A 111,007-nucleotide genomic window follows, 5' to 3' on the forward strand; every position below is an offset into this window, starting at 1 on the left:
CGGCGGGCGCGGCGAGCGGCGCGGACGCGGCGGGCGCGGCGAGCGGCGCGGACGCGGCGGGCGCGGCGAGCGGCGCGGACGCGGCGGGCAGCGCGGCCACGGGCAGTGCGGCGGCCGGTGCGGCGGACGCGGCCACCGGGGTCGCGGTGAGCAGCAGCGCCGCAGTGGCGGTGAGCGCCCCCGCGGCCGCGGCGATCCTGTGGATCACCCCTCGGATCATGGCCCGACCTCCTCGCCCCGTTCGATGGATGGCCTCGCGCCGTCACGTTTTCTTCGGCTGATCCGACCGCCCCGTGAGGTCAAGATTCGCCCGATCCGGACCGGGCCGCATCCCGCCGTGGCGGGATTTGGAACTATCTGGGATCGGGGCGCGACCTATCAGTGGATGTAGATCAGCTGCCGAATAGTACCGATGCGGAGGCGGGCGTGGGGTACAGCGTCATGAGAATGACAAAAGTCCTGCTGGCAGTCACCTTGGGGGCACTTTCCGCGTTGCTTTTCGGCAACCCTGCGTGGGCGCACAACTCACTCACCGGCAGCACGCCGGAGAAGGGCGCCCGGGTCGCCGAGGCGCCCGAGACGATCACGCTGCGATTCCTCGCGAAGGTGAATGCGGAGTCGCTCACGGTCACGGTGACGGGACCGGGCGGCGCCGACGCGGGCGGCGGCGCGCCGCGGGTGAAGGGCAGCACGGTGACGGTGCCGTGGTCGCCGGGCGCGGCCGGTGAGTACGCGGTGGCGTACCAGCTGGGGTCGAGCGACGGGCACCCGATCAAGGGCACGGTGCGGTTCACGCTGACCGAACCGGCGGCGGGGGCCACGGCGGCACCCACGGATGCGGCTCCCACGGCGGCGCCCAGCGCGTCGGCGCCGGCCGCCGTACCCACGGGTGCCGGCCCCGCTCCGGGCGCGCTGACGGCGGGCGAGCCCGACGACGCGCCGGTCTGGCCGTGGCTGGTGGGCGCGGCCGTGCTGGTCGCGGCCGGCGCCACCGGCGCCGCGCTCCTCCTCCGCCGGACCCCGAGGCCGTAGCGCCCCGGCGCCGCGGGCGGGCCGCGGCGCCGGGGCGGACGGGTCTAGCTCAGCCGGGCGCGGGCCGCGGCCAGCCGGGCGAGGGTGCGTTCGCGGCCCAGGACCTCGAGCGACTCGAACAGCGGGAGCCCCACGGTGCGGCCGGTGACCGCGACCCGCACGGGCGCCTGCGCCTTGCCCAGCTTGAGCCCGCGCTCGGCGCCGACGGCCTCCAGCGTGGCCTTCAGCGGTTCGGCGGACCAGTCGGCGAGGGCCGTGAAGGCCTGGGTGGTGGCGTCGAGCAGGTCGGCGGCGCCGTCCTTCATGGCCTTGGCCCAGGCGGCCTCGTCGGTGGCGGGTTCGTCGAGGAAGAGGAAGTCGACGTTGGGGACGATCTCGGACAGCACCGCGATGCGGGTCTGGGCGAGCGGCGCGACGGCGAGGAACGCGGCCGTGTCGAAGGCGTCCGGGCGCCACGGCGGGGCCGGGATGGTGCCGGTGCCGGTGAGCCACGGGGCGCAGACGGCGGCGAACTCGTCCGGGGTGAGGGCGCGGATGTACTCGCCGTTGAACGCGCGCAGCTTCTTCTCGTCGAAGAACGCGGGGGAGGGGTTGACCTCCTCCAGCCGGAACTCCTCCTCGATCGTCTCCCACGGCACGATCTCGCGGTCGCCGGACGGCGCCCAGCCGAGCAGCATCAGGTAGTTGCGCATCGCGGCGGCGAGGTAGCCCTCGTCGCGGTACGCCTCCAGCGCCACCTTGTCGCGCCGCTTGCTGAGCTTCTGGCGCTTCTCGTTGACGACGACGGGCACGTGCGCCCACACGGGCGGCTTGACGCCGAGGGCCTCCCACAGCAGCTGCTGCTTGGGGGTGTTGGGCAGGTGCTCCTCGGCGCGGATGACGTGGGTGATGCCCATGGTCATGTCGTCGACGACGTTGGCGAGCAGGAACACCGGCGAGCCGTCGCCGCGGGCGATGACGAAGTCCTCGATGGTGGAGTTCTCGAAGGTGGGTTCGCCGCGGATGAGGTCGACGACCACCGTGGCGCCGGTGTCGGGCGTGCGGAAGCGCAGCGCGCGGCCCTCGCCGGCCTCGAGGCCGCGGTCGCGGCAGAAGCCGTCGTAGCCCTGGTACTGCGAGCCGGTGCGGGCCTGGACAGCCTCGCGGGCGCAGTCGCAGTAGTAGGCGCGGCCGTCGGCGTGCAGGCGCGCGGCGGCGGCGCGGTGCTCGCCGGCGTTGGCCGACTGGTAGTGGGGACCCTCGTACGAACCGCGGGTGATGCCGATCCAGTCGAGCGCGGACAGGATCCCCTCGGTCCACTCGGGGCGGTTACGGGCCGCGTCGGTGTCCTCGATGCGCAGCACGAACACGCCGCCCTGCTGCTTGGCGTAGATCCAGTTCTGCAGCGCCGAGCGGGCGCCGCCGACGTGGAACATGCCGGTGGGGGACGGGGCGAAACGTACACGAACAGTCACCCGCCCAGCCTACGGGCGGCGGCGAGCCGGTTTCGGCTGACCCCGGACCGACCATTGAACTTTGTTAATAAAGAGTCTTAACATATCGGTGCCCCCACCCCCGTACCGGAAGGGTCGAGATGCCCCCTCGCCGCCTGCGATCCGCCCTCCTGGCCGGCGCGGCCGCCCTGGCCGTCGCCGCCACCGGCACCGCCCTGGCGCTGTCCGCGTCGGGCACGTCGAACGCCGCCGTCCTGCCGAACGGCTTCAAGAGCGTCGGCTACATGCCGTCCTGGTCCGGCAGCGCCACCGCCATCCAGTACAGCAAGCTGACCCACATCAACTACTCGTTCGCGCTGCCCAACGCCAACGGCACGCTGCAGCCGATCGAGAACACCGCGAAGCTGCAGCAGATCGTGCAGCTGGGCCACCAGAACAACGTCAAGGTGCTGCTCGCCGTCGGCGGCTGGAACGACGGCAATGACAGCGCGTTCGAGACCCTGGCCGCGTCCGCGTCGGGCCGCTCGACGTTCGTGAGCAGCATGGTCAACGTCGTGAACCAGTACAACCTCGACGGCGTCGACATCGACTGGGAGTACCCCGACCCGGGCGCCTCCGGCGACAACTACACGCTGCTCATGCGCGACCTGAGCGCGGCGATGAAGAGCCGCGGCAAGCTGCTCACCGCCGCGGTCGTCAGCGAGGGCGGCACGGCCAACGGCGTGCAGCCGGCCGTCTTCGGCTACGTCGACTTCCTCAACATCATGACGTACGACGGCGGCACCCCCCACGCCAACTACGACTGGGCGATCAACGCCGTCAACTTCTGGAAGGGCCGCGGCCTGCCCAAGGAGAAGGCGATCCTGGGCGTGCCGTTCTACAGCCGACCCGGCTGGCAGACGTTCGCCTCGCTGGTGGCCCGCGACCCGGCCAACGCCAACCGCGACTGCGTCGTGATCAACGGCGTGAACGAGTGCTACAACGGCCTGCCGACGATCCGCCGCAAGACCCAGTGGGCCATGGCGAACGCCGGCGGCATCATGAACTGGGAGCTGAGCCAGGACGCGACGGGCCAGTACTCCGCGGTCAGCGCCATCTACGAGGTGGCGACGGGCGGCCAGCCGCCGGTGACCACGGCGCCGACGACCCGCCCGCCGACGACGTCGCCGACCACCCGGCCGCCGACGACCCCGCCGACCACGCAGCCGCCGTCGGGCACCGCGTGGGCGCCGTACACCGCGTACTCCGTGGGTCAGGTCGTCACGTACGGCGGCCGCCGCTACCAGGCCCGCCAGGCGCACACCTCGCTGCCCGGCTGGGAGCCGCCGAACGTGCTGGCGCTCTGGCTGCCGCTGTAGCCGCGACACCCGAGGGGCCCGCATCCACGCCGGATGCGGGCCCCTCCGCGCGTGTTAAGCAGCGGATAAGGCCGATCACAGGCGTTCTTCATTGACGGACCTTAATTCAATGAACGGCCGGGAAAAGGCGTCCGGTGCCCATTGAGGCGCGGTAGTAAAGGGTCCTAACATTCGGATCCGGCCGGTTCGCCCCCACGGGCGGTGACCCCCCGGCCAGGAAGGTCCGAGATGTCTTCTCGTCGCGTGCGCACCGCCCTCGTGGCCGGCGTCGCCGCCCTGGGCGTCGCGGCCGCCGGCACCGCCCTCGCGCTGTCGGCCACCGGCACCTCCGCCGCCGCGGAGCTGCCGGCCGATTTCAAGAGCGTCGGGTACGCCACCTCGTCCGGCGGCAGCGCCGCGGCGATCCCGTACACCCGGCTCACCCACATCATGTACTCGTTCGCGCGGCCCAACGCCGACGGCACCCTCAAGCCGCTGGAGAACACGGCGAAGCTGACCCAGATCCTGCAGCGCGCCCGGCCGGCCGGCGTCAAGGTGCTCATCGCCGTCGGCGGCTGGAACAACGGCGACGACTCGCCGTTCGAGACCCTCGCCGCGACGGCCGCCGGCCGCACCCGGCTGGTCACCGGCCTCGCCGGGCTCGTCGACCAGTACGGCCTCGACGGGGTCGACATGGACTGGGAGTACCCCGACCCGGGCCCCTCGGCGGAACGGTTCACCCTGCTCATGGGCGAGCTGAGCAAGGCGATGAAGAGCCGCGGCAAGCTGCTGACCGCGGCGGTCTCGGCGAAGCTGCAGGGCGGCGGCGTGCAGAAGGCCGTGTTCGACCACGTCGACTTCCTCAACATCATGACGTACGACGGCGGCACCCCCCACGCCAACTACGACTGGACGGTCGACGCCGTCACGTACTGGACGGACCGCGGCCTGCCGCGCGAGAAGGCGGTCGTCGGCGTGCCGTTCTACAGCCGCCCCAGCTACCTCACGCTGGCCGACCTGATCGCCCGCGACCCGGCCAACGCCACCCGCGACTGCGCCACGATCAACGGCACCAACGAGTGCTGGAACGGCCTGCCGACCCTGCGCCGCAAGGCCGAGTGGGCCCGGGCGAACGCCGGCGGCATCATGAACTGGCAGCTCGCGATGGACGCCACCGGCGCCAACTCGGGCCTCACGGCGATGATCGAGGCGGCAGCGGGGACCCGCCCGCCGGCCACCACGCCCCCGGCGGGCCCCATTACGAAGCCCCCGGCGACCACCGCCCCGACGACCAAGCCGCCTACGACCAAGCCCCCGGTGACCACCGCGCCGCCGTCGGGCACCGCCTGGGTGCCGTACACGGCGTACGCGGTCGGGCAGGTCGTGACGTACGGCGGCGGGCGCTACCAGGCCCGCCAGGCGCACACGTCGCTGCCGGGCTGGGAGCCGTCCGCGGTCCTGTCGCTCTGGCTGCCGCTGTAACGCGCACGCCCTCCGGGCCCGCACCCGCACGCCGGGGTGCGGGCCCGTCGGTGTCGGGCTGCCGACCGTGGTGACCGGTGATCGCACCGCGCGTCCGTGGGATGGTTCCCGGTCCGCGGACGCTTGCGGCATGAGCGACCGCGAGGCGATGACCCTGACGTGCCTGCCGTGCCGCCGTGACGACGTCCCGGTGGAGGACGTCCGCGACGACCCGATCATGGCGCGGCCTGCCTTCGGCATGCGGCCGGAGGACATTCCGACCCGGCGGTATGTGGTGGGGGCGTGCCCGTCGTGTGGCCGGGAGGTGAAGGAGCGGGCCTGATCGGCGGCCGAGCCGGGCGGCGGTGCAGGGTCGTCTGTCCTTAAGCGAGAGATAAGTTGCGGAACCATCAGGCTTTATTGAAAGGTCTTAATAAAGGCTCTTAACATTACGGCCTGCGCCGGGACGCCCCCGCCCGACGCGAGATTGCGCGGCCCCCCGCGCGTCCCGAGAGGTCTGTGATGTCCTTCCCATCGCCCCCGGCCCCCCAGGCCGATCCCGCCCCCCGCCCGCGCCGCCGCCGCCGGGCGCTGCTCGCCGGTGCCGCCGCCGTCGTCGTCGCCGCGACCGGCACCGTCGTCGCGCTCGCCGCGTCCGGCACGTCGCAGGCGGCCGTGCTGCCGAACGGGTTCAAGAGCGTCGGTTACCAGCCGTCGTGGGCCGGCAACGTCGCCGGCATCCAGTACAGCAAGCTGACCCACATCAACTACGCGTTCGTGCTGCCGAGCGGCGGCAGCGGCGCGATCACCGCCGTGCCGGACCCGAACAAGCTGCGCCAGCTCGTCAGCCTCGGCCACCAGAACAACGTGAAGGTGTCCATCGCGGTCGGCGGCTGGAACGACGGCAACGACTCCGCGTTCGAGCAGATGGCCGCGAACGCCTCCAGCCGGACCACGTTCGTCAACAACCTGCTCAACCTGGTGTCGGCGTACAACCTGGACGGCGTGGACATGGACTGGGAGTATCCCGATCCCGGTCAGTCCGGCACTAATTTCACCGCGCTGATGACCCAGCTCGGCAACGCGCTGCACGCCCGCGGCAAGCTGCTGACCGCCGCGGTGGTCTCCGGCGGCGGCACCGCGAACGGCGTGCAGCCGGCCGTGTTCGGGGTGGTCGACTGGCTGAACATCATGACGTACGACGGCGGCACCCCGCACGCCGGCTACGACTGGACGATCCAGCAGGTCAACGCCTGGAAGGCGCGCGGGCTGCCGAAGGAGAAGGCGGTCGTCGGCATCCCGTTCTACAGCCGGCCCGGGTACCTGACGTACGCGCAGATCGTCGCCATGAACCCGGCCAACGCCAACGTGGACTGCATCCAGGCCAACGGCGCGCAGCAGTGCTACAACGGCCTGCCGACCGTCCGGCGCAAGACGCAGTGGGCCCTGGCGAACGCCGGCGGCGTCATGAACTGGGAGCTGTCGCAGGACGCCACCGGCGCCAACTCGCTGGTCAGCGCGATGTTCGAGGTGGCCACGAACGGCCGGCCGCCGGTCACCACCCCGCCGACGCAGCAGCCGGGCGGCCGCACGGGCACGATCACCGGTGTCGCCGGCAAGTGCGTCGACGTCGCCGGCGCGTCCAGCGCCAACGGCACCGCCGTGCAGCTGTACGACTGCAACGGCAGCGCCGCCCAGCGGTGGACGGTCAACGGCAACGGCACGATCGCCGCGCTCGGCAAGTGCCTGGACATCGCCGCGGCCGGCACCGCCAACGGCTCGCCGGTGCAGATCTACGACTGCAACGGCACCGGCGCGCAGGTGTGGCAGGCGCAGGCCAACGGCACGCTGCGCAACCCGGCCTCGGGGCGCTGCCTCGACGCCAGCAACAACAGCTCCGCGAACGGGACCCGGCTGCAGATCTGGGACTGCTTCGGCGGCGCGAACCAGCGCTGGACGCTGCCCGCGTAGGTGACCCGCCGCGCCGGCCGGTGCCCCGGACACTGCTCGGGGCACCGGCCGGCGCCGGCGTCGTGTACTACTCGGGTCATGAAGTACGTGATCCTGCTCTACAGCAATCCGGCCTCGCGGGCCGTGTGGGCGGCGGCCGACCCCGCCGGCATGCAGGACGCGCTGGCGGCGTACGCCGAGCTGGAGCGCGAGCTGACCGCGTCGGGTGAGCTGGTCGCCGCCGAGTCGCTGGCCGACGGCGGCGTGCGGCTGCACGCGCTCACGCCGACCGACGGGCCGTTCGCCGAGGCGAAGGAGGTCCTCGCCGGGTTCTTCCTGGTCGACTGCGCGTCGATGGAGCGGGCGGTGGAGATCGCCGGCCGGATCCCGGAGGCCGCCGACGGCTCGGTCGAGGTGCGTCCCGTCCGCGACCTGAGCGGCGGGGCGGCGGCCTGGTCGTGACGCCCGTCGAGGAGGAGCTGCGGCGGCAGGCGCCCGCGGTGACCGCCGCGCTGGTCCGCCGCTACGGCGACTTCGCGGCGTGCGAGGACGCCACCCAGGAGGCGCTGCTCGCGGCCGCGACCCGGTGGCCGGTCGACGGCGTGCCCGACGACCCGCGCGCCTGGCTGGTCACCGTGGCGTCGCGGCGGCGCATCGAGGCGCTGCGCAGCGACGCGGCCCGGCGCCGCCGGGAGGAGTCGCTCGCCGTCCTGGCCGCGCCCGGCCCGGCGGCGGCGTCCGACGACACGCTGACCCTGCAGTTCCTGTGCTGCCACCCGGCGCTGACCGAGGCGTCGCAGGTCGCCCTGACGCTGCGCGCGGTCGGCGGCCTCACCACCGCCGAGATCGCCCGGGCGTTCCTGGTGCCGGAGGCGACCGTCGCGCAGCGCATCAGCCGGGCGAAGGCGAAGCTGCGCGGGGCCTCGTTCGCGCCGCCGCCGAACGCCGAGCGGGGCGAGCGCCTCGCGGCCGTCCGGCAGGTGCTCTACCTGATCTTCAACGAGGGGTACACGGCCGGTTCCGGCGACAGCCTGCACCGCGCCGAGCTGGCGGCGGAGGCGATCCGGCTGGCCCGCGAGCTGCACCGGCTGCTGCCGGACGACGGCGAGGTCGCCGGGCTGCTCGCCCTCATGCTCCTGACCGACGCCCGCCGCCCCGCCCGCACCACGGCCGACGGGGCGCTGGTGCCGCTGGCCGCGCAGGACCGCACGCGGTGGGACCACGCCGCGATCGCCGAGGGTTCGGCGCTGCTGGCCGGCGCGCTGCGGGGCGCCGCCGCCGGGCCGTACCAGCTGCAGGCGGCGATCGCGGCGGTGCACGACGAGGCCGGCCGCCCGGAGGACACCGACTGGCGGCAGATCCTGGTGCTGTACGACCTGCTGCACGCCGTCGCGCCCGGCCCGATGGTGACGCTGAACCGCCTGGTCGCGGTGGCGATGGTCCACGGCCCGCAGCGGGCGCTCGCCGGGCTCGACGCGGCCGGGCTGGACCACCACCGGGCCGACGCGGTGCGCGCGCACCTGCTGGAGCTGGCGGGGGACGCGGCGGGGGCCCGCGCCTGGTACGAGCGCGCCGCGGCCCGCACGCAGAACGCCGCCGAGCGGCGCTACCTGCTCAGTCGACCGACCTGATCTTCACGACGAGGGTGCTGCCGAGCAGCGTGACGACGGCGGTGACCGCGTACAGCGTCGAGTAGCCGCCCAGGTACACGACGATCGGGGCGGAGATCGCCGGGCCGAGCGCCTGCGGGGCGGCGTTGGCGATGTTGATGATGCCGAGGTCCTTGGCCCGGTCGGTGGCGGCGGGCAGCACCTGCGTGATGAGCGCGGCGTCGACGGCGAGGTAGATGCCGTACCCGCCGCCGAGCAGCACGGACGCGACCAGCGCCGCCGGCCACACCGGCCAGATGGCGAGGGTGAACGCGGCGGCGGCGATGGCGGCGCCGGACCACAGCACGTACGGCTTGCGCCGGCCGGAGCGGTCGGACAGCCGCCCGGCGACGACGGCGGTGGCGACCATCCCCATCGTGTAGAGCAGGATCATGACGAGTAGGCCCGTCTCCGGGTCGGCGACCTGCACCTCGTCGGTGAGGAAGTAGAGCAGGTAGAGCGTGCCGAGCGCGTTGCCGAGCTGGACGAGGAACCGGGTGCCCCATGCCCAGGCGAAGTCGGGGTTCGCTCGCAGGTCGACCTTCAGGCCGCCGAGCAGCGCCCGCGCGGTGAGCCGCGGGTGGTGCCCGCGCGGCAGCGGGTCGTCGGGGGTGAGCAGCGCGAACGGCAGCGCCAGCACCACCAGGCACAGCGCCATGACGAGCCAGCCGCTGCCGACGCCGGTGACGACCGCGGTGGTGAGCGCGGCGCCGAGCACCAGCCCGAGCGACTGCGGGATGCCGATCCAGCCGGAGACGCCGCCGCGCTGCAGCACGGGCACCCGGTCGGGCACGGCCGCGGTCAGCGAGGCCAGCATGGCGTTGAGGCCGGCCGCGGTGCCGACCCAGCCGAGCACCACCCCGGGGACGGTGTCCTGCACGCTGAGGAACAGGCACGACCCGCCGGCGACGACGAGCCCGCCGACCGTCCACACGTGGCGGCGGCCGTAGTCGCGGCCGCGCAGGCGAAGGGTGGTGCGGTCGGACAGGGCCCCGGCGAGCGGGTTGACGACGATCGCGACGAGCGCGCCGAGCCCGGTGACGAGGCCGAGCATGGCCTCCTTGCCGGTGGGGTGGATGTCCTCGATCTGCTGGGCGAGCAGCACCTGGACGGGGGTGAAGAACACCATCCACAGGCCGAGGTTGGCCGCGAACAGCAGGCCGATCCAGCTGCGCCGCACGGGCGTGGTGGGTTCGAGCAGGGCCGCCGGTGTCGCGTCCGGTTCGACTGCGGTCACGCCCTGCCTCCTGTCGGAACGCGAAAATCCCTCGGAGGTTAGCGGGTTATCGTCACTTCCGGCAGGGCCCGTCTCACCGCCGCCGGCAACCTCCCGAACGGGGTCACCGCCGGCACGCCCGTCGCCGCGTCCGCCTCCCACGTGCCGATGATCCGCCCGTTCACCACCAGAGTGGGGGAGATCCACCCCTGCGGCCGCGACACGGCGGCCCGGGGACCGGTGCTCACGGTGTCGAGCTGCCGCAGGCTGCCCACGGTGTACGGGTCGAAGGCCGGCAGCAGGTGCACCGTGTCGGCGCTGCCGACGGTGATGCCGGGCGGCACGAACCCGGCCCCGGTGTCGACGATGTCGAGCCGCGCGAACGCCTTCTTCGCCAGCGGGGGCGCCAGGTCGAACCAGCGGGCGAACTCCGCGGCGTCGGCCGGCCCGTACGCCCCGAGGTAGGCCAGCGCCAGGGTGTCGATCGCGTCGTCGACCGGCACGTCGTCCCACTCGCCGATCCAGGCGCGCGGCGCCACGAAGGTCACGTTGCGCCCGCGCGGCGGACCCGAACAGAGCAGCCCCCGGAACGCCAGCGGCTTGAGGATCGCCCCGAACCCCTGGGTCAGCGGCCCGCGCAGGGAATCGTCGCCGAGGTCGGCGATCAGCGCGCCGGCCAGCTCCTCGCGGGTCAGCGGGGTGCCGCCGAGCACGTGCGGGGCGGCGGCGATCAGCCGGGTCATCTGCTCGGCGGTCACCCCGTGGTACTTCAGCCAGGAGTTCTTCGTCTCGCGGGTGCGGGTGCTCATCGCGGCCACCCACGCGGGCAGGTCGGCGGCGGGCAGCAGGTGCAGGGTGCCGCGGGCGGCCCACGTGCGCACCAGGGTCCGCCGCTCGTACAGCGCGGCGTCGAGGCCGGCGTCGAGGTCGGCGTCGACCGTCGTGCGCAGCCGCACCGCCTCCGCGGCCGACGCCGCCACCTGGGCGTGCACCCCGCTCACCCGGCGCGCCACGTCGACCGGGTCCGTCGCCCGCTCGCTGCCGAGCAGGTGCCGTTCGATGCGCCAGCGCAGCATCTCCTCGGTGTTCACGTGCCGCCGTCCCGCCGCCGGTGGGTGCGCACCTTGGCCCGGTTGCCGCAGCGCTCCATGGAGCACCAGCGGCGGTTGCCCGGCCGGGAGGTGTCGAGGTAGATCAGCGCGCACCGCTCGCCGCCGCAGCGGCGCACCCGCTCGCGCGCGGCGGTGCCGAACGTGACGACGGCGTCCCGGGCGATGGCGGCGGCGAGGTGGGCCCCGGTGACGCCGGCCCAGACCGCCCGGCCGTCGGTCAGCCGGGGGATCGGGGTGGGGAGTGCGGCCACCTCGTTGACGACGCCGATCACGGCGGGGTCCGCCGGGTCGCCGGTCGCCGTGGCCCAGGCCAGCGTCCACACCGCCTCCCGCAGCCGCCTGACCAGCGCCAGATCGGCCTCCGTGGCGGTCGCCCCGGCGGCGGCGTCGCCGAGGCGGCTGGTGGCGGCCCAGCGCACCAGGTCGGCCGGGGTGTGCAGCACCTCGAACCGGGCGCGGAAGCCCTCGCCGCCCGTGGTGCAGGCCAGCTCCAGGCACAGGGCGCCCGCGTCGAACGAGAACACTTGCCCGTCCGGGTGCGTCAGCCTCATGTAACCGGTTATATCAGTTACGCCGGGCCGGGAAAAGGCGGGCCGACCGGCCCGCCTCCTCACCTCAGCTGTCGCCGCCGGTCTCGCCCACGGGCGCGGCGTTGACGTCGTCGATCGCGTACTTCTTGGCCGCCTCGGCCGGGACGTGCGTCGGCACCTGGCCGCGCAGCGCCAGCTGGCGCAGCGTCGCCACCACCACCGACTCCGCGTCGACGTGGAAGTGCCGGCGCAGGGCGTGCCGGGTGTCGCTCATGCCGTAGCCGTCGGTGCCCAGCGACGTGTAGTCGTTCGGCACCCACCGGCTGATCAGGTCCGGCACCGCGCGCATCCAGTCGCTGACCGCCACCACCGGGCCCTGCGTGCCCTCCAGCTTCTGCTGGATGTACGGCTTGCGCGGGGTGTCGCCCGGGTGCATCAGGTTGTGCTCCTCGGTCTCCACCGCGTCGCGGCGCAGCTCGGTCCACGACGTGACCGACCAGACGTCGGCGCCCACGCCCCAGTCCTGGGCGAGCAGCTGCTGCGCCTTGAGCGCCCACTGCATGCCCGTGCCGGACGCGAGCAGCTGCGCCTTGGCGCCCGTGGTCTCCGGCGCCGGCGAGTACCGGTAGATGCCCCGGAGCAGGCCCTCGGTGTCCACGTCCGACGGCTCGGCCGGCTGCAGGATCGGCTCGTTGTAGACCGTCAGGTAGTAGAAGACGCTCTCCTGCTTCTCCCCGTACATCCGGTGCAGGCCGTTCTCGATGATGTGCGCGATCTCGAACGCGAACGCCGGGTCGTACGCCACCACCGCCGGGTTCGTCGCCGCGATCAGCAGCGAGTGCCCGTCCTCGTGCTGCAGGCCCTCGCCGTTCAGCGTGGTGCGGCCCGCCGTCGCGCCCAGCAGGAAGCCGCGCGCCATCTGGTCGCCGGCCGCCCACAGCTCGTCGGCGGTGCGCTGGAAGCCGAACATCGAGTAGAAGATGTACAGCGGGATCATCGGCTCGCCGTGCGTGGCGTACGCCGTGCCGGCCGCGATGAAGCTGGCCGTCGAGCCCGCCTCGTTGATGCCCTCGTGCAGGATCTGGCCGTTCGTGGCCTCCTTGTACGACAGGAACAGCTCCCGGTCGACGGAGGTGTACGTCTGGCCGTGCGGCGAGTAGATCTTCTTCGTCGGGAACAACGAGTCCATGCCGAACGTGCGGGCCTCGTCGGGGATGATCGGCACCCACCGCTCGCCGAAGCCCTTGTCCTTCATGATGTCCTTGAGCAGCCGGACGAAGGCCATCGTGGTGGCGACCTTCTGCTTGCCCGAGCCGCGCTTGACGTCGCCGAAGCGCTCGGTGGCCGGGATCGGCAGCGGCTTCGACTCCGTGCGCCGCGACGGCAGGTAGCCGCCGAGCGCCTTGCGCCGGTCGAGCAGGTAGGTCAGCTCGTCCGACTTCTCACCCGGGTGGAAGTACGGCGGCAGGTACGGGTTGTCCTCGAGCTGCTTGTCGCTGATCTCCAGGTAGAGGCGGTCGCGGAAGCCCTTGAGGTCGTCCAGCGTCAGCTTCTTCATCTGGTGCGTGGCGTTGCGGGCCTCGAAGTGCGAGCCCAGCGTCCAGCCCTTGATGGTCTTGGCGAGGATGACGGTCGGCTGGCCGGTGTGCTCGGTGGCCGCCTTGTACGCCGCGTACAGCTTGCGGTAGTCGTGCCCGCCCCGCTTGAGGTTCCAGATCTCGTCGTCGCTCATGTGCTCGACGAGCTTGCGGGTGCGCGGGTCGCGGCCGAAGAAGTGCTCGCGCACGTACGCGCCGGACTCGCCCTTGTACGTCTGGTAGTCGCCGTCCGGCGTGACGTTCATGAGGTTGACCAGGGCGCCGTCGGTGTCGGCGGCGAGCAGCGGGTCCCACTCGCGGCCCCAGACGACCTTGATGACGTTCCAGCCGGCGCCGCGGAAGAACGACTCCAGCTCCTGGATGACCTTGCCGTTGCCGCGCACCGGGCCGTCGAGGCGCTGCAGGTTGCAGTTGATGACGAACGTGAGGTTGTCGAGCTCCTCGCGGGCGGCCAGGCCGATCGCGCCGAGCGACTCGACCTCGTCCATCTCGCCGTCACCGAGGAACGCCCACACGTGCTGGTCGGACGTGTCCTTGATGCCGCGGTTGTGCAGGTACCGGTTGAACCGGGCCTGGTAGATGGCGTTCAGCGGGCCGAGGCCCATGCTGACCGTCGGGAACTCCCAGAAGTCCGGCATGAGCCGCGGGTGCGGGTACGACGGCAGGCCGCCGCCCGGGTGGCTCAGCTCCTGGCGGAAGCCGTCGAGCTGGTGCTCGGTGAGCCGGCCCTCCAGATACGCCCGGGCGTACATGCCGGGGGAGGCGTGGCCCTGGAAGAAGATGTGGTCGCCGCCGCCGGGGTGGTCCTTGCCGCGGAAGAAGTGGTTCATGCCCACCTCGTACAGCGACGCGCTCGACGCGTACGTCGAGATGTGCCCGCCGACGCCGATCTCCGGGCGCTGCGCCCGGTGCACCAGCATCGCGGCGTTCCAGCGGATGTAGGCGCGGATGCGCCGCTCGACGAACTCGTCGCCGGGGAACCACGGCTCGCGCTCCGGCGAGATGGTGTTGATGTAGTCGGTCGCGGTCAGCGGCGGGACGCCGACCTGCCGCTCCCGCGCCCGCTCCAGCAGCCGCAGCATGACGTACCGGGCGCGCTTGGCGCCGCGCTCGTCGATCACGCCGTCCAGCGACTCGACCCACTCCGAGGTCTCCTCGGGGTCGATGTCCGGAAGCTGGCTCGGTAGGCCGTCGCTGATCACCGGGCGCTTGCGTTCCGTGGCCACAGGCATTCCTCACCGGTCGTGCGGACCGCGCCGGGTGACGGGCGGTCGCGCGCAGATTGTGTGGGACAGGTCTCTCCCTGACCATCCTGCCCCTTGTCGCGCTGCTTCGTCACGCCTACCCGGTGCCGACGCGACGTCCGACACACGTACCGGGCGGTAACTAGCCGTTTACGAACGAAAACCGGACCTCACGGGTGGGATTGTCCGAGTTCGGGTCGACGAGACAGATCGACTGCCACGTCCCCAGCGCGATCCGGCCGTCCACCACCGGCAGCGTGGCGTGCGGCGGGACGAACGCCGGCATGACGTGGTCGCGGCCATGCCCGGGCGAGCCGTGCCGGTGCCGCCAGCGGTCGTCGGCCGGCAGCACGTCGTCCAGCGCGGTGAGCAGGTCGTCGTCGCTGCCCGCGCCGGTCTCGATGATCGCCACGCCCGCCGTGGCGTGCGGCACGAACACGTTGAGCAGCCCGTCGCCCAGCCCGCGGACGAACCGCTCCGCCTCGGCCGTGATGTCGCGCACCACGGGCCTGCCGCCGGTCCGGACCGTGATCACCTCGGTTCGCATGGAGCCATCGTCGCACCGTGGGTTAGCCTGAGCGCGGCGCCCTCCCGCGCCGTACCGCCTTCACCGGGTCTCCACGCGGCCCGGCGGCCGTGGCGGCGAAGGGGTGACCGGCCTCGGGAGAGCTTCCCGCATGGCGACCCACCGATGCCGCCGGCGGCCGGTGGGGCGTGGATCCGCAGGTCGCGCGCGTGCGGCAGGGAAGATCGTCATGACCAGCGAGAAGCACCTCAAGGCCCGCATCCGCGCCCGGATGGCGCGCACGGGCGAGCGCTACACCACCGCCCGCCGGCACGTCGTGGGCGACGTCCCCGCCACCACCACCGACCACGGGTACGCCCTGCGCGGCGGCCTGCACCCCGAGTCCGCGGCGGTGGCCAACCTGCTGGCGCACCACGGCGTGCGCGGCCTGTCCGAGGCGATGGTGCTCGGCGTCGGCGGCGGGCTCGGCGCCGGATACATCCTGTGGGAGTTCAGCCGGCACGACAGCCGCATCCTCACGCTGGGCTTCCGCCGCCGCTGGAACTACCTCGACTGGACGGTCACCACGCTGCGCCGCCTCGGCGCCGAGCCGGCCGTGCACACCACCGCCGGGTCCGGCGCCGCCGCGGCGGCGCTCGACGCCGGGATGCCCGCGCTGGTCACCCCCGACCGGTACCACGCCGGGTACTGGCACCTGCCCGGGCACCTGGACGGCCACGGCGGGCACCAGGTCGTCGCCTACGCCGCGGGCGACGACGGCCGGGTGCACCTCGACGACCGCAACCTGGCGCCGCTGACCGTCGACCGGGAGGTGCTCGCCCGGGCCCGCGGGCGCGTCGTGTCGTACCGCAACCACCTGGTGTCGGTGACCGGCGTGACCCCGGTCGACCTGGCCGCCGCCGCCCGCGCCGGGATCGCCGAGTGCGTGGCACACCTCGGCGGGACGTCGGCCTCGTTCGCGCTGCCCGCCTGGGCCAAGTGGGCCCGCCTGGTCACCGACACCCGCAACGCCAAGGGCTGGCCGCGGGTGTTCGCCGACGGCCGCGGGCTGGCCGGCGCGCTGCTGTCGGCGTGGGAGGGCACCGAGCCGGTCGGCGCGGACGGCGGCCACCTGCGCGGCCTGTACGCCGACTTCCTCGACGAGGCGGCGCCGCTGATCGGCGTCCCGCTGGCCGGCGCGGCGGCGGCGTTCCGCGCCGCGGGGGAGGCTTGGCACGCCGTCGCCGAGGCGGCCCTGCCGGCCGACGTGCCCGCGTACGCGCGGATGCGGGAGCTGTCGGCCGCCGTGGCGGCCGGGGTGGCGGCGGGCGACGCCGGGGCGGCCGACCGGGCCGCCGCCGCGGCCGAGCTGTGGGAGCTGCGCGCCGAGTACGACGCCCGGCCGCCCGTCGAGCCGGACTTCGCGGCGCTGGCCGCGCGGCTGCGCGCCGCCCACGCCGCCGAGGTGACCGCCGTCGCGGAGCTGCGACACGCCGCGTGACGCCACGCCCGACGCGCCCGGGACACGCCGCGTGATCACGGCGTGTCCCGGCGTGTCGGTCGCGCACGCCGACTGTCTAATCGGTCGACATGTCGAGTCGGTCGACATACCGTTCCGGCATGACACGACACCTCGACGCCGAGCACATCGGCGCGCTGGCCGGGCTCATGGGCTGGGCCGAACACCGCGGCCGCCCGGCACAGGAGCGCGCGGACCTGGTCGCCGCGGCGTGGGGCAGCGGCATCCGCAACGTCGCGGAGCTGTCCCGGATCGCCCGCGTCTCCCGGGACACGATCTACGCGGACCTCCGGGCCCGCGGCATCGACCCGTCGCAGCGGGCCGAACCGGTGAGCCCTCAGCAGACCGGCGGGACGGCCGCGGGCGCCGTGTCGCCCGACGCCCTGCGGGTGCTCGCCAAGCTGCTCGGCGCGGTCGCCGGCCCCGAGGCGGTGGCAGGCGCCTCCGACGGCGACATGGTGCGGGTGGTCGACAGCACGGCGACGCTGCTGGACCTCGTCGCCGACCTGCTGGACCCGCCGCTGGACCAGGGGCCCGGCTGGACGGGCGACGACCTGCTGCCCCAGCTGGTCCTCCACGGCGGTGAGGTCGCCGGTCACGCCAGGCGCACCATGGCGGCCCGGGCCACGGCCGACGACGTCACCCGCCTGGCGACCTGGGTGCGCACCGGCGCCCGGTACAGCGGCCGGGCGCTGGTGGTCGACCGCGCCGACGTCGCGCTGCGGATGCCCGACGGGTCCACGACCACCGTCACGGTCACCGTCGACGACGCCGGGGCCACCACGCTCACCGGCGGGGGCCCCGCGCTGTCCGGCGCCACCACCGAGCTCGACCAGCTCGACCTGTTCCAGGCGCTGACGACGCTGGCGGACGTGGTCGGCCGGCACCTCGACCCGTCGGCCCACGTCGCGCGCCGCCGGGACGACGTCCCCGGTGTCCCGCCGGTGCGGCAGCGTCTCCTGCCCAGCAACGACGACCGCGCCTGACCGGCGAGGCGGCGGTCGCGGCGTCAGCGGCAGCGGCCGGTGCCGCTGTCGCGGAACGAGCCCGCCACCGGCACGAAGTCCCAGCGGTACGTGCCCGCGCCGAGCGTCAGCTTCAGCACGCCCCAGTGCTTCGCGTCGCGCACCTCGCTGTTCGGGGCCGCCTTGCCGAACGGGTACAGCCGCGCCCCGCCGGTGCCCACCATGATCTGCCGGATGCCGCGGGCGTCGTCGCGGCGGCCGGTCGCCGTCTGCGGGGCGAACCGCTCGTAGCCGTGGTTGTGCCCGGCCAGCATCAGCTCGACCCCGTCGTCGTACAGGGCCTTGACCAGGGCGGTGCTCGCCGTCGACGGCGGGTGCACGGTCGAGGAGGTGAACCGCGGCTCGTGCATCAGCGCCACCGTGCACGCGCCCCGGTCGGCCGCCAGCCGCGCGCGCAGCCAGCGCTCCTGCGGCGAGCCCGCGCCACAGCCGCCCGGCACGACCCCGCAGTTGTTGTTGAGCACGACGACAAGCCACGAGCCGGCCCGGTACGCGTAGTAGCCCTGCGGCCGGGGGCCCGCGGCCGCGCCGAAGTAGCCGAAGTGGCCGGCCGCGCCGGGGGTGCCGTACTCGTGGTTGCCGACGACCGGCCGGGTGCGTCCCTTGAACCGGCCCCACGTCGGGCCGTAGCAGCGGCGGAACTCGGCCGCCGAGCCGCGGTCGTAGGCGTTGTCGCCGAGCGTGAACACCGTGCCCGGGATCCGCGCCACCAGGTCGGCGGTGCGGCTGTCGCCGGTGCCGTCGCAGGTGGCGATGTCGCCGGCGCCGACGAGCACGGCGGGCGCGGGCCCCGCGGACTCCACCGCGGCGGCGGGTGCGGCGGCGGCGCTGCGGGCCGGGGTCGCGCCGGCGGGGGCGGGCGGGGTGTCGCCCGTGCAGGCGGCGAGGCCGAGGAGCAGCACGGCGACGGCGGGGAGACGCACGGTACGCATGGCGCGGTGCGTTCCCCGCCGTGGCCGGACGAAACGGACAATCTCGCCGTCAGGGGCGCTCGGTCTCCTGGCGCACGCTCTCCGCCGCCCGGCCGGCTCACGTACGGCACCACCTGGAAGTCCGCGGTCAGCTCGCGCGGCGTCAGCCGGGTCAGCACGTACCCCCGCTGGTTGTTCCAGAAGCGCAGGTGCGGGTTCACCCGCAGGAACGCGTTCGACCGCGGGTCGGCGTCCGCGCCGTCGCCGGTGGACGTGATCGACGAGCAGACCAGCTCGCTGCCGACCGTGCGCGAGCCCGGGTCGGCGTGGTCGAGCTTCAGGTCGCTCGCCCAGTGGGCGTGCACGTCGCCGGTGAGCACGACCGGGTTGCGCACCCGGGCGCCCAGCCAGCCGCGGGTGATCCGGTCGCGGGACGCGGTGTAGCCGTCCCACGCGTCCTGGCTGGTGACCGTGGCGGGGCCGGCGTCGCGGTCGCGCCGGGCGAAGAAGACCTGCTGGCCCAGGACGTCCCAGCGGGCGCGCGAGCGGTGGAAGCCGTCGACCAGCCAGCGCTCCTGCCCCAGCCCACCCGGCGGTACAGCTGCATGCGTGGTCGTCCCACACCACCAGCCACGGCGCGGCGGCGTGCGCGGCCTGCAGGTCGGCGTCGGCCTTGTACTGGGCGTGCCGCTGCCGGTAGTTCGCCAGGGTGCGGGTCTCCGGGCCGTCGTGGTCGCGGGGGTTGCCGCCGGGCACCACATACTGGCCGGCGGCGTACTCGTACTGGTAGTCGCCCAGGTGCAGCACCAGGTCGGGGCTCCTGCTCGGCCAGGCGCCGGCACGCCGTGAAGTACCCGTGCTCGTACTGCGAGCAGGACACGAACGCCATCGCCAGCGCCGGGGGCAGCTGCCACGGCGGGGGAGCGGTGCGGGTGCGCCCCACCGGCGACACCCACCGCTCGGCGCGGAACCGGTAGAAGAACTCGCGGCCCGCGCCGAGGCCGCTCAGCTCGACGTGCACGGCGTGCGCCGACCCGGGCCGGGCGACGGCCGTGCCCGCCGCACGACGTGCCGGAACCGCTCGTCGGCCGCGAGTTCCCAGGTCACGGGCACGGCGCGGGCGGGCATGCCACCGAGGCCGTCGCCGGCGAGCGGCTCGACGGCCAGCCGGGTCCAGAGGACGACGCCGTCGGGGGACGGGTCGCCGGACGCGACGCCCAGCGTGAACGGGTCGGCGCGCAGCGGCCGGGCCGCCGCCGCCCCGGCCGTGCCGGGCAGCGTCGCGACCGCGCCCGTGGCGGCCGCCGAGACGATGAGGGTGCGTCCGGTGAGAGACATGCCCCGACCCTCACCAACGTCGATGGATTCGGCTTGAATCCGGGGCCAACTCCGCCGGGCGGCTGCGCCACGAGGTGTCGTTCTGTCGATCCCCGGTGGGCGCAGCGTGACGGCATCGGCCATATTGGGCTCCGTGACATCCCCTCAGAATCTCGACGAACGATTCCGGGAGTCCGTCGCGGCGCTGTCCGCCCCCGAGCACCGGCGCGCCGCCGACGAACCCGTGCGCGACGGCGCCGCCCTCACCGGCGACCGGGCCGCCGCGCTCTTCGACGCCCAGCTCACCGCCCGCCACCTCGACCTCGCCGCCCGCTGGCTGCGCAGCTTCGGCGAGGGCTGGCACACCGTCGGCTCCGCCGGGCACGAGGGCGACGCCGCCGTCGCCGCCGCCCTGCGGCCCACCGACCCGGCCCTGCTGCACACCCGCTCCGCCGGGTTCTGGTGCGCCCGTGCCGCCCAGGCGCGCCCCGCCGCCGACCCCGACGGCGACATCCCCGACCCGCTCACCGAGGCCGCCCGCGACGTGCTGCGCGGCGTCGTCGCGTCCGCCGCCGAGCCGGGCGCCGGCGGCCGGCGCAAGGTGTTCGGCAGCGCCGAGCTCAACGTCGTGCCCACCGCCGCCACCGACGGCGCGCACCTGCCCCGCGCCGTCGGGCTCGGCTGGGCGATCGGCCGCTCCGGGCCCGGCGACACCCGCTGGCCCGACGACGCCCTCGTCGTGTGCGAGTTCGGCGACGCCGCCCTCGACCGGGCCGCCGCCGCCACCGCCCTGGCCACCGCCGGCCGGTACGCCCACACCGGCGAGCCCCTGCCGCTGCTGCTCGTCTGCGCCGACAACGGCTGGGGCGGCGCCGTGCGCACCCCCGGCGGCTGGACCGAGGCCACCCTGCGCGGCCGGCCCGGGCTGCGCTACAGCTGGGCGGACGGGTGCGACCTCGTCGCCGCGTACGAGGGCGCCCGCGAGGCCGCCGACTGGGTGCGCGAGCACCGCCGCCCCGCCGTGCTGCACCTGTCCACCGTGCGGCTGCTCGGCCACGACGGCGGCGACGCCGAGGCGTACCGGCCGGCCGCCGACATCGGCGACGACGCCGGCCGCGACCCGCTCGTCGCCACCGCCCGGCTGCTCGTCGCCGCCGGCCGCGCCGAACCCGGCGACCTCATCAGCCGCTACGACGAGATCGGCTGGCGGGTCCGCAAGGTCGCCGAGGAGGTCCTCGACGAGCCGAAGATCGCCTCCGGCGCCGACATCGTCGCCCCGCTCGCCCCGCGCCGCCCCCTGCGCGCCGCCAAGGCCGTCACCGACGCCGCCCACCGCGCCCTCGGGCCCGGCGCCGCCGCCCGGCAGGCGGCGTTCGGCGGGGCGCTGCCCGAGGACGGCGGCCCGCTCGACCTCGCCCAGACCCTGCACGCCACCCTCGCCGACTGGCTCGTCACCCAGCCCCGCGGCCTCGTCCTCGGCCCCGGCGTCGCCGGGCGCGGCGGCGAGCACGGCGTCACCCGCGGGCTCGCCGGCGCCTTCCCGGGGCGGGTCGTCGACACCGCCGCCGACGCGTCCGCCGTCGCCGGGCTGGCGCTCGGCGCCGGGCTCGCCGGGTGGCTGCCCGTCGCCGAGATCGCCGACCTGCACGACACCGGCGCCCAGCTGCGCGGCGAGGCGGCCGCCCTGTCGTGGCTGTCCACCGGCGCCTGGCGCAACCCGCTCGTCGTCCGGGTGCCCGGCCTCGCCCCTGACCAGGCCGGTACCGGCATCGACGGCAACGCTGTGGCCGTCCTGCGGGATGTTCCCGGTCTTGTCGTCGCGGTGCCGGCGCGGCCGGCGGACGCCGCGCCGCTGCTGCGCGCGTGCCTGACCAGCGCTGCCGTCGACGGCAGCGTCTGCGTCGTCGTCGAGCCCGCCGCCCTGTACCGCGAGCGCGACCTGCTCGAACCCGGCGACGGCGGCTGGCTCGCCCCGTACGCGCCGCCCGGCGGCTGGGCCGGCGCCCACGTGCCCGTCGGCCGCGCCCGCACCTACACCGTCGGCGGCGCCGACGACCTCACCATCGTCACCTTCGGCGCCGGAGTGCGGCTGTCCCTGCGCGTCGCCGCCCGCCTGGCCGCCGAGGGGTACGGCTCCCGCGTCGTCGACCTGCGCTGGCTCGCCCCGCTGCCCGTGGCCGACATCGTGCGCGAATCCGCCGCCACCGGCCGCGTCCTGGTCGTCGACGAGACCCGCCGCTCCGGCGGCGCCGGCGAGGGCGTCCTGGCCGCCCTCGTCGACGGCGGCTACGTCGGCGCCGCCCGCCGCATCGCCGCCGCCGACAGCCTCGTTCCGGCCGGACCGGCGGCACGGCACGTCCTCATCGGGGAAGATGCGATCACACAGGGTGCCCGCACGCTGTTGGCGCGGTAAATTGCCCGGACGCCCGGTGCGCCACTTGCGTACCACGGGTTTGATGTGTGGACTACGCGGGTGGGTCGGCGACAGCCGCCCGACCCGGACGACAAGGAGGCACGCGACAGTGAGCGCGACCGCAGGCCAGGCCGCCGACGGCGTACGAAGCCTGGCGGACCGGTTCGGCATCGAGCCGGGCATGGTGGTCATGGAGATGGGCTACGACGACGACGTCGACGAGGATCTCCGCGACGCCCTGGCCGACCGCTGCGGCGAACTGGTCGACGAGGACACCGACGAGGTCGTGGACGCGGTCCTCCTGTGGTACCGCGACGGCGACGGCGACCTGTTCGAGGTCCTCACCGACGCCCTCGGCCCCCTCGCCGACACCGGCGTCGTCTGGCTGGTGACCCCGAAGGCGGGCCGCGACGGCCACGTCGAACCCTCGGACATCAGCGAGTCCGCCCCCACCGCCGGCCTGCAGCAGACCTCCACGGTCAACGCCGGCAAGGACTGGACCGCCGCCCGCCTCGTGACCCCGCGCGGAGCCCGGAAGTCGAAGTGACCGGGCGCACCGCGCCCCCGTTCACCCTGCGCGACCAGCACAACCAGCCGGTCGCGCTGCACGACTTCCGCGGCCGCAAAGCCGTGCTGCTGGTCTTCTACCCGTTCGCCTTCTCCCGCACCTGCGAGGGTGAACTGGGCGAGATCCGCGACAACCTGGCGCTCTACCAGAACGAGACGGTCCAGGTCCTGACCGTCAGCTGCGACTCGGTGTACACCCACCGGGTCTGGGCCGAGCAGGAGAAGTTCACCTTCCCGCTGCTGGCCGACTTCTGGCCGCACGGCGAGACCGCCCGCGCCTACGACGCCTTCGACCCCACCGGCGGCTTCGCCAACCGCGGCACCTTCCTCATCGACCCCGCCGGCCTGATCCGCTTCGCCGAACTCCTCGGCCCCGGCGACACCCGCGACCAGTCCGTGTGGCGGGCGGCGCTGGACGCCCTGGACTGAAAACATGTCCTTCGCGGGGGGTCCGGGCGGCACGGTAGGCTGTCGGCTCCCGGTCAGGGGCGCGTAGCTCAGCGGAAGAGCACTCGCCTTACAAGCGAGGGGTCGCAGGTTCGAACCCTGCCGCGCCCACCACCCCACACCTGTCACGGCATAGGGTTCCCGACCAGAGCCACCGGGCGGCGCTGGCGCACACCCGGCCGGACCGCCGCCTTCTGGCTGCTCCTGGGCTGTGGGCTCATCGCGGCCGGCCTCGTGCGGATCGCCGGGGCGGCGGGTCATCTCGGGGCTGACGCCGCCTTCTGGGGGAGTCCGCTGCCGTTCGGGCTGTGCGGGGCGGCGCTGGTCGGCTTCCGGCCACACCGGGAGGCCCTAACGGCTCGCTGACCTGGCCTTCCCGAGCCTGTCGGGCTGGTCGGGCGCTTGCTGTCGTGAAGGTCCTGCGGTGGGCCGTGATGATCGCGGTCGGCGTGGCCGCCGTCGCCGCGTTCCTCATCGGCTACCTGCTGGCCTGACGGCTCTCAGGGTGGTGCCGGGCCGGTCGATGGGCGGGAGCGTGGAGTTCCTGACGGCTTCGGCCTGCCTGGCGGCGATCGCGGGCTTCTACCTGGTCAACCAGTGGTTGGTCGAGCGTAAGCGGTTGGATCATCGGCCGTGGTTCGTGCCCAGCCTGTGGGGGCCGGTGGGCACCGTGCTGATCATTCTGGCGAGGCCGGTCGGCTGGCGGCACCGCTGAGGCAGTAGGTCAGGGCCGGGATCATCACCGCCGCGGGCACGAGGTGCAGCGCGACGAGCGCGACCACGGTGCCCCCGGCCGCCCCGGACAGCACGGGCGGGATCAGCGAGAGTGCGGCCAGCGACACCGCCGTCCACAGGAACCGGTCGGCGGGGCGGGTGCTCCACCGCCGGTACCCGGCGGCGACGGCGATGCCCACGGCGGAGAAGAAGGCGGTCACGACGGCGAAGCCTGCGGTGGGGATGGTCTCGCCGCCGGCGGGGATCTGGAAGTGGACGCCGGCGGCGCGGGCGAGGGTGGCGGCGAGGGCGGTGGCCGCCACCGCCGTGAGCAGGGCGGCGGCGCCGGTGGCGGCGAGGCCGCGGCGTGCCGGGGTGGCGATCGTGCTGGTCATGGCGGTGCTCCGGAGGTAGGGCGAGGGGCGCGGAGGCCGTCGCGCGCCGGGACTACGCGGAGGCCGGGAGGCGGTCCGGGAGGCCCAAGGACGCGAACCGGTCCGCGCCGAAGATGACGACCTCGGTGATGCGGCCGCCGGTGATGCGCAGGACGTCGATCGTCAGGGGCAGGTACGCGTTCTCCTGCTCCCGCCAGTGGTAGAAGGCGGCGGCGGGCTGGCGGTTCACGGCGGTGGGGACGGCGCGCAGGCCCGTCATCTCGGCGAAGCCGTCGGCGACCCAGTCGGCGATGACCGCGTCGCGGCCGACGTGCACGCCGGGTGTCGGGGGCATCGCGAAGCGGACGTCGTCGCGCAGCATCGCGGTGATGGCGGGGATGTCGACGGTGACGCTGGCGTCGGTGAAGCGGCGGACCAGGTCGCGCGTCCGGGCGTCCGGTTCGCCGCCGGTCCAGTCCTGTCGCTCGGCGGGCAGGTGGTCGCGCATGCCGGCGCGGGCCCGCTGCAGGGCGCTGTTGACCGAGTTGACGGAGTCGCCGAGCAGCTCCGCGACGTCCTTCGCCGGCCAGCCCAGCACGTCGCGCAGGATCAGCACGGCCCGCGGGCGCGGGGCCAGGTGCTGGACCGCCACCACGTACGCCAGCTCGATGGTCTCCCGGGCGACGGCGGCGGCCTCCGGCGCGTCGGCGTCGCCGGCGGGCAGCTCGTCGAGCAGCCGGTCCGGGTACGGCTGAAGCCACCGCACCTCGCCGCCGGTGGCCGGCTCCGGGCGGCACCGGGCGAGCAGGTCCAGGCAGGCGTTGGTGGCGATCCGGTACAGCCAGGCCCGGAACGTGGACCGGCCGGCGAAGGTCTCCCGCCGCCGCCAGGCCCGCAGGAACGTCTCCTGCACGGTGTCCTCGGCGTCCTCGAACGACCCGAGCATCCGGTAGCAGTGCACGTGCAGTTCCCGCCGGTGGCGCTGCGCCAGCCCGGTGAACGCCGGCTCGTCGACCTCGCCCAGCCCGCCCGGGGCCGGGTCCTCCAGCCGCGTGTCCGCACCCATCACGTCATCCTTCCGTCCCGTCGTGTCCGTCGCAGGTGAGACGGCGGTGGGGGCGGAAACTCATCACCGGTCACCCGGCGGCGCCGCCGCGGGGACCGCGCAGGTGCTCGGCGTACGACATGACCACGGTGACCGCGACGGGCACGGCGAGCGTCCACCAGGCGCCGTAGACGATGCCGAACACGACGGCGACGGGGATGCCCAGCCCCAGCGTCAGGCACCCGGCCACCGCGGCCGGCGGGATGTCGTCGTCGTCCGGCTCGGCCGGCGGGGGGACGGCCGGCGGCAGCGGCGGGTGCGGCGCGGGCAGGTCGGCGAAGACGCGCAGCAGCTCGGCGCGGGTGCGGGCCCGATCGCAGGCGTCGACCCGCTGCTCGAACTCGGCGGGGTCGAGCCGCTGGGCGGTCAGGTGGGACTCCAGCGCCTCGATCGCCAGCTGGCGCTCGGGCACGCCGATGCGCAGGTCCGTCGGTTCGGTGTCGCCGGCGCCGGTCACGATCACAGCCTAGGGCCGGCAGCGGTGGTGCCGGCGCGCGCCGGACCGCGGCCACGCGCGCGGTCAGCGGTCGGGGAAGTCCTCGCCGAGCAGCGCCCGCAGCCGGCTCAGCGCGCGGGCGCTGCGCATCTTCACCGCCGGCACGGACACGCCGAGGATCGCCGCCACCGCGTCGACGCTGTGGTCCTCGGCGTGGCGCAGCACCAGGACCGCCCGGTCCTCGACCGGCAGCCGGGCCAGGGCGTCCACCAGGGCCAGGCGCAGCTCCGGGGTCCCGGGCGCCGGGTCCGGCCGGTCGGGCACGTCGGCCAGGACGACCTCGGCGCCGCGGCAGCGCCGCTGCTGGTCGAAGACGGCGTTCATCAGCACCCGCCGGCTGTACGCGCGCAGGTTCGTCTCCTCGCGGATGCGGTCCCAGACGGCGTACATGCGGGCGAGGGTGTGCTGGGCGAGGTCCTGGGCGAGGTGCCAGTCCCGGCACATCAGGTAGGCGCTGCGGCGCAGCCGGGTGCCGTCGGACCGCACGAACGCGGTGAACTCCGCGTCCCGCGCCGCCTTCGCCCTCGGGCGGGCCGCGCCCCGGCCGCCCGAGGGCGGGTCCGCGGCCGGGGCCGGCGCGTCGGCGGGCGGCGTTGCGGCGGGGGGCGCGGTGCGGGCCTCGGTCACAGGACCCCTCCGACCGGGGCGTCCGGTGCGCACCGGCGGCCGATGACCTGCGCGACGCCGGGCGCCGCCGCGATCCGGGACCGGAACTCGGGGTACCGGTCGGCCGCGTCCAGCCGTACCCGGAACGCCTCCGGGAACCGGTCGGCGCCGACCGCGGCGACCAGGTCGGGGTTGTCCGCGTACCGGGCGCGGAACCGCTCGTACGCCTGCTCGCGGCTCTCGAACAGGTGGGCGCCCACTCGCGGGTCGTCGCGCAGCGCCGCGTCGAGCGCCGTCCGCTGGGCGGGCGTCGCCCCGGCGGCCAGGACGACGACGGCGTCGGTGGCGCCGATCTCGACGGGCTGCCGCACGCACGACGGCGCGGTCACCGGCTGCACGGCCGCGGCCAGCGTCACGTCCGGGTCCGCCCCCGGTCCCTCCGCGGACAGGGCCAGGCCGGCCACGGCGCCGAGCACCGCCACCACACCCGCCGCCGCGCCCGCCGCCACCCGCCGACGGCGGCGGCGCAGCCGGCCGCCCTCCACGATGGCGGCGTCCGCCAGCTCGTCCAGCGCGGCGCCGGGGTCGTCGCCGACCGCCCGGTCGAACTGGTCCCGCAGGTCCGTGGTCACAGCCGTTCTCCTCGCCGCCGGTGGCCGGTGCTCTCCCCGGTTATGACGCGGAGCCGCCCGATCGGGTCACACCGGATCAGTAGCCGCCGTCGGCGGGGGCGGCGCCAGCCGCCGCCGGGGCGCCGTGGGCCTCGCGGTGGGCCGCGTCGTCGAGGATGGCGGCGGTGGCGGTGGCGCCGAACCGGGTGACGCCGATCGCGGCCATGGCCAGCAGGGTGTCGAGGGTGCGGACGCCGCCGGCCGCCTTGACGCCGACGTGCGGCGACACGGTGGCGCGCATGAGGGCCAGGTCGTCCATCGTGGCGCCGCCGGGCGCGAAGCCGGTGGACGTCTTGACGAAGTGGGCGCCCGCCCGTTCGGCGGCCCGGCAGCCGGCCGCGATCTGGTCGGCGGTCAGGTAGGCGTTCTCCAGGATGACCTTGACGGTGGCGCCGGCGGCGGCGTCGACGACGGCGCGGATGTCGGCCTCGACGTCGGCCAGGTCGCCGGAGCGCAGCCATCCGATGTTGACGACCATGTCGACCTCGGCGGCGCCCTGGGCGACGGCGAGCGCGGCCTCCGCGGCCTTGGTGGCGGTGGCGCTGCTGCCGTGCGGGAAGCCGGCGACGGTGCCGACGAGCACGCCGGTGCCGCGCAGCAGGCCGGCGGCGAGCGGGACGTCGGCGGGCCGCACGCAGACGGACGCGACGCCGTACCGGGCGGCGAGCGCGCAGCCCTCGCGCACCTCGGCCTCGGTCAGCTCGGGGCGCAGCAGGGAGTGGTCGATCAGTTTGGCGATGGAGGTCATGGCGGGAGCGTAGCTGTCTAGACAACCGCCTGTCTAGACAGGCCGCTACGATGGTGCGGTGCCCCACTACCAGCGCATCGAGCAGGCCCTGCGTGCCGTCGTCGCGCAGGCGCGGCCGCACGACCCGCTGCCCTCGGAGCCCGACCTCGCCCGCACGCACGGCGTCAGCCGGATGACGGCCCGCGCCGCCGTCACCCGGCTCGTCGACGACGGCCTCGCCTACCGCGTCCCCGGGCGCGGCACGTTCGTCGCCGTGCCCGCGTCGCCGCGCCGGGCCGACACGCTGCTGCGGTTCACCGACGAGATGCGCCGGCAGGGCCGCACGCCGTCGTCGCGGGTGGTGTCGGCCGGCACCCGGCCGGCCACCCCGGCCGAGGCCGACCGGCTGCGGCTGCGCGCCGGGTCGCGCGTCGTGTCCGTGCAGCGGGTACGCCTCGCCGACGGCGAGCCCGTCGCCACCGAGACGGCGGTGTTCCCCGGCGACCTCGCCGCGGTCCTCGACGCCGACCTGGCCGGCGGCTCGCTGCACGAGGCCGTGACGGCGCTCGGCCGCACCCCGGCCCGGGGCACCGCCACGCTGACCGCGCGGCCGGCCACCGCCGGCGACGCCGCCCTGCTCGGCGTCGCCGCGGGCTCGGCGCTGCTGGTCGAGCGGCGGCTCATCGTCGACGAGCGCGACGAGCCCCTCGAACTCACCGAGAGCCGGTACGCGGGGGAGCGGTACAGCCTGGACGTCTCCTTCGGCGTCGAGGCGCCCGCCTGACCGGCCCCTACGCCCGCCGGAACCGGGCCACCGACACCGCCGCCGGGACGTCGCCGCCGGCCACCGACGCGGCGACCAGCCGGGCCAGCTCCGGCGCGGTCTGGATGCCGTACCCGCCCTGGCCCGCCAGCCACCACAGGCCCGGCGCCGCCGGGTCGGGGCCGGCCACCGGGTTGCGGTCCGGCGCGAACGTGCGCAGCCCCGCCCACGCCGTCACCACCGAGCGCAGGCCCAGCGTGGTGGCCGCGTTGACCCGCTCGATCGCCAGGGCGACGTCCAGCTCGTCGGGGCGGGCGTCGCACGGCTCGCTCGGCGTCTCGTCGGCGGGCGACAGCAGCACGCCCGCACCCTCCGGCCGGAAGTAGAACGTCTCGGCCACGTCCGACACCAGCGGCCACGTCCGGTCGACGCCGTCCGCCCGGGCCACCGCCGCCGTGCGGCGCAGCGGCCGCAGGCCCACCGGGGGCGCGCCCAGCGCCGCCGCCACCGGGTCGGCCCACGCGCCCGCCGCGTTCACCACGGCGGCCGCCGCCACCGGGCCGGCGGCGGTGTCCAGCACCCAGCGGCCACCGGTGTGCCGCCCGGCCAGCACGCGGGCGCCGAGCAGCACCCGCACCCCGTCGCGGCGTGCGGCGCCGAGGTAGTGCTGGTGCAGGCCGAGGACGTCGATCTCCAGCGCCCGGGGCTCCAGCAGGGCGCCCGCGCACCACGACGACCGCAGCGCCGGGCACAGCGCCACCGCCTCGTCCGGCGACAGCGGCACCAGCGCCGGCTGCTCCCGGGCCAGGGCGGCGAGCCGGTCGAGCCCGTCCGCGCCGGCCACCCACAGCAGCGGGCGTGGCGTCAGCAGCGTCCCCACCGCGTCGAGGAACGCGCGGCCCGCGGCGGTGAGCGCCCGCACGTCCGGCCCGCCGTAGCTCTCCAGGAACATCGCGGCCGACCGCCCGGTCGTGTGGTACGCGGGCTCGGCCTCCTGCTCCAGCACCACCACGGAGCGGTGGCCGGACAGCTCGGCCGCCACGGACACCCCGGCGATCCCCGCCCCGACGACGGCCACGTCAGCCTCGATCATGCCCCCAGTGTGCCGCCCGGCGCGCCGAGGCCGAAGTGCCGCTCGACCCGGCGGGCGGGCAGCAGGTCGGCGCCCTCCACGACGCCCGGCCCGGCGGGCGGCGCAGGCGGTCGCGGGTGCTCAGGGCCGTCAGCTCGGTGTGCGCGGGCAGGCCGTGGCCCGCCATCCGCGCGAGGCGGTCCGCGGCGCCCGCGTCGCACTCGACGTGCCGCAGCCCGTGCCGCGACGGAGCTCTTGCCCGCGCAGGGCGACCCGCCGATCCAGTACACGCGCCCCCCGTCCCCACGTCGGGAGCAGGCGCCTTCGTAGGGCGCCCGGTGCGCCATGATGGCGGCCATGGACGTCGACCTCGTGCCCGTCACCGCGGCCAACTGGCGGGCGTGCGCCGCGCTGCGCGTGCGCCCGGACCAGGAGCGGTTCGTCAGCCCGGTGACGTACTACCTGTGCCTGTGCCACTACGGCGACGTCTGGCACCCGCTGGCGATCACCCGCGACGGCGTCGTGGCCGGGTTCGTCATGTGGGGCGTCGACGACGATCGCAGCCGCTGGATCGGCGGCCTCGTCGTGGACGCCGCGCACCAGCGGGCCGGGCTCGGCCGGGCCGCCGTCGAACGGCTGGTGGAGCGGTTCGCGGCCGAGCCGGACTGCCCCGGGGCGGCGCTGAGCTATCAGCCCGCGAACACGGGCGCCCGGGCGCTGTACGCGTCGCTGGGCTTCGCCGAGACCGGCGAGGTGGAGGACGACGAGGTGGTCGCCCGCCGTCCGTTCGCCCGCGGCTGAGGCTCAGGCGGTGGCGCGTTCCGCGGCCGTGATGGCGTTGCGGAACAGCATCGCGACCGTGGTGGGGCCGACGCCGCCGACGCGCGGGGTGATCGCGCCCGCGACCGCCTCGCACGACTCGTCGACGTCGGGCAGCAGGCGGCGGCCCTCGTAGCGGACGCCGCCGCCGATGACGACGCCGCCCGGCTTGACGTGCTCGGGCTGGATGATGCCGGGGACGCCCGCCGCCGCGATGAGGATGTCGGCGCGCTGCGTGTAGCGCGGCCAGTCCTTGACCCCGGTGTGCACGACGGTGACGGCGGCGTTGGCGGTGGGGCGCTTCTGGGCCAGCAGCAGGGCGAGCGGGCGGCCGAGCGTGGCGCCGCGGCCGAGGATGACGACCTCGCGGCCCGCGACCGGGATCTCGTGGTGGGCCAGCAGCGCCTCGATGCCGGCCGGGGTGCACGGCAGCGGGCCCGGCATGCCCAGCGCGAGCCGGCCCATGTTGAGCGGGTGCATGCCGTCGACGTCCTTGTCGGGGTCGAGGGCGCCCAGGGCGGCGTCGTAGTCGAGGTGGCCCGGGATCGGGTACTGGATGAGCACGCCGTGCACGTCGCGGTCGTCGTTGAACTGCTCCACGACCTTCAGCACGTCCGCCTGCGACGCCGAGGCCGGCAGGTGCTCGTGCGGGGACACGAAGCCCAGCTCGGCCGCCTGGCGCTGCTTGATGCGGATGTAGCCGGCGCTGGCGTCGTCGTCGCCCACCAGGATCGTGGCGAGGCTCGGGGCGACGCCGCGCGCGCGCAGGGCGGCGGCGCGCTCCGACACGTCGCGCAGGATCTCGTCGGCGACAGGCTTACCGGGCAGCAGGCGAGCAGACATGCCGCTCACTATTTCAAACCGCCGGCGGCGGCCCGCAGTCAGTCGTCCAGGGCCGCGTACACGGTGGCGAAGAAGTCGGAGCGGATCGGCGGCGGCTCGGGGGAGTCCCACATCTTCTGGGTGAGCAGGATCGCCACCGTGTCCTCGCCGGGGTCGTTCGCCCAGCACGAGCCGAGGCCGCCGTCCCAGCCGTACGCGCCGGGGCTGAGCGCGGGGGTGTCGCGGCGGGTGACCACCGACACCCCGTAGCCGTAGCCGTGGTTGTCGAACAGGCCGGGGCCGGTGCGGGCCTTCTGGGCGGGCGTGAGCTGGTCGCTGGTCATGGCCTCGACGGAGTGCCGGGACAGCAGCCGGCCGCCGGGGTGCCGGCCGCGGGCGAGCAGCATGTGCGCGAACGCCAGGTAGTCGTCGACGGTGGAGACGAGGTCGGCGCCGCCGTCGGGGAAGGCCGGGGTCTCGCGCCAGCGGCTGTCGTCGACGCCGTCGTAGACGCCGAGCCCGCCCGCGCCGTCGTTCAGGTAGACGGTGGCCAGGCGGCCCAGCTTGGCCTCGGGCACGGCGAAGCCGGTGTCGTGCATGCCGAGCGGCTCGAAGACCCGGTCCTGCAGGAACGACTCGAAGCTCTGGCCGGCGGCCCGCTCGACGAGCGCGCCGAGGATGGTCGAGCCGGTGTGGTACATCCACTGCTCGCCGGGCTGGTGCATCAGCGGCAGCTCGGCGAAGCGGCGCAGCCACTCGGCCGCCTCGGGGGCGGGCGCGGACCGCGGCGGGCCGCCGGGCAGGCCGCTGTCGGCCAGCGCGTCCGCGATGGGGTACGCCCCGGGCGGGCCCATCAGCATGCCCGAGCCGGCGGTGAAGGTGAGCAGGTCGCGCACGGTGATCGGGCGGCGGGCGGGCTCGGTGTCGTCGAGGTCGGCGTCGAGGCGGGTGAGCACGCGGCGCCCGGCCAGCTCGGGCAGCAGCCGGTCGACCGGCTCGTCGAGGCGCAGCCGGCACTCCTCGGCGAGGATCAGCGTGGCGACCGCGGTGATCGGCTTGGTCATCGAGCTGATCCGGAAGATGGTGTCGCGCTTCATGGGGGCGCCGCCGACGGTGGCCGCGCCGACGACGTCGACGTAGCTCTCGCCGTGCCGGCTGACCGCCGTGACCAGGCCGGGGACGTCGCCGTTGCGGACGTGCGCGGCCATGACCTCGTGCATGCGGTCGAGGCCGGCCTTGGACAGACCCGAGGTGCTCATCGGCGGACTCCCGTCGTCGTCGTGCCTCCATGCTCTCGCACCGGCCCGCCGCGGCTGCGCCCTTTTACTCATCCCGGGCCCGGGGCGTCCGAACTGTCCGGCGCCACGGCCCACGACACCGGAGGGAGGCGCCGTGCCGGCTCGCCGCCGACCCGCCCGCCTGTACGTCGGGGCCGACCGCACCGCCGTCGTCGTCACGCCGCGCCCGCCGAAGCTGCGCACCGGGCGGGCCGTGCGCCGCCGGCACGGGGCGTTCGTCGAGGTCGTGCCCGTGCCGCCGGGCGGGCCGAGCCTGCGCGGCATCGCGGTGCCGCTGGTCACCTTCGTCGGCGCGCTCAACCTGCTGCTGGTCAACCTGGGCCTGGCCTGGTACCTGCCGGCGGCCGTGAGCGTCGTGGTGCTGGTGGTGGTGGCGCAGGCGCTGCACCGCGCCAACTCGCCCGGCACGTTCGCCGCCCCCGCCGACGGGCACCTGCTCAGCCACCCCGCCGACCGCGAGACGATGACCCGCTGCGTCGCCGTGGCGCACCGCATCCGGCGGACGTGGCCCGCGCTGCGGCACATGATCGACCCGGCCGTGGCCGATCAGCAGCTGGCCCGCGCGCTGGCCGACCTGGCCGCCGTGCTGTCCCGGCGGGAGGAGATCCGCCGGCTGCGCGACGAGCTGGCCGCGGTGCGCGCCGACGGCCTCGGCGCCGACAGCTCCGCGGTCCGGGCCCTGCGCGAGCAGCGCGCCGAGGTGGACGCGCTGTGGCGGGACGCCGACGCCGAGGTGGAGCAGCACGCGGACCGGCTGCACGCGACCGCGCTGGCCGGCGAGCGCCTGATCCGCGAGCAGCAGGTGGCCGCGGCCGCCCGCGGCGCCGAGCGGGCCGTCGCCCGGCTCGCCCCGGGCCGCGCGGCCGCCGCCGACGGCGCCGCCGAGCAGCTGGCCGGGCGCACGGAGGCCGTGATCGCCGCCTACCGCGACCTGGCCGACCGCTACCCCGTCTAGAACGGGGCGCCGCGCACCGGCCGGTGCGTCCCGGCGGGCCGCGAACCGGCGGGCCGGGAGCCCACCGGGCGCGAGCCCGACGGCCGCGTCCCCGCGTACCGACGCACGCCGTGCGAAGACTCGACCGCGCTGGGTGATACCAGTACGTTGTGTGCTGACATGTGTGCCCCCGCCCACGCCAGGAAATCCGCCGCTACCAGCGTCAACGATCACCTGGGCGGCGGGTCGGCGACACGCGCCGCGAATCGGGGCGACACGCCGGACTTGCCCGATCTAGGCGGCGTGGCGCAGCCGGTGCGCCGGCCCGAACGCGTCCACCAGCAGCTCCTGGACGGCGTAGGGCTCCGGCAGCCGCCAGCGCACCTGCTCGGGCGTGACCGCCCAGCGGACCCGCCCCTCGGGCGCCCGGTTCGGCGGGGCCGGGATCCACGAACCGCGCCCGTGGCGCACCACGTCCAGGCAGTCCTCCAGCTCGGGGCGCAGCGGGTCGCCCGCCCGCACCAGGAACATCCACCGGCCCACCGGGGTCACCGCGACGGGCCCCACGGCGAGGGCCCCCAGCCGGGCCGCGCCCAGGGCCCGGGCGCCGAGCTGCGCCGGCACGTCCAGCACGTCGAACGCGGTGCCCGTCGCGAGCAGCACGGTGTGCGGGCGGTGCCGCCACCAGCCCGCCACCCGCGCCGGGTCGGCGGCGCCCGCCCGGTCCCAGCCGTCGAGGGCGGGGTGGCAGCCGGTGGTGAGGCAGCCGGCCCGGCCGCACACGTAGCGCGTCCCGGCCAGGTAGGCGCCCGGGATCACCGGCCAGCCGTGGGTGGCGTAGCGCAGGGCCACGCGCCGCAGCCGGGCGCGGTCGACCCCGGCGGGCGGGACGAAGGGCGGTCGGTCGGTCCACCGCATGGTGCGCACCCCCTGGTCGTTCGGGTCGTCGCAGATCAGGCGAAGGATGCCGTCACCGGACGCGGCGTGCCTCGTTGCTCCAATGAGAAATGCTTTCTGCAACTTGCATGGGAAGTTACGAGAGTCGACGTGATCCCGGCCGCACAGGCTGTGCGAACAGCGCGGACGGGAGAAGCGGGACCGCGAGACAACGCCCGGCGGCAGGGGTCGCCGCCGGGTGATGGGGAGGCCCCATGGACGAGCTGCCCATCGGCCGCCGCGTCGCCTACTGGCGTGGCCGCCGGAAGATGTCCCAGCAGGTCTTCGCCGACCGGCTGGGCAAGTCGAAGAGCTGGGTGGACAAGGTCGAGCGCGGCGTGCGCCGCCTCGACAAGTTCTCCGTCGTGTACGAGATCGCCGACGTCCTGCAGGTGGACGTCCAGCTGCTGCTGGGCAAGGACGTCGAGCGCCGGCCGGACAGCATCAACTGCATCGACCAGGTCGAGGTCGAGGAGATCCGGCAGGCGCTGGAGCGTTATGACCAGATGAGCGCGTTCTTCCAGCCGGCGCCGCAGTGCCCGCCGTTGCCGGAGATGCGCAAGGCCGTCAGCCACGCCTGGCTGACGTTCCAGCACGCCAAGTACGGGGTCCTGGCCCGCACGCTGCCGAAGCTGCTGCGTGACGCCCAGGCCGCCGACACCGCCCACTCGCAGGGCGAGGACGCCCGCGACGCGGCGCACCTGCTCGGGCAGGTGTACCAGATCGCCTCGTCGGCGCTGCGCAAGCTGGGTGAGCACGAGCTGTCCTGGCTCGCCGCGGACCGGTCCATCGCCGTGTCGCAGCGGGCGGGCGACCAGCTGCTCGCCGGGATCGCCAGCTACCGGGTCGGCAGCGCGCTGCTCGCCCTGGGCCGGGCCCGGCCGTCGCTCGAGGTGAACGTCAACATCGCCAACCGGATCGCCCCGGGCCACGACATGGGCACCCCGGAACGCCTCAGCGTGTACGGGATGCTGCTGCTCAACGGCGCCATGGCCGCGGCCCGCATCGGCGACAGCGCCACGGTCCGCGACCTGGTGTGCGGGGCCGAGGAGGCCGCCCGCGCGCTGGGCGGCGACTTCAACCACTACTGGACGTGCTTCGGCCCGACCAACGTGCAGCTGCACCGGGCCGCGGCCGCGGTGGAGCTGGGCGACGGCCGCACGGCGATCGAGACGCACGAGCAGATCGACCAGGAGGGCTTCGCCGCCCTGCTGCCCGAGCGGCGCGCGCACCACTACCTCGACATCGCCCGCGGCTACACCCAGATCGGCGACGTCGAGAAGGCCAGCGAGATGCTGCTCGAGGGCGACCGGCTGGCGCCCAGCGAGATCCGCTGCCGCCCGCTGGCCCACGAGGTGCTGTCCGACGTGCTGCGCCGCACCCGCGGCACCCCGGCTGCGCCGATCGCCGAACTCGCCGAGCACATGGGGGTCGGGGTATGACCGACCAGGGCGTCCTCTACGTCATCGCCTGCGGCTCGCCGATCGCCCGGGACGTCGACGTCCTGGTCGACCTCGCCCAGCGCGACGGCTGGGACGTCTGCGTCGTCACCACGCCCGACGGGCGCAAGTTCGTCGACGTGGGCGAGCTGGCCCGGCTGACCGGTCACCCGGTCCGGTCGGCGTACAAGGACCCGGGCGACGCGGACGTGCTGCCGCCGGCGGACGCGATCATCGTCGCCCCGGCCACCGTCAACACCCTGAACAAGTGGGCGTGCGGCATCGCCGACACCCTGGCCCTCGGCCTGCTGATCGAGAGCTACGGGCTGGGCCTGCCGACCATCGCGGTGCCGTACACGAACATCGCCATGGCGGCCCACCCGACCGTGCAGGAGAGCGTGGCCCGGCTGCGCTCGTGGGGCGTCGACGTCGTGTTCGGCGACGGCGAGGTGACGCTGCACCCGCCGGGCACCGGCGAGCGGCACCGCGCCAGTTTCCCGTGGCGCACCGTGCTCGACCGGCTGCGGTCGCGGTGGAGCGCCGAGGCGGGCCGGCCGCCCGTCGGATGACGGGACGCACGCCCGCAGACAGTAGAGTGGGCGGCCGTGGAGACCATGAACGCAACGGCGCCGACCGTGGCCGACGTGGTGGCCGCCCTCGACTCCTGGTACCCGCCGGCGACCGCCGAGCAGTGGGACAGGGTCGGTCTGGTCCTCGGTGACCCCGGGTGGCCCGCCGGCCACCTCTACCTCACCGTCGACGTGGTGCCCGAGACCGTCGACGAGGCCCTCGCCGCCGGGGCCGGCCTGATCGTCGCGCACCACCCGCTGCTGCTGCGCGGGGTGTCGTCGGTGGCGGCGACGAGCTGGAAGGGACGCCTCGTCCACCGGCTCATCCGGGCGGGTTGCGCCCTCTACACCGCGCACACGAACGCCGACACCGCGAACCCGGGCGTCTCCGACGCGCTCGCCGCCCGGCTGGGCCTGACCGACCTGCGCCCGCTGCACCCCGGCGAGGCCGAGGGCACCGGCATCGGCCGGGTCGGCCGCCTGCCGCAGCCGCTCACCCTGCGCGAGCTGACCGGCCGCGCCGCCGCCGTGCTGCCGCGCACCGCGTGGGGCGTGCGCGCCGCCGGCGACCCCGACCGGGTGATCACTACCCTCGCCGTCAGCGGCGGTTCCGGCGACGCGTTCCTGGCCGAGGCCACGGCCGCCGGCGCGGACGCGTTCCTCACCGCCGACCTGCGCCACCACCCCGCGGGCGAGCACCTCGCCGCGGGCGGCCCCGCCCTGCTCGACGTGGCCCACTGGGCCAGCGAGCGCCCCTGGCTGGACGACGTGGCCGCCCGCCTCGCGGGCCGGTTCGGCGTCGCCACCACCGTCTCCGATCTCGACACCGACCCGTGGACGCTCCACGCGGTCCAACCCCCTGAGGAGCACCACCCGTGAAGGCGTCCCCGGAAGCGCAGCGCCGCCTGCTCGACCTGCAGGCGATCGACACCGCCCTGGCGCAGCTGGCCCACCGGCGCAGGACGCTGCCCGAGCTGGCCGAGCTGGACGCCGCCGCGCGCGAGCTGTCGGCCCTGGAGGACGAGCGGGTGCGCGCCCAGGTCACCGTCGACGACCTGGACCGCGACATCAGCCGCTACGAGAAGGACATCGACCAGGTCCGCACCCGCAAGGTCCGCGACCAGCAGCGCCTCGACACCGGCGGCGGCGGGGTGAAGGAGCTGGAGGCGCTGCAGCACGAGCTGGCCACGCTGAACCGGCGGCAGTCCGAGCTGGAGGACGCCGAGCTGGAGCTGATGGAGCAGCGCGAGCAGGCGCAGGCCGCGCTGGACGCGGTGGTCGCCAAGCTGGCCGACCTGAACGAGCGGCGCACCGCCACGGAGACCCGCCGCGACGAGGCGTTCGCCGAGATCACCCGGGAGCAGGAGTTCAAGCAGGGCGCCCGCAAGCCGCTGGCCGCCGACCTGCCCGCCGACCTGGTCACCCTCTACGACAAGATCCGCCTGGACACGGGGCTGGGCGCGGCGCTGCTGCGCTCGGGCCGCTGCGGCGGCTGCCGCATCGAGCTGTACGGCGCCGACCTGGCCCGGGTGAAGGCCGCCCCGGCCGACGACGTGGTCCGCTGCGAGGAGTGCCGCCGCATCATGGTCCGCACCTCGGAGTCGGGCCTGTGACGATTGGGAAGGTCATCGTCGAGGCCGACGGGGGGTCGCGGGGCAACCCCGGCCCGGCCGGGTACGGGGCCGTCGTCATCGAGCCCGCCACCGGGGTCGTGCTGGCCGAGCGGTTCGACGCGCTCGGCGTGGCGACGAACAACGTCGCCGAGTACACGGGCCTGATCGCCGGCCTGGAGGCGGCGCTGGCGCTGGGCGCCTCGGCCGTCGAGGTGCGGATGGACTCGAAGCTGGTCGTCGAGCAGATGGCCGGCCGGTGGCAGATTAAGCACCCGGGCCTGCGCCCGCTGGCCGCGCAGGCCGCGCAGCTGGTGCGCAAGTTCGACAGCGTGACGTACGAGTGGATCCCGCGGGCCCGCAACACCAAGGCCGACGCGCTGGCGAACAAGGCGATGGACGCGGCGGCGGGTCGCCCCGGGAAGGCGTCGGTCGCCGAGCCGCCGCGCGAGGTGGCGGCGGCGGACTCGCCGGCCCGCGCGGCCGCCCGCGAGGCCGCCGCCCGGGCGACCGAGAAGAAGCAGCCCGTGCAGAGCTGGGCGCCGCGGGACACCGCCGGCGCCACCCGGCTGGTGCTGGTGCGCCACGGCGAGACCGAGCTGACCGCGCAGGGCCGCTACTCGGGCCGCGGCGACGTGCCTCTGTCGCAGACCGGCGAGGCCCAGGCCATGGCCGCGGCCGCGCGGGTGGCCGCGCTGGCCGGGCCGGTCGCGGCCGTGGTGAGCTCGCCGCTGCGGCGGTGTACGCGCACGGCGCAGCTGATCGCCGCCGAGGTGGGCGCCGAGGTCGTCACGGACCCGGGCTTCATCGAGTGCGACTTCGGGGCGTGGGAGGGGCTGACGTTCGCCGACGTGCGGCAGCGCTGGCCCGAGGAGCTGACGGCGTGGCTGGGCTCGACGGCGCTGGCGCCGCCGGGCGGGGAGTCGTTCCAGGCGGTGGCGAAGCGGGTCCGGGCGGCGCTGGCGGGCGTGCGGGAGGCGTACCCCGGGCAGTCGGTCGTGCTGGTCTCGCACGTGTCGCCGCTGAAGATCCTGCTGCGGGACGCGCTGGCGGCCGGCGACGGTTTCCTGCACCGCATGTACCTGGACCCGGCCGGGGTGTCCCTTCTGGACATGTGGCCGGACGGCGGCGTGGCGGTGCGGGCCGTGAACGAGACGGCGCATCTGCGCTGATCGTGAAGGGGCACGTGCGGTCTATTGACCGGGGCAACTGGATGCGTTTAGCTTCGTCGATCAGGAAAGTTTCTTCACAGTTCTGACGCATCCCTCCATCCCGCCCCCTGGAGAGCTTCTATGCGCGGCTCCACCTTCCGTCGTCTCATCGCGGTGGCCGCCACCGCCGCGGTGGCCATCACGATCGCACCCCCCGGCGCCGAGGCAGCGCCCAAGAAGCCGAAGGTCGACGGCTACTACAAGGTCGGCTACTTCACCCAGTGGGGTATCTACGACCGCGACTTCCGGCTGCGCGACCTGCAGGACTCCGGCGGCGCCGCGAAGCTGACGCACCTCAACTACGCCTTCGGCAACGTGACGAAGGACGGCGTGTGCGCCACCGCCGACGCGTGGGCCGACTACCAGAAGGACTTCACCGCCGCGCAGAGCGTGGACGGCGTCGCCGACACCGCCGAGAACCCCATCCTCGGCAACTTCGGCCAGATCCTGGAGCTGAAGGAGAAGAACCCGAAGCTGCGGGTGCTCATCAGCCTCGGCGGCTGGTCCATGTCGGAGTGGTTCTCCGACGCGGCCGCCACCGCGGAGTCGCGCAAGAAGCTCGTGGCGTCCTGCGTCGACATGTACCTCAAGGGCAACCACGCCGGCCTGCCCGCGGGCGCCGGCAAGGACGTCTTCGACGGCATCGACCTGGACTGGGAGTGGCCGGCCTCGCCGGGCGACACCCCGAACATCTACCGCCCCGAGGACAAGCAGAACTTCACCGCGCTGGTGCGCGAGTTCCGCAAGCAGATCGACGCGTACGGCAAGACCCGCAACAAGTACTACGAGCTGAGCGCGTTCGCCCCGGCGAGCCCGACGTTCATCGACAACGGCTTCGAGGTCAAGAAGCTGATGAAGGACTTCGACTTCATCACGGTGCAGGGCTACGACTTCCACGGCTCGTGGGAGAAGCGCAACAACCAGCAGTCGGCGCTGCGGGTGCCGGCCGGCGCCCCGGACAACCCCGACTTCTCGGTCGAGGTCGCGATCAACAAGTACCTGAGCCTGGGCGCCCCGCGGAAGAAGCTGGTGCTCGGCGTGCCGTACTACAGCCAGGGCTGGACCGGCTCGACCGACAAGGGCAACGGCCTGTTCGCCGCGAACACCGCCGGCGCGCCCGGCAAGTTCGCCACCGGCACCGAGGACTGGAAGCGCCTCAAGCAGCTGCCCGGCAAGGACGGCTTCAAGGTCTACCGCGACTACAAGGCCGGCCACGCGTGGCTGTACAACGGCACCACCTTCTGGACGTACGACGACCCGGCGGTGCTGCTGCAGAAGATGTTCTACATCCGCAACCAGGGTCTCGGCGGCGCGATGATGTGGTCGCTCGACGGTGACGACGAGAAGTCGACGCTGACGAAGACCGTCTCGCTCGGCCTCTGGACCCCGTAACACCGCACCCCCTCGCACGGCTCCCGGGCCGCGACGCCTCGCGCGTCGCGGCCCGGTTGCCGTTCGGCGCACGCCACCCGCCGTCCGGCGCACAGTGATCGGCGTCACTCCGGCGGCCCGCAATGCCTCTCGGTAACGTCGCGGCCGCCCGTTGTGACGTTGAGGAGGTTGCCGGCATGGCTGAGCCCGACGTTCGGGACACCCCGCGGCGCACCGACAACAGCCCCTGGAACTGGCTGCTGATCGTGCCGATCGTGGTCCCGCTGATCACCCCGCTGTTCAACCACGACTCGCCGCGGCTGCTGGGCTTCCCGGCGTTCTACTGGCTGCAGTTCGCGTTCCTGCTGCTCGGCGTCGGCGCCACCGCGACGGTCTACAACCGCACCAAGCGGCGGCGGTGACCCATGGGCGACCACGTCACCGAGATCGTCGTCTTCACGCTGCTGTTCCTGCTCGTCAGCGGCATGGGCTTCGTCGCGGCCAAGTGGCGCGCGCCGAAGGACATGGCGCACCTCGACGAGTGGGGCCTGGGCGGCCGCTCGTTCGGCGGCTGGATCACCTGGTTCCTCATCGGCGGCGACCTGTACACGGCGTACACGTTCGTGGCGGTGCCGGCGCTGATGTTCGGGGCGGGCGCGGCCGGCTTCTTCGCCGTCCCGTACACGATCCTCATCTACCCGCTGTTCTTCCTGGTGCTCATCCGGCTCTGGTCGGTGTCGCACCGGCACGGCTTCGTCACCCCGGCCGACTTCGTGCGCACCCGCTTCGGCTCGCCCACGCTGGCGCTGCTCGTGGCGATCACCGGCATCGTGGCGACCATGCCGTACATCGCGCTGCAGCTCATCGGCATCGAGGCGGTGCTGAAGACGATGGGCGTCACGGGCGAGAGCGCGCTGGCCCGGCACGCCCCGATCATCGTGGCGTTCGCGATCCTCGCCGCGTACACGTACCAGTCGGGGCTGCGCGCCCCGGCGCTGATCGCGTTCGTCAAGGACACGCTGATCTACATCGTCATCCTGGTGGCGGTCATCTACCTGCCGGCGAAGCTGGGCGGCTGGGGCACGATCTTCGACGCCGCGCAGGACAAGTTCGCCGCGTCGCCGAACCCGAACGACGGCATCACGCTCAGCGCCAACAACCAGATCCAGTACATCACCCTGGCGCTGGGCTCGGCGCTGGCGCTGTTCCTCTACCCGCACAGCATCACCGGCATCCTGGCCAGCAAGAACCGCGACGTCATCAAGCGCAACATGTCGGCGCTGCCCGCGTACTCGCTGCTGCTGGGCCTGATCGCACTGCTCGGCTACATGGCCATCGCGGCCGGGGTCAAGCCGCTGCCCGGCGCCACCGAGGGCACCGTGGACAGCAACACGGTGGTGCCGGTGCTGTTCGACCAGGAGTTCCCGGCCTGGTTCGCGGGCGTCGCGTTCGCCGCCATCGGCATCGGCGCGCTCGTGCCCGCCGCCATCATGTCGATCGCCGCGGCGAACCTGTTCACCCGCAACATCTACAAGGAGTACATCAAGCGGGACGCCACCCACGCCCAGGAGGCGAACGTCTCGAAGATCACCTCGCTGGTCGTCAAGGTCGGCGCGGTGGCCTGCATCGTCTTCCTCGACCCGCAGTTCTCCATCGACCTGCAGCTCATCGGCGGCGTGATCATCCTGCAGACGCTGCCGGCGGTGGCGCTGGGCCTGTTCACCCGCTGGTTCCACCGGGGCGCGCTCATCGCGGGCTGGGTGGCCGGCATGGGCATCGGCATGTGGATGCTCTACAACATCGCCAACCCGGCGACCGGCCGCAAGCACTTCGGCGGCTCGGCGTTCCCGCTGGCGGAGCTGGGCCTCGGCTCGCCGAAGACCATCTACGTCGGGTTCGTCGCCGTCGCCGTCAACCTGCTCGTCGCCGCGGTCGCGACGCTCATCCTGCGGGCGGCGAAGGTCGCCGAGGGCGTCGACGGCACCCGGCCGGACGACTACACCGCCGACGAGGGCGACCCCCGCCTGGAGGCCGCCCGCACCGAGCCGGACGAGCTCGCCTCGTCCACCTGATCAGCCGACGGCGGCCGCGCCGGTTCGCGTTCCAGCGAACCGGCGCCCGCTAGGGCCACGACGCGGAGGACCGCTGATCTCCTAACGCCGCCGGACGAACGATTCCAGGGACTCGTTGAGCCGGCCCAGCATCGTGCCCAGCCGCGCGCGGTCCTCGTCGGACCAGTCCGCCAGGATGCGCCCGTACAGCTCGCGCCGGGCGTCGCTGACCTGCCGCACGCTGCGCAGCCCGGCCGGGGTGGCGGCGATCAGGTTGCTGCGCCCGTCGCGCGGGTCCGGCTCGCGGCCCACCAGGCCGTCGTTCTCCAGCACCGCGACCTGCCGGGTGACCGTGGAGCCGTCCAGGTTGAGCCGGTCCGCCAGCGTGGTCACCGTCAGCGGCCCGTCGGCCAGGTGGCGCAGGATCACGTACGCCGCCCGGTCCAGCGCCCGGTGCGGGGCGATGCCCGTGGACCGCCGGGTCGCCTCGCCCAGCCGCATGAGGAAGGCGATCTGGGTCTCGATCTCGCCCAGGGTGTCGTCACGCATGTCACCCATTGTCCGGGTCCGTGATCATCGCCGGGCGGCGAGGCGCGCTCAGCGCCGCCAGGTCGTCGAAGAAACCGCGGGTACGTCTTCGCCACGCAGCCCGGGTCCTCGATGCGCACCCCGGGCGCCCGCAGGCCCAGCAGCGCCAGGCTCATCGCCATCCGGTGGTCCTCGTAGGTCGCGAACGACACCGGCCGCGGCGCCCCCGGCCGGATCGTGAAGCCGTCGTCGTCCTCGGTGGCGTCCACCCCGGCCCGGTTCAGCTCCGTGACGATCGCGCGCACCCGGTCGGTCTCCTTGCCCCGGATGAACCCGATGCCGGTGACCCGGGTGGGGGAGTCGGCGAACACCGCCACCGCGGCCAGGGTCTGCGCCGTGTCGGAGATGTCGGCCATGTCGACGTCCACCCCGCGGATCGTCGCCGGCCCCTCGACCGTGATGGAGTCCGCCGTGCGGGTCACCGTGGCGCCCATCCGCTCCAGCACGTCCGCGAACCGCACGTCGCCCTGCAGGCTGGCGGTGCCCAGGCCCTCGACGGTCACCCGGCCGCCGCGGATCACCGGCGCCGCCAGCAGGTACGACGCGGCGCTGGCGTCCGGCTCGATCGCGTAGTCCGCGGCCGTGTACGCCCCCGGCGCCACCGTCAGCCCCTGCGTCTCGACGCCGAACGCCCGCATCACCGCCGCCGTCATCTCCACGTACGGCACCGACACCAGCGGCGACGTCAGCTCGACCGCCAGCCCGTCGCGCATCAGCGGCCCGGCCATCAGCAGCCCCGACAGGAACTGGCTCGACAGGTGCCCGGGCAGGCGCACCCGCCCGCCGGTCAGCGGCCCGGTCACCGCCGCCGGCAGGAACCCCGGCGTCTCCTCCTCGACGGTGGCGCCCAGCTCGCGCAGCGCGTCCAGCAGCGGCCCGAACGGCCGGGCCCGCAGCTGCGCCGACCCGTCCACCACGGTGCGGGCGGCGCGCAGCGCCGCGGCCGGCAGGACGAAGCGCGACGTGGTGCCGGACTGGCGGGCGTCGACCGTACCCCCGCCGCCCTGACCCAGGCCCCCGCGGACCCGGACCGTGCCGCGGCCCTCGTCGGTCTCGACCTCGGCGCCCAGGGCCGCGACGGCGCCCAGCATGGCGCGGGTGTCGTCGGCGAACAGCGCCCCCGTCAGCGTGCTCGTGCCCGGCGCCAGGGCCGCGCACAGCAGCGCCCGGTTGGTGATGCTCTTGGACCCCGGCGGCCGGACCGTCGCGTCGAAGGGGCGGGGCGCGGGCGGCACGGCGAGATGATCCACACACTCATTTTGCCCTGCCGAACCTCTTGGCAGTCGACCCGTCCGAGTGCTAAAAAATGAAGTGTCGCGCCAGCCCAGCGCGGTGACCGACCACCACGGGCGGCGGGCGCGACCATCGAGAATTGTGCGCCACACGCCTGCCGGACACTCCGGCGGGCCGCGTCAAGGAGGTGGTTGGCGTGGTGCTGACTTTCGATCCTTTCCGCGAGATCGACCGCCTGGCCGGTCAGATGTTCGCCGGCACCGGCGGCGCCGCCGCCGGCACCATGGCGATGCCGATGGACCTGTACCGATCCGGTGACCACTTCGTCCTGCACTGCGACCTCGCCGGCGTCGACCCGGGCAGCGTCGACATCAACGTCGACGGCCGCGTCCTGACGATCCGGGCCGAGCGCAGCGCCCGCACCGACACCGACGTGCAGTGGCTGCGCCGCGAGCGCAGCACCGGCACCTTCGAGCGCAGGCTCACCCTCGGCGACGGGCTGGACTTCGACCGGATCGACGCCACCTGGCAGGACGGCGTCCTGACGCTCACCATCCCGCTCGCCGAACAGGCGAAGCCCCGGCGCATCGAGATCAAGGCCGCCAAGCAGCAGCAGCAGGCCGCGATCGACGCGCCGGTCGTCAACGGCTGACACCCACTCCGCACGGGGCCGGGCGGTTCGCCCGGCCCCCGACCGCGGCCGCGCCGGGCGGTTCGCCCCGCGGCCGGCACCCGCAGGGCCGGGCGGTTCGCCCGGCCCCTGCTGCCGTCGCCCCGCGTCAGGTCAGCGCCCGCCACAGCAGCAGCAGGCCGATGGTCGTGCCGAACGTGACGATCAGCGCCCGCAGCACCCGCGCCGGCAACCGCCGGGCCACCCGGGCCCCCACGTAACCGCCCACCACCGTGGCGGGCGCCAGCACCGCCACCGCCACCCAGTTCACCGGCCCGAACACGGCGAACACCAGCACCGTCACCACACCCACCACGGCGGACAGCACGTTCTTGAGCGCGTTGACCCGGTTCAGCGTCTCCGTCAGGACCAGCGCCAGCGCGGCCACCAGCATCACCCCGAGCGCCGCCCCGAAGTACCCGCCGTACACCGACCCGACGAACACGATCGTCTGCAGCGCCGCCGCCCCGTGCACCCGCCCGTGCCCCACCAGCGCCCGCAACCGCTCCTGGAACGCCAGCGCCCCCGCCGCCGCCAGCACCAAGAAAGGCACCACCAGCTCGAACGCCCGCGCCGGCGTCGCCAGCAGCAGCACACACCCCGCCACACCCCCGACGACGGCGGTCGGCACCACCCGCACCAGCAGCGCCCGCTGCCGACCCAGGTCCGCCCGGCTGCCCACAACGCTCGACACGTACCCCGGGCACACGGCGACGGAATTCGTGACGTTGGCCGCCACCGGCGGCAACCCCACCGCCAGCAACGTCGGGAACGTGATCAGCGACCCACCCCCGGCGACGGCGTTGACGACACCGGCGCCGAACCCGGCGGCCACCAGCAGGACGATGTGCGCGGCATCCATGGTCCGCCCAGGCTACGGTGCGGCCCGGGGCGACCACTACGATGGTGGTCGCGACGGACGAGTCGGCCGGGCGGTCGCGTCGGCGCCCCCCGCGGGCGCCGCCGAGGAACGTCCGGACTCCACAGGGCAGGGTGGTTGCTAACGGCAACCCGGGGCGACCCGCGGGACAGTGCCACAGAAAACAGACCGCCGGCACCACGGTGCCGGTAAGGGTGAAACGGTGGAGTAAGAGCCCACCAGCACCCCGGGTGACCGGGGTGGCTCGGTAAACCCCACCCGGAGCAAGGCCAAGCAAGGCCACCGCCGCAAGGCGGTGACCGGCGCAGGCGTTCGAGGGCTGCCCGCCCGAGCCTGCGGGTAGGCCGCACGAGCCTGCCGGCGACGGCAGGCCGAGATGGATGGCCGCCACCGGTGACCTGGTCACCGGCTACAGAATCCGGCGTACAGGCCGACTCGTCCGTCGCCCTCCTGGTGAGGGTGTGTTTACTGGCCTGTGAGCTGGTGTTTCGTACGTCAATACTGGTGGGCGTCGGTCGTCGTTGGTGGGCGTTTGACGGCCCAGCCACGGCCAAGACGGCCCAGAGACGGCCCAGGAATGATCTTCAAACAGTGGCCACCCGATCGGCTGGAGTGGCATCCCGTCGCGCAAGCCTCGCTCGGCCGGGCCGCGCCCGGGTCGGGAAGGTGGAGCGACCCACCGGACGTACGACCTTCCCGACCCGGGCGCGGTCTGGTTGCCTCCGGTGCGCGACGGATTGCTGCGGCACGGCTGGGCATCCCGGAGCTGCCGGTGTCCAGGGGCGGATAGCCCCGGCCGCCGGAGGCCGGTTCCGGGTCGTAGGGCCGGAGGCCCTGCCCGCCGGAGGCCACTTTGCACGCGCTGATCAAAGGCACCGCTGGATGGCTGCCGTACCCTCGTTCACGATCTGTGACTGCGAAGGTAGGGAGGGACACGTGGGAGTTGATCCGCTGGCCCCGCTGCCGGGTCGACCGTCGCTAGGGCCGCTCAAGACGGACCTCTCCCCAGCCCTGCGCGCGACCTTACTGAGGTGGGTGGAGACGCAGCTTCTTCCTACCCAGGCTGGCGACCGCGTCCTCGCCGTCGCAACGGCTCTGGACATTCCTCTACTCGACGCATTCGCCGACGAAGACGTGATCGGTTCACTGGAGTACTTCTGGAGGGAGAGCGACGGGCAGCTACTGGACGTCGTGCACGCGACCCTTCACGTGCTCGCGAACAGCGGGATCGTCTTTCGTCCTCCGCAGCCGTACGAGGAGGTCGAGAAGCACCTCGCGCTCGGGCGTTCGGTATGGCAAGCCACTGCCACCGGACTCGTACGCCGCGTGGAGGCCGCCACCCAGGCAGCACTCGAATGGACGACCATGACCGCCGACGCGGCGAGCGCCGAACTCAAAGAGGCGTGGGAGAAGGCGACGAGTCGCGAGGGCGATCCGTCCGATGCCTGGGACCACGCGATCAAAGCGGTCGAGGCGGTCCTCATCCCCATCGTCGTGCCCACGCAGGTCGGACCTCACCTCGGTCACGTCCTGGGCCAGCTCGACCGCCACGGACAACTGTGGGAACCCGGCCTCCGCTACAACCAGACGAAGCCACCCGACAGCTCACCGCGGTCACCCGTGGAGGCTCTGGTCGGGGTGCTTCGGCTTATCTACCCCAATCCCGACCGCCACGTCGGTCCCGGCCACCGGACGCCAACCGCGGCTGAGGCCCGAGTGGTAGTGCAGCTCGCGATGACCGTTGTGCAATGGGCCCGGGAAGGTCTGATCGTCAAGCGATAGTCGCGAGGCGTGCGGCCCCGACATCTTGCTCACCCGCAAGCGTCGGGGCTTCGCCGTATCCGCTGATCTCGCGGTGGCCACCGCCGGGCCGCGCCGGGAGCGAAGCGGCAAGGCGCGGACGGCCGGCGAAGTGGCTCGCGCGGCGGCCGGAGGCCGCCCTTGAAGCCGTATGGAAACTCTTCACCGGCCGTGAGCCTGGCTTTTGTGTCCTCCGTCGGGTGATGTGCGACAGTCGTCCGCCAGGTGATCTGCGACCGCCGAGTGCACGGATCGCGGCATGAGAGTGCTGTTGATCTTTCTGCTGTGGCCGGCTTCGGACACTCCGGTGCCGGGCTTCCAGGTTGAGCCGCGCCACCGTCGAGCAGCAACCCTCTGGCGCCCCTACTCGGCTCTGGTGATCGGTGCCGGCCGCAGCTCGTCGGCCGTGACATGCTGGCCGATCGGCCGGGTGACCTATCGGGCGCCCTGGCGTGGCCGCCGATGTGCGGGCTTATCATCCTGCGATGTCCACAAGACAATGTGTTCGATCAGGTCACGACCTGGTCGCTGCTGGCGACGGCGCGGCGTAGGTCGTCGGCCCCGGGGCCGTGCAGATGCCTGATTCGCACGGCGCGTCCGGTGAGGAGCAGGAACAGGTCGGTCATGGTGCCTGTCACCTGCGCGCCGTGTCCGGTGGACCAGGCATGGTCGGTCGCAATGAGCTGGAACGTCGCCAGCGGCAGCGAGCGGAAGACTTTCGCGTTCCCGCGGCCGCCGTAGGAGACGACCCGGTCGGCCGCTTCGGCTACCTCGACGGCGGGAACGTGGACCTCCCGGCCCAGTGGGATGGCCATGTCGAAGGTGTGGCCGGTGGCGTCGATGAGCGCCTCGCGGCAGGTCAGGCCCGGGAACGTACGGTGCCGTCCCACCAGCAGATCGAGCCTGTGGAGGAGTTGCCCGGGGTCGTGGCGTCGGGCGAGGTCGATCGATCCTTCTCGGATGATGTGGTTGGTCCGGCCCGGATGCCGGATGGCCAGCAGCGTCAGCTGCCGCATGGTCAGCAACGGCATCGTCAGGTGGGCTGCGACGTCCCTGATGGTCCACCCCTCGCACAGCGAGGGGCTGTCCCACTCGCCCGGGGCCAAGCCTGTTAAGAGGTCCACGATGGTGCGGCGTCGCCGGTCGACGGCGGACCAGACCTCGGCGTCGTCCATGAGCCCGATCCTTTCACCCGACGAATCTAGTACGAATATGGTACTAAGAACTGGTCCTGATCGGGACTACCTGGAAGGCCGACCCGTGGCAGAACGTGAAGTCTCGTCCGGATGGCTGATGTTCATCGGCTTCCGGGCGGCCGAAGACCGGATCCTCGCCGCGCTCGCCGAGGCTGGTTACGTCGACATCACCCGTGCCCAGGCCAGGCTGCTGGCTGGCATCGACCTGGGCGGGACCAGGCTGGTGACCCTCGCTGACCGCGCGCGCATCCCCAAGCAGACCGCCCTGGCCCTCGTCAATGGCGTCGAGGCGGCCGGCTATGTCGAGCGGGTGCCGGATCCCTCCGACGGGCGAGCACGACTGATCCGGCTGACAGCACGCGGCCGTGGCGTGTTACCCCTCGCGATCGCCGAGGAAGCGCGGATCGAGGCAGACTGGCAGGCCCTCCTGGGCGTCCGACGAATGCGGGCGCTCCGCAGGGCACTGTGGGACCTGGCCTTGAGTGCCGACCCGGACCTACACCCGCCCGAAGCTCCGGAGCGAAAGGAAGCCTGAGGGCGCAGGTTTGCGTGATCGCTCATCCGTTCGTCGGCATATCCGCGCCTCGGCCGCCCATGCGGGCGGGCAGGTTTTCTGGGCTGTCGCAGATCACCTGGCGGAGAACTGTCGCACATCTGTTGTCGGGTCACAGTGAGCCTGGCTTTTGTCCGGTCAGGGGACGAGCTCCACACTCGCGTCCTGCCTGACTTGAGACATGATCATCCTGGCCCAAACGCCCACTTGCTGTCGGGACCGGGCGGTACCCGCTGTACCGCTGCTACTGCCAGGGGCTGTCGGGCCAGTGCTGCGAGCTCCACGTCCGCGCGCTCCAGGTCCGCGCCGACCAGGTACGGGCCGTCCACCCCGTGCCGTCCCACTCCGCGTTGCTCCAGGTGCGGGCGGTCCACAGCTGCCCGGACCAGGTGCGCGCCGTCCACGGCACCGAGACCCACGTCCTGGCGCCCGTCGCGGCGCTGTCGAACGTCGAACCGGTCCACACGTTGCCGTTCCAGCTGCCGCCCTTCCACGCCCTGCCGTCCCGGGCGAGCGGCGCCCAGGTCGCGCCGACCCACGGTGCGCCGAAGATGTCCCGCTCGCCGGCGAGCACCTCGCCGGTGTCCGAGTCGGCGACGTGCGCCGAGCCGCGGGAGCCCTCGAGCGTGCCCAGGCCGGTCGCCGCGATGCCCTTCTGCGTGGAGTAGTACGGCGTGGAGGCCTTCATCGCCGACGCGATGTCGAGTTGGCCCGCGCCGGCGGAGATCGGGTCGGCGCCCGTGAGCGGGTCGGCGGTGTCCATCAGCAGCTTCTTGACCTGGTTCGGGGTCAGCGAGGGCCGCTGTTCCAGCAGCAGGGCGACCGATCCGGAGACGACCGCGGCGGCCTGGGAGGTGCCGCTGCCGCGCAGGAAGCGCTCCTTGCCCGCCTTGTCCTTCATGCGCGCCCCGGGGAAGTTCGCGTCGACGTACGAGCCGGGGGCCCGCAGCGAGACCACGGACCGGCCCGCGGCGAGCAGGTCGGCGTGCCGCGTGGCGTTGCCGCGGGTGCTGAAGGTCGCCACTGTGTCGTCGGAGCGGCTCATCGTCCCGTTCGGGTCGGCGGCCCCGACCGTGATGACGAACGGGTTCGCGGCGGGCATCGTGACCCGGTCCGCGGCCGCGCCGTCGTTGCCGACGGCCACCACGACGACGATGCCCTTGCGCCACGCCGCCTCGACGGCGTACGACAGCGGGTCGAGCCGGGCGTCCTGCACCGAGTCGGTGCCGAACGACAGGTTCAGCACCCGGATGTTCAGGCCGGTGTCGTTGCGGTGCTGCACGACCCAGTCGATCGCGGCGATCACCTGGGACACGTCGGTCGCGCCGTCGGCGGCCGCCACCTTCAGGCTGATCACGCGTGCACCGGGGGCGATCCCGTCGAAACGCGCCTCACCGGACGGGGTGGCCGCGTCGCTGCCGGCGATGATGCCGGCCATGTGGGTGCCGTGCCCGAAGGTGTCCATCTGCCGCAGGTTGGGCGCCTGCGACTCGAAGGACAAATCCGGGCCGTGGACCACCTTCCCGGCCTTGTCCAGGCCGGGTACCGGGGCCACGCCGGAGTCGATCAGAGCGACGCCGATGCCGCTGCCGGTCGGCTCGGCGTCGTCGCCGCCCCACCAGTTGCTCGAGCCGCTGTCGCCCCAGGAGCTGCCGGACCGGCTGTCATCGTCGTCCTCCTCATCGGCGGCGGAGTCCTTGATGTCGTCGACGGAGTTCCAGCCGGAGTCGTTGCGCCAGGAGTCGCCCTTCATCCGCACGGATCCGTCAGGCGTCACCTCGGCCACGCCCGCGCTGGCGCGCAGGGACGGCAGCAGGCCCCCGGGCACGCTGGCGGCGAATCCGGAGATGAGCGGCAGCGGGCTTCGGACGGTCCCGCCGCCGTCGCGGACGAGGTCCTGCGCCGCACGTGACTCGACTGGCCCCTCGGTGCGGATGACGACGTCCACCGTTGTTTCCGAGCCCGGGTCCGCAGAGGCCGGTGTCCCGGCGGCGGTGAGACCGACGGCCACGGCCAGCCCCGTCATGCCGGACGCCACGCACCCGAGCCAGCCCGGCGCCACAGTCGGCCTCTTACGCACGTTGTCCTCCTCCGACGCTCACGGCCGGCGGGGAAGGCAACCCCTGCCGTGACGCAGGGGGAACCATCGTCCGGCGGCGGTCAAACTTGAAGGCTTGACGACAGAAGCCGCGGTACCGGGGTCCGGAGTCGATGCAAGGTCGGGGTCCGGCGGGGTCAGCGCCGGACTTCACGTCGACCCATCGCGGCTGCCGAATCGGAACGCCCGGGTGGGTGTCGGCACTTCTACCAATACCGGCCGGGGGAGTTCGCCGCGTGTAATGAAGACCCCGGCCCAAGCCCGGAGCGGTGGGACGCAATCTGCGGCGAGGAGGCACCATGAAGGCAGTGGTCTACGACGGGCCGCGACAGGTCAGCGTCAAGGACGTACCGGACGCGCAGATCGAGCGGCCGACCGACGTCCTGGTGCGGATCACGTCGGCGAACATCTGCGGCTCGGACCTGCACATGTACGAGGGCCGGACCGACTTCGAGCCCGGTCGCTGGTTCGGGCACGAGAACATGGGCCAGGTGGTCGAGGTCGGCGAAGGAGTCGACAAGGTTCGGGTGGGCGATTGGGTCGTTCTGCCGTTCAACATCGCCTGCGGGCACTGCAAGAACTGCGAGCGTCAGCTCACGAACTACTGCCTGACCGCCCAGCCGGAGCCGAACATGGCCGGCGCCGCGTACGGCTTCGCCGACATGGGCCCGTACGGCGGGGGACAGGCGGAGCTGCTGCGCGTGCCCTGGGGGGACTTCAACTGCCTGCGGCTGGGGGAGGACGCCGAGCAGCGCCAGACCGACTACGTGATGCTCGCTGACATCTTCCCGACCGGCTACCACGCCACGGAGATGGCCGGCGTCCAGCCGGGCGACCAGACGGTCATCTACGGCGCCGGCCCGGTCGGGCTGATGGCCGCCCTCTCAGCGACCATCCGTGGGGCCGGCAAGGTGATGGTCGTCGACCGGCATCCCGACCGGCTGAAGTTGGCCGAGTCGATCGGCGCGATCGCCATCGACGACTCGAAGGTCGATCCGGTGCAGGCCGTTCTCGACGAGACGATGGGGCTGGGCGCGGACAACGGCTGCGAGTGCGTCGGCTACCAGGCGCACGAGCCCGACGGCCAGGAGCGGGCCAACCTGACGATGAACCGGCTGGTCGCCTCGGTGCGCTTCACCGGGAAGATCGGCTGTGTCGGCGTCTTCGTGCCCCAGGACCCCGGGGCCGGCGACGAGCTGGCGAAGCAGGGCAAGCTCGCCTTCGACTACGGCATGTTCTGGTTCAAGGGTCAGCACATCGGCAGCGGCCAGGCCCCGGTCAAGAAATACAACCGGCAGCTGCGCGACCTGATCGCCGGCGGCAAGGCCGAGCCGTCCTTCATCGTGAGCCACGAGCTGCCCCTCGACCGGGCGCCGGAGGCCTACGAGCACTTCGACAACCGCGACGACGGCTGGACCAAGGTCGTCCTCCACCCGGCGATGGCCGGGGCGTGACATGGCCACGACGCTGAACGGACGGCGGGTCGCCATCCTGGCGGCCGACGGCGTGGAGCGGGTGGAACTCGAGCAGCCCCGGCAGGCGCTGGAGGATGCCGGAGCGCGTACGGATCTGGTCTCGATCAGTAGCGGCGAGATTCGGGCGCGCGACCACGACCTGGAAGACGCCGGCACCTTCGCCGTCGACCGCCTGGTCAGCGCGACATCGGTGGACGAGTACGACGCCCTGTTGCTGCCCGGGGGGACCGTGAACCCCGACAAGCTGCGGATGGAGCCGGCCGCGGTGGCCTTCGTCCGGAACTTCGTCCGGTCCGGCAAGCCGGTCGCCTCGATCTGCCACGGTCCGTGGAACTTCGTCGAGGCCGACGTCGCGCGTGGCCGCCGGCTGACCTCGTGGCCGAGCGTGCGCACCGACCTGCGCAACGCCGGGGCGGAGGTGGTCGACGAGGAGGTCGTCACCGACGGCAACATCACGACGAGCCGGTCGCCCGACGACCTGCCGGCCTTCTGCGAGCGCATCGTGCAGGAGTTCGCCAAGGCCCCGCAGTCCGCCGGCGCGGGAGGTCGGGCGTGACGTCGTTCGTCGGGACCGTGGCGTCCCTCGCCGCCCGTGCCGGCGGGAGCGCCGTCCGTCAGGTGCGGTCGGTCGTCGACCCGTCCGCTGCCCGGCCGGCCGGTGCGAGTCAGCCGGCGTCCGGGTGGCTCGTGGTCACCGTGCTTCGCGAGCAGTCCGACATCGACACGGCCCGGCTGCCCGCGCCCCTGGCCGACTTCGGCGGCCGGATCGAGGTCCGCGTCCGCCCGGCCGCCGACGGCAAGGGCACCGAGCTGGCGGTACGGCTGCGCGACCGGCGCTCGTCGGGAGGCGTCCTCAGCCGGCTCGGCGGCAGGGACCCGCAGGCCGAGCTGCGATCCGCGCTGCGCCGGGCCAAGCAGCTCATCGAGGTCGGTGAGGTGCTGGCCGTCGACCCCGCACCGCACGGCAAGCGGACGGCGACCCCTGGCGGCATGCTGCTGGAGGCGTGGACCAAGGTGGCGCCCAAGGCAGGTGTGCGGTGAAGGCGGTCACCTGGCGCGGGGTCAACGAGATCGGCGTCGAGGACGTCCCCGAGCCCACGATCATCAACGACCACGACATCATCCTGGAGGTGGGGCTGACCGCGACCTGCGGCTCGGACCTGCACCTGATGGGCGGCTACATCCCTGCCATGCGCGCTGGGGACGTGCTCGGGCACGAGTTCATGGGCACGGTCGCCGAGGTCGGTCGCGGCGTGACGAAGCACCAGGTGGGCGACCGCGTGGTGGTGGTCTCCTTCACGAGCTGCGGGCAGTGCTGGTACTGCCGGCAGGGACTGTGGTCGCTGTGCGACAACGGCAATCCCAACCCGGGGATCACCGAGGCGCTGTGGGGCCAGGCCATCGGCGGCTGTTACGGCTACTCCCACGCCCTGGGCGGCTGGGCGGGCAGCCACGCCCGCTACATCCGGGTGCCCTACGCCGACCAGGGGGCCTTCCCCATCCCCGACGGCGTCTCCGACGAGCGGGCGCTGTTCGCCTCGGACGCGGCGCCCACCGGCTGGACGGGGGCGCACCAGGCCGAGGTGCGGCCGGGGGACGTCGTCGCGGTATGGGGTGCCGGCGGCGTGGGGCAGATGGCCGCCCGCGCGGCCATGCTCATGGGCGCCGAGCGCGTCGTCGTCATCGACCGGTACGACAACCGGCTCGCACAGGTCCGCACGCACATCGGGGCGGAGACCCTCGACTACGAGAAGGTCGACGTCCCCGCCGAGCTGCGCGAGTTGACAGGCGGCCGGGGTCCGGACGTCTGCATCGAGGCGGTGGGCATGGAGGCGCACAGTCCAGGCCCGCTGTACCTCTACGACCAGGTGAAGCAGCAGATGCGGCTGCAGACCGACCGGCCGACGGCGGTGCGCGAGGCGATCTACGCCTGCCGTAAGGGCGGGACGGTGTTCACCCTCGGCGTCTTCGCCGGCGTCGTGGACAAGTTCCCCCTCGGCGCGGTGATGAACAAGGCGCTCACTCTGCGCGGCGCCCAGCAGCACGGGCACCGCTACATCCCGGAGATCCTCGACCGGATGAGCCGGGACGAGGTGAAGACCGAGCACCTCGCGACTCACGTGATGTCGCTCAACGACGGGCCGAAGGGCTACCGGATGTTCAAGAACAAGGAGGACGGATGCGTCCGTGCCGTGTTCCGTCCGGGTGCGTGAGGAGTCACCGAGCGGACCGTGCGCGGCCCCCGCGCCGAGGCCGACGGCGGGTCGGCGCCGGCGCCGAGCCCTCGCGGCCGCGGTGCGGGGGTCCGTGGTGAGCACCGGAACAGCGGTGGAGGCGGGGCCGCGGACCACGATTCTGTCGTGGCGCCGCATGCTGATTTGTCTCGCTGGCGGCCTGGTCGCCGCCGCACTGGCGACGGTCGCCGGCACTCCCGAGATCGCGGTCCTCCTCGGCTGGGCCGTCGCCGCCGGCGGTCTGTTGCTGTGGGTGTGGCGGATCAGCTGGCCGCGCGACCACGACGGGACGAAGCGGCTGGCCGAGGAGGAGGGACGGACCCGCGTCACGGACACCGCCGTGCTGGGCGCGGCGGTGGCCAGCCTCGCGGCCGTCGTCGAGGGCATCCTCCGGGCCGGCGCTCAGGACGCCGTCGGCGTCGCCACCGTGGTGCTCGGCGTCCTGGTGGTCATCCTGTCGTGGGCGCTGGTCAACACGGTTTTCGCCCTCAAGTATGCGCGCCTGTACTACTCGGGCGGCGACGGCGGCATCGATTTCGGCCAGCGGGAACCACCTGCCTACAGCGACTTCGCCTATGTCGCGTTCACCGTGGGCATGAGCTTCGCGGTACCCGACACCCAGCTCGCGGACACGTCGATCCGTAAGGTAGCCCTCGGGCACGCTCTGCTGTCCTACCTGTTCGGCACCGTCGTCATCGCCGTGGCGGTGAACCTGGTGACCAACCTGGGGCAGTCGTCGTGATGGAGCGCCGCCGCCCTGCCGGCGCCGTGAGCCGGGCGGTACCCTCGACAGGACGCTGTCGCATCCGATCAACCGTCGCCGTGGCGGGCGGGAGGTGGAGGCCTACAGATGGCTGAACTCCCGCTCGGTGGCTTCGAGGTGGTGTCGGAGCTCGGTCAGATCGCCGCCTCCGGGCAAGGCACGGTCGCGCAGCGGGCCGAGGCGGTGTTGGAGGCGCTGCACCGGCTGGTCCCGTTCCAGGCCGCTGTGATCCACCTGCTTGATCCGGACCGTCGTGCGGCGACGCCGGTGGTGAGCCGGGGCTATGGTGCGGCGGTGTCGGAGTTCATGGCCAGCCCGGCCAACTCCGAGGAGATCGAGCTGTTCGGACTCGCCCGGGATCGCGCTGCCCTGCGTCTGCGCGACCTGCCCGTGCCGGCCGAACGTGTTCGGGTCTGGGCGGAGTATCTGTGGCCGGCCGGGTTCCGGGAGGGCCTGGCGGTCGGCCTCTTCACTGCCGACGGCCGCCATCTGGGGGTCCTTGGCCTGAACACCGACACCGACCGGCATCCGACCGAGGCCGCCCGCGACCTAATCGGCGCGCTGGCCCCCACGATCGCGAAGGCGGTCGATCCCACGCGGTCGATCGCCGAGATGGCGCGGATCGTCAGTCCCGCCCGGGCCGGGATTCTGCTGACCCGGGCCGGAAACGCGCTGCCGCTGTCCGGCCTGCCGGGCCACCCGCTGCTCGACGTCGGCTCGACCGTCCTGGCCGTGGTGGCCCGGCAACTGCTGGGCAGCGGCGGCTACGGATCCTTCCTGTGCCCGGACGGCGCGCCCGACGCCGTCCGCAGCCACGTCCGGATCACCCTGCTCGCCTGCCCTCCTGATGCGCCGCAGTACATGGTTGCGGTGGTACTGCTGTCCCCTCCCGGCGACCTGCTCGGCCTGACGGACCGCGAACTGGAGATCCTCGGCCTGCTCGTCGAGGGCTGGCCGAACCGCCGGATCGCCGCCGCCCTGTACATCGCCCAGCGCACCGTCGCCGCCCACATCGAGCACATCCTCCCCAAACTCGGCGCACCGACCCGGACCCTGGCCGCCGTCCGCGCGCTTCGCCTCGGCCTGTACGTCCCATTGCCGCTCGCCGTCATCTGAGGAATGCGGTCAGCTGGGTCGGGACGTAGAGCCCCTCGCGGGCGGCGCGCGAGCTGGCCGTGGTCCGGTCCGGAACGGCGAGCTTGATCCGGGCCATCGACGTAGATCAGGCCTCCGTCCCGGTAGGCACGTCGATGAGCCGGTACGGGACGTACAGACCATGCCGCGCCGCCATTACTGCGGCGGCGGTCCGGGTCGGCGCGCGCAGCTTCACCCGGATGTGTTCGAGGTGGGCCGCGGCGGTCCGCGCGGTGATGGACAGCCGGTCGGCGATGCCCTGATTGGCGTGTCCTTCGATCACCAGCCCGAGAACGACCAGCTCGCGGTGCGTCAGGGCGCAGAGGTCCCCGGCGGGCGAGATCAGGACGAGCGCCACCAGGTCGTCCGGTGTGCCCGGCGGACAGGCGAGGCCGGTGACCCGGACGTAGCGCACCTGGCCGTCGTCCCCCCGGGCCGGGCAGAGGAACGCCGTGTGCCGGACCCGGTCGGTCAGACCGTCGACCGCTGCGGGCACGACGCCGGGGTGTCTGGTGAGCAGGGCATCGGTCGCCATCCCAGGCAGTGGGCCGACGCTGCCTCGGCGGTCGACGACGACGGCGGCGGTGGCGCCGTAGACCAGCCGCGTCAACCCGGCCAACGAGTTCATCGGATCCAGGACGGCGGTGATCGTGTGCGCGATCGCGCCGATCGCGTCCCGCGCCTCAGTGGTCGGCTGGCTGGCCCTGTCCGTGTGCAACGCGAGCGCCCCGAGGTGGCGGCCGTCCTGGGTGACGAGTGGGACGGCGAGGCCTTCGCGGAAGCCGGCCGGCCACCAGTGTTCGGACCAGCACGGCAGCTCGGCCGAGTGCGGCGGCGCATCCTGCAGGCGCATGGGCCAGCGTCGCTCCAGCATGCCGACCTTCTTGCTCAGCTCGGTCAGCTCCTCCGATTCCATGTACGCGCGGCTGTCCCGATCGTGGCCGGCGGAGGTGACCGTGGTGTAGCGCCGCTGATCCGCGTCGAGCGTGCCGATCCACCCTGCTGCGAACGGAACGACCCGTTCCATGGAAGCCCACATGGATGCCAGGCCCGCTCCCGGGCCGCCGCGGGCACGCGTCAGGCGGTTGATCTCTGCCGCCAACTCCAGCGTCACCGTCAGCAACTCGGTCACGGCCCGACCTCCCCACGACCCGGACGGGTGGTGTCGCTGCCGCGTACCCCCCGAGCCGGTGGCAAACGTCGCCGCCGCGAGCGGATGGGTAGTTCTGCCAATCGACATCCACCGGAGTGACTGTTGCGATTTAGGAGAGGGGAGCCCGCTCGTTCCGAGCCGTCTCCATCGGCTGGACGGGATTCCTACGCGGAGGGCGCGCCGTTCGGGGCTCGCCGGCGCCCGGGTGAAGGGATCGGCTCCGTGCCTGGGGCGCGGGGCACACAGAGGAGAGTCCATGGAGCTGACGGCTACGACAACCATTCGCAAACCGGCGCCGGAGGTCTACGCGTTCTGGCGCCGGCTGGAAAACCTGCCGACGTTCATGGCGCATCTCGAGGAGGTCCGCGCCACCGGTGACCGGACGAGCCGCTGGGCTGCCCGTGCCCCGTTCGGCACGGACGTCGCGTGGGACGCGGAGATTACCGACGAGACGCCCGGCGAGAAGATCGCGTGGCGGTCGACCGGCGACGCCGACGTGCCGAACGCCGGCACGGTCTTCTTTGTGCCCGCCCCGGACGGCGTGAGCACCGAGGTGCACGTTCTGCTGACCTACGACATCCCGGGCGGCGCGGTCGGCAAGGCGGTCGCCAAGTACTTCGGCGAGGAACCGCACCAGCAGCTCGACGACGACTTGCGCCGGCTCAAGCAGGTGCTGGAGACGGGGGAGGTGGTTCGGTCAGACGGCGCCCCTTGGGGCAAGCGGGCCCGCCAGGAGTTCCCGCAGCGACCGGCGCAACCGCTGTCGGACGCCGAGCTCGCGAAGGGAGCGGACGCATGAGGGCAAACACCTGGGCGGGTCGCAACTCCGTCGAGGTCCGTGACGTGCCGGACCCGAAGATCCTGAACAGCCGCGACGCCATCTTACGGATCACCAGCACCGCGATCTGCGGCTCGGACCTGCACCTGGTCGACGGGTACGTGCCCACGATGCAGGACGGCGACATCATGGGTCACGAGTTCATGGGCGAGGTGATCGAGGTCGGCCCGGGCGTCGATTCCGGCCGGCTGCGGGTCGGGGACCGGGTCGTCGTGCCGTTCCCGATCGCCTGCGGAGCGTGCGCCGCCTGCGCCAACGACCTGTACTCGTGCTGCGAGAACTCCAACCCCAACGCCGGGATCGCGGAGAAGATGTTCGGTCACCCGGTCGCCGGGATCTTCGGCTACTCGCATCTGACCGGCGGCTTCGCGGGCGGCCAGGCGCAGTACGCGCGAGTGCCGTTCGCCGACGTCGGCCCGCTGAAGATCGAGTCCGATCTGACCGACGAGCAGGTGCTGTTCCTCTCCGACATCCTGCCCACCGGTTACATGGGCGCCGAGATGTGCGACATCCAGCCCAGCGACGTGGTGGCGGTGTGGGGTGCAGGCCCGGTCGGCCAGTTCGCCATGGACAGCGCCCGGGTCCTCGGCGCCGCGAAGGTCATCGCCATCGACAAGGAACCGTACCGGCTGCAGATGGCCGAACAGGCAGGCCACACGCCGGTGAACTTCGACGAGGTCGACGTGCGGTCCCGGCTGCTCGAACTGACCGGCGGGCGGGGACCGGACAAGTGCATCGACGCGGTCGGCATGGAGGCCACCCACGGCAGCGCCCACATCTCGGCGTACGACCGCGTCAAGCAGGCCGTCCGGTCGGAGACCGAACGCCCGCACGCGCTGCGCCAGGCGATCCTGTCGTGCCGCAGCGGCGGCGTGGTGTCGGTGATCGGCGTGTACGGCGGGCTGATGGACAAGTTCCCCGCCGGGGCGTGGATGAACCGGTCGCTGACCCTGCGGACCGGGCAGTGCCACGTGCACCGTTACATGAAGCCGCTGCTGCAGCGCATCGAACGCGGAGAGATCGATCCGACCCGGATCATCACCCACACCCTGCCGCTCGACGAGGCGCCGCACGGCTTCGACATCTTCAAGAACAAGCAGGACAACTGCGAGAAGGTCGTCCTCAAACCCTGACAGCGGGAGTCGGCGTGCGGTCCCGCCCTGGCGGGGCCGCGGCCGAGCGCGCCCGGAGTGGCACTACGCGTTTTTCTCGTCCCGCCAGCCGCCGGGTTCGGGATGGTAGCCGTAAGCGGCGGCCCGCACCGTGTCCTCGTCCTCCAGCCCGGAGCCGATCGCGCCGCCGACGGTGGCCAGCGAGCTGATGATCCAGGCCAGTATTAGGTAGTCGGTGACGTGGACCGTCCGCTGCAGGGTCTGTTCCAGCACGGATGTGTCGATCAGCAGCGCCGCGGCGAGTACCGTTCCGGCGAACAGCACCAGATAGGACACCGCGGTGGCCAGAGCCAGGGTGAGAACCGTGCCCAGGTTGAACAACCGGGCCAGCTCAGCCGATGTCTCTCGGTCCGGTTTCTCCCAGAGGTCGTGCGCGACGATCAGCCAGGCCACCAGCGCGGTCAGCCCGAGCAGCATGACAACGGTGAGGCGGAGTCCGCCGAGAGCATCGCCCATCTGCCAGATGGTGCTCGTGGTGAGCGCGACCGCGGCCGTGCCGAAGGCGCCGACCAGCAGCTTGGACAGGCCGAGCAGGGCACGCCCCGGGCGGTTGGCCCGAACCATTCCGGTCACCAGTCGCACCCGGCCGGTCAGGCGCGAGGCGACGTAGCCCCACTCCCCGGCGTCAGCCTCGCCGACCACCCGGCTGATGGCGCCGACCCGGCTTGCCAGCTCGGCCGGTTCCCAGCCGGCCGGCGGCACCCGCTCGTCGGAAGCGTCAGTGAGTAGCCGGGACACGAGATCCGGGACGGCGGCGCGGACCGTCCCCAGCTGGCGCAACCCCAGCGCGGGCAAGGACACCATCGCGACCCGGCGCCGGGCGGACGTCTGCGCGACCAGCGGCACCCGCTCGGCATGCAGCGGCAGGTCGGTCAAGCAGATCGCGACGTCCCACCGGGCGTCTTTGCGCCGACGGGCACAGTCGTCGAGCAGCGCCTCGACGCCGCCGTCGCGGCGCGGGGCCACGTCGCCCCAGCCTTCGCGGACGGTCCACTGCACGTCCGCGTCCACCCGCTCGCTGAGCTGGTCGGCCAGTTCGGCGGTGAGTCGCGCAACCACCTGGGCCGGGTAGTCCGGTGGGGTCGCCACCACCCCGACGACAATTTCCGGCCGGCCCTGCTGACTGTGGGTCATCGGCGCTCCTCGCAAGTAGCCTGGCGAGTCCCTCGGGACAACCTACCGGACCCGGAAGGCCGCGGATCGCGTCGCAGCGCAGCGTCTGCCGGCCGAGCCATACACCTGATCGCCCAGCCCGATGGGCGCCAGCTCGTCCGGCGCGCACCAGTCAGCCAGTGACACGGCCTCTGGAGTCGCAAGACTTAAGACGGCTCAAGTTGGGTCGAGTTAGCCGGCGGTCGCTAGCCACTCATGGCTGAGAACGGCGTACAGCAGGGAATCGCGCCATGCGCCGTTGGTGAAGACGTGGTCTCGGATGCGGCCCTCGTACTGCATGCCGAGCCTGTCCGCGACGACGATGGAGGCGGCGTTGTCGGGGCCGATCGCGGCGGAGATGCGGTGCAGGCCCAGGTCCGCGAAGCCGAACTCGATCATCCGGCGGGCGGCGTCCGTGGCGTAGCCCTTGCCCCAGCGGTCTGCGCGGATGGCGTAACCCAGCTTGGCGGCCTCTACCCCGGCGAACGCGAGGCGGGCGAACCCGACCAGTTCCTCATCGCCGACCGTGACGGCGAGGTAATACTCGGTACGCGGGTCGAGCTGGGCGCGCTTGGCGGCGCCGTCGACCATCGCCTGGGCTGCGGCCATGTCGCGGCTGTCGAAGGACAGCCAGTGGGTGACGCGGTCGTCGCCGATGATCGCCAACGTGTCGGCCGCGTCGTCGCTGCGGAATTCCCGCAGGGTGACAACGCGGCCGGTGAGGGTGACGGGATACATGGACCGATCCTGCCCTACCGGGGCAGCGCCTTGAGGGGCGTGTGTGTGAAGTCCTCGATCTGCTCGATGAGGTCGGAGGCGTCGTCGGCGAGGCCGGCGCGAGTGACGGCCTGGTGGACGCGCTGCACGGAGTGCACGATGCCGTTGATGCGCTGCTCGGGCACCAGTTCCAGGACCGGCGCGAGCGCGTCCGCGGCGCCCTCGACGTCGCGTGCCGCGACGCGGGCGATAGCTAGGTCGGCGCGGGAGCCGGCCTCGTCGCCGAACGCCCACGACGGGTCCGACCGGTCCTCGTACGCGGCGACGGCCCGGCTCGACAGGGCGACGGCCTCGTCGGCCTGGGCGGGCAGCCAGGCGAGCGCGTCGGCGCCGTAGTACAGCGTCCGGGCCTGGTTGAACGTGCAGATGCCGCCCAGCTCGTCGACGGCGTCGGGCTCGACGGAGTCCCAGGCGTCCTCGGCGGCGCGGATCGCGGCAACGGCGCGGTCGCCGTTGCCCAGCGCGGCGTACGCCCGGGCGGCGCTGACCGGCAGCCACACCGACGTCCCTGACCTCTGGTGAGAGCTGGCGCGTCTAGGAAAGGGGCGGCCTCCCGCACTCCCAGATTGCTGACCGTCACCCCTGCCAGGCGGAAATGGGCGGTAGCGCCAGCCTGGACCATGTGGCTTTCCACGATCAGGTTCGGACTGGCGCTCGGGTTGGTCCAGCTGGTCGCGAGCTGCGTCATCGGGATCCCCTTGGTGACGACGGCGGGAGTTGAAGTGCCGAGCCCTTCCTCCGCCGCTCCCTCTCAAGAGCCCGTGACGCCTGGTGTCGGTGCTGAACCATGTTGGCGAGAGGGGAAAGGCCACCACTGGTTGTCGGTGTCGCAGTCACCGCCTGGCATCAAGTTCCGCGAATCCTCAATACCGCCAGTTCGCGAGGGGTCCGGCACCTGGCTCAGACCTCGCGCACCTAGTTCGTCTCTCAGGAGGGCAGCAAGCCGGCGGCCGTCCGCTGCGCTTTCGGTGTGACCTACTCGCTCCGACACTTCAGCCCAGTGCTCCAGTCCGTGAATCGCCATGCCCCACTGACGGGCGGTGAAGGCGAACACCTCCGTTCGCTCGGGCGCCGGCCACGTCTGCATGCCCTCGCCCGTCGTCGGCCAGTCCGGCAGCTGCCGGCTCCCGACGTCTCGGATGCTCCTGCCGAGCTCCATGAGGTCCGCGACCTCTTTGATCACACCCGCCTCCTTCGTCTCGACCTCCTCGTCGTCGCCGATGTCGAATGCGTAGTGGGTGAGCCGCAGCTCTTCTTCGATGACGTCGCCGCTGATGCTGAGCCAGTCCGTGACCGCAAGCTCAAGCGCGTACGTCGCCTCGTCAGGCACTTCGCTCATCCTGGGATCATGACCCCGGCCCATGATGGCGCGTGGCCCGTTGCGACGAACCGGCGCTCCGAGCGCTGCGATCGCCGTCGGCGTCGGACGTGAGCCGCCGATGGAAAGCGGCTCCCATGCGGATCGCCTATCTGGTCAGCTTCCCGGACCGGGGTACGCGCGCGGCCTTGATCCAGTACAGGCCAATTCGGCAGTAGTCACATGGCGGATCACAAGTTCGGATCAGAAGTCGTGTCTTCAAAGCGATCACGGTGCCCCTGTACGCCGGTCGTCCGCCGGCCCGGGAGGTCGAGCGTGCCGCGACGGTGGCGGTGTCGTCAGGTTCAAATCGGGGGCGGGCTGATGACGGCTTGGACGACGACGAACACTGCAATGGCGAGGACGAGGTAGGCGAAGGCGCGGCTGAGGCGTTGCGCGGGTAGGCGGGTGGCGAGGCGTCCGGCGGCGAGGGAGCCGGCAATCGCGGCGGCGGTGAAGGCGGCGGCGATGCGGTAGTCGAGGGTGGCGTCGCCGGCGTGGGCGGCGAAGCCCGCGGCGGAGTTGATGACGATGATGACCAGGGAGGTGCCGACGGCAGCGGGCATCGGCAGGCCGAGCAGCAGGACGAGGGCGGGGATGATGAGGAAGCCGCCGCCGACGCCGAACAGCCCGGTGAGGAATCCGACGAGGACGCCGACGCCGACGGATTTGGGTAGGCAGCCGCGCCAGTTGACGCCGCCGCCGGGCAGGGCGCAGTCGCCGCCGGGTTCGGTGTCGCCGCGCAGCATCCGGATCGCGGCGGCGACCATCAGCGCGGCGAAGCCGATGAGCACGACGCGGGGGTCGAGCAGGCGGTTGACAGTGGCGCCGGCGAACGCGGCGGCCGCGCCGGCGGCGCCGACGATGCCGGCTATGCGCCAGCGGATCTGCCGGGCGCGTAGCCGGGGCAGCAACGCGGTGGCCGAGGAGACCCCGACGACCAGCAGCGACGTCGGGACGGCGGCGGCCAGCGGCAGGCCGGCGCCGTACACGAGGGCGGGGACGGCGAGGATGGACCCGCCGCCCCCGAGCAGTCCGAGCAGGATCCCGATCAGCGCGCCGAGCCCGAGGGCGGCGGTCACGGCCGAGGGCCGGCCAGGGCGGCGACGACGCCGTCGAGGTCTGTCTGGGGGCTGCGGTTGTAGGGGAGTCTGGCCAGCAGCATGCCCATTGTGCAGGTGTTCGACAGCGCGGCGAAGCTCAGTCCGGCGCCGATGAACGCGGCAACCCATTTCGCCGGCGGGTACACCACGCTGGTCAGGATGGAGGTGAGCACGATGCCACCGGCGACCAGGCGGGCCTGCCGTTCGAGGTCCCAGCGCTGCTTACCGGCACGGACCGGGTTGCCGGCGGCCTGCCAGGCGGTGATGCCGCCGTCCAGCACGCGTAGGCCGGGCAGGCCCGCGGCGGCGAGGGCCTGTTCGGCGGTGGTGGCGCGTTGCCCGGAGCGGCAGACGAGCACGACCTGCTCATCGAGGTGGGCGCGCAGTTCGTCGCGGTGTTCGCGCAGCACGTCCAGGGGCACGTTGTAGGAGCCGGGGATGTGCGCGGCGGCGAACTCGCCCGGAGTGCGCACGTCGATGAGCCGCGGCGCGGCACCGGTGGGGGTGGTGAGGTGGTGCAGGGTGGCCGCGTCGAGGGTGGCCGGCGTCCCGGTGGGCGGGGTTTTCATGCGTTCTCCTTGGCGTTGACGATGTCGAGGCCGGCGTCGCTGGCGGTGGCGTAGGCGTCGTCGATGTGCACGACGTGGCGGCCGGCGCGTTGCAGCAGGCTGCTCGCGGCGGCGGCGCGGTAGCCGGACCCGCAGTGCACCCAGACGGTGCCGGCGGGTACATCGTCGAGGCGGTGCGGCAGGTCGGGCAGCGGGATGTGGACGGCACCGTCGATGTGGTCGGTGCGCCATTCGTTGCTCATCCGCACGTCGAGGAGCACCTCGGGGGTGGGCAGTCCGTGCGGCAGATGGCCGGTGCGGGCGGCGGCAAGGTCGCTGAACGTGGCGGTGGTCAACTCCGTCAGCCGGGTGTCGTCACCGGCGGCCCAGTCGTCGGGGTCACCGGTGGCGGCCGCGGCGGGGCGGTCGATGCCGATGCGGGCGAGTTCGCGTTGGGCGTCGGCGACCTGCTGGGCGCTCTCGCCGAGCAGGGTGATCGGGGCACCCCACGGGGCCATCCAGCCGAGCCAGGTCGACATGGGCCCGTCGAGGCCGAAGCTGAGCGTGCCGGTCAGGTGCCGCTGCGCGAAGGCCTTGCGGTTGCGCAGGTCCACCACCCACTGCCCGTCGGCGATCCGCTCGCGGAGCTCGGCCGGGTCGGCGTGCCGGACCGGGCTGAGGTCGATCGGGGCCGCGCCGTCGCTGTTGCGGGCGCCCATGTGCGCGTAGTAGGCGGGGTAGGCGTCCAGCCCGGCGAGGGTCTCAGTGACGAACGCGTCGGTTTCCAGCCGCAACGCCGGGTTCACCTGCCGCTCCCGGCCGATGGTGGAGACGGGCGCGTCGGACTGCGTCGCGGAGCAGAAGCTGCCGAAGCCGTGCGTGGGCCAGACTTGCGCGCCGTCGGGCAGCAGGTCGGCGAGCCGGCGCACCGAGTCGTGCTGGTGCTCGGCCAGGGTGTGGGCGTGCTGCTGGCCGAGTAGGTCGGTGCGCCCGGTGGTGCCGAACAGCAGCGACCCGCCGGTGAACACCCCGACCGGGCCGTCCGGGCCGTGCAGCACGAACGACAGGTGGTGGAAGGTGTGACCGGGGGTGGCCACCACCGCCAGGCGCATCGCGTCCGACACGCTGAATTCGTCACCGTCGGAAACCGCCAGCCGGTCGAAGCCCACCTCGTCGTCGGCGGCGACCAGGTATCGCGCCCCGGTCAGTCTCGTCAGGGCCAGGCCGCCGGAGACGTAGTCGTTGTGCAGGTGTGTCTCGGCCACCTGGGTGATCCGCACCCCGAGCCGCCCGGCCAGGGCCAGGACCCGGTCGATGTCGCGCTGCGGGTCGATCACGACCGCGACCTGCCCGTCGTGGGCCAGGTAGCTGCGATCGCCCAGCGATGAGGTCTCCACGACCTCCACCTCGATGCCGTTCATCGTCGTCTCCTCTGCTCGTTGCGGTTGGTCGGCCCCTCGGGCCGTCATCGGGTCGTGCTCCGCTCGATCGGGTGCCCCGCCGTCACCCAGGCCTGCGTGCCGCCGGTCAACGACCACGCCCGGACGCAGGCGGCGTCGAGAACCTGCGCCGCCATCGCGCTGCGCCCAACGACCTGGCACATCGTGACCACGTCACGCCCGGCGAACCGGCGTGCGGCCGCGACGGGTCGTCCAGAGGCAGGTTCACCGCGCCCGGCACATGGCCCTGCGCGAACTCCTCGGCACTGCGCACGTCCAGCACCATTGCGTCGCCGTCGCGGCGGCGCAGCTCGTCCGGACCGATCTCTCGTACCGTCACAGAACTACTCCTCTACGTGTGTACCCCCGGGGGTATATGAAAGACAGAGTTCTGGTCAGGCGTCATCCGGGCGCCACCCCGCCACGCGGGCGGGAGCCGCGCCGGTCAGGTCAGGACAGGGCCATGAACAGCTTCTCCAGCTGCTCCTCGCTCATCGGCGGCTGCTCGCCACGCTCGCGCGCGGTCTGGCACTGCCGCATACTCGTGGCAATGATTTTGAAGCCGGCCTTGTCCAGGGCCCGCGACACCGCCGCGAGCTGCGTCAGCACCCGCTCACAGTCGTCACCGTTATCGATCATGGCGATCACCGCGCCCAGCTGACCATGGGCTCGCTTCAGCCGCGTCATCGCGTCCGACAGCACCTTGGCATCCATCTCCACCCCGCCCACCTCCACGACCCAGCATACCCCCGGGGGTACCCATGGTGGGTGTGGAGCGCCTCACTGCCTGTAGCCGGGTTCCGCGGCGTTCGCCGGAGCCGAGCTCGGCGGCTCGACCAGCGCGGCGACCGGGCGGCGACGCCGGCACACCGTCGATGCACACCGGTATGCGGCCGATCATGGTGCGGGGGTCGCCGCGTGGTCGGCGGAGGTTGAGTCCGCGTGACTGCGGCAGCGTCTCCAACAGGTGCCGGCCCTGGTCGAGTGGCCAGTTCGACCTGCCGTCGGTCGCCGAGCCGCGCCCACGCCTTCGCCCGTTGGGCGATGAGCTGTACGGTCACGCTTTCATCGGGTGCGATCGCCTCGTCGCCTTCGGCAGCGGCGATGGCTCCTCGCAGGTTGCCTCGGGTGAGCGTGAACCATGCCCGCATCTCGTTCGCCCAGCCCATGACGTCCGCCTTGCCGGACTCTTCGCCGAGAGAATGCGGCTCGCCTCGTTGCCTCGGCTTCCGGCGTCTCCGAGGCGTTCGCGTGCCACATAGCTGTCTGCGCCACCTTCACGTGGACCCTTGCGAAAACAGCGCCGACGCGAAGCAGTACCGTGGGCCATGAAATGTCGCGTTCGCGGACGGGATTGGTGCGACACGTTTCCGCGCGCCGCACAAATGACCTATTCGCAGGCGTCCCCGTCATTGTCGCGGTCCAGGCCGGAGCGGTAACCGGGGTCGCCCCGGTAGAGCGGGGCCGCGCCAGCGCGTTCGGCGGCGGCGCAGTTCGCGTAGTAAACCGACTCGGCCTCGTCCTCTTCCTCTTGGTCGGCTTCTTCCTCGGCTTTGCGACGCTCGGCCTCCTCGCGCTCGGCGGCCTCCTCGGCCTCGCGTTCGGCTTCTTCGGCTTCCTTCTCCCATTGCTTATTCAGCCGGTCGGCCTCAGCTGATCGGGACGCCGAGATGGACGCCTCGACGGAGCGGCTGGCGGCGACGGAGGCCTCTAAGGCCGGATCCGCCTGATTGATGGAAGGCGGCGGCGCGGTGGCGACGACGTCGACGGGTGCGGTCGGCTTACCGGCTTCGTCCCGGCCTGCAGCGATCGCACCGCCGCAGCACATTGCGACGAGAGCTGCCAGACCTCCGCCGATCAAGCCTTTGTCAACCTTCGTCAGATTCTGCGGCACCCTCATCGTTGCCCCCCCTGATCCGGCGCGTCGCTGCGAAGCCGAGTAATGCGCTGACAAGCGTTGACCGCGTCCGGCGCGGCGAGCAATGGGCCACTCGGTCATACAGGGGGGACGACAATCCACGATAGAATTCGACTCGGCGCATATTCGCTGACAGATATGCGACAGCGGACCCGACCAGCAGTCTCCACAGACGAGATGGCGGGAACAATGCTGACCCAGGCCGGCGTGGCAGCTCGAAGCCCGGCCCCACCACGAACGACGAATCGCGGGCCGGCCTCGACCGCCCCGTCAGGCCCCGAGATCGGCCGATGTGGTAACCCTCGCCGAGCGCGAGCGAGGCTGTCCCGCCTCGACGAGAACATCGGGGCGCCTGTCGGACGACGACCTGACCGCCCTGGGCGAGGCCGCGACGCGCGTCGGCGTGGCCGGCGCCCGCTACAACGAGGCGATGCAGAGGATGACCGGCCTGTAGGTCCGGGCGGCGCGTCCGGCCCAGCGGGGGATCGGCGATCCCTGGATGAGCGCGCCCTTAATGCGGCGGCCGAACCTTGCGACATTCGTCCTGTCAGCCGGTTTTCCGGCCACCCACCTGATGAGGACGATCGCCATGCCGCGCACCCTGAAGGACATCACCATCGCCGACCAGTCCGGCAAGCTCGCCGTCGTCACCGGCGCCAGCGACGGCCTCGGGTTCGGTCTCGCCCAGCGGCTCGCCGCCGCCGGCGCGGACGTCGTCATGCCGGTCCGCGACGAGGCGAAGGGTGCCGCCGCCGCGGAGCGGATCCGCGCCCGGGTGCCCGGCGCCAAGCTGACCGTCCGGCGTCTCGACCTGGCGGCGCTGGCGTCGGTGCGGGCGCTGGCCGACGAGATGCTCGCCGAGGGCCGGCCGATCGACATCCTGATCAACAACGCCGGCGTGATGACGCCCCCGGCCCGCCGGGAGTCGGCCGACGGTTTCGAGCTGCAGTTCGCCACCAACCACCTGGGCCACTTCGCGTTCGCCGCCCACGTGCTGCCGCTGCTGCGCGCCGGCCGGGCCCGGGTCACCACCCAGTCGTCGGTGGCGGCCAACCAGAACGGGATCGCCTGGGACGACCTGCAGTGGCGCGAGCGGTACCACCCGATGCGGTCGTACAGCAGCTCCAAGATCGCGGTGTCGCTGTTCGGCATCGAACTCGACCGGCGCAGCCGGGCGAACGGCTGGGGCATCACCAGCAACGTCGCGCACCCCGGCATCTCCGCCACCAACCTCCTCGCCGCCCGCCCGGAGATGGGCCGCTCCGGCGACACGGCCGCGGTGCGGTTCATCCGGTTCCTGTCCCGCTTCGGGTTCCTCGCCCAGACCGCGGAGGAGGGCCTGCTGCCCGCCCTGTACGCGGCGACCAGCCCGCACGCCACCGGCGGCGCCTTCTACGGCCCGTCCGGGTTCCTGCACAGCGCCGGCCTGCCCGCCGAGCAGCAGCCGTACACCCGGATCGCCGACGCGGACGCCGCGGCGCGGATCTGGCGCGAGTCCGAGCGTCTGGCCGGCGTGCGGTTCCCCGCCTGACATCCTGGCCAGGGCGACGAGAGGGGACACACCAGTGATCGATCGGACCGGACTGGCCGGCTTCCTCCGGCGCCGCCGGGAGTCGCTGCAACCCGAGGACGTCGGCCTCCCGCGCGGCCAGCGCCGCCGCACCAACGGGCTGCGCCGGGAGGAGGTGGCGTCGCTGTGCCACATGTCGACCGACTACTACGCCCGGCTGGAACAGGAACGCGGCCCGCAGCCGTCCACCCAGATGCTCGCGTCGATCGCCCAGGGCCTGCACCTCTCGCTCGACGAACGCGACCACCTGTTCAGCCTCGCCGGCCACAACCCGCCGGCCCGCGGCGTCGCCAGCGACCACATCAGCCCCGGCATGCTCCGCGTCCTCGACCGGCTCAGCGACACCCCCGCCGAGATCGTCACCGAACTCGGCGAGACGCTGCGCCAGACCCCGCTCGGGGTGGCCCTCACCGGCGACACCACCCGGTACACCGGCCCGGAACGCAGCATCGGCTACCGCTGGTTCACCGACCCGGAGACCAGGCGGCTGTACGCCCCCGACGACCACGACTTCCTGTCCCGGCTGTTCGCCTCGGGCCTGCGCGGAGCCGTCACGCGCCGCGGCCCGCAGTCCCGGGCGGCCCAGGTCGCCGACCTGCTGGCCGCCCGCAGCGCGGAGTTCCGGGCGCTGTGGGACACCCACGAGGTCGGCCTCCGGCCCCGCGACATCAAGACGTTCATCCACCCCCAGGTCGGCGCCATCGAACTCAACTGCCAGAGCCTGCTCGACCCGGACCAGTCCCACATGCTGCTCGTGTACACGGCCGTGCCGGGCAGCGAGAGCTACGAGAAACTGCAGCTGCTCTCGGTCATCAACGCGCAGTCGCTGGGCGGGCCGGGCTGATGACGCGTTCCGGGTCCGGCTGTCCCGGCGGCGGGTTAGCGTGGGCCCGTGGGTGACGCCGGCGGCCTGGTGCTGGTGCTGCTCGGCCTCGTCCTGCACGTGGTGCTGGTGGCCGTGGCGGTGCGGTGGGGTGTGCTGCTGGCCGTCGAGTCGGCGCTGCGCCCGGGGTCGGGCACCAGGAAGCAGATCGTCGACCTGCTGCGCGAGGGGCGCCTCGGCGGAGCCGGTCCGCCCGCCGGCGATCCGTCGACATACCTTTGAGGAGCCCGGATGTCGACGTTCATGGGCGCCGCCTGCGTCGTCGGGGCACCGATCGGGAACCGGATCGGGCTGTTCGTGGGTGAGGGTTACCTCGAGGCGAAGCCGGCCTTGACCGGCGTCGCGCCGACCGATCCGCCCGGCGCCGCCGCCCGGGCGTCGCTGGCCCGCCTCTTCGACGTGCCGGTGGAGCGGGTGGCGGCCGCCGCGGCCCAGGCCGCTTCCGCGCACGAGGGACTGGAGGTCGTCGGCGCGCCGTTCGCGGCGTGGCTGCGGGCGTTCGGGCTGCCGTGGATCGGGGAGAGCGGCGCCGAGCCGGTCACGCTGCGACCGGCCGGGTGACGGGCCGGGTCCTGGGCGTCGTCATGTCGACGGTGTTCGCCGGCGGCCTGGCGTCGTCGGCGGCCGGCCACCTGACGCGGGGCGCGTGGTGGGGGTGGGTCGTGGCCGGGGCCGCGGTCGTGGCCGTGGTCTGCCTGGTCCGGGCGTTGCGACGCGAGGTCGGCCGGGATCGCGCCGCGCCGGACGTCCGGTGGGAGCGGTCCGACACGGCGAACGCGGCGGCCGCGTTCGGCGGCTCGTTCGCGGCGGAGCGGATCGCCGCCGTGATCACGGCGGTGCTGCTCGGGTCCTGCGCGTGGTGGTTCGCGGCCCGGCGTCGCGCCGTCGTCCGGCGCTCGCGGGCCTGAGTCGCGCCCGCCGGCCGGGTACGGTCGCGGGACAGCCTCCGACACGAGCGGGACGACGCATGGACGCCCTTCACCGCCTGGCCACCTACGGCACGCTCGCCCCCGGCCGCCCCAACCACCACCAGCTCGACGGCCTCGCCGGGCGGTGGCTGGAGGGGCACGTCCGCGGGGCGCTCGTCGAGGCGGGCTGGGGGGCGGAGCTCGGCTTCCCGGCGCTGGTCCTCGACGGCGACGGGCCCGCCGTGGGCGTCCACGTCTTCGAGTCGGCCGACCTGCCGGAGCACTGGCCGCGGCTGGACGCGTTCGAGGGGCCCGGCTACGAGCGGGCCGTCTGCACCGTGCACACGGCCGGCGGCGACCTCAGCGCCTCGATCTACGTCCTGCGGGCGGCGGGCTGACCCGGCTGCCCTGCGGCGCGGGCGGCGTCCTCGCGCTTGAGGGCGTTCGCCTCGCGGACGACCAGGGCCGCAGCTGCGACCTCGCCCGCCAGCACGGCGACGATCGCCGGCGTGCCGGCGGCGCCGCCTGGGTTGATCCACAGGACGGCGAAGCCGCCGCACAGGAACATCAGCGCCAGGCCGAGGTACGACAGGACGCGCACGCGCCGCCGGTTGCGGGTCATCACGCCGTCGATCGTCTCCGCCGCCGCCCCCGGCCGTGGGGCCAACGGCGAAATCGCGGCGACGCCTTGTCCGGTTGACGTCCCTGACAGGCTGGGCGGCATGCCGATCACGATCCGGGCGTACGCCGTCGGCGACGCCGACGCGGTGGTGGCGCTGTCCATGCGGGCGTGGGCGCCGGTGTTCGCGTCGTTCGAGTCGGTGCTCGGCGCGGACATCTACCGGCGCGTGTACCCGGACTGGCTCGCCTCCCAGGAGCGCGACGTCCGGCAGGCCTGCACCACCCACGCCGCCACCACCTGGGTGGCCGACCTCGGCGGCGCACCCGCCGGCTTCGTCACGGTCGTGCTGAACCCGCAGGCGCGCAGCGGCGACATCGAGATGGTGGCCGTCGACCCGGCACACCAGCGCCGGGGCATCGGCGACGCCCTCATCGGCCACGCCGTCGACCGGATGCGCGCGGCCGGGGCGACCGTCGCGGGCGTCGTGACCGGCGGCGACCCGGGGCACGGGCCGGCGCGGCGGGCGTACGAGAAGGCGGGCTTCACGGCGCTGCCGCTGGTGCGCTACTACCGGGCGCTGTAGCGGGCGGAAGTGTCGGGGGCGGCTGCCAGACTCGGGCGCATGGGTGCTGAGGTGCGGCTGCGGGACGTCGTCGACGCGGATCTGGAGACGTTGTTCGCGCAGGAGCAGGAGCCGGAGGCCAACCGGCTGGCGCACTTCCCGGCCCGGCCCCGCGACGCGTTCCTCGCCCACTGGCGCACCAGGATCCTCGGCAACCCCGACGGGCGCGCGCAGGCCGTCGAGGTGGACGGGGAGCTGGCCGGCAGCATCGTGGCGTGGTGGCAGGACGGGCGGCGGTTCGTCGGGTACTGGTTCGGGCGCGCGTTCTGGGGGCGCGGCGTCGGCACGGCCGCGCTGCGCCTGTTCCTCGCCGGCGAGGCCGCCCGGCCGCTGTACGCGGACCCGCACGCCGACAACGTCGCGTCGGTGCGGCTGCTGGAGAAGTGCGGGTTCCGGCGGGAGGGCACGAACGAGGACGGGTTCGTGACGCTGGTGCTGCGCGACTGAAAGCGCCGGGGCCGTGCCGGACATGAGGCAGGGTGGAGCTGGTGGACGCGCAGGCCCGGCGGGCGCGGTTCGAGGCGGTGGCGCGCGGTGTCGTGGAGCCGTTGCGGCGCTACCTGGCGCGCCGGGCCGACCCGGCGACGGCCGAGGACGTGCTGTCGGAGACGCTGCTGGTGTGCTGGCGGCGCCTCGACGAGATGCCCGCCGAGCAGTTGCCGTGGGCGTACGGGGTGGCCCGTAACTGCCTGGCGAACGCCGAGCGGGCCCGGCGACGGCAGGACCGGCTGGTGGCCCGGATCGCCCGGGTAGACCCGCCGCCGGTTGCGGCGGCCGGGCCGGGCGGTGACGACGGAGGAGTGGTCGAGGCGCTGGCCGCGCTGCGCGCCGGGGACGCCGAGCTGCTGCGCCTCTGGGCGTGGGAGGAGCTGACGCCCGCCGAGATCGCCGTCGTGCTCGGCGTCAGCGCCAACGCCGTCGCCATCCGGCTGCACCGGGCCCGGCAGCGGCTGCGCGACGTGCTGCGACAGCAGGCGGCCGATGCCGGACATGAGGAGTCGACAGAGGGGAGGCGGCCGTGACCGACGACGACCTGCGGGCGCGACTGCGCCGGGCGGACCCGGCGGGCACACTGCCGCCGCTCGGCCCCGGCCCGACGCAGAGACTCCTGGAGAACGCCATGACCATCGCCCCCGAACGCCCCGCCGCCCGCCGCCGCCCCTGGCTGGCGGGCGCCGCGGCCGCCGCCGTCGTCGCCGTGATCGCCGGCGTCGGCCTGGCCCGGTCCGACGACCCCGGCCCCGGTACGGTCGCCGCGCCGCCGCCCACCGTCACCCGGGTCGTCGACCGCTCCGGCGGCACCGAGAAGTGCCTGCCGCCCCGCGCGGAGCGGCTGGCCGAGGCCGGGCTGGCGTTCGAGGGCACGGTGCGGTCCGTCGACGGCGACGTGGTGACGCTGGTGCCCGCCCGCTTCCTCACCGGGCCCGCCACCGACCTGGTCGAGGTCGAGCAGGCCGACGAGAGCTCGGAGGCGCTCGTCGGCGCCACCCGGTTCGAGGTGGGCGAGACGTACCTGGTGGCGGTCGTCGACGGCACGGTGCTGATCTGCGGCTACAGCGGGCTCGCCACGCCGGAGCTGCGGCAGCTGTACGACGAGGCGTTCTAGAGGTACTCCTCGATCAGCAGCATCCCGGCGAGCAGCGCGGCCACGGCCGCGACCAGCCACGGCCACCAGCGGGCGGGCCGGCGCATCCGCACCCACGCCGCCGCGTAGCACCCGGCCCCGGCGGTGAACGCCGCGAGCACCGCCCACCAGGCGCGCTCGCGCACACCGCCGGGGTCGCACTGGGCGGGCACCACGCACGCGTCGGAGCCGGTGACCTCGGGCGAGAACCAGAGCAGCAGGTACGCCTGCAGGCCCAGCAGCGGCACCGCCACCAGCGACGCCAGCACCAGGCCGACGACGCGCGGCACCGGCGGCAGCGGCGAGGTCATGGGCACATCCTGGCGGCCGCCCCGGCACCCCGACAAGGCCGTCGCGCGGGGCTCAGGAGGTGAGGGCGTCCGCCACGCCGGTCTCCTGGCGTCCGAGGTGGACCGGGTCGCGGCCCGACACCAGGTCGGCCACCGCCTTGACGTGGGCGAGCTGCTCGCGCGCCGACGCCGCGAACCACGGCAGCCGGTACCGGGCCACCGTGTCGTCGCCGACCCCGGCCGCGTCGACGCCGAGGCGGCGGCACAGCGTCACGGCCCGGGCCAGGTGGAACGTCTGCGTCACCACGATCGCCTGGCGCACCCCGAAGACGCGGGCCGCGCGGGCGCACGAGTCGTACGTGTCGAAGCCGGCGTGGTCGAGGACCACGTGCCGTTCCGGTACGCCCGCCGCCACCAGCCAGTCGGCCATGGCCTGCGGCTCGTCGTACTCCCAGCGCATGTGGTCGCCGGAGACGAGGATCGCGCGGACCCGGCCGGTGACGTAGAGGTCGCGGGCGACGGCGAGGCGGGCGGCGAGGAACTCCGACGGCCGGCCGTCGGGGTCGACCTGGGTGCCGAGCACGAGGGCGACGGGCGCCGCCGACACCGTGGCGACCGAGTGCAGGTGGCCCTCGGCCTGCGCCCGCACCCACGCGCCGGCCGCCCCGGCGGTCGCCGCGCCGAGCACTCCGGCGGCCGCGACGAGCACGACCAGGCGGCGGAGCAGCCGGCGCCGCCGCGCCGCGACCCGGGCCACCAACCGACCAACGAACCGGGGCACGAGCCGGGCCGCGAACCGGGGCGCGAGCCGGGCCGCGGCCGTGGGCACGAGCCGCGCCATGAGCCCGGGCGCGAGCGGAGCGAGGCCGCGCCGGGCCGGCGCCACCACGACACGCGCCGCGAGCTGGTCCCGGACCGCGATGTGGCCGCGCGCCGCGAGCCGGTGGCGCAGGGAGCGCCGGTCCGGCGCCGCGGATCGGGGGAGCAGGGAGGGCTGGTCTAGGGCCGGGAATCGGTCCCGCGCCGAGATGTGGTCCCGCGCCGCGGGCGGGTTGTGCAGCGGGCGCCGGTCGAGCAAGGAGTGGGGGTCGCGGGCCGCGAGCCGATCGCGGGCCGCGAGCCGGTGGAGCAGCGAGGGGCGGTCCGGGGCCGCGGGCCGGAAGCCCGCCCCGAGCCGTCCGCGCACGCCATCCACCCTGGCCCGGCCGCGGAGGGCGGGCGGGAACCGCACGGTCAGGCGGCGGCGGGGGACGGGTCGGCGGCTGGGCATGATCCAGAGCCTGGCAGGTCGCCGCAACCGTTAACACGGATGTCATAAATCGGGCGACCTGGACGCGCGTCGCGGATAACAGAGAAAGCGCTTCCCGGAACCACCAGCAGGCATTGACCGCCGTAGAAGCGTGGGTCCACAGTGTCAGGCGTAAGAGCGCTTCCCCACGCTCGACGCAATGCGGTAACGCCCCCGACACATTTCCGCTCCCCCGGAAGGAACCCGCATGATGCCCGTCCCCCTTCGTGCGCGCCGCCGCCTCACCGCGCGCACCGGCGCCCTGGCGGCCGCCCTGGTCGGCCTGCTCAGTGCGTACATCGCGGTCACCGTCGCCTCCGCGGAGGCGGCCGAGACCCTGCTCTCGCAGGGCAAGCCGGTCACCGCCTCCAGCAGCGAGAACGCGTCGTTCCCGGCCACCGCGGCCGTGGACGGCGACGCCGGCACCCGCTGGGCCAGCGCGTTCAGCGACCCCCAGTGGATCCGCGTCGACCTCGGCAGCCCGCAGGCGATCAGCCGGGTGGCGCTGAACTGGGAGGCCGCGTACGCCCGGGCCTTCACGATCGAGACCTCCACGGACGGCTCGGCGTGGACCCAGCGGTACGCCACCACCACCGGCGCCGGCGGCGAGCAGAGTGTCGCCGTCACCGGCACGGCCCGGTACGTGCGGCTGACCGCCACCGCGCGGGCCACCCAGTTCGGGGTGTCGCTGTGGGAGTTCCAGGTGTTCGGGGGGTCCGCGGCGACGCCGTGCGGCACCGCGAACGCCGCCCAGGGCCGCCCGGCGACCGCCAGCAGCACCGAGAACGCCGCGTTCCCGGCGTCGGCCGCGGTCGACGGCGACGCGGGCACCCGGTGGGCCAGCGCGTTCAGCGATCCGCAGTGGCTGCGCGTCGACCTGGGCAGTGTCCAGGCGATCTGCGGGCTGACCCTGACCTGGGAGGCCGCCTTCGGGCGGGCGTTCACGGTGGAGGCCAGCGCCGACGGCACCACCTGGTCCCAGCTGTACGCCACCACCACCGGGGCGGGCGGGGTGCAGAACCTGGCCGTGACCGGCAGCGGCCGGTACGTGCGGCTGACCGGCAACCAGCGCGGCACCGCGTACGGCTACTCGCTGTTCGAGTTCGCCGTGCGCACGGCAGGGGGAAGCACGACGACCCCGCCGACCACCGGGCCTACCACCGGCCCGACCACCCCGCCGCCCACCGGGGCGCGGCTGCTCAGCTACAACAAGCCCGCCACCGCCAGCACCGAGCAGAACGACGTCAACTGCAACCCGTGCACCGCCGACAAGGCGTTCGACTACGACCCGGCCAGCCGCTGGGCGACCAGCTCCACCACGGGCTGGGTCGACCCGGGCTGGATCGCCGTCGACCTCGGCGCCACCGCCCAGATCAGCCAGGTGGTGCTGCAGTGGGACCCGGCGTACGCGTCGGCGTACCGGATCGAGGTCAGCCCCGACGGCCGGGCCTGGACGCCGATCTACTCCACCACCACCGGCCGCGGCCTCAAGGAGACGCTGAACGTCTCGGGCAGCGGGCGCCACGTGCGGATGTACGGCACCGCGCGGTCCGGCCCGTACGGCTACTCGCTGTGGGAGTTCCAGGTGTACGGCACCGGCGGCAACCCGCAGTCGCCGCCGGCGCGGCCCGCCGACCCGGTGTTCCCGGCGACCCGCCTGATCTGGCAGGACGAGTTCAACGGCCCGGCCGGCAGCAAGCCCGACGGTGCGAAGTGGACGATGGACCCGGGCCTGCCGCAGAACAACGAGGTGCAGTACTACACCGACAACAGCGCCAACGCCGCGATGGACGGCAACGGCAGCCTCGTCATCGAGGCGCGCCGCGAGTCGGCCGGCGGCCGGGACTACACCTCACACCGCATGAACACCAGCAACAAGTTCCACGTGCAGTACGGCCGCATCGAGGCCCGGGTGAAGGTGCCGAAGGGCAACGGGCTGTGGCCGGCGTTCTGGATGATGGGCGAGAAGTTCCTCCAGGGCCGCCCGTGGCCGTACAACGGCGAGATCGACATCATGGAGGTCCTCGGGCGCAACACCACCGAGGGGTACTCGACCCTGCACGCCCCCGCCTACAACGGCGCCGGCGGCTATGGCCAGAAGTACACCACCCCCGGCGCGCTCGACCTGTCGAACGACTTCCACGTGTGGGCGGTCGAGTGGGACAGCAAGGGCATGAGCTTCAAGCTCGACGGCCGCGAGGTGTTCTACGCCGACAAGAACACGGTCGAGACGACCCGCGGGCCGTGGATCTTCGACGACAAGCACTACATCATCCTCAACCTCGCCGTCGGCGGTGACTTCCCCGGTCCCATCGACGCCACCACCCCGTTCCCGTCGCGCATGCTGGTCGACTACGTCCGCGTCTACCAGTGACGTCTCGGCGCCGGGGGCCGGCGGATCCCCAGTCCCGGCCCCCGGTGCCGCTCCACTCCCCGAGGAGGCAAGCCCCCATGCGTCCATTGAGAAGACCGAGAACGAGAATCCTGGCGGCGTCCGTGGCGGTGGTGCTCGGCGGGTTCCTCGCCGTCACCGCGCGCGGCGCGGAGGCCGCCGACGCCCTGCTGTCCCAGGGCCGGCCCGCCACCGCCTCGTCGACGGAGGGCCCGGCGTTCCCCGCGTCGGCCGCCGTCGACGGCAGCCGCGGCACCCGCTGGTCGAGCGCGTTCGCCGACCCGCAGTGGTTCCAGGTCGATCTCGGCGCGAGCGCCGCACTGTCGTCGGTGGTGCTCGACTGGGAGGCCGCGTACGCCCGGTCGTACCAGCTGAAGACCTCGCCGGACGGCACCACCTGGACCACCGTGCGGTCCACCACGGCCGGGGCCGGCGGCCGGGAGACGATCCCGGTCACCGCCACCGCCCGGTACGTGCGGCTGGAGACCACGGCCCGCGCCACCCCGTACGGCGTGTCGCTGCTGGAATTCCAGGTGTACGGCGCCGGCGCCACCACCCCCACCCTGCCGCCGAACGTGGTGCGGGTGGCGGAGTTCCTCGCCGACTGCCCGTTCTCCCACCGGCTGCCCGACGACCCGATCGTCTTCCCGAAGATGCCGGGCGCCTCGCACATGCACAGCTTCTTCGGCAGCACGGTCACCAACGCGATGAGCGAGGTGCAGGACCTGCTGAACGCGAACAGCAACTGCAACCCGTCGATCGACAAGTCGTCGTACTGGGTGCCCACCCTCTACGACGGCGACCGGCCGGTCGAGCCGGTCACCGGCATCTTCTACTACCTCGGCGAGGGCGTGCGCGACGACCTGATCGCCCAGGCGCAGCCGCTGCCGCTGGGCCTGCGGATCGTCGCGGGCAACGCCCGGGCCGCCGGCCCGGCCGACAACACGATCAGCCGCTGGTCGTGCCTGCACGCCGGGCACGTGGGCTCCTCGCCGGACTTCGTCAACTGCCCGGCCGGCACGATGCTGGAGTCCTACCTGGACTTCCCGCAGTGCTGGAACGGCCGCGACCTGGACTCGCCGGACCACAAGAGCCACATGGCGTACCCGGTGAACGCGGCCTGCCCGCCCAGCCACCCGGTGGTGGTGCCGAAGCTGCGCCAGGTGCTGCGGTACCCGGTCAGCGGCGACCCGGCGCGGCTGCGGCTGGCGTCCGGGCCCGGCTACACGATGCACGGCGACTTCTTCAACGCCTGGCCGGTGGAGGAGATGGAGCGGCGGGTGCGCGACTGCATCCGGCCGATCATCAAGTGCGGCGTCGACGGGCGGCCGTGACGTGACGGCGCCGCGGGGCCCGGGAAGCGCTCTATCGACCGCGCCCCGCGGTGCTATAACAAACGGCGTGCCCGCCCGTCCGCCCCGCGGCGTCCGGCCGCCGACCATGGACGAGGTGGCCGCGGCGGCCGGCGTCTCCCGCGCCACGGTCTCGCGGGTGATCAACAACGCGCCGACGGTCGAGGCGAAGATCCGCGAGCGGGTGCAGCGGGCCATCAGCGCCACCGGGTACGTGGTCAACTCCGCCGCCCGCACGCTGGTGACCCGGCGCACCGGCTCCGTCGCGCTGGTCATCAGCGAGCCGGAGCAGCGCGAGTACGACTCCTCGTTCCTCAACCGGATCTTCACCGACCCGTTCTTCGGCCGGATCACGGCGGGCGCGCAGTCGGCGCTGCGCCCGCACGACGTGCACCTGGTGATCCTGCCGACCGACTCCAGCGACCACCACCAGGTGGTGCGCTACCTGCGGCAGGGCCACGTCGACGGGGTCCTGCTGATCAGCAGCCACGACGAGGACCCGCTGCCCGAGCAGGTGCACGCGCTGGGCATCCCGGCGGTCATGTCGGCCCGGCCCGCCGCCGCCATTCCGGCCAGCTTCGTGCACACCGACCAGCGCCTCGGCGCCCGGCTGGCCGCGGAGCACCTGATCCGCCGCGGCTGCACCCGGCTCGCCACGGTCAGCGGCCCGCTCGACATGCCCGCCGGGCAGGAACGCCTCGACGGCTTCCGGTCGTTCCTGCAGCGCCGCGGGCTGGCCGACGTCCCGTGCGTCGAGGGCGACTTCACCCGCGCCGGCGGCGAGGACGCGGCCCGCCGGCTGCTCGCCGAGCACCCCGGCGTCGACGGGCTGTTCGTCGCCAACGACCTGATGGCCGAGGGCGCCATGCTGGTCCTGCACGACCTGGGCCGCCGGGTGCCCGACGACGTGGCCGTCATCGGCTTCGACGACAGCAGCGCGGCGCTGGCGTGCCGCCCGCCGCTGACCACCGTCCGGCAGCCCGTCGAGGAGATGGCCGCCGAGATGGCGGAGCTGCTGCTCGCCCACATCGCCGACCCGGACCGGCTGCCCCGGTCGGTCAGCTTCCAGCCGACCCTGGTGATCCGCGGCTCCGCCTGACCCTCACACCACCGCGGGGTCGGGGACCGGCTCGGCCGACGGGACCGGCGGGCGGGCCGGTTCCGGCGTCGCGTCCAGCGGCTCGACCGGCTCCCACGGGCCCACCCCGAACCGGCCGGTGCTGCCCAGGTCGAGCGGGCCGTCCGGCGTCACGGTGCGGGCCCGGTGACCAGGGACGGCCACCACGGCCAGGTGGACGACGGCCACGGGCGGCTCGCGCACGTCGTCGTAGGTGCTGCGCCACACGATCCCGGCGGCCGCCCGCGCACCGGGCCGCAGGGTGAACGCGCGCGGCGGCCGGTCCAGCGCCGGCACCTGGGCGATGCCGCCCGTGCCGGCCAGCACCCGCACGTCGAGCCGCCGCCGGTCGGCGCCCAGCGGCCGCACGTGCGGGCGGCCGTCGACGGCGACCGGGGCGGTGCCGCAGTTGACCAGCCGCAGCGTCATCACCCGCAGGCCCATGGCCGCGTCGGTCTCGCCGGCCTCGACCCGCAGCCCGTCCGCCGGGCACTCCGGCGCGGACCCGGACGGCGCCGCCGAGCGGCCGATGCCTGTGCCCGATCCCGTGTCCGTGCCCGATCCCGGGACGGTGCCCGGGGCGGCGCACCCGGCGGCGAGCAGCAGCGGCAGCAGGCCGGCGAGGCGTCCCCGTTCCATGCCGCGACTCTAGGGGGGCGCCGCACACGCAACCGCATGGCAACCCGGCCGCACTTCACCGCCGGGCGGGCTCCGCCGATCGGACATCTGTCGTCGGCCCGAGCGCGGAGGAGTGCGTCCTTGCAGGGAATCACCGGAGTGACCGCACGGATGGCGGAGATCCAGACGCGGATGGTCGCGCTCGCGACCGGCAACGCGGTCGGGTCCACCACCGCCACGAGCAGCTCCTCGTCGGCCGCCACGGCGACGACGAAGACCTCCGGGACGGCGTTCGCGTCGGCGCTGGCCGACGCCGTGGCCGCCACCGACGGCACGGCCGCCACCGCCGGCGCCAAGAAGGCGGGCGGCAGCCACACCGTCAACAGCAAGGGCGTGCCCACCGAGCTGGCCGCCTACGGCAACGGCAAGATCCCGGCGAACGCGCTGGAGAAGGTCGCCGGCACCAACCACAAGCTGTGGGCGCCGGCCGCCCAGTCGCTGACCAACATGCTGGCCGCCGCCAAGCGCGACGGCGTGACCATCGGCATCACCGACTCGTACCGCTCGTACGACGAGCAGGTCGACGTGGCCCGCCGCAAGGGCCTCTACTCCCAGGGCGGCCTCGCCGCGAAGCCCGGCACCAGCGACCACGGCTGGGGCATGGCCGTCGACCTCGACCTGAACAGCAAGGCCCAGGCGTGGATGCGCAAGCACGGCAAGGAGTACGGCTTCGAGGAGGACACCCCCCGGGAGCCGTGGCACTGGGGCTTCAAGCCCTAGCCAGCACCTCCCCGTGCAGGATCGTCAGCCAGCCGTCGGGGTCGGCGCCCCACGCCCGCCAGGCCGCGGAGATGCGCTCCAGGTCGGCGTCGGTGGCGCCCTGCTCCCGCGCCCGGGGCGCGAAGTCGGAGCCCAGGGCGCGGTCCGCCCAGAGGCCGCCCCACCAGGCCCGGTCGGTGTCGTCGGCGAAGCACCACACGCTCGCCGACGGGGTCACGTCGGTGAACCCGGCCGCCCGCGCCCAGGCGAGCAGGCGGCGGCCGGCGTCGGGCTCGCCGCCGTTCGCGGTCGCGGTGCGCCGGTACAGCGCGCGCCACTCCTCCAGGCCGGGCACCTCCGGGTACCAGGTGAAGCCCGCGTAGTCGCTGTCGCGCACCGCCACCACGCCGCCCGGGCGGCACACCCGGCGCATCTCGCGCAGGGCGCGCACCGGGTCGGCCACGTGCTGGAGCACCTGGTGGGCGTGCACGACGTCGAACGTGCCGTCGGGGAAGTCCAGGGCGTGCACGTCGGCGACCGCGAAGTCGACGGTGCCGAGGCCGCGGCGGGCCACTTCGGCGCGGGCCAGGTCGAGGGCGTCCGCGGTGACCTCGACGGCGGTGACGTGCGCGACGTGCGCGGCCAGGTCGGCGGTGATCGTGCCGGGTCCGCAGCCCACGTCGAGCAGCCGCTGGCCGGGGCGCAGGTGCGGCAGCAGGTACGCCGCCGAGTTCTCGGCCGTGCGCCAGCGGTGGGAGCGCAGGACCGACTCGTGGTGCCCGTGGATGTAGGTCGCCATACCGCCGACGCTATGCCCACCGTCCCGAAATTCGGAACGACATTCCCGCTCTATGGAATCACAGGCGGCGGAGCTGCACCGGGCCGTACCGTTGCACCCCATGAGGATCGGCATTGTGGGCGCGACGGGGCAGGTCGGCGGCGTCATGCGCCGCATCCTGGCCGAGCGCCAGTTCCCCGTTGACCAGCTCCGGCTCTTCGCCTCCGCCCGCTCCGCGGGCCGCACCCTGCCCTGGCAGGGCGCTGAGGTGACCGTCGAGGACACGGCCACCGCCGACTACAGCGGCCTCGACATCGTCATCTTCTCCGCGGGCAAGGGCGGCTCCCTGGAGTACGCGCCCCGGTTCGCCGAGGCCGGCGCCGTCGTCGTCGACAACTCGTCGGCGTACCGGATGGACCCGGACGTGCCGCTCGTCGTCGCCGAGGTCAACCCCGACGCGGCCCGGGTGCGCCCCAAGGGCATCATCGCCAACCCCAACTGCACCACGATGGCCGCCATGCCCGTGCTGCGCCCCCTGCACGAGGAGGCGGGCCTGGTCGCGATGGTCGCCACCACGTACCAGGCGGTCTCCGGCGCCGGCCTGGCCGGCGTGGCCGAGCTCGACGAGCAGGTCCGCAAGGTCAGCGACCGCGCCACCGAGCTCACCCACGACGGCTCCGCCGTCGAGTTCCCCGCGCCGAAGTCCTTCCCGCGCACGATCGCGTTCAACGTGATCCCGCAGGCCGGCTCGATCGTCGACGACGGCCGCAACGAGACCGACGAGGAGCAGAAGCTCCGCAACGAGAGCCGCAAGATCCTCGGCATCCCCGACCTGCGCGTCTCCGGCACGTGCGTGCGGGTGCCGGTGTTCACCGGCCACTCGCTGCAGGTCAACGCCCGCTTCGCCCGGCCCATCACGCCCGAGCGGGTGCGCGAGCTGCTCGACGGCGCCCCCGGCGTCGAGCTGTCCGACGTGCCCACGCCGCTGCAGGCCGCCGGCGCCGACCCGACGTTCGTGGGCCGCATCCGAGCCGACGAGACCGTCGACAACGGCATCGCGCTGTTCCTGAGCAACGACAACCTGCGCAAGGGCGCCGCCCTCAACGCCGTCCAGATCGCCGAGCTGGTCGCCGCCGAGCTGCGCTGAACCCTGCCGCGCCGAGGCGCCCGGACCCCGCGGGGACCGGGCGCCTCAGCGCAGGTGCAGCACGTTGCCCGTCACCAGGGCGCCCGCGTCCGAGCACAGGAACGCGATCACCTCCGCCACCTGCGCCGGCGTCGCCACCGTGTGGTGCTCCGTGCTCGTGCGCACGTACTCGCGCACCGCGTCCGTCACCCAGCCCGTGTCCGTCACCGGCGGGTGCACCGCGTTCGCCGTGATCCCGAAGCCGGCCAGCTCCACCGACGCCGACATCGTGTAGTTCGCCAGGGCCGCCTTCGCCGCCCCGTACGACACCTCCTCCGGGAAGCCCAGCGCCCCGCCCGAGATCAGGCTGACGATCCGCCCCCAGCCCCGCCCGGCCGCCACGCTGCGCCGCGCCAGCTCCGCGATCAGCAGCGCCCCGCCGCGCGCGTCCACCCCGGCGTTGCGCTCGAACGACGCCGCGTCCACCGGCCGCAGCACCCGGCCCAGGCGGTCCTCGCGCGTCGGCTTGAAGGTGTCGGCCACCCAGCCCGTCGCGTTGTTGACGAGGATGTCGACCGTCCCGAACACCCGCTCCGCCTCGTCGAACACCCGCGCCGGCGTCGCCGGGTCCAGCAGGTCCGCCTCCACCGCGGCCGCGCGCCCGCCCGCCGCCGCGATCCGCGCCAGGACCCCCTCGGGACCCGCCGCCCGGTGCCGCCGGTACGCCTCCGGCACGCCGGGGTCCGGCTCGTCCACCACCCGCAGGTACGTCACGAGCACCGCCACCCCGTCGGCGGCCAGCCGCTCCGCCGTGGCGGCCCCGATGCCGTGGTTCGCGCCGGTGACCACGGCGACCCTGTTCGCGTTCATTTCACTCCTTCGATAGCTGTCCACAGTAGAACTGCCGGACTTTTTGCCCGAATCGGTAGCGCATGGTCGGTTTGAGGTGCACAGTGATGGCATGAGCGACGGTGGGCGCAGCGGCGGCTACTTCTGGTGCCTGCGCCACAGCCGTGTCGAGACCCTGGCGGACGCGTGTCCGATGCAGTACCGCCTGGGTCCCTACGACTCCGTGGCCGACGCCGAGCGGGCACTCGACACCGTCGAGAAGCGCAACGCGGCGTGGGACGCCGAGGACGCTCGCTGGAACGGGGAGGAACCGTAGGCCGGCGTCGGACTTCTGTGTCCACGCCGGATTTTCGCTGTCTCCAGGCGGAGACGAGCCCGCAGTCATCGCAAGGAGGAACACCCATGGCCGCAGCCACGAAGGCGTCCCGGGCGGGCGTCAAACGGACGAGCGCCGCCGCCACCAACGGCAGGAGCGTCTCGACCATGTCCGCCGACGGTGCCACAACCATCACCGGGAGCACCACCCGCACCACGGGTACCGCGAAGACCGCCGCGGGGGCGGCCAAGCGCGGCACCACCACCGCCAAGCCGGCCACCAAGCCGGCGGCGAAGTCCACCGCTGCGAAGCCGGCGGCGAAGTCCACCGCGGCTAAGCCGGCGGCGAAGTCCGCCGCCAAGACCGCTGCCAAGCCGGCCGCGAAGCCTGCCGCCAAGCCGGCGGCGAAGACCGTCGCCAAGCGGACCGCGGCGACCGTCGGCGCGGCCGCGAAGAAGGCGGCCGGCACGGTCGCCAAGGCCGCCTCGGCGGCCAAGGCGAAGGCGCCCGCCACGAAGGCCGGCAGCACGCGGCCCTCCAGCACGGCGTCGCGCAGCACCACCGCGGCGAAGAAGGGCCCCACGGCCAAGACCACCGCGGGCACCAGGACCACCGCGGGGACCAAGGCCACCGCGGCCAAGGCCACCACCAAGGCCACCACCAAGGCCACCGCCGCGGGCACCGCGGGCACCGCGGGCACCGCCACCAAGGCGGCCGGGACCAGGACCACGGCGAGCCGGACGGCCGGGACCACCGCGACCAGGGCCCGCAAGACCACCTCGGCGGCGACCTCGGCCCGCCCGGCGGTGAAGACCACCAGCCGGACCACCACGGCGAAGACCACCGCGGCCCGGCCGGCTGCGACGACGACCGCGACCCGGTCGTCGGCGGCGAAGACCGCGGCCAAGAGCCCGGCGAAGTCGTCGGCGAAGGCCACGGCGAAGGGTGCGGTCAAGAGCGCGGCGAAGACCGTCGCCGGGACCGTGGCCAAGGCGACCGGCGGCAAGGCGACGACCTCGGCGGCGAAGCCCGCCAAGACCTCGACGTCGAAGACCACCGCGAAGCCTGTCGCGAAGTCCACCACCAAGCCTGCCGCGAAGACGGCGTCGACCCGGCCGACCGCCACCAGGTCGGCCGCCACCCGGACCACCGCCGCGAAGCCGGCGGCGACCCGGACGACGGCGACCAAGGCGACGGCGACGAAGTCGGCGGCGACCGCGGCCAAGGCCACCGGGACCCGGGCGACCGCCACCACGGGCACCGCCGCCAAGGGCACTGCGGCCAAGAGCATCACCGCCAAGGGGGCCGCGGCCAAGACCACCGCGGCCAAGGCCACCGCGGGCAGGACCACCGCGGGCAAGGCCACCGCCGCCAGCGGCGGCCGGGCCACCACGGCGGCCAAGCCGGCGGCGGCGAAGTCGGCGACCAAGCCGGCCGCCAAGCCGGCCGCGAAGGCGCCGGCCAAGTCGGCGGCCAAGGCCACCAAGAGTGCGGCCAAGACCGCCACCACGGCGGTCAAGACCGCGGCCAAGACGGCGGCCAGGTCCGCCGCCAAGGCCACCAAGAGCGCGGCCAAGACCGCCACCACCACCGCCACCACCGCGAAGAAGGCGCCCGCCAAGAAGGCGGCCGCCAAGGGTTCCTCGCGGCCCGCCGCGGCGAAGAAGGCCGGGCCCGCCCGGCCGGCGACGAAGGCCGCCACGAAGTCCACGGCGGTCAAGGCGACCGCGGCCCGCAAGGCCGCCGCGAAGCCGGGCGTCGCCGCGCCGGCGACGGTGTCGGCCGCGCGGTCCACGGCGGGCGCCCGGCGGGTCACCGCATCGGCCGCCAAGCCGGCCCGCACGGCGGCGGGGAGCAAGCGCGCGCGCTGACCCGTACCCTCGAAACACCCCGGCCGCGGCCGGCGCCCGCACGCGGCGCCGGCCGCGTCCTGGTAGGAAGGGGGCGTGGTGATCCGACGGCTTCAGGCCCCGCACATCGACTTCTCGGCGCTGCGGCGCGATCTGGAGCTGCCGGAGGGGTTCCCCGGGCCGGCGCAGAAGGAGGCAGACGACGCCGCCCGGGCGACGCCGATGCCGCCCGCCGACCGCACCGCGCTGCCGCTGGTGACGATCGACCCGCCCACGTCGCAGGACCTCGACCAGGCCGTTCACCTGGCCCGGGTGGCCGGGGGCTACCGGGTGTCGTACGCGATCGCGGACGTGGCCTCGTACGTGCGGCCCGGCGGCGACCTGGAGGCCGAGACGTGGCGGCGGGGTCAGACGATCTACCTGCCGGACGGCAAGGTGCCGCTGCACCCGCCGTCGCTGAGCGAGGACGCGGTCAGCCTGCTGCCGGGGGTGGACCGGGCGGCCGTGCTGTGGACGATCGACCTGGACGCCGACGGCGCCACCACCGCGGTGCGGATGGAGCGGGCCCGGGTGCGCAGCCGGGCGAAGCTGGACTACGCGGGCGTGCAGGCGGCGGTCGACGCGGGCACGCCGCCGGAGCCGGTGGCGCTGCTGCCGGAGATCGGGGCGCTGCTGGCGGCCCGGTCCGCCGGGCGCGGCGCGGTCAACCTGCCGCTGCCGGAGCAGGAGCTGGAGTCCGACGGGCGGGGCTGGCGGCTGGTGCTGCGCGCCCCGCTGGCCGTCGAGGAGCACAACGCGGAGATCTCGCTGCTGACCGGCCGGGCGGCCGCCGAGCTGATGCTGACCGGCGGGGTCGGGCTGCTGCGCACGATGCCGCCGCCGCAGCCGGAGGCGGTGGCGAAGCTGCGCCGGGTGGCCGCCGCGCTGGGCGTCGACTGGCCGGACGGGGCGAGCGTCGGCGCGGTGGTGGCCGCGATCGACCCGGCGCAGCCGCGCGCCGCCGCGTTCCTCGACCAGGCGGCGGAGCTGCTGCGCGGGGCGGCGTACACGCCGTTCGACGGGGCGCCGCCGGAGCTCACCGGGCACGGCGGCGTCGGGGCGCCGTACGCGCACGTGACGGCTCCGCTGCGGCGCCTGGCCGACCGGTACGCCACCGAGGTGTGCCTGGCCCTGCACGACGGGCGGGAGATCCCGGCGTGGGCGCGTGAGGCCCTGCCGAAGCTGCCGGCCGTCATGGCGGGCACCGACCGGGTCGCGAACGCGGCGGACCGGGCGGCGGTGGACCTGGCCGAGGCGGTGCTGCTGCGCGACCGGGTGGGGCAGACGTTCCCGGCGGCGGTCCTCGACGTGGACGACAAGCGGCCGCGCGGCACGATCGCGCTGACCGACCCGCCGGTGCGGGCCCGCTGCACCGGCGAGCTGGAGCTGGGGGAGCGGATCGAGGCCCGGCTGGTGACGGCGGACCCGGAGACCCGCACGGTGACGTTCGAGCGGGTCTAGCGGGCGGCGCGCAGCAGCGCCGTCGCCGCCAGGAGCCACGCGGCGAGCAGGGCGAGGGCCACGATCACGCCGACGTGCGGCAGCGTGTCCGTGTCGGTGCCCGCGGCGGCGGCCATCCACGACAGCACGGTGCACACCAGCCCGGCGGCGGCCGCCACCACGCAGGTGCGGGCGGCGGCGCGGTGCCCGGGCGTGCGCCGGGCCAGCACCCCGCCGGCGATGCCGGCGACGGCCACGGCCAGCAGCAGCAGGCCCCACGGGACGGCGCGCAGCGGCCCGAGCGGCCCGCTGCCGACCGGCGCGACGGCCCACCCCGACATCCAGGCGTTGAGCACCTCGAGGTGGCCGTCGCCGGCGGGCAGGATGGTGGTGCGCGAGAACCACGGCAGCACCGTGTCCAGCGCCAGCACGGCGGCGAGGACGACGACCGCCGTGGCGTGGCGGCGGCGCGGCGGGGCGGTCTCGGTGGTCACGTGCGTCATGATCGCACGCCGTCGCGCCTGGTCAGGGCAGCTGCGGCACGCCGTTCGCGTCGTTGGGGAAGCCCGGGTTGTAGCAGACCTCCCACAGGTGGCCGTCCGGGTCGGTGAAGTAGCCGAGGTAGCCGCCCCACTCGGTCTCGACGCCCGCCTTCGCCAGCGTGGCGCCCGCCTGCACGGCCGCGCGCAGCGCCTCGTCGACCTCCTCGGCCCGGTCGACGTTGATGGCGACGGCGACGCCCCGGAAGTCGTTGCCGGCGCGGGGCAGCACGCCCGCGTCGGCGGTCAGGTCGGTGCTGCCGTACAGGGCGAGCCGGCCGCCGGCGGTGTCGAAGAACGTGACCAGGCCGGGCACGGACGCGCTGGACGGCTTCCAGCCGAGGGCCTCGTAGAACTCGGTGGCGCGTACGACGTCGGCCACCCCGAGGGTCACGACGCTGACGCGGGCGGGAACGCTCATCTGAGCACCGTACGCCGGGACCGGCCGGTCCCGGCGCAGCGGTGGACCATCAGTGGAAGGTGTGTTCGGCGGCCGGGAACTCGCCGCCGCGGACGTCGGCGGCGTAGCGGCGGGCGGCGTCGGACAGCACGCCGGCCAGGTCGGCGTACCGCTTGACGAAGCGCGGCGCGGCGCCGCCGCGCAGGCCGGCCATGTCCTGCCAGACGAGCACCTGGGCGTCGGTGTCGGGCCCGGCGCCGATGCCGACGGTGGGGATGGTCAGCTCGTGGGTGACCTGCTTGGCGACCTCGCCGGGCACCATCTCCAGCACCACGGAGAACGCGCCCGCCCGGGCCACGGCGCGGGCGTCGTCGAGCACCTGCGCGGCGGCGTCGCCGCGGCCCTGCACCCGGTAGCCGCCGAGCTGGTGCTCGCTCTGCGGGGTGAACCCGACGTGCCCCATCACGGGGATGCCGGCGGCGGTGATGGCGGCGATCTGCGCCTCGACGCGGACGCCGCCCTCGAGCTTGACGGCCTGGCAGCCGCCCTCCTTCATGAACCGCACGGCGGTGCGCAGGGCCTGGACCGGGCCCTCCTCGTACGAGCCGAACGGCAGGTCGGCGACGACGAACGCGGTGCGCGTCGCGCGGACCACCGCCTTGACCAGCGGCAGCAGCTCGTCGGTGGTGACCGACACCGTGGTCTCGTACCCGTAGACGTTGTTGGCGGCCGAGTCGCCGACCAGCAGCACGGGGATGCCGGCCGCGTCGAAGATCGACGCCGTGTACTGGTCGTAGGACGTCAGCATCGACCAGCGCTCGCCGCGCTCCTTGGCGGCCTGCAGGTCGCGGGTGCGCACGCGGCGCGTGGGCGGCCCGCCGTAGAGAGCCTGTACCTCGTCGGACATGGTGGTCTCCCGTCTTCCTCGAGGCCGCCGGACCGCGGTCCCCGGGTCGGTTTCCAGCGTCCCACCCGCAGGCCGCGCCGCGTCAGGGGAGCGTGGAAACCGTCACACCGCGCCCTCCCGGAACCTGTTCGTGATGGGCAGGCGGCGGTCGCGGCCGAACGCCTTGATGCTGATCTTCGTGCCGGGCGCGGACTGCCGCCGCTTGTACTCGGCGATGTCCACCATCCGCAGCACCCGGTCGACGAGCGCGGCGTCGTGGCCGGCGGCGACGAGGTCGTCGCGGCCCTGGTCGCCGTCGACGTAGCCGAGCAGGATCGCGTCGAGCTGGTCGTAGTCGGGCAGCGAGTCGGTGTCGAGCTGGCCGGGGCGCAGCTCCGCGCTGGGCGGCTTGACGATCGAGTTCTCGGGGATCACCGGCGTCACCGTGTTGCGCCAGCGGGCCAGCCGGTAGACCAGCGTCTTCGGCACGTCCTTGAGCGGGTTGAAGCCGCCGACGGAGTCGCCGTAGAGGGTGGAGTAGCCGACGGCCAGCTCGCTCTTGTTGCCGGTGGTGAGCACCAGGTGGCCCTCCTGGTTCGACAGCGCCATGAGGATGACGCCGCGCACCCGGGCCTGCAGGTTCTCCACGGACAGCCCGGACAGCGACATGTTCGCCAGGAACGCGTCGACCATCGGCTGGATCGGCTCGCTGCGGTAGTCGAGGCCCTGGCGTTTGGCCAGGTCGGCGGCGTCGTCGCGGGAGTGGCCGGAGGAGTGGCCGGACGGCATGGACACGCCGACGACGTCGTCGGGGCCGAGGGCGTCCACCGCGATGGTGGCCACGACGGCGGAGTCGATGCCGCCGGACAGGCCGAGCACGACGGAGCGGAAGCCGTTCTTGCGGACGTAGTCGCGCAGGCCGAGCACCAGCGCGGCCCAGACCTCCTCCTCGTCGGCGATCCGGTCGGCCAGCCCGCCGCGGGCGCGCAGCGGGGGGACCGGGCGCAACGGCAGGTCGACGGTGACCCGCTCGATGGTCATGTCGTCGCCGGGCGCCTGGGCGGGCCCGTCGGCCGTGCCGGCCGCCGGCACGTCCACGTCGTGGACCAGCAGGTGCTCGGCGAACTGGGGGCCGCGGGCCAGCAGCTCGCCGTCCGCGGTGACGATCAGCGAGTCGCCGTCGAAGACCAGCTCGTCCTGGCCGCCGACCGTGTTGACGTACGCGACGGTGGCCCCCGCCTCGGCGGCGCGGCGCCGCACCAGCGGCAACCGCACGTTGTCCTTGTTCAGCTCGTACGGCGAGGCGTTGATGTTCAGGACCAGGCCGACCCCGGCGCGCCCGGCGGCGGCGAACGGCCCGCCGGCCTGCCACAGGTCCTCGCAGATCGTCAGCGCGATGTCGGCGCCGCCGAGGCGCACCACGGTCAGGCTGCTGCCCGGCTCGAAGTAGCGGTCCTCGTCGAACACGCCGTAGTTCGGCAGGTGGTGCTTGAAGTAGGTGGCGACGACCCGGCCGCCGAGCAGCAGCGCGGCCGCGTTGCGCGGGCCGTGGCCCGGCCGGTGGTCGGCGCTGGTCGGCGCGGGGCCGTCCGCGTCGAGGTAGCCGCACAGCACGGCCACGTCGCCGAGGCCGTCCTGCGCCAGCTCGGCGGCCAGCCGCGGCAGCGCCGCCTGCGAGGCCCGCACGAAGGACGACCGGAACACCAGGTCCTCGACCGGGTAGCCGGTCAGGGTCAGCTCGGGGAAGAGGACCAGGTTGGCCCCCTGCGCCGCCGCCTCGCCGGCGACGCGGCGCACGAGGGCCGTGTTGCCGCCGATGTCGCCGACGATCGGGTTCACCTGGGCCAGGGCTAGACGCAGCGTGGGCATGTGCGTATCTTGCCCCGACGATCGTTTCGTCACGCCCGCGGCCTCCGAGCGCCGCGGCGGGCGTAGTGTGAAGTCGCAGTGGCCGTCGCGCGAGGGGTGGACGTGGACCGACAGCAGGAATTCGTGCTCCGGACGCTCGAAGAGCGCGACATCCGTTTCGTCCGGTTGTGGTTCACGGACGTGCTCGGCACGCTCAAGAGCGTCTCCGTGGCCCCCGCCGAGCTGGAGAGCGCCTTCGAGGAGGGCATCGGCTTCGACGGCTCCGCCATCGAGGGCTTCGCCCGGGTGTACGAGTCCGACATGGTCGCCATGCCCGACCCGACCACCTTCCAGGTGTTCCCGTTCGAGGGCGGCGCCAGCGGCGAGAGCGCCCGCATGTTCTGCGACGTGCTGCTGCCCGACCGCAGCGCCAGCTGGGCCGACCCGCGCCACGTGCTGCGCCGCATGCTCAGCAAGGCGGCCGAGAAGGGCTTCACCTTCTACACCCACCCCGAGATCGAGTTCTTCCTGCTCGAGAACGGCCCCCTCGACGGCTCCGTGCCCATCCCGGTCGACGCCGGCGGCTACTTCGAGCACACCACGCACGCCGTCGCCCGCGACTTCCGCCGCCAGGCCGTCCTCGCCCTGGAGCGCATCGGCATCAGCGTCGAGTTCAGCCACCACGAGGTCGCCCCCGGCCAGCAGGAGATCGACCTGCGCTACGCCGACGCCCTCACCACGGCCGACAACATCATGACGTTCCGGCACGTCGTCAAGGAGGTGGCGCTGTCGCAGAACGTGCGCGCCACGTTCATGCCGAAGCCGTTCACCGACCAGCCCGGCAGCGGCATGCACACCCACCTGTCGCTGTTCGAGGGTGAACGCAACGCCTTCCACGACAACGACGACCCGTCGAAGCTGTCCAAGGTCGCCCGCGCGTTCATCGCAGGCCTGCTCACCCACGCCCGCGAGTACACCGCCGTCACCAACCAGTGGGTCAACTCCTACAAGCGGCTGTTCCCGCTCCAGCTGCCCGACCGCATCACCGAGTCGCCCGCGTTCGTGTGCTGGGGCCACCTCAACCGCTCCGCGCTCGTCCGGGTGCCCGCCTACGGCAAGCCCAACTCGGCCCGCGTCGAGGTCCGCTCGCTCGACAGCGCCTGCAACCCCTACCTGGCGTTCGCCGTGCTGCTGGGCGCCGGGCTCAAGGGCATCGAGGAGGGCTACGAGCTGCCCGCCGGCGCCGAGGACGACGTGTGGTCGCTGTCCGCCGCCGAGCGCAAGGCCATGGGCTACCAGGCGCTGCCGGAGAACCTCGCCGAGGCCATAGACGTCATGGAGGGCTCCGAGCTGGTGGCCGAGGTGCTCGGCGAGCACGTCTTCGACTTCGTGCTGCGCAACAAGCGCGCCGAGTGGGAGCAGTACCGCCGCGAGGTCACCCCGTACGAGCGCCAGCGCTACCTCGGGGCCCTGTAGCCGCCGACACTCCGCCCGCCGGTGGATCAACGGTATGCGCCCGTCGGCTACCGTCACCGTGTCATCCGCGCACGCATCTGAGGAGAAGACTCGGTGGACCTGGAAGTGCTGCTCGAGGGAGCCGGCCGCAGCGTCGTATTCGGACTGATCGGCATCGGCCTCATGGCCGTCGGGTTCGTGCTGGTCGACGTCCTGACCCCGGGGAAGCTGCGTGACCTCATCTGGGTCGACCGCAACCCCAACGCCGCCCTGCTCCTGGTGGCCAACCAGCTCGGCATCGCCGCGATCGTCTTCACGGCGATCTTCACCAGCTACGACAGCTTCGCCCAGGGCCTGGCGTCCACGGTGCTGTTCGGCCTCATCGGCATCGCCATCATGGGCCTCGGCTTCCTCGTGCTCGACTGGCTCACCCCGGGCAAGCTCGGCGAGGTCATCTGCACGCCCGAACCGCACCCGGGCGCCCGGGTCAGCGCCGCCGCCCACTTCGGCGCCGCCCTCATCGTCTGCGCCTGCATCGCCTGACGCTGTCACACCCGGGGGTTAGCCTCCGCGGGTGAACCGGACCGACCGCCTGTACGCCCTCGTCGAGGAGCTGCGGGCGGTCGCTCCGCGTCCGCGCTCCGCGCGCTGGCTCGCCACCCGCTTCGAGGTCTCCACCCGCACCGTCGAACGCGACATCAGCGCCCTGCAGCAGTCCGGCGTGCCCATCTGGGCCGAGCCCGGCCGCACCGGCGGCTACGCCCTCGACAAGGCCGGCACCCTGCCGCCGGTCAACCTCACCCCCGCCGAGGCCGTCGCCATGGCCCTCGCCCTGCACCGCCTCGCCGGCACCCCGTTCCACGCCTCCGCCGCCACCGCCCTGCGCAAGGTCCTCGCCGTCATGCCCCCGGCGGCGGCCACCGCCGCCCGCGAGCTGGCCGCCCGCATCCACGTCGCCGGCCCCGGCCCGGCCACCCCCGTCCCCGCCGTCGTCGCCGACGCCCTCACCGCCCGCCGCGTCCTGCGCATCGGCTACGCCGACCGCGGCGGCGCCCCGTCCGCCCGCGACATCGAACCCCTGGGGTACGTGGGCACCCCGCACCACTGGTACCTGGTGGCGTGGTGCCGGCTCCGCGACGCCGTCCGCGCCTTCCGCACCGACCGCATCACGTCGGCCGTACCCCTCGCCGAACGCGTCACCCGCGACCTCTCCCCGGGCGACATCGACCTGCACGAGCCGGACGTACGCGCCCTCAGCCTCGGCTGAAAACACCGACACAGGGTTGTCGGTGAGGGGGTCGAGGCTGGTGTTCGAGCGCGTCGGGAGGGTGCCCGGCGCCACCGGACGGGAGGGCATCCGCGATGAGCGTCAACCAGGTCACGTGGTTCGAGATCGGCACCGACCGGCCGGAGGTGGCCGAGCGGTTCTACGGCGAGCTGTTCGGCTGGGGGTTCTCCGACGACGCCGAGCAGAGCATGCCGTACCGGCTGATCACCGCGCCGGGGGCCGGTGCGCCCGCCGGTGGGGTGTTCGGCACCAAGGGGGAGGTGCCCAACTATGCCGTGTTCGTGGTGCAGGTGGCGGACGTGGCGGCGACGTGTGCGGCGGCGGAGGCGGCGGGTGGGAAGGTGCTGGTGCCGCCGCAGCAGGGGGACGGCGCGCTGGTGTTCGCGCACCTGCACGACCCGTCCGGCAACCACTTCGGGGTGTTCAGTGACGGCACGTCGTGACGGGATAGCCTCGACGGTGTGAGCGCTGCCCTGGTGATCGAGAACGACCCGTCGGACGACCTGCGCCGGCTCGGCGAGTGGCTGACGGGGGCCGGGCTGGCGCTGGAGGTGCGGCGCCCGCACGCGGGTGACGAGCTGCCGGACGCGCTGGACGGGTACGCGGCGCTGGTGGTCCTCGGGGGCGACCAGAGCGCGTACCCGGCGCCCGACGGCACGCCCGGGGCGCCGTGGTTCCCCGCGCTGGAGTCGCTGCTGCGCAAGGCGGTGCGGCACCGGGTGCCCACGCTCGGCGTGTGCCTGGGGGCGCAGCTGCTGGCCACCGCCCACGGCGGCACGGTCGAGCGCAGCACGTCGGGTCCGGAGATCGGGCCGGGGCTGGTGGGGCGGCGCGACGCGGCCGACAACGACCCGCTGTTCAAGCGGGTGCCGCTGATGCCGGACGTGCTGCAGTGGCACGCCGACGAGATCGTCGAGCTGCCGTACGACGCGGTGCTGCTGGCGGCGTCCACCCGGTACCCGGTGCAGGCGTTCCGGCTCGGGGACCGGGCGTGGGGGGTGCAGTTCCACATCGAGGCGGACGCGGACATGTTCGCGTCGTGGGCGGCGCACGACGCGGCGGTGCTGGCGGAGCTCGGGTACGACCCGGAGGTGGTCGTGGCGGCCACGGCCGACGTGCTGCCGGACGTCGAGGAGGTGTGGCAGCCGTTCGCGGCGCGGTTCGCGGCGCTGGCGCTGGGCACGCTGCCCGACGCGGACATCCCGGTGGCGACGCCGCGCACGTTGCCGCTGCTGGGGAACTAGCGGTGCGGTCCGGCCGCCTCGCCCGGTACGGGTTCCGCGACAACTCCGCCCGCGCCGCCGACCTGCTGGGGCCGGACGGCCTGCGGCTGTGGGACGTCGCCGCGCACGAGCCGGCCGACGCCGACGCCGCCGAGCTGCTGACCGCGCTGTCCCGGGCGGCGGACCCCGACCTGGCGCTGCGCCAGCTGCACCGGCTGGTGGAGGCGGAGCAGCGGGCGGGCGCGCCGGCGGTGGTCGAGGCGATGGTGGCCGACGCGGGGCTGCGCCGCCGGCTGGTGGCGGTGCTGGGGGCGTCGTCGGCGCTGGGCGACCACCTGGTGGCGAACCCGGCGGAGTTCCGGGTGCTGGCCACCGGCCGCAACGGCCAGGCGCCGGCCGCGGAGGGCGCCCTGGAGCTGGCGACCGACGGGCCGCCGTCGGTGGCGGCGCTGCGGCTGGCGTACCGGCGGGCCCTGCTGCGGGTGGCCGCGGCGGACCTGACGGCGGGCCGCGGCCTGGAGCAGACGACGGCGGCGCTGTCGGCGCTGGCCGACGCGACGCTGCAGGCGGCGTACGGGATCGCCGTGGCCGAGCTGCACGGCGGTCCGGAGCCGCGGCTGGCGGTGGTCGCGATGGGCAAGTGCGGCGGCAACGAGCTGAACTACGTCTCCGACGTCGACGTCATCTTCGTGGTGGCGGGCGACGACGACATCGCGACGGGCACGACGGTGGCGGCGCGGCTCATCGAGATCTGCGGGCTGGTGGCGTGGCCGGTGGACGCGGCGCTGCGGCCGGAGGGCAGCCGGGGGCCGCTCGTGCGCACGCTGGCCAGCCACCTGGCCTACTACCGGCGGTGGGCGCGCACCTGGGAGTTCCAGGCGCTGCTGAAGGCGCGCCCGGCGGCGGGCGACCTGGAGCTGGGCCGCGCCTGGGTGGACGAGCTGGAGCCGCTGGTGTGGCACGCCGCGGAGCGGCCGGAGGCCGTCGAGGACACCCGGGCGATGCGCCGCCGGATCATCGACAACATCCCGCACAACCAGATGGACCGGGAGATCAAGCGGGGGCCGGGCGGTCTGCGCGACATCGAGTTCGCGGTGCAGCTGCTGCAACTGGTGCACGGCCGCACCGACCCGTCGCTGCGCGACCCCGGCACCCTGCCGGCGCTGCGCGCGCTGGTCGCGGGCGGCTACGTGGGCCGCCAGGACGGCGAGACGCTGCTGCGCGGGTACGTGTTCCTGCGCTCCGTCGAGCACCGGCTGCAGTTGCAGCAGCTCAAGCGCACGCACGTGGTGCCGACGGACGACGACGCGGTGCGCTGGCTGGCGCACGCCCTGGGTTACACCCACGAGCACGGCCTGAGCGCGGTCGAGGCGTTCCGCCGCGACTGGGTGGAGCACGCCGCGAACGTGCGCCGCCTGCACGCCAAGCTGCTGTACCGGCCGCTGCTGGAGTCGGTGGCCCGGGTGTCCGCCGAGGACCTGCGGATGACGCCCGACTCGGCCCGCAAGCGGCTGTCGCTGCTGGGCTTCGCCGACCCGGCCGGCTCGCTGCGGCACATCGAGTCGCTGACGGCGGGGGTGTCGCGCACCGCCGCGATCCAGCGCACGCTGCTGCCCGCGCTGCTGCCCGACTTCGCCGACGCCCCCGAGCCCGACCGCGGCCTGCTCAACTACCGCCAGGTGTCCGACAAGCTGGGCAGCACGCCGTGGTACCTGCGGCTGCTGCGCGACGAGGGCCCGGTGGCGCGCCGGTTCGCCCGGGTGCTGAGCCTGTCCCGGTACGCCACCGACCTGCTGGTGCGCGACCCGGAGGCGCTGCGGCTGCTCGCAGACGACGCCGAGCTGGTGCCGCGCGCCGCCGACGTGCTGTGCGCCGGCTTCACCGCGGTCGCGGAGCGGCACGCCGACAGCGACGCGCAGGCCGCGACGGTGGCGGTGCGGGCGCTGCGCCGCCGCGAGCTGTTCCGGATCGCCTGCGCCGACGTGCTGAGCCGGGCGGGCAGCCTCACCCCGGACCGGCCGGTCGGGGTGGAGACCGTCGGCAGCGGGCTGACCGCCGTCACCGACGCCACCCTGGAGGCGGCACTGCTCATCGCCCGGCGCGCCCGGCCCGCGCCGGAAGGCCTGCGGTTCGCGGTGATCGGCATGGGCCGGCTCGGCGGCTACGAGATGAGCTACCCGTCCGACGCCGACGTGCTGTTCGTGTACGACAAGCCGGCCGGCGTCGCCGACGACGCCGCCAGCTCCGCCGCCCTGGCGATCGCCGAGGAGCTGCGCCGCCTGCTCGCCGCGCCCGCCCCCGACCCGGAGCTGGGCGTGGACGCCGGGCTGCGCCCCGAGGGCCGGCAGGGCCCGCTGGTGCGCAGCCTCGCCGCGTACGGCGCCTACTACTCCCGCTGGTCGAAGGTGTGGGAGGCGCAGGCGCTGCTGCGGGCCCGGTTCGTGTGCGGCGACGCCGACCTGGGGGCGGAGTTCGAGGCGCTGGCCGACCGGGTCCGCTACCCGCGCGACGGCCTGACCCGCGAGCAGATCGTCGAGATCAAGCGGATCAAGGCGCGGGTGGAGACCGAGCGGCTGCCGCGCGGCGCCGACCCGGCCACCCACGCCAAGCTGGGCCGCGGCGGGCTCGCCGACGTCGAGTGGGCGGTGCAGCTGCTGCAGCTGCGGCACGCCCGCACCGTGCCGGGGCTGCGCTCCACCCGTACCCTCGACGCCCTGGCCGCGGCCCGCGACGCCGAGCTGCTCGACGGCGGCGACGCCACCGCGATGGCCGCGTCGTGGACCCTGGCGGCGCAGGTCCGCAACGCGCTGACCCTGGTCCGCGGCCGCCCCACCGACCAGCTGCCGCGGCACGGCCCGGAGCTGGCGGGCACGGTGCAGCTGCTCGGCGGGCGCGACCCGGGCGAGTTCGTCGACCACTACCTGCGGGTCACCCGGTGGTCGCGCGCCGCCGTGGAGCGCGTGCTCGATGCGTGAGCGCGTCACCCCGGCGCCGGTGGTCGCGCTCGCCGCGGTGATCGCGGCCGCCGCGTACCTGCTCGCGCCGCCGCTGGGCACCGACCTCGCCGCGCAGACCGCGCGGGCCGGGTTCGCGGCGCGCCACGGCCTCGCCGTCTGGGACCTCGGCTGGTACGGCGGCATCTCCCCGTACGGCTACAGCCTGCTGACGCCGTGGCCGATGGCGTGGCTGGGCGACGGCTACGACGGCCCCCGGCGCCTGGGCGCGCTGGCGCTGGTGGCGTCGGCCGTGCTGCTGGTGGCGCTGCTGCGGCGCACCGGCGCCCGGCGGCTGCCGCTCGCCGGGCTGCTCGGGGTGCTCGGCCTGGCCGGCAACCTGGTGTCCGGGCGGGTGACGTTCGCCGTCGGGGTGGCGTTCGGGCTGGCGGCGCTGCTGGCGCTGACCGCCCGGCGGGCGTGGGTGCGGCCGCTCGCCGGTGGGCTGTGCGCGCTGCTGGCCGGCGCCGCCAGCCCGGTCGCGGGCCTGTTCGTCGGCCTCGCGGCGGCCGCGCTGCTGCTCGCCGACCGGCGCCGGTGGGCCGAGGCCGTCACGCTGGGTGCGGCGGCGGCCGTGCCGATGGGCGTCACGTCGGTGCTGTTCGGCGCGGGCGGCACCATGAACATCAGCGCCTGGGACACCGTCCGCGCCGTGACCGCCTCGCTGGCCGTGGCGGCGCTCGTGCCGGCCCGGCCGGTGCGGGCGGGGGCGCTGCTGTCGGCGGCGGGCGTGCTCGCCGCGGCCCTGGTGCCCACCCCGGTGGGCCTCAACGCGGTGCGGCTGGCGGCCGTGTTCGCGCTGCCCGTCCTGGCCGGCTACGCGGTGTGGCCCGGCCGGGGCGCCCTCGCCCGGGTGCCCGCCACCGCCGCCCTGGCCGCCGTGCTGGTCGCCGTCGCGGTGTGGCAGCCGCCCGTCTCGGTCGCCGACCTGCGCAACGCGGGCGACCCGGTGGCCGCCGCGGCGTACACCGCGCCGCTGCGCGCCGAGCTGGCCCGCCGCGCGCCCGTCGGCCGGGTCGAGGTGGTGCCCACCGCCAACTACTGGGAGGCCGCGTACGTGCCCGCCACCGTGCCGCTGGCGCGCGGCTGGCTGCGGCAGGCCGACATCGACCGGCACCCGCTGTTCTTCGACGGCACCCTCGACGCGGACAGCTACGCGGCCTGGCTGCGCGACAACGGCGTCGGCCTGGTCGCGCTCGCCGCCGCCGAGCCGTCCTGGGTGGGCCGCCGGGAGGCCGCCCTCGTCCGGTCCGGGCTGCCGTACCTGACCGAGGTGTGGCGCACCCCCGACTGGACCCTGTACGCGGTGGCCGGGGCGCCGTCGGTCGTGCCGGGCGGCGCCGTCGTGGCGTCCACCGAGCGGGAGCTGACCGTCGACGTCACCGCCGCGGGCGACCACCCGGTGCGCCTGCGCTGGTCGCGCTGGCTGCGGGTGGAGGGGCCGCTGGGGCCCGTGGGGCCGATCGGCATCGCCTCCGACCGGGCCGTCGTGCGGCCGGGCGGCTGCCTCGCGCGGGCGGGGGAGTGGACCACCCTGCGCGTCGACCGGGGCGGCCGCTACCGCATCTCCGCCGCCCTCACCGGCGCCGGGCCGCGCTGCTGACGCCGGGCGTTTGCCGCCCCGCGGGACGGGTAGGGCCCGACCATGCGAGCGATGGTGTACCGAGGTCCGTACCGGGTGCGCGTCGAGGAGAAGGACCGCCCGGCGATCGAGCACCCCAATGACGCGATCGTGCGGGTGACCAGGGCGGCGATCTGCGGCTCCGACCTGCACCTCTACCACGGCATGATGCCCGACACCCGGGTGGGCATGACGTTCGGCCACGAGTTCGTCGGCGTCGTGGACGAGGTCGGCCCGTCGGTGCAGAACCTCCGGGTGGGCGACCGCGTCATGGTGCCGTTCAACATCTTCTGCGGGTCCTGCTTCTTCTGCGCCCGCGGCCTGTACGCGAACTGCCACAACGTCAACCCGAACGCCACGGCGGTCGGCGGCATCTACGGCTACTCGCACACCTGCGGCGGCTACGACGGCGGGCAGGCCGAGTACGTGCGGGTCCCGTTCGCCGACGTCGGCCCGAGCCTCATCCCGGACTGGCTGGAGGAGGACGACGCGGTGCTGCTGACCGACGCCGTCGCCACCGGCTACTTCGGCGCGCAGCTCGGCGACATCGTCGAGGGCGACACCGTGGTCGTGTTCGGGGCCGGGCCGGTCGGCCTGTACGCCGCGAAGTCGTCGTGGCTGATGGGCGCCGGCCGGGTCATCGTCATCGACCACCTGGAGTACCGGCTGCAGAAGGCGAAGGAGTTCGCGCACGCCGAGACGTACAACTTCGCCGAGTACGACGACATCGTCGTGCACATGAAGCGGATCACCGACCACCTCGGCGCCGACGTGGCGATCGACGCGGTCGGCGCGGAGGCCGACGGCAACCTGCTGCAGCACGTCACGGCGGCGAAGCTGAAGCTGCAGGGCGGCTCGCCGATCGCCCTGAACTGGGCGATCGACAGCGTCCGCAAGGGCGGCACCGTCTCCGTGATGGGCGCCTACGGGCCGCTGTTCAGCGCCGTGAAGTTCGGCGACGCGATGAACAAGGGCCTGACGCTGCGGATGAACCAGTGCCACGTGAAGCGGCAGTGGCCCCGGCTGTTCGAGCACATCCGCAACGGCTACTTCACACCCAGCGACATCGTCACCCACCGGATCCCGCTGGAGCACATCGCCGAGGCGTACCACATGTTCTCCGCCAAGCTCGACGACTGCATCAAGCCGCTCATCGTCCCGAACGCCTGAGACCCGCCGGGAGCATCGCCATGCCGTACACGTCGGACAAGCCGAAGCAGGCCGAGACCGCCGAGGAGCTGCGCGCCCGCATCCCGGGCTGGGGGGCCGACCTCGACCCGAAGGACCGGCCGTCGGTGCCGAAGGAGCGCTTCGACCCCACCCTCAGCGGCGCGCACTGGGAGTTCCCGGAGCGGCAGGAGGAGAAGTGGCCGCGGGAACGCTCCATCGAGCACTCGATGCTCACCCCGGTCTTCGGCACGTCGTGCCCGCCGAAGGGCCTGTCCGGGGTGATCCGCAAGTACGCGTACGCGCGGTACAGCGAGGGCCGCGCCGCCCACTGGCTGCTGCTGGTCGCCGCCGACCGGGTCGACACCGCCGAGAGCACGCTGCGCTCGTTCGCCACCCTGCGCCCCGACAACCCGATCACCCAGACCGGCGTGCTGAGCGAGGTGCGCCGGCACGGCTGGTCGTCGCGGGTCGGCCGCAAGCGCGTGGACACCGGCCACCAGCTGCTCGACCCGATCATCGTCGGGGCGCCGTGGGTCGCCGCCGGCCTGCTGGGGTACGCCGCGATCCGCCGCCTCACCCGGGGCCGCCGGTAACCGGCATGTCCCGGTAGCGGCCGGTTCCACCGGCGTCGCCACCGGGCGGACACCTGGCGTTCGCCCGGTGGTGCGCGGCGCGTCGGGCGGGGCCCGTAGGCAGTGCGCGTACCCCTCGAACCCGGAGTCCGCATGCCTCGCAAGCCCCTGGTGGCCGCGCTCGCGCTCGCCCTGCCCGTGCTGCTCGCCCCCACGGCCGCCCACGCCGCGCCCGACCCGGCGCCGGCCCCGGCGTTCGGGCGGCTCGCCACCGTCCCCGCGTACCTGAACTCGTCGGCCGCCGACGAGGCCGCCGCCGAGATCGCGGCCGTGACCACCGACGGCCGCACCGTGGTCTACAGCGACAGCCCCGGCGAGCGCCTCGGCTTCCTCGACATCACCGACCCGGCCGCGCCGAAGCCGGCGGGCACCCTCGCGGCCGGCGGCGAACCGACCTCCGTCGCCGTGCTCGGCCGGCACATCCTCGCCGCCGTGAACACCAGCGAGAGCTTCACGAAGCCGTCGGGCAAGCTGCTCGTCGTCGACGCCGCCACCCGGGCCGTCGTGCGCACCATCGTGCTCGACGGCCAGCCCGACTCCGTCGCCGTCGCGCCCAGCGGCAGGTACATCGCCGTCGCGATCGAGAACGAGCGCGACGAGGACGTGAACGACGGCGCGCTGCCGCAGTCGCCGCCCGGCCACCTGGCCATCGTGGACGTCGAGGACTGGGCGCTGTCGACCGTCGCGCTGACCGGCCTGGCCGCCGTCGCGCCCGGCGACCCCGAGCCCGAGTACGTCTCGGTCAACCGCCGCGACCAGGCCGTCGTCAGCCTCCAGGAGAACAACCACCTGGTGGTCGTCAACCTGCGCAACGGCCGCATCGTGAAGCACTTCTCCGCCGGCGAGGCCACCGTCGACGGCGTCGACACCGCCGACGACGGCGCCGTCACCCCGACCGGCAGCGTCACCGCCCCGCGCGAGCCCGACGGCGTCGCCTGGCTCACCGACGACCTGTTCGCCACCGCCGACGAGGGCGACTGGCGCGGCGGCACCCGCGGGTTCACCGTCTTCGACCGGCGCACCGGCCGGCCCGTCTGGCAGGCCGGCAACACCCTCGACCGGATAGCGATCGAGCACGGCCTCTACCCGGACGGCCGCTCCGACAACAAGGGCGTCGAGCCCGAGAACGTCGCCGTCGGCACCTTCGGCGGCACCCCGTACCTGTTCGTCAACGCCGAGCGCGGCAACTTCACCGCCGTGTACGACGTCAGCACGCCGACCGCGCCGCGGTTCGTGCAGGTGCTGCCCACCACGAACGGCCCGGAGGGCGTCGTCGCCGTCCCGTCGCGCAACCTGCTCGTGGTGTCCAGCGAGGAGGAGCTGCCCGACGCGGGCATCCGCTCCACCGTGCAGCTGTACGGCTTCGGCGCGCCGTCGCGCTTCCCGTCGCTGCACTCGCCCGGCACGATTCCGTGGGGCGCGCTGTCCGGCCTGTCCGCGGTGCCCGGCGAGCCGACGCAGCTCACCGCCGTCACCGACAGCGTGTACACCCCGACCCGCCTGCTGACCGTCGACACCGCCGCCGCGCCGGCCCGCATCGTCCGCGAGCTGGTCGTCACCCGCGACGGCGCGCCCGTCGGCTACGACGCCGAGGGCGTCGCCGCCCGGCCGGCCGGCGGCTGGTGGCTCGCCGCCGAGGGCTCCGCGAAGACCCCGAACCAGCTCGTCCGGCTGTCCGCCACCGGCGCCGTCGAGGCCGAGATCGGCCTGCCCGCGGCGGTCGCCGCCGCCGTCACCACCAACGGCCTGGAGGGCGTCGCGGTCACCGGCACCGGCGACGCCGAGCAGGTGTGGGTCGCCGTCCAGCGCGAGCTCAAGGGCGACCCGGCAGGCGTGGCCCGGATCGGCCGCTACACCCCGGCCACGAAGACGTGGGCGTGGTTCGGCCACCGCCTCGACGCGGCCCCGGCCGGCTGGACCGGCCTGTCGGAACTGGTCGCCGTCGACGCCGACACGTTCGCCGTGGTCGAACGCGACAACCAGCGTGGCCCGGCCGCCGCCGTGAAGAAGGTCTACACGGTCGACGTCCCGGCCGGGTTCGGCGCCGCCGACCTGCCGGTCGCCACCAAGACCCTCGCCGCCGACCTGCTGCCGGCGCTGCGCGCCGACGCCGGCTGGGTGCAGGACAAGGTCGAGGGCCTGGCGGTCGCCGGCGACGGCACTTTGTACGCGGTCACCGACAACGACGGCGTCGACGACGCCACCGGCGAGACGGTGTTCCTCAACCTGGGCCCGGCCGCGGAGCTGTTCCCGGCCGCCGGCCCCGACGGCGGTGGCGGCGGCGGTGGCGGCGGCGGGCTGCCCGTCACCGGGCCGGGCGGGCTGCTCGCGCCCGCCCTGGCCCTGACGGCCCTCGGCGTGGTGCTGCTGGTCGCCGGCCGGCGCTCAGCCCATGCGGGTGCGTAACCTGCCGAGGGCCCGGCTGATCAGGCGCGAGACGTGCATCTGCGAGATGCCGAGCTGCTCGGCGATCTGGGTCTGCGTCTGGTTGCCGTAGAAGCGCAGGGTCAGGATGCGGCGCTCGCGCTCGTCGAGGGTGGCCATGGCCGGGCCGAGGTCGAGGCGCAGCTCGGCCAGTGCGAAGCCGTGGTCGTCCTCGCCGAGGGTGTCGCCGAGTTCCATGGTGCCGGTGTCGCCGCCGGTGGGGGTGGCCAGGGAGGTGGCCTGGTAGGCGCGGGCGCCTTCGAGGCCTTCGAGCACCTCTTCCTCGGTGACGCCGAGGTGCGCCGCGATGTCGGCGACGGTGGGGGCGCGGCCGAGGGTGTGGGTGAGGACGTTGTTGGCGTCGTTGATGGCCAGGCGCAGTTCCTGGAGGCGGCGGGGGACGCGGACGGACCAGGTGCGGTCGCGGAAGTGGCGCTTGATCTCGCCGATGATGGTGGGGATGGCGTAGGCGGCGAAGTCGATGCCGCGGTCGGCGTCGTAGCGGTCCACGGCCTTGATGAGCCCGACCATCGCGGTCTGCTGCAGGTCGTCGGACGGTTCGCCGCGGCCGGAGAAGCGGCGGGCGAGGCGGTTGGCCATGGGCACCCAGGCCTCGATGGCGCGCTCGCGCAGGCGTTCGCGGCCGGGGGCGCCGGCGGGCAGGGCGGCCAGCTCCCGGATCAGGGCGTCGGCTGCCAGCTGCTCGGCGGTCCGGTCGTACGTCGGTGCGGTGGTCACGAGCTCTCCCGTCGGGGGGTGGCGACTGGCCAGGTGCATGCCAGGCGGAGCGGCCCACCAAACACCGCGAACGGGGGCTACGGAGCGTTGCGTCGGTTCGGCCGGCGTCAGATCGTGCGGGGCACGCCGTCCCGCACCCAGTCGCCGATCAGCGCGGCCGCCTGGTCGGCGACGGCGTGCCCGGCGGGGCGCGTGACGAGGTCGCTCAGCGCGAACATGTCGAGCACCCGCCCCACGTACGCCCAGTCCCCGGCCGGCGGCAGGCCCGGCGGCCGGCGCTCCAGGAAGCCCGCGCGGAAGCCGTCCAGGAAACCGGCCGGGTAGCCGCCGCCGAACCGGGCCATGTTCGCCGCGTCGGCGTACGGGCAGCCGGAGTAGCTGAACTCCCAGTCCAGGACGGCGGCCGTCCGCCACCGGCCGCCGTCGCGCCCGACCAGGATGTTCTTCGGGTTGACGTCGGCGTGCACGAGCCGGCTGTACCCGTCGGCGGCCGCCAGCGCCGGCGCGTGCGCGGCGCACAGCCGCACCCAGGCACGGCGCGTCGCGGCGTCGAGCCGGTCGCCCGGCACGGCGGCCATGCAGTCCTCGGCGGCCTCGGCCAGCTGCTGCGACCACGGCCGTTCCGGCGTCACCGTCAGGCCGCCGCCGGCGAAGAACCCCGGCCGGTCGAAGGTGACGGCGGCGATCCCGGCGACGACCCGGCCCACCTCGGCGCCCAGCTCGCCCGCCGCCGAGCGGCCCGGGTCGGCGGCCAGGACGTCGCTGAGCAGGGTGCCGTCGACGTACTCGACGACCATCGCGTGCCGCGCCCGGCCGTCGCCGCCGGGCAGGACCAGCAGCACCTCCGGGACGGGCACGTGCGGCCGCGCGGCGGCCATGACGCCCGCCTCGATCGCCGGGTCCGTCCCGCCGAAGCGGGCGACGACCCGGCCGCCGGGCAGCGTGAGCAGGCACGTCTCGTGCGAGAAGCCGCCCGCCAGCACGGACGACGTGACCACCGAGGTGCCCAGGGCCGCCGCGATGTCGTGCAGTTCGCCGGAGTGCATCCGCCCAGTAGATCGGCTTCGCACGCGGCGCACCAACGCCCGCCCGTCCCTGGACGCGCGCCGGACGCCGTGCTCGGATGAGCGCATGCGGTTCGACGTCGTGACGAAGGCCTCACCCGGGCAGGTACGCGACGCCCTCACGGACTTCACCGACCGCCGGCTGCGGATCTGGAACCGCACCCTCGACCCGAAGACGTACGAGCTGCGCGACCGCGGCGACACCTGGGCGGTGGCCCGGGAGAGCTCCCCGGGATCGCCGTTCTGGGTGGTGTCCCGGTACGACTGGTCCGACCCGGCCGTGATCCGCTGGACGATCGTGGAGAGCAGCTACGGCGGGGGTGGCGACGGGTTCGCCAGGATCGAGCCGGCCGGCGACGGCGGCAGCCGGCTGCACGTCGAGTGGGAGAACACCGGTGCCCGGGCCGCCCAGCGGGCGATGCTGGTCGTGCTGCACCGCGGCCCGATGGGCCGGCTGGTCGCGCGCATGTGGGCGGCGGCGCTCGACCGGTACGCCGCGGCCGGCCCGGGCTGACCGCCACGGCCGCGTCACCCGCGACGCTCGGCTAGGGTAGGTCCGGGTGCGCCGGGAAGTCTGGTCGGCAGTGGCTGACCCGACCCCGAAAGTGAGCACCGCAGTGAGCAACGGCTCCCAGCGTTCCCTGTTCCGGCGTGGTTCCTGGCCGGAGGCGCGCCGCATCGCGGAGGTGCTCCGGCAGGAGACCATCGGCGGCGCCCTGCTGCTGGCCGCGGCGGTGATCGCGCTGGTGTGGGCCAACTCGCCGTGGGCGTCCGCGTACGAGGCGCTGCGCGACTGGAAGGTCGGGCCGGCGTCCCTGCACCTCGACCTGAGCCTGGCGACCTGGGCCGCCGACGGCCTGCTCGCCATCTTCTTCTTCGTCGCCGGCCTGGAGCTCAAGCGCGAGTTCGTCGCCGGCGACCTGCGCGACCCGCGCCGGGCCGCGGTCCCGGTGGCCGCCGCCGTGGGCGGGGTGATCGTCCCGGCGCTGATCTACGTGGCGGTCAACCTCTCCGCCGGCGACGGCGCGCTGCGCGGCTGGGCGATCCCGACGGCCACGGACATCGCGTTCGCCCTGGCGGTGCTGGCGGTGGTCGGGCGGTTCCTGCCCGCCGCGCTGCGCACGTTCCTGCTGACGCTGGCCGTCGTGGACGACCTGCTCGCGATTCTCATCATCGCCCTCTTCTACACCGCGCAGCTGTCCGTGCTGCCGCTGCTCGGCGCGCTGGTGCCGCTCGCGGTGTTCGGCGTGCTCGTCCAGCGGCGGGTGCGCTCCTGGTGGCTGCTGCTGCCGCTCGCCGTCGCGACGTGGGTGCTGATGCACGAGTCCGGTGTGCACGCCACCGTCGCCGGGGTGCTGCTGGCGTTCACCGTGCCGGTCGTGCGCAGCGACCGGGCCGGCGGCCCGGACGCCGGTCCGGGCCTGGCGGAGCACTTCGAGCACCGGTTCCGGCCGCTGTCGTCCGGGTTCGCCGTGCCCGTGTTCGCCCTGCTGTCGGCCGGCGTGACCATCGGCGGGCTGAGCGGGCTCGGCGCCTCGCTGACCGACTCGGTGGCGATCGGCATCGTGGCCGGCCTGGTGCTCGGCAAGACGGTCGGCATCACCGCGGCGACCTGGCTGGTGGCCCGGTTCACCCGCGCCAACCTCGACGAGGGGCTGAGCTGGACCGACGTGATCGGGCTGGCCATGCTCGGCGGCGTCGGGTTCACCGTCTCGCTGCTCATCGGCGAGCTGTCCTTCGGCGCCGGCACCGACCGCGAGGAGCACATGAAGGTCGCGGTGCTGACCGGCTCGCTGGCCGCCGCCCTGCTGGCGAGCGTGGTGCTGCGCCTGCGCAACCGCGTGTACCGGCGCATCCACGACGCCGAACAGCTCGACGCCGACCGCGACGGCATCCCCGACGTCTACGAGACGGACGCCGGCCGGGAGCGCTGACCGCGGGCGGCTTCCGCCGCGTGACGGCACGGAGTACGGTCACATCAGGTGCGCCGGGAAGTCTGGTCGGCAGGTCATGTCGTGCTGTCGGCCTCTGGAGGCTCCGATGGGCGTTGCCGCCCTGTGCACCGAAAACCTGTCCAAGCGGTACGGGCGGCTGCTCGCCCTGGACGATCTGACCCTCGACGTCGCCCCGGGCGAGGTCTTCGGCTTCCTCGGCCCGAACGGCGCCGGCAAGTCGACCACGATCCGGCTGCTGCTCGGCCTGGCCCGGCCCACCTCCGGGCGGGCGTGGGTCTTCGGCGGTGACGCGGCGGACGTCGCCGCCGCGCACCGCCGGCTCGCGTACGTCCCGGCGGACGTGGCGCTGTGGCCGCGGATGACCGGCGCCGAGGTGCTCGACCTGCTCGGGCGGATCGGCCCCGGCGTCGACACCGTCTACCGCGACGAGCTGGTGGAGCGGTTCGCGCTCGACCTCGCCAAGCCGGCCGGCACGTACTCGACGGGCAACCGGCAGAAGGTCGCCCTGGTCGCGGCGTTCGCCACCCGGGCGCCGCTGCTGGTGCTGGACGAGCCGACCAGCGGCCTCGACCCGCTGATGGAGCTGGAGTTCCGGCGCGCCGTCGCGGCCGCCCGCGACAACGGCCAGACGGTGTTCCTCAGCTCGCACCAGCTCGCCGAGGTGGAGGCCGTCTGCGACCGGGTCGGCATCCTCAGCGCCGGCAGGCTGGTCGAGGTGGCGTCCGTGGCGCAGCTGCGCCGGTTGCACCGCACCGAGGTGGCCGCGACGTTCACCGGCGCGCCGCCGGACCTCACCGGCGTCCCGGGCGTCGACGGCCTGCACAGCAACGGCGCCGCGGCGGTGCGGTTCACGCTGAACGGCCCGCCCGCGGCGGCGCTGCGCGCCCTGGCCGACGCCGGCGTGGCGACGATCGCGGTCCGCGAGCCCAGCCTGGAGGAGATCTTCCTCGCCTACTACGGCCAGGATGCCCGATGACCGCCGTCGCGGCGCCGGCGGCCTCGGTGACCCCGGCCCCGGCGCCCGGGCGGGCCCTGACCGCGCTGGCCGTCCGGCAGGTCCGGCGCGGCGCCCTGACCGTCACCGGGATCTGCGCCGGCATGTCGGCGCTTGTCGTGTCCATGTACGAGAGTCAGGCGCTGGACCCGGCCGCCCTCGCGGCGCTGGCCCGCAACCCCGCCATCCGCACCCTGTTCGGCGAGCCGGTGGCGCTCGGCGACCCGGGCGGGTTCGCGGTGTGGCGCACCGGCGTCGTCCTGAGTGTCCTCCTCGCCGTGTGGTCGTTCCTGGCCGCCACCAGGATCACCCGCGGCGAGGAGGACGCCGGGCGGTGGGGCCTGCTGCTGTCCGGTCGCGCCGCCCTCGCCGACGCCGTCCGCGGCCACCTCGGTGTCG

The 111,007-nt window shown here is 73.9% G+C and carries 115 protein-coding genes, 1 tRNA gene, 1 other RNA gene and 3 pseudogenes (1 of these 120 cut by a window edge); 71 read left to right on the forward strand and 49 right to left on the reverse strand.

All coding sequences use genetic code 11. The annotated features are described in order from the left end of the window. A partial coding sequence (locus tag Sya03_RS27585; protein ID WP_203941358.1) for a hypothetical protein occupies positions 1-208 on the reverse strand: 208 nt, incomplete at its 3' end. Between the two features lie 239 nt (positions 209-447). On the opposite strand from Sya03_RS27585, the gene Sya03_RS27590 reads away from it, so the two are divergent. Then, complete coding sequence (locus Sya03_RS27590) at positions 448-1,032, forward strand: copper resistance CopC family protein (RefSeq protein WP_239107895.1); 585 nt, start codon at positions 448-450, stop codon at positions 1,030-1,032. A gap of 44 nt (positions 1,033-1,076) precedes the next feature. On the opposite strand, the gene gltX is transcribed toward Sya03_RS27590, so the two are convergent. Continuing rightward, positions 1,077-2,486 carry a glutamate--tRNA ligase gene (gltX, locus tag Sya03_RS27595; protein WP_203941360.1) on the reverse strand — a complete coding sequence of 470 codons (1,410 nt, stop codon included), beginning with the start codon at positions 2,484-2,486 and terminating at the stop codon, positions 1,077-1,079. 119 nt (positions 2,487-2,605) lie between these two features. On the opposite strand from gltX, the gene Sya03_RS27600 reads away from it, so the two are divergent. The 6 genes from Sya03_RS27600 to Sya03_RS27625 all read left to right on the forward strand — a co-directional run bounded on the left by Sya03_RS27600 (position 2,606) and on the right by Sya03_RS27625 (position 8,844). Continuing rightward, complete coding sequence (locus tag Sya03_RS27600; RefSeq protein WP_239107896.1) at positions 2,606-3,823, forward strand: glycosyl hydrolase family 18 protein; 1,218 nt, start codon at positions 2,606-2,608, stop codon at positions 3,821-3,823. 228 nt (positions 3,824-4,051) lie between these two features. Continuing rightward, positions 4,052-5,284, forward strand: coding sequence for a glycosyl hydrolase family 18 protein (locus tag Sya03_RS27605; protein ID WP_239107897.1), 1,233 nt, complete (start codon positions 4,052-4,054; stop codon positions 5,282-5,284). A gap of 130 nt (positions 5,285-5,414) precedes the next feature. Beyond that, positions 5,415-5,606, forward strand: coding sequence for a hypothetical protein (locus Sya03_RS27610; protein WP_203941361.1), 192 nt, complete (start codon positions 5,415-5,417; stop codon positions 5,604-5,606). Positions 5,607-5,785: 179 nt separating this feature from the next. Beyond that, positions 5,786-7,234, forward strand: coding sequence for a glycosyl hydrolase family 18 protein (locus tag Sya03_RS27615; protein WP_203941362.1), 1,449 nt, complete (start codon positions 5,786-5,788; stop codon positions 7,232-7,234). A 78-nt stretch (positions 7,235-7,312) separates the two neighbouring features. Continuing rightward, on the forward strand, positions 7,313-7,675 hold the full coding sequence (locus Sya03_RS27620) for a YciI family protein (protein ID WP_203941363.1): 363 nt from the start codon (positions 7,313-7,315) through the stop codon (positions 7,673-7,675). Continuing rightward, the gene (locus tag Sya03_RS27625; RefSeq protein WP_203941486.1) at positions 7,666-8,844 is read left to right on the forward strand and encodes an RNA polymerase sigma factor; all 1,179 of its coding nucleotides are present in this window, start codon (positions 7,666-7,668) and stop codon (positions 8,842-8,844) included. Before Sya03_RS27620 ends, Sya03_RS27625 begins: the two co-directional genes overlap by 10 nt. Here Sya03_RS27625 and Sya03_RS27630 read toward each other — a convergent pair. From Sya03_RS27630 to Sya03_RS27650, 5 genes are all read right to left on the reverse strand, one after another. Next, positions 8,828-10,099 (reverse strand): MFS transporter, encoded by a 1,272-nt coding sequence (locus tag Sya03_RS27630; protein ID WP_239107898.1) that lies wholly within the window; start codon positions 10,097-10,099, stop codon positions 8,828-8,830. The two genes, Sya03_RS27625 and Sya03_RS27630, sit on opposite strands and share 17 nt — an antisense overlap. A gap of 38 nt (positions 10,100-10,137) precedes the next feature. Further along, positions 10,138-11,169 carry a winged helix DNA-binding domain-containing protein gene (locus Sya03_RS27635; RefSeq protein ID WP_203941364.1) on the reverse strand — a complete coding sequence of 344 codons (1,032 nt, stop codon included), beginning with the start codon at positions 11,167-11,169 and terminating at the stop codon, positions 10,138-10,140. Then, positions 11,166-11,741, reverse strand: coding sequence for a CGNR zinc finger domain-containing protein (locus Sya03_RS27640; RefSeq protein ID WP_203941365.1), 576 nt, complete (start codon positions 11,739-11,741; stop codon positions 11,166-11,168). The genes Sya03_RS27635 and Sya03_RS27640 overlap by 4 nt, the downstream gene beginning before the upstream one ends. A 64-nt stretch (positions 11,742-11,805) precedes the next feature. Continuing rightward, the gene (gene aceE / locus Sya03_RS27645; protein WP_203941366.1) at positions 11,806-14,544 is read right to left on the reverse strand and encodes a pyruvate dehydrogenase (acetyl-transferring), homodimeric type; all 2,739 of its coding nucleotides are present in this window, start codon (positions 14,542-14,544) and stop codon (positions 11,806-11,808) included. Between the two features lie 160 nt (positions 14,545-14,704). Continuing rightward, positions 14,705-15,109 carry a YjbQ family protein gene (locus Sya03_RS27650; RefSeq protein ID WP_203941367.1) on the reverse strand — a complete coding sequence of 135 codons (405 nt, stop codon included), beginning with the start codon at positions 15,107-15,109 and terminating at the stop codon, positions 14,705-14,707. A gap of 208 nt (positions 15,110-15,317) precedes the next feature. On the opposite strand from Sya03_RS27650, the gene Sya03_RS27655 reads away from it, so the two are divergent. Next, positions 15,318-16,568 (forward strand): BtrH N-terminal domain-containing protein, encoded by a 1,251-nt coding sequence (locus tag Sya03_RS27655; protein ID WP_239107899.1) that lies wholly within the window; start codon positions 15,318-15,320, stop codon positions 16,566-16,568. A 119-nt stretch (positions 16,569-16,687) separates the two neighbouring features. Further along, a complete protein-coding gene (locus Sya03_RS27660; RefSeq protein WP_203941368.1) occupies positions 16,688-17,572 on the forward strand; it encodes a hypothetical protein in 885 nt (294 codons plus the stop codon). A 23-nt stretch (positions 17,573-17,595) separates the two neighbouring features. Here the strand turns inward: Sya03_RS27660 and Sya03_RS31375 are convergent, their stop codons facing one another. The 3 genes and pseudogenes from Sya03_RS31375 to Sya03_RS31385 form a co-directional block, all read right to left on the reverse strand. Continuing rightward, complete coding sequence (locus tag Sya03_RS31375; RefSeq protein ID WP_239107917.1) at positions 17,596-18,534, reverse strand: metallophosphoesterase family protein; 939 nt, start codon at positions 18,532-18,534, stop codon at positions 17,596-17,598. Positions 18,535-18,719: 185 nt separating this feature from the next. Continuing rightward, positions 18,720-19,106 (reverse strand): annotated as a pseudogene (locus Sya03_RS31380) (alkaline phosphatase D family protein); the annotation flags it as partial. A gap of 85 nt (positions 19,107-19,191) precedes the next feature. Further along, positions 19,192-19,329 (reverse strand): annotated as a pseudogene (locus Sya03_RS31385) (alkaline phosphatase D family protein); the annotation flags it as partial. 38 nt (positions 19,330-19,367) lie between these two features. On the opposite strand from Sya03_RS31385, the gene Sya03_RS31685 reads away from it, so the two are divergent. Beyond that, positions 19,368-19,499 (forward strand): hypothetical protein, encoded by a 132-nt coding sequence (locus Sya03_RS31685; protein ID WP_275411487.1) that lies wholly within the window; start codon positions 19,368-19,370, stop codon positions 19,497-19,499. A gap of 2 nt (positions 19,500-19,501) precedes the next feature. Here the strand turns inward: Sya03_RS31685 and Sya03_RS31395 are convergent. Beyond that, positions 19,502-19,983, reverse strand: a pseudogene (locus tag Sya03_RS31395) (PhoD-like phosphatase N-terminal domain-containing protein); the annotation flags it as partial. Here Sya03_RS31395 and Sya03_RS27675 point away from each other — a divergent pair. From Sya03_RS27675 to Sya03_RS27695, 5 genes are all read left to right on the forward strand, one after another. Next, positions 19,982-22,252 (forward strand): transketolase C-terminal domain-containing protein, encoded by a 2,271-nt coding sequence (locus Sya03_RS27675; RefSeq protein WP_203941489.1) that lies wholly within the window; start codon positions 19,982-19,984, stop codon positions 22,250-22,252. The pseudogene Sya03_RS31395 and the gene Sya03_RS27675 overlap by 2 nt on opposite strands. Before the next feature lie 109 nt (positions 22,253-22,361). Continuing rightward, on the forward strand, positions 22,362-22,799 hold the full coding sequence (locus tag Sya03_RS27680; protein WP_203941370.1) for a DUF3052 domain-containing protein: 438 nt from the start codon (positions 22,362-22,364) through the stop codon (positions 22,797-22,799). Beyond that, the gene (locus Sya03_RS27685) at positions 22,796-23,248 is read left to right on the forward strand and encodes a peroxiredoxin (RefSeq protein WP_239107901.1); all 453 of its coding nucleotides are present in this window, start codon (positions 22,796-22,798) and stop codon (positions 23,246-23,248) included. The genes Sya03_RS27680 and Sya03_RS27685 overlap by 4 nt, the downstream gene beginning before the upstream one ends. Before the next feature lie 57 nt (positions 23,249-23,305). Further along, positions 23,306-23,380 (forward strand) — tRNA-Val (locus Sya03_RS27690). 421 nt (positions 23,381-23,801) lie between these two features. After that, a complete protein-coding gene (locus Sya03_RS27695) occupies positions 23,802-23,981 on the forward strand; it encodes a hypothetical protein (RefSeq protein WP_203941371.1) in 180 nt (59 codons plus the stop codon). Here Sya03_RS27695 and Sya03_RS27700 read toward each other — a convergent pair. From Sya03_RS27700 to deoC, 6 genes are all read right to left on the reverse strand, one after another. After that, positions 23,944-24,375 (reverse strand): DUF6069 family protein, encoded by a 432-nt coding sequence (locus tag Sya03_RS27700; RefSeq protein WP_203941372.1) that lies wholly within the window; start codon positions 24,373-24,375, stop codon positions 23,944-23,946. The genes Sya03_RS27695 and Sya03_RS27700 overlap by 38 nt on opposite strands. 52 nt (positions 24,376-24,427) lie before the next feature. Beyond that, complete coding sequence (locus Sya03_RS27705; RefSeq protein WP_203941373.1) at positions 24,428-25,420, reverse strand: RNA polymerase subunit sigma-70; 993 nt, start codon at positions 25,418-25,420, stop codon at positions 24,428-24,430. Between the two features lie 70 nt (positions 25,421-25,490). Beyond that, complete coding sequence (locus Sya03_RS27710) at positions 25,491-25,916, reverse strand: DUF1707 SHOCT-like domain-containing protein (RefSeq protein ID WP_203941374.1); 426 nt, start codon at positions 25,914-25,916, stop codon at positions 25,491-25,493. 63 nt (positions 25,917-25,979) lie between these two features. Continuing rightward, a complete protein-coding gene (locus Sya03_RS27715; protein WP_203941375.1) occupies positions 25,980-26,582 on the reverse strand; it encodes a SigE family RNA polymerase sigma factor in 603 nt (200 codons plus the stop codon). Beyond that, positions 26,579-27,193 (reverse strand): permease-like cell division protein FtsX, encoded by a 615-nt coding sequence (locus Sya03_RS27720; RefSeq protein ID WP_203941376.1) that lies wholly within the window; start codon positions 27,191-27,193, stop codon positions 26,579-26,581. The genes Sya03_RS27715 and Sya03_RS27720 overlap by 4 nt, the downstream gene beginning before the upstream one ends. Before the next feature lie 76 nt (positions 27,194-27,269). Continuing rightward, positions 27,270-27,980 (reverse strand): deoxyribose-phosphate aldolase, encoded by a 711-nt coding sequence (gene deoC, locus Sya03_RS27725; protein ID WP_203941377.1) that lies wholly within the window; start codon positions 27,978-27,980, stop codon positions 27,270-27,272. 58 nt (positions 27,981-28,038) lie between these two features. Here deoC and Sya03_RS27730 point away from each other — a divergent pair, with 58 nt between their 5' ends. Next, positions 28,039-28,743: a GntR family transcriptional regulator gene (locus Sya03_RS27730; RefSeq protein WP_203941378.1), complete on the forward strand. Its 705-nt coding sequence runs from the start codon at positions 28,039-28,041 to the stop codon at positions 28,741-28,743. A 7-nt stretch (positions 28,744-28,750) separates the two neighbouring features. Here Sya03_RS27730 and Sya03_RS27735 read toward each other — a convergent pair whose 3' ends face one another. Next, the gene (locus tag Sya03_RS27735) at positions 28,751-29,815 is read right to left on the reverse strand and encodes an NAD(P)/FAD-dependent oxidoreductase (protein WP_203941379.1); all 1,065 of its coding nucleotides are present in this window, start codon (positions 29,813-29,815) and stop codon (positions 28,751-28,753) included. Positions 29,816-30,151: 336 nt separating this feature from the next. Here Sya03_RS27735 and Sya03_RS27740 point away from each other — a divergent pair, with 336 nt between their 5' ends. After that, on the forward strand, positions 30,152-30,595 hold the full coding sequence (locus Sya03_RS27740; protein WP_203941380.1) for a GNAT family N-acetyltransferase: 444 nt from the start codon (positions 30,152-30,154) through the stop codon (positions 30,593-30,595). 3 nt (positions 30,596-30,598) lie between these two features. Here the strand turns inward: Sya03_RS27740 and Sya03_RS27745 are convergent, their stop codons facing one another. Together Sya03_RS27745 and Sya03_RS27750 are read right to left on the reverse strand one after the other, a co-directional pair. Further along, positions 30,599-31,456, reverse strand: a complete 858-nt coding sequence (locus Sya03_RS27745; RefSeq protein ID WP_203941381.1) for a bifunctional 5,10-methylenetetrahydrofolate dehydrogenase/5,10-methenyltetrahydrofolate cyclohydrolase — start codon at positions 31,454-31,456, stop codon at positions 30,599-30,601. Between the two features lie 38 nt (positions 31,457-31,494). Next, a complete protein-coding gene (locus Sya03_RS27750; RefSeq protein ID WP_203941382.1) occupies positions 31,495-32,694 on the reverse strand; it encodes a serine hydrolase domain-containing protein in 1,200 nt (399 codons plus the stop codon). Positions 32,695-32,827: 133 nt separating this feature from the next. Between Sya03_RS27750 and Sya03_RS27755 the strand changes: the two genes are divergently transcribed. After that, entirely contained in the window at positions 32,828-33,688 is an 861-nt protein-coding gene (locus Sya03_RS27755) for a hypothetical protein (RefSeq protein WP_203941383.1), read from the forward strand. Positions 33,689-33,961: 273 nt separating this feature from the next. On the opposite strand, the gene Sya03_RS27760 is transcribed toward Sya03_RS27755, so the two are convergent. Then, positions 33,962-34,585 (reverse strand): bifunctional DNA primase/polymerase, encoded by a 624-nt coding sequence (locus Sya03_RS27760; RefSeq protein ID WP_203941384.1) that lies wholly within the window; start codon positions 34,583-34,585, stop codon positions 33,962-33,964. A gap of 233 nt (positions 34,586-34,818) precedes the next feature. On the opposite strand from Sya03_RS27760, the gene Sya03_RS27765 reads away from it, so the two are divergent. From Sya03_RS27765 to mctP, 8 genes are all read left to right on the forward strand, one after another. Continuing rightward, the gene (locus Sya03_RS27765) at positions 34,819-36,045 is read left to right on the forward strand and encodes a helix-turn-helix domain-containing protein (RefSeq protein WP_203941385.1); all 1,227 of its coding nucleotides are present in this window, start codon (positions 34,819-34,821) and stop codon (positions 36,043-36,045) included. Continuing rightward, a complete protein-coding gene (locus Sya03_RS27770) occupies positions 36,042-36,611 on the forward strand; it encodes a flavoprotein (protein ID WP_203941386.1) in 570 nt (189 codons plus the stop codon). Before Sya03_RS27765 ends, Sya03_RS27770 begins: the two co-directional genes overlap by 4 nt. Before the next feature lie 45 nt (positions 36,612-36,656). Further along, entirely contained in the window at positions 36,657-37,490 is an 834-nt protein-coding gene (locus tag Sya03_RS27775) for a Nif3-like dinuclear metal center hexameric protein (RefSeq protein WP_203941491.1), read from the forward strand. Continuing rightward, positions 37,487-38,224: a zinc ribbon domain-containing protein gene (locus Sya03_RS27780; protein WP_203941387.1), complete on the forward strand. Its 738-nt coding sequence runs from the start codon at positions 37,487-37,489 to the stop codon at positions 38,222-38,224. Before Sya03_RS27775 ends, Sya03_RS27780 begins: the two co-directional genes overlap by 4 nt. Further along, complete coding sequence (locus Sya03_RS27785) at positions 38,221-39,393, forward strand: bifunctional RNase H/acid phosphatase (protein ID WP_203941388.1); 1,173 nt, start codon at positions 38,221-38,223, stop codon at positions 39,391-39,393. The genes Sya03_RS27780 and Sya03_RS27785 overlap by 4 nt, the downstream gene beginning before the upstream one ends. Positions 39,394-39,513: 120 nt before the next feature. Next, positions 39,514-40,824, forward strand: coding sequence for a glycoside hydrolase family 18 protein (locus Sya03_RS27790; RefSeq protein WP_203941389.1), 1,311 nt, complete (start codon positions 39,514-39,516; stop codon positions 40,822-40,824). A 176-nt stretch (positions 40,825-41,000) separates the two neighbouring features. Further along, positions 41,001-41,225 (forward strand): DUF3311 domain-containing protein, encoded by a 225-nt coding sequence (locus Sya03_RS27795; protein ID WP_203941390.1) that lies wholly within the window; start codon positions 41,001-41,003, stop codon positions 41,223-41,225. A gap of 3 nt (positions 41,226-41,228) precedes the next feature. Further along, positions 41,229-42,875, forward strand: a complete 1,647-nt coding sequence (mctP, locus tag Sya03_RS27800; RefSeq protein WP_203941391.1) for a monocarboxylate uptake permease MctP — start codon at positions 41,229-41,231, stop codon at positions 42,873-42,875. Positions 42,876-42,956: 81 nt separating this feature from the next. Here the strand turns inward: mctP and Sya03_RS27805 are convergent, their stop codons facing one another. Together Sya03_RS27805 and aroA are read right to left on the reverse strand one after the other, a co-directional pair. After that, entirely contained in the window at positions 42,957-43,355 is a 399-nt protein-coding gene (locus Sya03_RS27805; RefSeq protein WP_239107915.1) for a MarR family winged helix-turn-helix transcriptional regulator, read from the reverse strand. Beyond that, a complete protein-coding gene (aroA, locus tag Sya03_RS27810; RefSeq protein WP_239107902.1) occupies positions 43,280-44,692 on the reverse strand; it encodes a 3-phosphoshikimate 1-carboxyvinyltransferase in 1,413 nt (470 codons plus the stop codon). The genes Sya03_RS27805 and aroA overlap by 76 nt, the downstream gene beginning before the upstream one ends. A 179-nt stretch (positions 44,693-44,871) precedes the next feature. Between aroA and Sya03_RS27815 the strand changes: the two genes are divergently transcribed. Then, positions 44,872-45,327, forward strand: coding sequence for an Hsp20/alpha crystallin family protein (locus tag Sya03_RS27815; RefSeq protein ID WP_203941393.1), 456 nt, complete (start codon positions 44,872-44,874; stop codon positions 45,325-45,327). Between the two features lie 127 nt (positions 45,328-45,454). Here Sya03_RS27815 and Sya03_RS27820 read toward each other — a convergent pair whose 3' ends face one another. Then, positions 45,455-46,207, reverse strand: a complete 753-nt coding sequence (locus tag Sya03_RS27820; protein ID WP_203941394.1) for a sulfite exporter TauE/SafE family protein — start codon at positions 46,205-46,207, stop codon at positions 45,455-45,457. Positions 46,208-46,265: 58 nt separating this feature from the next. Here Sya03_RS27820 and rnpB point away from each other — a divergent pair. After that, positions 46,266-46,667, forward strand: an RNA gene (gene rnpB / locus Sya03_RS27825) — RNase P RNA component class A. A gap of 593 nt (positions 46,668-47,260) precedes the next feature. Beyond that, positions 47,261-48,007 carry a hypothetical protein gene (locus Sya03_RS27830; RefSeq protein ID WP_203941395.1) on the forward strand — a complete coding sequence of 249 codons (747 nt, stop codon included), beginning with the start codon at positions 47,261-47,263 and terminating at the stop codon, positions 48,005-48,007. 527 nt (positions 48,008-48,534) lie between these two features. Here the strand turns inward: Sya03_RS27830 and Sya03_RS27835 are convergent. Beyond that, positions 48,535-49,200, reverse strand: a complete 666-nt coding sequence (locus Sya03_RS27835; protein ID WP_203941396.1) for a maleylpyruvate isomerase family mycothiol-dependent enzyme — start codon at positions 49,198-49,200, stop codon at positions 48,535-48,537. Positions 49,201-49,285: 85 nt separating this feature from the next. On the opposite strand from Sya03_RS27835, the gene Sya03_RS27840 reads away from it, so the two are divergent. Continuing rightward, positions 49,286-49,756, forward strand: a complete 471-nt coding sequence (locus Sya03_RS27840; protein ID WP_203941397.1) for a MarR family winged helix-turn-helix transcriptional regulator — start codon at positions 49,286-49,288, stop codon at positions 49,754-49,756. A gap of 262 nt (positions 49,757-50,018) precedes the next feature. On the opposite strand, the gene Sya03_RS27845 is transcribed toward Sya03_RS27840, so the two are convergent. Continuing rightward, positions 50,019-51,854 (reverse strand): S8 family serine peptidase, encoded by a 1,836-nt coding sequence (locus Sya03_RS27845; RefSeq protein ID WP_239107903.1) that lies wholly within the window; start codon positions 51,852-51,854, stop codon positions 50,019-50,021. A gap of 317 nt (positions 51,855-52,171) precedes the next feature. On the opposite strand from Sya03_RS27845, the gene Sya03_RS27850 reads away from it, so the two are divergent. The 6 genes from Sya03_RS27850 to Sya03_RS27875 all read left to right on the forward strand — a co-directional run bounded on the left by Sya03_RS27850 (position 52,172) and on the right by Sya03_RS27875 (position 57,460). After that, complete coding sequence (locus Sya03_RS27850) at positions 52,172-53,326, forward strand: glutathione-independent formaldehyde dehydrogenase (RefSeq protein ID WP_203941398.1); 1,155 nt, start codon at positions 52,172-52,174, stop codon at positions 53,324-53,326. 1 nt (position 53,327) lies between these two features. Next, positions 53,328-53,903, forward strand: a complete 576-nt coding sequence (locus Sya03_RS27855) for a type 1 glutamine amidotransferase domain-containing protein (protein ID WP_203941399.1) — start codon at positions 53,328-53,330, stop codon at positions 53,901-53,903. Positions 53,904-54,034: 131 nt separating this feature from the next. Next, on the forward strand, positions 54,035-54,388 hold the full coding sequence (locus Sya03_RS27860) for a hypothetical protein (RefSeq protein WP_203941400.1): 354 nt from the start codon (positions 54,035-54,037) through the stop codon (positions 54,386-54,388). Further along, a complete protein-coding gene (locus Sya03_RS27865; protein ID WP_203941401.1) occupies positions 54,385-55,560 on the forward strand; it encodes a zinc-dependent alcohol dehydrogenase in 1,176 nt (391 codons plus the stop codon). Before Sya03_RS27860 ends, Sya03_RS27865 begins: the two co-directional genes overlap by 4 nt. A 157-nt stretch (positions 55,561-55,717) precedes the next feature. Continuing rightward, positions 55,718-56,323 carry a DUF1345 domain-containing protein gene (locus Sya03_RS27870; protein WP_203941402.1) on the forward strand — a complete coding sequence of 202 codons (606 nt, stop codon included), beginning with the start codon at positions 55,718-55,720 and terminating at the stop codon, positions 56,321-56,323. A gap of 108 nt (positions 56,324-56,431) precedes the next feature. Then, positions 56,432-57,460 carry a LuxR C-terminal-related transcriptional regulator gene (locus Sya03_RS27875; protein WP_203941403.1) on the forward strand — a complete coding sequence of 343 codons (1,029 nt, stop codon included), beginning with the start codon at positions 56,432-56,434 and terminating at the stop codon, positions 57,458-57,460. Positions 57,461-57,566: 106 nt separating this feature from the next. On the opposite strand, the gene Sya03_RS27880 is transcribed toward Sya03_RS27875, so the two are convergent. After that, complete coding sequence (locus Sya03_RS27880) at positions 57,567-58,610, reverse strand: LuxR C-terminal-related transcriptional regulator (protein ID WP_203941404.1); 1,044 nt, start codon at positions 58,608-58,610, stop codon at positions 57,567-57,569. A gap of 277 nt (positions 58,611-58,887) precedes the next feature. Here Sya03_RS27880 and Sya03_RS27885 point away from each other — a divergent pair, with 277 nt between their 5' ends. Further along, a complete protein-coding gene (locus Sya03_RS27885; RefSeq protein WP_203941405.1) occupies positions 58,888-59,430 on the forward strand; it encodes an SRPBCC family protein in 543 nt (180 codons plus the stop codon). Then, the gene (locus Sya03_RS27890; protein WP_203941406.1) at positions 59,427-60,602 is read left to right on the forward strand and encodes a zinc-dependent alcohol dehydrogenase; all 1,176 of its coding nucleotides are present in this window, start codon (positions 59,427-59,429) and stop codon (positions 60,600-60,602) included. Before Sya03_RS27885 ends, Sya03_RS27890 begins: the two co-directional genes overlap by 4 nt. 63 nt (positions 60,603-60,665) lie before the next feature. Here the strand turns inward: Sya03_RS27890 and Sya03_RS27895 are convergent, their stop codons facing one another. The 10 genes from Sya03_RS27895 to Sya03_RS31400 all read right to left on the reverse strand — a co-directional run bounded on the left by Sya03_RS27895 (position 60,666) and on the right by Sya03_RS31400 (position 68,917). After that, positions 60,666-61,775, reverse strand: a complete 1,110-nt coding sequence (locus Sya03_RS27895) for a hypothetical protein (RefSeq protein WP_203941407.1) — start codon at positions 61,773-61,775, stop codon at positions 60,666-60,668. A 210-nt stretch (positions 61,776-61,985) separates the two neighbouring features. Further along, positions 61,986-62,531: a GNAT family N-acetyltransferase gene (locus Sya03_RS27900; protein ID WP_203941408.1), complete on the reverse strand. Its 546-nt coding sequence runs from the start codon at positions 62,529-62,531 to the stop codon at positions 61,986-61,988. A gap of 14 nt (positions 62,532-62,545) precedes the next feature. Further along, positions 62,546-63,070: a hypothetical protein gene (locus tag Sya03_RS27905; protein ID WP_239107904.1), complete on the reverse strand. Its 525-nt coding sequence runs from the start codon at positions 63,068-63,070 to the stop codon at positions 62,546-62,548. A gap of 251 nt (positions 63,071-63,321) precedes the next feature. Continuing rightward, the gene (locus Sya03_RS27910) at positions 63,322-63,909 is read right to left on the reverse strand and encodes a hypothetical protein (RefSeq protein ID WP_203941409.1); all 588 of its coding nucleotides are present in this window, start codon (positions 63,907-63,909) and stop codon (positions 63,322-63,324) included. Between the two features lie 323 nt (positions 63,910-64,232). After that, positions 64,233-65,009, reverse strand: coding sequence for a sulfite exporter TauE/SafE family protein (locus tag Sya03_RS27915; protein ID WP_203941410.1), 777 nt, complete (start codon positions 65,007-65,009; stop codon positions 64,233-64,235). Beyond that, entirely contained in the window at positions 65,006-65,599 is a 594-nt protein-coding gene (locus Sya03_RS27920; RefSeq protein ID WP_203941411.1) for a rhodanese-like domain-containing protein, read from the reverse strand. The genes Sya03_RS27915 and Sya03_RS27920 overlap by 4 nt, the downstream gene beginning before the upstream one ends. Beyond that, positions 65,596-66,999: an MBL fold metallo-hydrolase gene (locus Sya03_RS27925; protein ID WP_203941412.1), complete on the reverse strand. Its 1,404-nt coding sequence runs from the start codon at positions 66,997-66,999 to the stop codon at positions 65,596-65,598. Before Sya03_RS27925 ends, Sya03_RS27920 begins: the two co-directional genes overlap by 4 nt. Positions 67,000-67,105: 106 nt before the next feature. Then, positions 67,106-67,357 (reverse strand): rhodanese-like domain-containing protein, encoded by a 252-nt coding sequence (locus Sya03_RS27930; RefSeq protein ID WP_203941413.1) that lies wholly within the window; start codon positions 67,355-67,357, stop codon positions 67,106-67,108. Positions 67,358-67,467: 110 nt separating this feature from the next. Further along, positions 67,468-67,731: a metal-sensitive transcriptional regulator gene (locus Sya03_RS27935; RefSeq protein ID WP_370872151.1), complete on the reverse strand. Its 264-nt coding sequence runs from the start codon at positions 67,729-67,731 to the stop codon at positions 67,468-67,470. A 676-nt stretch (positions 67,732-68,407) separates the two neighbouring features. Then, the gene (locus tag Sya03_RS31400; protein WP_239107905.1) at positions 68,408-68,917 is read right to left on the reverse strand and encodes an excalibur calcium-binding domain-containing protein; all 510 of its coding nucleotides are present in this window, start codon (positions 68,915-68,917) and stop codon (positions 68,408-68,410) included. A gap of 310 nt (positions 68,918-69,227) precedes the next feature. On the opposite strand from Sya03_RS31400, the gene Sya03_RS27945 reads away from it, so the two are divergent. From Sya03_RS27945 to Sya03_RS27975, 7 genes are all read left to right on the forward strand, one after another. Further along, the gene (locus tag Sya03_RS27945) at positions 69,228-69,389 is read left to right on the forward strand and encodes a hypothetical protein (RefSeq protein WP_203941415.1); all 162 of its coding nucleotides are present in this window, start codon (positions 69,228-69,230) and stop codon (positions 69,387-69,389) included. Positions 69,390-69,524: 135 nt separating this feature from the next. Beyond that, complete coding sequence (locus Sya03_RS27950; protein WP_203941416.1) at positions 69,525-70,466, forward strand: SDR family oxidoreductase; 942 nt, start codon at positions 69,525-69,527, stop codon at positions 70,464-70,466. Positions 70,467-70,500: 34 nt separating this feature from the next. Continuing rightward, a complete protein-coding gene (locus tag Sya03_RS27955; protein WP_425543771.1) occupies positions 70,501-71,349 on the forward strand; it encodes a helix-turn-helix transcriptional regulator in 849 nt (282 codons plus the stop codon). A 48-nt stretch (positions 71,350-71,397) separates the two neighbouring features. Then, a complete protein-coding gene (locus tag Sya03_RS27960; RefSeq protein ID WP_203941417.1) occupies positions 71,398-71,610 on the forward strand; it encodes a hypothetical protein in 213 nt (70 codons plus the stop codon). Between the two features lie 9 nt (positions 71,611-71,619). Continuing rightward, positions 71,620-71,949 carry a hypothetical protein gene (locus Sya03_RS27965; RefSeq protein ID WP_203941418.1) on the forward strand — a complete coding sequence of 110 codons (330 nt, stop codon included), beginning with the start codon at positions 71,620-71,622 and terminating at the stop codon, positions 71,947-71,949. After that, complete coding sequence (locus tag Sya03_RS27970) at positions 71,946-72,296, forward strand: hypothetical protein (RefSeq protein WP_203941419.1); 351 nt, start codon at positions 71,946-71,948, stop codon at positions 72,294-72,296. The genes Sya03_RS27965 and Sya03_RS27970 overlap by 4 nt, the downstream gene beginning before the upstream one ends. Positions 72,297-72,355: 59 nt before the next feature. Beyond that, positions 72,356-72,694 (forward strand): gamma-glutamylcyclotransferase family protein, encoded by a 339-nt coding sequence (locus Sya03_RS27975; protein ID WP_203941420.1) that lies wholly within the window; start codon positions 72,356-72,358, stop codon positions 72,692-72,694. On the opposite strand, the gene Sya03_RS27980 is transcribed toward Sya03_RS27975, so the two are convergent. Next, positions 72,670-72,921 (reverse strand): hypothetical protein, encoded by a 252-nt coding sequence (locus Sya03_RS27980; protein WP_203941421.1) that lies wholly within the window; start codon positions 72,919-72,921, stop codon positions 72,670-72,672. The two genes, Sya03_RS27975 and Sya03_RS27980, sit on opposite strands and share 25 nt — an antisense overlap. 97 nt (positions 72,922-73,018) lie before the next feature. Here Sya03_RS27980 and Sya03_RS27985 point away from each other — a divergent pair, with 97 nt between their 5' ends. The 4 genes from Sya03_RS27985 to Sya03_RS28000 are packed head-to-tail and all read left to right on the forward strand — an operon-like array spanning position 73,019 to position 75,146. Further along, complete coding sequence (locus tag Sya03_RS27985; protein ID WP_203941422.1) at positions 73,019-73,501, forward strand: GNAT family N-acetyltransferase; 483 nt, start codon at positions 73,019-73,021, stop codon at positions 73,499-73,501. A 39-nt stretch (positions 73,502-73,540) separates the two neighbouring features. After that, on the forward strand, positions 73,541-73,987 hold the full coding sequence (locus Sya03_RS27990) for a GNAT family N-acetyltransferase (RefSeq protein WP_203941423.1): 447 nt from the start codon (positions 73,541-73,543) through the stop codon (positions 73,985-73,987). Between the two features lie 32 nt (positions 73,988-74,019). Then, entirely contained in the window at positions 74,020-74,562 is a 543-nt protein-coding gene (locus Sya03_RS27995) for an RNA polymerase sigma factor (protein WP_239107906.1), read from the forward strand. Further along, positions 74,559-75,146 carry a hypothetical protein gene (locus Sya03_RS28000; RefSeq protein ID WP_203941424.1) on the forward strand — a complete coding sequence of 196 codons (588 nt, stop codon included), beginning with the start codon at positions 74,559-74,561 and terminating at the stop codon, positions 75,144-75,146. The genes Sya03_RS27995 and Sya03_RS28000 overlap by 4 nt, the downstream gene beginning before the upstream one ends. Here Sya03_RS28000 and Sya03_RS28005 read toward each other — a convergent pair. Together Sya03_RS28005 and Sya03_RS31780 are read right to left on the reverse strand one after the other, a co-directional pair. After that, positions 75,143-75,475, reverse strand: a complete 333-nt coding sequence (locus Sya03_RS28005) for a hypothetical protein (RefSeq protein ID WP_203941425.1) — start codon at positions 75,473-75,475, stop codon at positions 75,143-75,145. The genes Sya03_RS28000 and Sya03_RS28005 overlap by 4 nt on opposite strands. 52 nt (positions 75,476-75,527) lie before the next feature. Continuing rightward, positions 75,528-76,640 (reverse strand): SanA/YdcF family protein, encoded by a 1,113-nt coding sequence (locus tag Sya03_RS31780; protein WP_306891095.1) that lies wholly within the window; start codon positions 76,638-76,640, stop codon positions 75,528-75,530. A gap of 310 nt (positions 76,641-76,950) precedes the next feature. Here Sya03_RS31780 and Sya03_RS28015 point away from each other — a divergent pair, with 310 nt between their 5' ends. The 3 genes from Sya03_RS28015 (at position 76,951) to Sya03_RS28025 (ending at position 81,585) form a co-directional block, all read left to right on the forward strand. Next, positions 76,951-79,116, forward strand: a complete 2,166-nt coding sequence (locus Sya03_RS28015) for a discoidin domain-containing protein (RefSeq protein ID WP_239107907.1) — start codon at positions 76,951-76,953, stop codon at positions 79,114-79,116. Between the two features lie 122 nt (positions 79,117-79,238). Next, positions 79,239-80,468 (forward strand): DUF1996 domain-containing protein, encoded by a 1,230-nt coding sequence (locus tag Sya03_RS28020; protein ID WP_239107908.1) that lies wholly within the window; start codon positions 79,239-79,241, stop codon positions 80,466-80,468. 67 nt (positions 80,469-80,535) lie between these two features. After that, entirely contained in the window at positions 80,536-81,585 is a 1,050-nt protein-coding gene (locus Sya03_RS28025; protein ID WP_306891097.1) for a LacI family DNA-binding transcriptional regulator, read from the forward strand. 3 nt (positions 81,586-81,588) lie between these two features. Here the strand turns inward: Sya03_RS28025 and Sya03_RS28030 are convergent, their stop codons facing one another. Continuing rightward, positions 81,589-82,242: a DUF4232 domain-containing protein gene (locus Sya03_RS28030; RefSeq protein WP_203941427.1), complete on the reverse strand. Its 654-nt coding sequence runs from the start codon at positions 82,240-82,242 to the stop codon at positions 81,589-81,591. 138 nt (positions 82,243-82,380) lie between these two features. On the opposite strand from Sya03_RS28030, the gene Sya03_RS28035 reads away from it, so the two are divergent. Continuing rightward, entirely contained in the window at positions 82,381-83,001 is a 621-nt protein-coding gene (locus Sya03_RS28035) for a M15 family metallopeptidase (protein ID WP_239107909.1), read from the forward strand. On the opposite strand, the gene Sya03_RS28040 is transcribed toward Sya03_RS28035, so the two are convergent. Beyond that, positions 82,991-83,779: a class I SAM-dependent methyltransferase gene (locus Sya03_RS28040; protein ID WP_203941429.1), complete on the reverse strand. Its 789-nt coding sequence runs from the start codon at positions 83,777-83,779 to the stop codon at positions 82,991-82,993. The two genes, Sya03_RS28035 and Sya03_RS28040, sit on opposite strands and share 11 nt — an antisense overlap. A gap of 100 nt (positions 83,780-83,879) precedes the next feature. Here Sya03_RS28040 and Sya03_RS28045 point away from each other — a divergent pair, with 100 nt between their 5' ends. Then, entirely contained in the window at positions 83,880-84,905 is a 1,026-nt protein-coding gene (locus Sya03_RS28045) for an aspartate-semialdehyde dehydrogenase (RefSeq protein WP_203941430.1), read from the forward strand. A 45-nt stretch (positions 84,906-84,950) separates the two neighbouring features. Here the strand turns inward: Sya03_RS28045 and Sya03_RS28050 are convergent, their stop codons facing one another. After that, positions 84,951-85,754, reverse strand: a complete 804-nt coding sequence (locus tag Sya03_RS28050; protein WP_203941431.1) for an SDR family oxidoreductase — start codon at positions 85,752-85,754, stop codon at positions 84,951-84,953. 91 nt (positions 85,755-85,845) lie between these two features. On the opposite strand from Sya03_RS28050, the gene Sya03_RS28055 reads away from it, so the two are divergent. The 3 genes from Sya03_RS28055 to Sya03_RS28065 all read left to right on the forward strand — a co-directional run bounded on the left by Sya03_RS28055 (position 85,846) and on the right by Sya03_RS28065 (position 89,399). After that, positions 85,846-86,049: a hypothetical protein gene (locus Sya03_RS28055; protein ID WP_203941432.1), complete on the forward strand. Its 204-nt coding sequence runs from the start codon at positions 85,846-85,848 to the stop codon at positions 86,047-86,049. 86 nt (positions 86,050-86,135) lie between these two features. Next, entirely contained in the window at positions 86,136-87,920 is a 1,785-nt protein-coding gene (locus Sya03_RS31690) for a hypothetical protein (RefSeq protein ID WP_203941433.1), read from the forward strand. 75 nt (positions 87,921-87,995) lie between these two features. Continuing rightward, the gene (locus Sya03_RS28065) at positions 87,996-89,399 is read left to right on the forward strand and encodes an RNB domain-containing ribonuclease (protein WP_203941434.1); all 1,404 of its coding nucleotides are present in this window, start codon (positions 87,996-87,998) and stop codon (positions 89,397-89,399) included. Here the strand turns inward: Sya03_RS28065 and Sya03_RS28070 are convergent. From Sya03_RS28070 to Sya03_RS28085, 4 genes are all read right to left on the reverse strand, one after another. Further along, the gene (locus tag Sya03_RS28070; protein ID WP_203941435.1) at positions 89,396-89,872 is read right to left on the reverse strand and encodes a hypothetical protein; all 477 of its coding nucleotides are present in this window, start codon (positions 89,870-89,872) and stop codon (positions 89,396-89,398) included. The two genes, Sya03_RS28065 and Sya03_RS28070, sit on opposite strands and share 4 nt — an antisense overlap. Before the next feature lie 31 nt (positions 89,873-89,903). Then, positions 89,904-90,338: a VOC family protein gene (locus tag Sya03_RS28075; protein WP_203941436.1), complete on the reverse strand. Its 435-nt coding sequence runs from the start codon at positions 90,336-90,338 to the stop codon at positions 89,904-89,906. Positions 90,339-90,387: 49 nt separating this feature from the next. Further along, positions 90,388-91,224: a 3-methyl-2-oxobutanoate hydroxymethyltransferase gene (panB, locus tag Sya03_RS28080; RefSeq protein WP_203941437.1), complete on the reverse strand. Its 837-nt coding sequence runs from the start codon at positions 91,222-91,224 to the stop codon at positions 90,388-90,390. Between the two features lie 102 nt (positions 91,225-91,326). After that, entirely contained in the window at positions 91,327-93,072 is a 1,746-nt protein-coding gene (locus Sya03_RS28085) for an NAD+ synthase (RefSeq protein ID WP_203941438.1), read from the reverse strand. 102 nt (positions 93,073-93,174) lie between these two features. Here Sya03_RS28085 and Sya03_RS28090 point away from each other — a divergent pair, with 102 nt between their 5' ends. The 10 genes from Sya03_RS28090 to Sya03_RS28135 all read left to right on the forward strand — a co-directional run bounded on the left by Sya03_RS28090 (position 93,175) and on the right by Sya03_RS28135 (position 105,839). Further along, positions 93,175-94,527 (forward strand): glutamine synthetase family protein, encoded by a 1,353-nt coding sequence (locus Sya03_RS28090; protein WP_203941439.1) that lies wholly within the window; start codon positions 93,175-93,177, stop codon positions 94,525-94,527. Between the two features lie 99 nt (positions 94,528-94,626). Next, positions 94,627-95,049, forward strand: a complete 423-nt coding sequence (locus Sya03_RS28095; RefSeq protein WP_203941498.1) for a DUF350 domain-containing protein — start codon at positions 94,627-94,629, stop codon at positions 95,047-95,049. Positions 95,050-95,080: 31 nt separating this feature from the next. Further along, positions 95,081-95,773: a helix-turn-helix transcriptional regulator gene (locus Sya03_RS28100; protein ID WP_203941440.1), complete on the forward strand. Its 693-nt coding sequence runs from the start codon at positions 95,081-95,083 to the stop codon at positions 95,771-95,773. A gap of 95 nt (positions 95,774-95,868) precedes the next feature. Beyond that, positions 95,869-96,237 (forward strand): VOC family protein, encoded by a 369-nt coding sequence (locus Sya03_RS28105; RefSeq protein ID WP_203941441.1) that lies wholly within the window; start codon positions 95,869-95,871, stop codon positions 96,235-96,237. Positions 96,238-96,255: 18 nt separating this feature from the next. Beyond that, positions 96,256-97,038 (forward strand): type 1 glutamine amidotransferase, encoded by a 783-nt coding sequence (locus tag Sya03_RS28110; protein WP_203941442.1) that lies wholly within the window; start codon positions 96,256-96,258, stop codon positions 97,036-97,038. Positions 97,039-97,040: 2 nt separating this feature from the next. Next, positions 97,041-99,992, forward strand: a complete 2,952-nt coding sequence (locus Sya03_RS28115) for a bifunctional [glutamine synthetase] adenylyltransferase/[glutamine synthetase]-adenylyl-L-tyrosine phosphorylase (RefSeq protein ID WP_203941443.1) — start codon at positions 97,041-97,043, stop codon at positions 99,990-99,992. Then, positions 99,985-101,613, forward strand: coding sequence for a DUF8823 domain-containing protein (locus tag Sya03_RS28120; protein ID WP_203941444.1), 1,629 nt, complete (start codon positions 99,985-99,987; stop codon positions 101,611-101,613). The genes Sya03_RS28115 and Sya03_RS28120 overlap by 8 nt, the downstream gene beginning before the upstream one ends. A gap of 51 nt (positions 101,614-101,664) precedes the next feature. Beyond that, on the forward strand, positions 101,665-102,801 hold the full coding sequence (locus Sya03_RS28125) for a zinc-dependent alcohol dehydrogenase (RefSeq protein WP_239107910.1): 1,137 nt from the start codon (positions 101,665-101,667) through the stop codon (positions 102,799-102,801). A 20-nt stretch (positions 102,802-102,821) separates the two neighbouring features. Then, complete coding sequence (locus Sya03_RS28130; RefSeq protein ID WP_203941446.1) at positions 102,822-103,394, forward strand: hypothetical protein; 573 nt, start codon at positions 102,822-102,824, stop codon at positions 103,392-103,394. Positions 103,395-103,526: 132 nt separating this feature from the next. Continuing rightward, a complete protein-coding gene (locus Sya03_RS28135) occupies positions 103,527-105,839 on the forward strand; it encodes an esterase-like activity of phytase family protein (RefSeq protein WP_203941447.1) in 2,313 nt (770 codons plus the stop codon). Here Sya03_RS28135 and Sya03_RS28140 read toward each other — a convergent pair. Continuing rightward, positions 105,819-106,634, reverse strand: a complete 816-nt coding sequence (locus Sya03_RS28140) for a SigB/SigF/SigG family RNA polymerase sigma factor (protein ID WP_203941448.1) — start codon at positions 106,632-106,634, stop codon at positions 105,819-105,821. The genes Sya03_RS28135 and Sya03_RS28140 overlap by 21 nt on opposite strands. A gap of 68 nt (positions 106,635-106,702) precedes the next feature. Then, positions 106,703-107,641 (reverse strand): phosphotransferase, encoded by a 939-nt coding sequence (locus tag Sya03_RS28145; RefSeq protein ID WP_203941449.1) that lies wholly within the window; start codon positions 107,639-107,641, stop codon positions 106,703-106,705. A gap of 85 nt (positions 107,642-107,726) precedes the next feature. Between Sya03_RS28145 and Sya03_RS28150 the strand changes: the two genes are divergently transcribed. From Sya03_RS28150 to Sya03_RS28165, 4 genes are all read left to right on the forward strand, one after another. After that, entirely contained in the window at positions 107,727-108,173 is a 447-nt protein-coding gene (locus tag Sya03_RS28150; RefSeq protein WP_203941450.1) for an SRPBCC family protein, read from the forward strand. A 103-nt stretch (positions 108,174-108,276) separates the two neighbouring features. After that, positions 108,277-109,593: a Na+/H+ antiporter NhaA gene (nhaA, locus tag Sya03_RS28155; protein ID WP_203941451.1), complete on the forward strand. Its 1,317-nt coding sequence runs from the start codon at positions 108,277-108,279 to the stop codon at positions 109,591-109,593. 106 nt (positions 109,594-109,699) lie between these two features. Further along, positions 109,700-110,590 (forward strand): ABC transporter ATP-binding protein, encoded by an 891-nt coding sequence (locus tag Sya03_RS28160; RefSeq protein ID WP_203941452.1) that lies wholly within the window; start codon positions 109,700-109,702, stop codon positions 110,588-110,590. Continuing rightward, a protein-coding gene (locus tag Sya03_RS28165) for an efflux permease Rv1217c-related protein (RefSeq protein ID WP_203941453.1) crosses the window boundary here: on the forward strand, positions 110,587-111,007 show its beginning. The gene runs 1,196 nt beyond the window's last position; only the first 421 of its 1,617 coding nucleotides appear in the window; the start codon lies at positions 110,587-110,589; its stop codon lies off the right edge, out of view. Before Sya03_RS28160 ends, Sya03_RS28165 begins: the two co-directional genes overlap by 4 nt.

Source organism: Spirilliplanes yamanashiensis, assembly GCF_016863475.1.
Lineage (GTDB): Bacteria > Actinomycetota > Actinomycetes > Mycobacteriales > Micromonosporaceae > Spirilliplanes > Spirilliplanes yamanashiensis.

What these genes read in the sequence shown, in the direction of transcription:
- Sya03_RS27750 (WP_203941382.1), bottom strand. Translation starts at nt 32,694, where the DNA reads ATGAGCACCTCGGGTCTGTCCAAGGCCGGCCTCGACCGCATGCACGAG.
- Sya03_RS27610 (WP_203941361.1), top strand. Translation starts at nt 5,415, where the DNA reads ATGAGCGACCGCGAGGCGATGACCCTGACGTGCCTGCCGTGCCGCCGT.
- Sya03_RS28045 (WP_203941430.1), top strand. Translation starts at nt 83,880, where the DNA reads ATGAGGATCGGCATTGTGGGCGCGACGGGGCAGGTCGGCGGCGTCATG.
- Sya03_RS27640 (WP_203941365.1), bottom strand. Translation starts at nt 11,741, where the DNA reads ATGAGGCTGACGCACCCGGACGGGCAAGTGTTCTCGTTCGACGCGGGC.
- Sya03_RS27700 (WP_203941372.1), bottom strand. Translation starts at nt 24,375, where the DNA reads ATGACCAGCACGATCGCCACCCCGGCACGCCGCGGCCTCGCCGCCACC.
- Sya03_RS27890 (WP_203941406.1), top strand. Translation starts at nt 59,427, where the DNA reads ATGAGGGCAAACACCTGGGCGGGTCGCAACTCCGTCGAGGTCCGTGAC.
- Sya03_RS27925 (WP_203941412.1), bottom strand. Translation starts at nt 66,999, where the DNA reads ATGAACGGCATCGAGGTGGAGGTCGTGGAGACCTCATCGCTGGGCGAT.
- Sya03_RS28075 (WP_203941436.1), bottom strand. Translation starts at nt 90,338, where the DNA reads ATGAGCGTTCCCGCCCGCGTCAGCGTCGTGACCCTCGGGGTGGCCGAC.
- Sya03_RS27990 (WP_203941423.1), top strand. Translation starts at nt 73,541, where the DNA reads ATGGGTGCTGAGGTGCGGCTGCGGGACGTCGTCGACGCGGATCTGGAG.
- Sya03_RS31400 (WP_239107905.1), bottom strand. Translation starts at nt 68,917, where the DNA reads ATGAGGGTGCCGCAGAATCTGACGAAGGTTGACAAAGGCTTGATCGGC.
- Sya03_RS27985 (WP_203941422.1), top strand. Translation starts at nt 73,019, where the DNA reads ATGCCGATCACGATCCGGGCGTACGCCGTCGGCGACGCCGACGCGGTG.
- Sya03_RS27900 (WP_203941408.1), bottom strand. Translation starts at nt 62,531, where the DNA reads ATGTATCCCGTCACCCTCACCGGCCGCGTTGTCACCCTGCGGGAATTC.
- Sya03_RS28160 (WP_203941452.1), top strand. Translation starts at nt 109,700, where the DNA reads ATGGGCGTTGCCGCCCTGTGCACCGAAAACCTGTCCAAGCGGTACGGG.
- Sya03_RS27765 (WP_203941385.1), top strand. Translation starts at nt 34,819, where the DNA reads ATGGACGAGCTGCCCATCGGCCGCCGCGTCGCCTACTGGCGTGGCCGC.
- Sya03_RS27855 (WP_203941399.1), top strand. Translation starts at nt 53,328, where the DNA reads ATGGCCACGACGCTGAACGGACGGCGGGTCGCCATCCTGGCGGCCGAC.
- Sya03_RS28105 (WP_203941441.1), top strand. Translation starts at nt 95,869, where the DNA reads ATGAGCGTCAACCAGGTCACGTGGTTCGAGATCGGCACCGACCGGCCG.
- Sya03_RS27975 (WP_203941420.1), top strand. Translation starts at nt 72,356, where the DNA reads ATGGACGCCCTTCACCGCCTGGCCACCTACGGCACGCTCGCCCCCGGC.
- Sya03_RS27950 (WP_203941416.1), top strand. Translation starts at nt 69,525, where the DNA reads ATGCCGCGCACCCTGAAGGACATCACCATCGCCGACCAGTCCGGCAAG.
- Sya03_RS28040 (WP_203941429.1), bottom strand. Translation starts at nt 83,779, where the DNA reads ATGGCGACCTACATCCACGGGCACCACGAGTCGGTCCTGCGCTCCCAC.
- Sya03_RS27910 (WP_203941409.1), bottom strand. Translation starts at nt 63,909, where the DNA reads ATGAGCGAAGTGCCTGACGAGGCGACGTACGCGCTTGAGCTTGCGGTC.
- Sya03_RS28120 (WP_203941444.1), top strand. Translation starts at nt 99,985, where the DNA reads ATGCGTGAGCGCGTCACCCCGGCGCCGGTGGTCGCGCTCGCCGCGGTG.
- Sya03_RS28130 (WP_203941446.1), top strand. Translation starts at nt 102,822, where the DNA reads ATGCCGTACACGTCGGACAAGCCGAAGCAGGCCGAGACCGCCGAGGAG.
- Sya03_RS27775 (WP_203941491.1), top strand. Translation starts at nt 36,657, where the DNA reads ATGAACGCAACGGCGCCGACCGTGGCCGACGTGGTGGCCGCCCTCGAC.
- Sya03_RS27735 (WP_203941379.1), bottom strand. Translation starts at nt 29,815, where the DNA reads ATGATCGAGGCTGACGTGGCCGTCGTCGGGGCGGGGATCGCCGGGGTG.
- Sya03_RS28150 (WP_203941450.1), top strand. Translation starts at nt 107,727, where the DNA reads ATGCGGTTCGACGTCGTGACGAAGGCCTCACCCGGGCAGGTACGCGAC.
- Sya03_RS27795 (WP_203941390.1), top strand. Translation starts at nt 41,001, where the DNA reads ATGGCTGAGCCCGACGTTCGGGACACCCCGCGGCGCACCGACAACAGC.
- Sya03_RS28055 (WP_203941432.1), top strand. Translation starts at nt 85,846, where the DNA reads ATGAGCGACGGTGGGCGCAGCGGCGGCTACTTCTGGTGCCTGCGCCAC.
- Sya03_RS28135 (WP_203941447.1), top strand. Translation starts at nt 103,527, where the DNA reads ATGCCTCGCAAGCCCCTGGTGGCCGCGCTCGCGCTCGCCCTGCCCGTG.
- Sya03_RS27660 (WP_203941368.1), top strand. Translation starts at nt 16,688, where the DNA reads ATGACACGACACCTCGACGCCGAGCACATCGGCGCGCTGGCCGGGCTC.
- Sya03_RS27590 (WP_239107895.1), top strand. Translation starts at nt 448, where the DNA reads ATGACAAAAGTCCTGCTGGCAGTCACCTTGGGGGCACTTTCCGCGTTG.
- Sya03_RS27820 (WP_203941394.1), bottom strand. Translation starts at nt 46,207, where the DNA reads ATGGATGCCGCGCACATCGTCCTGCTGGTGGCCGCCGGGTTCGGCGCC.
- Sya03_RS28030 (WP_203941427.1), bottom strand. Translation starts at nt 82,242, where the DNA reads ATGGAACGGGGACGCCTCGCCGGCCTGCTGCCGCTGCTGCTCGCCGCC.
- Sya03_RS28015 (WP_239107907.1), top strand. Translation starts at nt 76,951, where the DNA reads ATGATGCCCGTCCCCCTTCGTGCGCGCCGCCGCCTCACCGCGCGCACC.
- Sya03_RS28140 (WP_203941448.1), bottom strand. Translation starts at nt 106,634, where the DNA reads ATGCACCTGGCCAGTCGCCACCCCCCGACGGGAGAGCTCGTGACCACC.
- Sya03_RS27770 (WP_203941386.1), top strand. Translation starts at nt 36,042, where the DNA reads ATGACCGACCAGGGCGTCCTCTACGTCATCGCCTGCGGCTCGCCGATC.
- Sya03_RS28125 (WP_239107910.1), top strand. Translation starts at nt 101,665, where the DNA reads ATGGTGTACCGAGGTCCGTACCGGGTGCGCGTCGAGGAGAAGGACCGC.
- Sya03_RS28005 (WP_203941425.1), bottom strand. Translation starts at nt 75,475, where the DNA reads ATGACCTCGCCGCTGCCGCCGGTGCCGCGCGTCGTCGGCCTGGTGCTG.
- mctP (WP_203941391.1), top strand. Translation starts at nt 41,229, where the DNA reads ATGGGCGACCACGTCACCGAGATCGTCGTCTTCACGCTGCTGTTCCTG.
- Sya03_RS27650 (WP_203941367.1), bottom strand. Translation starts at nt 15,109, where the DNA reads ATGCGAACCGAGGTGATCACGGTCCGGACCGGCGGCAGGCCCGTGGTG.
- Sya03_RS27895 (WP_203941407.1), bottom strand. Translation starts at nt 61,775, where the DNA reads ATGACCCACAGTCAGCAGGGCCGGCCGGAAATTGTCGTCGGGGTGGTG.
- Sya03_RS27605 (WP_239107897.1), top strand. Translation starts at nt 4,052, where the DNA reads ATGTCTTCTCGTCGCGTGCGCACCGCCCTCGTGGCCGGCGTCGCCGCC.
- Sya03_RS31690 (WP_203941433.1), top strand. Translation starts at nt 86,136, where the DNA reads ATGGCCGCAGCCACGAAGGCGTCCCGGGCGGGCGTCAAACGGACGAGC.
- Sya03_RS28050 (WP_203941431.1), bottom strand. Translation starts at nt 85,754, where the DNA reads ATGAACGCGAACAGGGTCGCCGTGGTCACCGGCGCGAACCACGGCATC.
- Sya03_RS27850 (WP_203941398.1), top strand. Translation starts at nt 52,172, where the DNA reads ATGAAGGCAGTGGTCTACGACGGGCCGCGACAGGTCAGCGTCAAGGAC.
- Sya03_RS27620 (WP_203941363.1), top strand. Translation starts at nt 7,313, where the DNA reads ATGAAGTACGTGATCCTGCTCTACAGCAATCCGGCCTCGCGGGCCGTG.
- Sya03_RS27870 (WP_203941402.1), top strand. Translation starts at nt 55,718, where the DNA reads ATGCTGATTTGTCTCGCTGGCGGCCTGGTCGCCGCCGCACTGGCGACG.
- panB (WP_203941437.1), bottom strand. Translation starts at nt 91,224, where the DNA reads ATGTCCGACGAGGTACAGGCTCTCTACGGCGGGCCGCCCACGCGCCGC.
- Sya03_RS27740 (WP_203941380.1), top strand. Translation starts at nt 30,152, where the DNA reads ATGGACGTCGACCTCGTGCCCGTCACCGCGGCCAACTGGCGGGCGTGC.
- Sya03_RS27935 (WP_370872151.1), bottom strand. Translation starts at nt 67,731, where the DNA reads ATGGATGCCAAGGTGCTGTCGGACGCGATGACGCGGCTGAAGCGAGCC.
- Sya03_RS27835 (WP_203941396.1), bottom strand. Translation starts at nt 49,200, where the DNA reads ATGGACGACGCCGAGGTCTGGTCCGCCGTCGACCGGCGACGCCGCACC.
- Sya03_RS28085 (WP_203941438.1), bottom strand. Translation starts at nt 93,072, where the DNA reads ATGCCCACGCTGCGTCTAGCCCTGGCCCAGGTGAACCCGATCGTCGGC.
- Sya03_RS27615 (WP_203941362.1), top strand. Translation starts at nt 5,786, where the DNA reads ATGTCCTTCCCATCGCCCCCGGCCCCCCAGGCCGATCCCGCCCCCCGC.
- Sya03_RS27745 (WP_203941381.1), bottom strand. Translation starts at nt 31,456, where the DNA reads ATGTCTGCTCGCCTGCTGCCCGGTAAGCCTGTCGCCGACGAGATCCTG.
- Sya03_RS27790 (WP_203941389.1), top strand. Translation starts at nt 39,514, where the DNA reads ATGCGCGGCTCCACCTTCCGTCGTCTCATCGCGGTGGCCGCCACCGCC.
- Sya03_RS27600 (WP_239107896.1), top strand. Translation starts at nt 2,606, where the DNA reads ATGCCCCCTCGCCGCCTGCGATCCGCCCTCCTGGCCGGCGCGGCCGCC.
- Sya03_RS27920 (WP_203941411.1), bottom strand. Translation starts at nt 65,599, where the DNA reads ATGAAAACCCCGCCCACCGGGACGCCGGCCACCCTCGACGCGGCCACC.
- Sya03_RS27705 (WP_203941373.1), bottom strand. Translation starts at nt 25,420, where the DNA reads ATGGGTGCGGACACGCGGCTGGAGGACCCGGCCCCGGGCGGGCTGGGC.
- Sya03_RS27805 (WP_239107915.1), bottom strand. Translation starts at nt 43,355, where the DNA reads ATGCGGCTGGGCGAGGCGACCCGGCGGTCCACGGGCATCGCCCCGCAC.
- deoC (WP_203941377.1), bottom strand. Translation starts at nt 27,980, where the DNA reads ATGACCTCCATCGCCAAACTGATCGACCACTCCCTGCTGCGCCCCGAG.
- Sya03_RS28145 (WP_203941449.1), bottom strand. Translation starts at nt 107,641, where the DNA reads ATGCACTCCGGCGAACTGCACGACATCGCGGCGGCCCTGGGCACCTCG.
- Sya03_RS27965 (WP_203941418.1), top strand. Translation starts at nt 71,620, where the DNA reads ATGTCGACGTTCATGGGCGCCGCCTGCGTCGTCGGGGCACCGATCGGG.
- Sya03_RS27760 (WP_203941384.1), bottom strand. Translation starts at nt 34,585, where the DNA reads ATGCGGTGGACCGACCGACCGCCCTTCGTCCCGCCCGCCGGGGTCGAC.
- Sya03_RS27875 (WP_203941403.1), top strand. Translation starts at nt 56,432, where the DNA reads ATGGCTGAACTCCCGCTCGGTGGCTTCGAGGTGGTGTCGGAGCTCGGT.
- Sya03_RS27885 (WP_203941405.1), top strand. Translation starts at nt 58,888, where the DNA reads ATGGAGCTGACGGCTACGACAACCATTCGCAAACCGGCGCCGGAGGTC.
- Sya03_RS27655 (WP_239107899.1), top strand. Translation starts at nt 15,318, where the DNA reads ATGACCAGCGAGAAGCACCTCAAGGCCCGCATCCGCGCCCGGATGGCG.